Here is a 115,343-nt window from a genome sequence, read left to right as displayed (position 1 = left end):
CCGGAGGTCTGGGTCGTGAACCCGTCGGGTGTGTAGGGCGCCGATGAGGCGTCGGAGGGCGCGGTGCGCAGCTGCACCGAGGTGTGACCCGTGAACGACAGCTCGACCGAGCTGATCTCCTGGGCCTTGCCCAGGTCGAGCACGAGTCCCACACCGGACTTCAGGTTGCCGAGTTCGGCGCTCTCGTATTTCACGGTGTGCCAGGAGGTGCTGGGATCGCCGTCGTAGGCGTTCTCTATGACCTGGCCGTTCTCCGCACCGTTGCCCAGGGGGTCGAAGTCGGTGGCGGACTCGATGGCGATCGGCTTGGGCGGCGGCGGCTTCTCGTCGGCCGTCGGCGTCGTCACCGGCGTCTTGGTGGGGGTCTTGTCAGCGAGGAGGCGGTCCGCGATCTGCCAGCTGCCCAGTCCGAGGGCGGCGATGAGGAGGGCGGAGACGGCCCACTTCAGTGCCGTGCCGGTGCGGCTCTGGAGCGGGGGCGGCGGGACGACCACCGGCTGGGTGGTGACAGGGCGCTGCTGGGGGCGGCCGTACGTGCCCTGCTGGTAGGTCGTGCGCTGGTACTCGGGCGGTGTGGCGTACTCCGGCTCCGGCGGCCTCACGCGGGGCATCGCCGCCACGGCCTTGGCCAGCTCGTCCGGGGTGGTGCAGGGCGGCTCCTGGCGCGAGGCGGTGGCCCCGTCGTTGACCAGGGCGCGCATGGCGATCTCGGAGAGGCCCCGATGGACACCTGCGCGGACCTGGTCGGGGGGAAGCAGCCCGACGCCCTTGGGAAGGCCGGAGAGTCCGTAGGCATCGCTGTCGTACGGCCAGCGCTGGGTGAGCGCGGCGTACAGGAGCGCTCCGATGGCCTCGGTGTCACTGCGCTGCGGGCGGTCGGCGGTGATGCCGCGCAGGGCCGCGTTCACGGCCAGACCACGGATCCGGTACTGACCGGTGGAGCTGCGCAGGACGGCGCTCGGCGTGAGCCGGAGGTGGGCGAGACCTTCGCGGTGGGCGGCGGCCATGGCCTGGGAGACCTGGCTGACGAGCTGGTAGGCGTCGTGGGGTTCCAGCGGGCCGGCCGCGAGCAGCGCGGTCAGCTCGGTGGAGTCGGGCAGCCACTCGTGCACCACGTACACGAGGTCGTTCTCCTCGACGGCGTCGAGGACCTGGACGAAGCGAGGGTCGCCGAGGAGGGCCGAGGAGCGGGCCGCGGCCAGGACCGAGCGGGCCCGGGGGTGGTCGGCGGGCAGCAGGTGCACCCCGACGGCACGCCGCAGCTTCTCGTCGACGGCACGCCAGCTGCTGAAGCCGTCCAGCCGGGTGACGCACTCCTCCAGCCGGTAACGCCTGGCCAGCTTGTGGCCGCTGTGCAGCTCGGGAGCCGTGATGGAGGGCTGCTCGCCGCTCTGTCGTTCGACCGCCTTCTTCTCCGTGGCCTCGGCGCTCTGCTCCGCCGTCTTCTGCTTTTCCGCCACCCCGTCGGTCGCGGCCGTGCCCGCCTTGGCGGTCAGCGGGTCGTCACCGCTGTTGTCGGCCACGTCGACGGCAGCCGTGCTACGTTCCGCCACCGTCGTTCCTGCCTCCCCATCCGTTGCGCCACATCCAACAGCCAAGCCAATTGTGCCCACAGTCGGACGCTATGCACGACACGCGGTTCCCCTCGATGGTTGTGCGGGACTCGCGGGTTCAGCGTCCCAGACGTCCGCGCACCATGCCGACCAGGGTGTTCAGCTCCGCGATCCGCATGCGCTTGGCCGCGACGAAGAAGACGCCGCCGAGCGCCGCTCCGCCGACGAGCAGGGCGACGAGCGAACCCAACGCGCCCTCGCCCAGGAGCTTCAGCAGACCGAAACCGACGGCGCCGGAGACGATCGCGGCGGGCACGGAGGCCATGCAGAGGCGCGCGTAGGTCCGCATCACCTGGGTGCCGTCCAGGTCGCCGCCGAGGCGGTTGCGGAGGCGCCGCCACGCGATGCCGACGCCGACGGCGTAGGCGAGCCCGTACGAGGCGGCCATGCCGACGACGGCCCACTGGGCGGGCAGGACGACGTAACAGATCGCGGAGGCCACCGCGTTGACGGCGGCCACGATGACCGTGTTGTAGAAGGGCGTCCGGGTGTCCTCGTAGGCGTAGAAGCCGCGGAGCACGACGTACTGGACGGAGTAGGGGATCAGGCCGAGGCCGAAGGCCATCAGGATGAAGCCCATGCCCTGGGCGGCCTCGAGGCCGCTGGAGGCGTACAGCAGGGTGCACATCGGGACGCCGAGCGCGAGGAAGGCGAAGGAGACCGGGACGATCGCGACGGCCGAGTTGCGCAGCCCCTGCGAGATGTCGTCCCGAACGGCGCCGGGGTCGTTGTCGTGGGCGGCGCGGGAGATCCGCGGCAGCAGCGCGGCCATGACGGAGACGGTGATGATGGCTTGCGGCATGCCCCAGATCAGCTGGGCGTTCGAGTACGCGAGGAAGCCGGCGCCGTTCTTCCCGGACTCCTCACCGGCGGCCGTGGCGAGCTGGGTGACGACCAGGACGCCCGCCTGGTTGGCGAGGACGAAGAGGACGGTCCACTTGGCGAGCTTGACGGTCTTGCCGAGCCCGTGGCCCTTCCAGTCGAAGCGGGGCCGGAAGCGGAAGCCCGTCTCACGGAGGTACGGGATCATCGCGAGGGCCTGGACGACGAGCCCGAGCAGGGTGCCGATGCCGAGGAGGCGGATGCCGTCGTCCGGGATGGTCTGCACACCCATGTGGGACTCGGCGGAGGTGCCGTAGACCCAGATGAACAGGCCGAAGGTGACGATCATGACGATGTTGTTGAGGACCGGGGTCCACATCATCGCGCCGAACTTGCCTCGTGCGTTGAGGATCTGACCCATCACCACGTGCACGCCCATGAAGAAGATCGTGGGGAGGCAGTAGCGGGCGAAGGTCACGGCCACGCTGTTGGCGGCGGCGTCGTCGGCGATGGTGTTCGACATCAGCCGGATGAGCAGCGGCGCCGCGAAGACGGCGAGAACCACGATCGCGCCGAGCGCCACCATGACCAGGGTGAGCAGCCGGTTGGCGTAGGCCTCGCCGCCGTCCTCGTCGTTCTTCATCGAGCGGACGAGCTGCGGGACGAAGACCGAGTTGAGGCCACCGCCGACGGTGAGGATGTAGATCATCGTCGGCAGGGTGTAGGCGATGGTGAAGGTGTCGCCGAGCAGGGCCGCGCCGAGCGCTCCGGTGATCACCAGGCTGCGGACGAAACCGGTGAGCCGGGAGACCAGGGTGCCGGCCGCCATCACCGCGCTCGACTTCAGCAGCCCGGAGGCACGGCCGGACTTCTTGGGAGCGGGGGCGGGCATGGGGTCCGGTTCCGGAGCGGGTGGCGGTACCTGGCCGGGCATCTGCTGGTCCCGGTAGAGGTGGGCGAAGGCGTCCGGCTCGGGCTGTTCCTCGCCGGCCCGGGTGACCAGGTCGTCGACGCCGGTGAACTGGACCGTGCGCGCGTCGTCGCCGTACGGCAGGTGGCGTGAGGTGCCGTCGGGCTCCGGCGCCGGGGTCTGTGCCCACAGCCGGGGGTCGGGAGCGTACGGGGGCGCGGCAGGCTGCTGGTAGAGCGGCTGCGGCTCCTGGTAGGTGCCGGGCGGGGGCGGCGGATGCGCGGCGCGGTCGTAGAGCGCCTCGTTCACCGGGTCCTGCGCGGAGAGGTCCTGGGCCCGGTAGGGATCGTGGGTGAAGGCGTCCTGGACGTAGGGGTCCTGGACGTACGGGTTCTGCGGGTGGACGGCCTGCGCGTAGGGGTCCTCTCCCTGCCGGTTAGGGGCGCCCTGGTGCGGGGGCGGGACCGGCGGGTAGCCGGAACCGGGAGGCACCGCGGGCGTCCCACCGGACGGCACGGTGCCGCCCGCGTCCTGGCCGCGGTCACCGTCGTACGGCGCGTTCATGGTTACCCCACCTCATCGTCCCCGGCCGACCGGCCACGACATCGCTCAACGGTCCACTTTCTCACCCGTGCCCGACGGGTCGCCGCTTTCGGGCCCGGTGTCCGGTGTCGGGTCACTCGGCTGCTCGGGAACGTCCCGGTCGGTCTCCGACGGCGATGCCTCCGCCTCCGTGTCCGTCTCGGCCTCCGTCCCGGTCCCGTCCGGCGAGGCCTCGGCCTCGGCGTTCCGTGCGGCCACCCGCTTGCGCTGGCTGTACATCCGTACGCCGGCCAGGACGAGGAGGAGGACGCCGCCGGCGATCACGAGCATCACCGTGGCGGTGATCTCGGAGACCTTCACGTTGAAGGTCATCGGCTGTCCGTACGGGGTGCCGTCGTCCGTGTAGAGCTGGGCCGTCATCGGCACCTGGCCGTTGACGTTCGCCGACGCGTTGAACTTCACCGACTGGCTGTGTCCACCGCTGACCTTCACGGGCAGTTCGGCGATCCCGTCGCCGTTCAGCTGCAACCGGTTCTTGTTGCTGGAGGTGAGCCGCAGCACCAGATGGACGTCCTGCAGCAACTGGTTCTGGACGGTCACGGGGATCGTCGCGCTGCGGCCGGACAGCACGAGGTCCGACTTGTCGACCAGCTGGACGCCCTCGGTGAGGGTCTGCAGATACTCCAGGACGTTGCCCCGGTAGATGGCGGCCGTTCTGGCCTGTCCGCGCCAGGAGGTCGACATCTCACGGTTGATCGCGTTGCCGAACGGGGTCACCACCCGGTCCGGCAAGGTCAGGACGACCTTGAAGTCGTCCAGCTCGTCGCGAGTGGTCTTCATGTCCCGGAAGGCCTGGACGGGCAGCTCCCGGTCACGCAGCTTCTTCGGGTACCGGGAGCTGCCGGGCACCGCGGTGGACGCGTCCGGATCCGGCTTGGCCGCGGCGGCCGCCAGCAGGTCGACCGGCTGGCTCCAGCGCCGGCCGGACAGGCCGTGCAGGGCGGTCGCCATGGTCTGCGCCTGGGCGACGGTGGGCACCCGCTGGGGGGCGACCACGATGCTGCGCTGGTCCTCCGGCTGCTCCAGGGTGATCGCGAGGGACTGGGCGAGGAACTCCTGGACCGCGAGCGTGGACTTCTCCGCGCGGACCATGTCCCCCTCGAACGCGGTGGACAGGAGCGCGTCGCTCACCACGGCCGTCGTGCTGCCGTCGCCGAAGGGACGGGCCGCCGTGGGCGTGTACGGGAGGTCGTCGCGGACGCTGTCGCTGCGGGCGATCACCTTGTCGGCGCCGGCCGAGGTCGCCACCGCCAGGATCGAGGGGTCGACGGCTCCGTCGGCGGGCCAGGCGAAGTCGGTGGAGGGCTGGACGTGGAGGATGGTCTCCACCGTGCCCCCGGCGAGGGCGGTCGCCGACTGGAGGTGCCCCAGCGAGCCGGGCACGTCCTTGCCGCGGTGGGCCAGAGAGGCGAGGTCGGGGTCCGCGAAGGGAAGGGCGACGACCTTGGCACCCTGCACCGCCGTCTCCAGCGCGTTCAGCCAGCGCTCGGCGACGGCCTGGTTCTTGCCGGGGACGTGCAGGGTGCCGTCCTTGACGCGGTACCCGTTCGCCATGGCGTCGACGGACGCCAGCAGGTCAGGGTCGAGCACCCAGGTGACCGGGAGGTCCTTCCCGAGCGAGACGAGCTGGTCGAGCCGCCCGCCCGGCTTCAGCTCGGCCGCCAGGGCGTCGTCCTCGAAGACCGGGGTCTGCTGATCGTCCGTGGCCGTCTCCGCCGAGACGTGCGCCGAGGAGATCAGCGGCCACAGATAGGTGAGCTGGGTCTTCTTCTTGGTGGCCTCGGGCTGGTACGGCACGAAGGTCCGCTCGATGCCGAGCACCCGGTCGTAGCGCCGGTCCGAGGTCTGTCCGGTGAGGGAGACGCCCAGCTGGTAGACGCCCGCCTCGTCGAGTCCGAGCTCGGAGACCGGCACGGAGAGGGAGAACTCCGCACTCAGGCCGGCGCCCAGCCGGGGGATGGCGACGGTGGGGGCGTCCTCGAGGGGGGCCGGATCGCTGTCGCTCCGGTAGCCGGTGCGCCCGGTGACCTGCTCGATCTCGCTGCGGCTCGTCATCCGGGGCCCGACGCGCAGGTCCACGGTCGCGTCGGTGACGGTCTTCTTCCCCCGGTTGGTCACCGTCCCGGTGACCGTGACGGTGTCGCCGTCGACGGGCGCACTCGGGGACAGAGTGTCGAGAGACACATCGACGGTCTTCGAGGCGGGAGCCTCCTCGGCCGCGGCGACGGCCGGGGAGGACGCGGCCGGAGCCTGGAGCAGCCCGGCGAGGAGCGGTGCCCCGAAGGCGACGGTGATCGTGCGCCGCAGCCATCGGCGGGCAGGTGAGGGACCGGTTCCCTGGATGTCTGCCGCCTCGGCCACGCGTTCGCCCGTCCTCGTCGTTGTCTGTGGTGCCAGTGGTGTAGGTGGTTCCCGGTTGCTGTGTCCAGGCATGGTAACGAGGCACGCTGGGAGCAAGTGCCGGGGACTGCTCCAGCCGATCTCCTCACCGGCCCTCGCCCGGCGGCTCGTGACGCCCGGCCCCCGGGAAAACGAGGACGTCGCCGCGGGCCGGGGCACGTACCCTTTTCTGTTGTGCCGAACGCCAACGAAGACACCCCGACCGCACTGAGCCAGGTGCAACGCCGCGCGGTCAGTGAACTGCTGCGTGTGTCCCCTGCCGCCGACGACCTCGCCCGCCGTTTTCAGGAGGCCGGGTTCAGCCTGGCACTGGTCGGCGGCTCGGTACGCGACGCGTTGCTGGGCCGGCTCGGCAACGACCTGGACTTCACCACCGACGCCCGCCCCGAGGACGTACTGAAGATCGTCCGTCCGTGGGCCGACGCCGTGTGGGAGGTCGGCATCGCCTTCGGGACGGTCGGCTGCCAGAAGGACGCCAAGGTCGGAGACACCGTTCAGCGTTTTGAGATCGAGATCACCACGTACCGCTCGGAGGCGTACGACCGGAGCTCGCGCAAGCCCGAGGTCTCCTACGGGGACTCCATCGACGAGGATCTCGTCCGGCGTGACTTCACCGTCAACGCCATGGCCGTGGCCCTTCCGGAGAAGGAGTTCATCGACCCGTACGGCGGTCTTGAGGACCTCGCCGCCCGGGTGCTGCGCACGCCGGGTACGCCGGAGGAGTCCTTCTCCGACGACCCCCTGCGCATGATGCGTGCCGCGCGTTTCGCCGCCCAGCTGGACTTCGAGGTCGCCCCCGAGGTCGTCACGGCGATGGAGGAGATGTCCGGCCGGATCGAGATCGTCTCCGCCGAGCGAGTCCGTGAAGAGCTCAACAAGCTGCTGCTCTCGGCCCACCCGAGGAAGGGCCTCGGTCTCCTCGTGGACACCGGGCTCGCCGACCATGTACTCCCCGAGCTGCCCGCGCTGCGCCTGGAGAGCGATGAGCACCATCGCCACAAGGACGTCTACGAGCACTCCCTGACCGTGCTCGACCAGGCGATCGACCTGGAGGAGGACGGCCCCGACCTGGTGCTGCGCCTCGCGGCCCTGCTCCATGACATCGGCAAGCCGCGTACCCGTCGCTTCGAGAAGGACGGCCGGGTCTCCTTCCACCACCACGAAGTGGTCGGCGCGAAGATGACCAAGAAGCGCATGACCGCGCTCAAGTACTCGAACGAGATGATCAAGGACGTCTCGCGGCTGGTGGAGCTGCACCTCCGCTTCCACGGTTACGGGACCGGGGAGTGGACCGACTCGGCCGTGCGTCGCTACGTCCGTGACGCCGGGCCGATGCTCTCGCGTCTGCACAAGCTGACCCGCTCGGACTGCACCACGCGCAACAAGCGCAAGGCGTCCGCGCTCTCCCGCGCCTATGACGGCCTGGAGGACCGCATCGCCCAGCTCCAGGAACAGGAGGAGCTGGACGCGATCCGTCCCGACCTCGACGGCAACCAGATCCAGGAGATCCTGGGCATCGGCCCCGGCCCCGCCATCGGGCAGGCCTACAAGTTCCTGTTGGAGCTCCGGCTGGAGAACGGGCCGATGGAGCACGACAGTGCCGTCGCCGCGCTCAGGGAATGGTGGGACACGCGAAGCTGAGCCGTGTCCGGACGCGGCGGTGTTTCACGTGAAACACCGCGCCTCCGACCTCTGCGAGGGGTGGTGTTTCACGTGAAACATCACCCCTCGACGCGTTCCCGCCGCAAGGCCAGCGCGATCACCGCGTAGATCACGGCCACCAGGACGACCAGCAGGGCGGAACGGCCGTCAGGTGGCAGCATCAGCGCCGCGACCCCCGCCGCTGCCACGAAGGCGACGTTGAACAGCACGTCGTACAGCGCGAAGACCCGGCCACGGAAGGAGTCGTCCACGGATGTCTGCACCACCGTGTCCGTCGCGATCTTCGACCCCTGGGTGATGAGCCCGAGGAGGAAGGCGGCGACGAGGAAGGGGACGGGGGCGAACGTCAGGGCGAGCATCGGTTCCAGCACGGCTGCCGTCGCCGCGCACACCGTCATCCAGCCGAAGGGGTCGAGCCGTCCCACCGCCCAGGGGGAGAGGACGGCGGCCGCGAAGAACCCCGCGCCCGAGGCGGCGACGGCGAGTCCGAGGAGTCCGAGCCCCTCGGACTCCGTGGAGCTCCACGCGTAGCGGCAGAGCATGAGCACGGTGACGAACAGGGCGCCGTAGCAGAAGCGCATGAGGCCCACCGCGAGGAGAGCGCGGGCGGCGGGCCGGCGCTCGGCGAGGTGGCGCAACCCCGCGGCCAGCCCCCGGGCCGTCGAGGCCAGGGCCGAGGTGAGCCGCTGCGGCACGAGACCCGGCTCGGGACCGAGGAGCTCCCGGGACATCCGCAGGGAGGCGAGGCCGGCGCAGAGGTAGAGGGCGGCACCGAAGGCCACCACGGCCGCGTCGGACTTGCCGGCGACCAGTTGGACACCGAACGCGAGGCCGCCGCCCAGGGTCGCGGCGAGGGTGCCGGCGGTGGGGGAGAGCGAGTTCGCCACGACCAGCCGCTCGGCGTCGACGACCCGCGGGAGGGCGGCGGAGAGCCCCGCGAGGACGAAGCGGTTGACGGCGGTGACGGAGAGCGCGGAGGCGTAGAAGAGCCACTCGGGGACGGAGGCGAGGACGAGCACGGCGGTTCCGCCTGCGAGCAGGGCGCGCAGGAGATTGCCGTACAGGAAGACCTGGCGCCGCTGCCAGCGGTCGAGGAGGACGCCGGCGAAGGGCCCGACGAGCGAGTACGGGAGCAGGAGGACCGCCATGGCGGAGGCGATGGCGGTCGGAGAGGTCTGCTTCTCGGGGGAGAAGACGACGTACGTGGCCAGGGCCACCTGGTAGACGCCGTCGGCGCACTGGGAGAGCAGCCGGACGGCGAGCAGGCGGCGGAAGTTCGTCAGGCGCAGGAGTACGCGCAGATCACGTACGACGGACATGGCAGCAAGACTCACATACGAAGAGGGTCCCCGGGGCGGTGCCCCGGGGACCCTCGATCGACAAGCTGCGGAGCTTTAGCGCTCGACCTCGCCCTTGATGAACTTCTCGACGTTGGCGTAGGCCTCGTCGTCGAAGTACTGCACCGGCGGGGACTTCATGAAGTACGAGGACGCGGAGAGGATCGGGCCGCCGATGCCGCGGTCCTTGGCGATCTTCGCGGCGCGCAGGGCGTCGATGATGACACCCGCCGAGTTCGGGGAGTCCCACACCTCGAGCTTGTACTCCAGGTTCAGCGGGACGTCGCCGAAGGCACGGCCTTCGAGGCGCACGTACGCCCACTTGCGGTCGTCCAGCCACGCCACGTAGTCCGACGGACCGATGTGGACGTTCTTCTCGCCCAGCTCGCGGTCGGGGATCTGCGAGGTGACAGCCTGGGTCTTGGAGATCTTCTTGGACTCCAGGCGGTCGCGCTCGAGCATGTTCTTGAAGTCCATGTTGCCACCGACGTTGAGCTGCATCGTGCGCTCAAGACGGACACCGCGGTCCTCGAACAGCTTCGCCATCACGCGGTGCGTGATGGTGGCGCCGACCTGCGACTTGATGTCATCGCCGACGATCGGGACGCCCGCCTCGGTGAACTTGTCCGCCCACTCCTTGGTGCCGGCGATGAAGACCGGAAGAGCGTTGACGAACGCGACCTTGGCGTCGATGGCGGCCTGCGCGTAGAACTTCGCGGCCTCCTCGGAACCCACCGGCAGGTAGCAGACGAGGACGTCGACCTGGCGGTCCTTGAGGATCTGGACGACGTCGACCGGCTCCTCGGCGGACTCCTCGATGGTCAGGCGGTAGTACTTGCCGAGACCGTCGAGCGTGTGACCACGCTGGACCGTGACGCCGCTGTTCGGGACGTCACAGATCTTGATGGTGTTGTTCTCGCTGGCGCCGATGGCGTCGGAGAGGTCGAGGCCGACCTTCTTCGCGTCGACGTCGAAGGCGGCGACGAACTCGACGTCACCGACGTGGTAGTCGCCGAACTGGACGTGCATCAGGCCGGGCACCTTGGCCGCCGGGTCGGCGTCCTTGTAGTACTCGACGCCCTGAACCAGCGAGGCGGCGCAGTTGCCCACGCCGACGATGGCTACGCGAACCGAACCCATTCCGGTTGCTCCCTGTGTGATCGTGGAAGCCCTGCTGTACGCAGGGTTTCACTTGGCGGTGTCATCGGACGGATCCGGCCGGGTACTGCCCCCGTGCCGGGGCAGGCCGCCCGTTTCTCCAGAATCGTTGTCGTGCCGAGCGGGGGCGTCGGGGCCGGATCGCTGATCCCGCCCTGCCCGCTCGCTCTCGATGAGCTCGTTCAGCCAGCGCACTTCGCGCTCCACGGACTCCATACCGTGGCGCTGCAGCTCAAGCGTGTAGTCGTCGAGGCGCTCGCGGGTCCGGGCCAGGGAGGCGCGCATCTTCTCCAGGCGCTCCTCCAGCCGGCTGCGGCGGCCTTCGAGGACGCGCATCCGCACCTCGCGCTCGGTCTGCCCGAAGAAGGCGAAGCGTGCCGCGAAGTGCTCGTCCTCCCAGGCGTCCGGGCCGGTGTGGGAGAGGAGCTCTTCGAAGTGCTCCTTCCCCTCGGGCGTCAACCGGTAGACGATCTTGGCCCGGCGACCCGCGAGTGAAGCGGCGAGGGCCTCTTCGGGAGCGCTGCCCGGTTCCTCGATCAACCAGCCGTTGGTGACCAGCGTCTTGAGGCAGGGGTAAAGCGTTCCGTAGCTGAAGGCCCGGAAGACGCCCAGCGAGGTGTTGAGGCGCTTCCGCAGCTCGTACCCGTGCATCGGAGCCTCGCGCAGCAGGCCGAGGACGGCGAACTCGAGGATGCCGGAGCGTCTGCTCATGCGCCGCCTCCTCCTCCGCCTTCGGAACTCTTATGCCGTGCTGATGTATCGACTCGATACATCAGCACGATAGAACGGCCCGTCTGTCTCGACAAGTGGGACCGCCGTGACCGGCGTCACATCGTCAATTCACAGCGTTCGACTTGCCTGATTTGGGGTGAACTCCGGCCCTAGGTGGGTTTTGGCCGTGCGTAGTCTGTGCGGCATGCAGATCACCGGGAACCGAGCATGGCCGTGGGGCGTCAGTGCTCCGGGTGACCGGCTGCGATACGGAGGGACCTCCGATGAGGTTCAGGCCGTGCGCATTTCGGGGGGACCGGAACTCAACTGCCGCTTCCAGGCGTACGCGCCTGCCCGAGGAGTAGTCGTTCGATGAGCGAGCATCGTCGCAAAATGCCGCCGCAGCAGCCGCCGACGGGCGGTCGCGCGGCGGCACGGCGCGCTGCCCAGCAGCCGGTGGGCCGCAGGTCGGCCCCGGCCCATGACGTCGGTACGGGGGCCCCTTCGGCCTCGTACGGGCCTGCTTCCTCCCATGGATCCCATGGAGAGGAGCAGCGTCCCTACGGGGGTCGCGCGGAGGCCCGCAGGGCCGCCCAGCGCGGCAGCCGCCGGAGGGGGGCCGAGGCCGGCCCCGGGGGTCCTGGCGGCCCCGGCGGCGGACGACGTGGTGGCGGCGGTGGCGGTCGTGGCAGCGGTCCGGGGCGTGGCTCCGGCGGTCCCCCGCCCGGCAAGAAGCGGATCATCGACTACCCCCGCTACGGGAAGTACGGCTGGCGTCGCTGGATGCCGTCGTGGAAGCTCGTGACGGGCACGTTCCTGTTCTTCGTGGCGAGCCTGATGGGCGCGGCGGCGTTCGCGTACTCGACGGTGGGCATCCCGGACACGGCCGACACCGCGGTCTCCCAGAACAACATCTACTACTGGGCCAACGGGGACCGCATGGTCGCTACGGGCAGTGGTACCAACCGCCAGATCGTCAAGTTCGCGCAGATCCCGAAGTCCATGCAGAACGCGGTGATCTCGGCGGAGAACAAGACCTTCTGGGACGACTCCGGAGTCGACCCCATGGGCATCGCCCGCGCCGTGTGGAACATGGCCAAGGGCGGCGAGACCCAGGGTGGTTCGACCATCACCCAGCAGTACGTGAAGAACAACCGTCTTGACGACCAGTCGCAGACCGTCACCCGGAAGGTGAAGGAACTCTTCATCTCCTTGAAGGTCGGTACCGAGGTCGGCAAGGACGAGGTCATGGCCGGCTACCTGAACACCGCGTACTACGGACGCGGTGCGTACGGCATCCAGGCGGCGGCCCGCGCCTACTTCAACAAGGACGCGGAGAAGCTCAACCCCAGCGAGTCGGCGCTGCTCGCCGCGGTGCTGAAGGGCGCGACGTACTACGACCCCGCCGGCTACCCCGAGATCGACTCCGAGGCCACTCCCGAGAAGAACACCGCACGGGCCACCGAGCGGTGGAAGTGGATCCTCGACGAGATGGAGAAGGACGGGCACCTCACGGCCGCGGAGCGGGCGAAGTACACGACTTTCCCCAAGCTCAGGAAGCCCGGCCAGAGCGCCAACCTGAGCGGCCAGATCGGTTACCTGGTCAAGACCGCCAACGCGAACATCAAGACCCAGTTCGGCATCAGCGTCCAGGAGCTGGAGCGCGGCGGCTACGAGATCCACACCACCTTCGAGAAGCCGAAGGTGACCGCGCTGGAGAAGGCGGTCAAGAAGGTCATCACGGAGAACATCGACCCGAAGAAGCGCCCGAAAGACGACACGCACGTCCAGTTCGGTGGCGCTTCCGTGGACACGGCGACCGGGAAGATCGTCGCTCTCTACGGCGGTGTCGACGCCACCAAGCACTTCAGCAACAACGCCGACGCCACCGGCGCCATGGTCGGATCGACGTTCAAGCCCTTCGTGCTCGCCGCCGCGATGAAGCACGGCGTCCGGGACCCGGAGCTGGGGGAGGTCCAGGACGAGTCCACCCGCACGATCGTGGACCCGGACAAGAGCCGCTACTCCGGCAAGAACGGTCTGAAGATCCGGAAGTACAACGGCGACATCTGGGTCGACGAGAAGGGCAAGGAGTGGCTCCAGACCAATGACGGGGACGCCAGCTACGGCGCCATCACCCTGCGCCGGGCCATGGTCAAGTCCGCCAACTCGCCGTACGTGCAGCTCGGCATGGACATCGGCATCGACAAGGTGCGTGAGACCGCCATAGAGGCCGGGCTGCTGGAAAGCTCGCTCGTCCAGGGCGAGGTGCCCTCGTTCTCCCTCGGCATCTCCAGCCCGAGTGCCATCCGCATGGCCGGCGCCTACTCGACCTTCGCCAACAAGGGCGTGCAGAACGACCCCTACTCGGTGGAGAAAGTCAAGAAGGAGGGCGTGGTCATCCATCAGCACAAGGCCAAGCCCACGTCGCCCTTCTCGCCGGCCATCGCCAGCAACGTCACCGACGTCCTCCGGAGCGTCGTGGACGACGACGAGGGCACCGGTAACAACGCCCGCATCCCGGGCCGTGCCGTGGCCGGAAAGACCGGTACGACCGACGACAACATGTCGGCCTGGTTCGTCGGGTACACCGCGCAGCTGGCGACCGCGATCGACATGTACCGCTACGACGACGACGACACCAAGAAGGACCGCGAGTTCCTGGAGATGTACGGCACGGGTGGCAGGGACTCGATCCACGGTTCGTCGTTCCCCTCGGAGATCTGGCAGGACTACATGACGGATGCCGTGAAGGACATGCCGGTCGTGGACTTCCCGAAGCCGGAGAAGCTGGAGGGCGCCGAGCCCGTCTTCGGTGGCGGCGCCAAGAGTCCGACGCCCACGCCGACGCCCACGCCGACGCCCACCGAGACGACGCCGACGCCGACGACGACTCCCCCGACCACGCCGTCGACGACTCCCCCGCCGACCACCAGGACGCCGAAGCCTGGCAAGACGACCTGTGACGTCTTCGACTGGGACTGCCACAACACCGGGGAACCGGGCGATCCCGGCGGCAACACCGGGGAGCCCACCACCACGGCGCCCACCACCACCGACGCACCGGATCCGACCGACTCACCGACGGACGGCGGCAACGGCAACGGGGGCAACAAACCCGAGGACGGGACCTGGATCCCCTGATCCCGTCCGCCAGGGCACTCCCTGAGGGCCGCCGCGGCCGGCTCCGTACCTTCCCGTACGGGCCGGCCGCGGCGGCCCTCGCCGTTTTCCCGGGGACGTACGGCAGGATGTCCCCCATGCCGAGCCTCCAGAAGACGAGCGCGCCGCAGGACCGGTCGCAGGGCCGCTCGCCGACGGTCAGCCCCACCCGCCGGGACAAGGTGGCCGCCGCGGGCAGTGAACTGATCGGCGGCCCCTACGGCCGCCGGGCGTCGGCCTACGGCGGGCAGCTGACGCCGGTGCGGGTGATCGCCCTCGTGGCCATCGGCATGTTCGCGCTCGGCATGGTGCAGAAGCTGCCCTGCTACAACTGGGCCTGGTTCCGGGGCACCACCTCCCAGTACACCCACGCCTGCTACTCGGACATCCCGCACCTCTACTCGGGGCGGGGCTTCGCGGACGGCTTGGTGCCCTACTTCGACCGGCTGGGCGGCGACATACCGTTCCTGGAGTACCCGGTCCTGACGGGTCTTTTCATGGAGGTCGCGGCCTGGCTGACGCCGGGCGGCGGCGACATCATGCAGCAGGAGCGCGCGTACTGGCTGGCCAACGCGGGTCTGCTCATGGTCTGCGCGGCCGTCCTCGCGGTCTGTGTGGCACGGACGCACCGCCTGCGGCCCTGGGACGGGCTGCTCGTCGCCCTGGCGCCCTCGATCGCGCTCACGGCCACGATCAACTGGGACCTGCTGGCCGTCGCGCTGACCGCCGCCGCGGTCCTGATGTGGTCGCGCGGGCGGCCGCTGGCGTTCGGCGTCCTGCTCGGCCTGGCCACCGCGTCCAAGCTCTACCCGGTCCTGCTCCTCTGCCCGCTGCTGCTGCTCTGCTGGCGGGCCGGGAAGTGGCGCGCGTACGGGGCCGCGGTGCTCGGTACGGGCGGCGCGTGGCTGGTGGTGAACCTGCCGGTGATGCTGCTCGCCCCGGAGGGCTGGAAGCAGTTCTACGTCTTCAGCCGGCAGCGGAACGTCGACTTCGGTTCGGTCTGGCTGCTCGTCAGCCAGCGGACGGGCGTCACGATCCCGCCGGACCGGGCCAACCTGTACGCGCTGCTGCTGATGCTGGCGGCGGTGGCCGGGCTCGTCTACCTGGCGTTCACGGCGCCCCGCAGGCCCCGCTTCGCCCAGCTGGCCTTCCTGGTCGTCGCCGCGTTCGTGCTGACCAACAAGGTCTACTCACCGCAGTACGTCCTGTGGCTGGTCCCGCTGGCGGCCCTCGCCCGGCCGCGCTGGCGCGACTTCCTGGTCTGGCAGGCGTGCGAGGTCATGTACTTCGTGGGCGTCTGGATGTACCTGGCGTTCACGACCAGCGGCAACAAGCAGGGACTGCCGGTGGACGGCTACCAGTTCGCGATCGTCCTGCACCTGCTCGGCACGTTCTACCTGTGCGTGATGGTCGTACGCGACATCCTGAGGCCCGAGAAGGACCCGGTCCGGCAGGACGGCGCGGACGACCCCTCGGGGGGCGTCCTGGACGGTGCGGAGGACGTCGTCGTGGCGGGCAGGGCCGCACATCCCGCCCGGCACGCGGCCCCGCCCGTGGAGGACGGGCCGCGGGTGGAATGGGGCACCCCCGGGGAGCAGGGCTCCCGGGGGTGAGGAGGGACCGGCCGGCTCAGCGCTCGACGAGCCGGTCGAACTGCGTCGTGGTGTGGCGCAGATGCGCCACGAGCTCGTCGCCGACCCGGGGCTCCTGGGCGTCGGCGGGCACGAACAGGATCGACACCTGCATGTGCGGCGGCTCGGCGAACCAGCGCTGCTTCCCCGCCCAGACGAAGGGCGACAGGTTCCGGTTGACGGTGGCGAGGCCGGCCCTGGCGACGCCCTTGGCGCGCGGCATGACGCCGTGCATCGCCTTGGGGGCCTCCAGACCCACGCCGTGCGAGGTGCCGCCGGCGACGACGACCAGCCAGCCGTCCGACGCGGCCTTCTGCTGGCGGTAGCCGAACCGGTCGCCCTTGGCGACCCGGGTCACGTCGAGGACCGCGCCCCGGTACTCGGTGGCCTCGTGGTCGCCCAGCCACAGCCGGGTGCCGATCCGGGCACGGAACCGGGTCTGGGGGAACTGCTGCTGGAGCCGGGCCTGTTCCTCGGCGCGCAGGTGGCTGACGAACATGGTGTGCAGCGGCAGCCGGGCGGCCCGCAGCCGGTCCATCCAGCCGATGACCTCCTCGACGGCGTCGGTGCCGTCGGGGCGGTCCAGGGGGAGGTGGAGCGCGAAGCCTTCGAGGCGTACGTCCTCGATGGCGGCGTGGAGCTGCGGGAGCTCCTCCTCGCGGACGCCGTGCCGCTTCATCGAGCTCATGCACTCGATGACGACCCGGGCCCCCACCAGGGCGTGGACGCCGTCCACGGACGATACGGAGCGGATGACCCGGTCGGGCAGCGGAACCGGTTCTTCACCCCGGCGGAAGGGGGTGAGGACCAGCAGGTCGCCGCTGAACCAGTCCTTGATCCTCGCGGCCTCGTACGTGGTCCCCACGGCGAGCATGTCGGCCCCGAACCGTGCCGCCTCGTCGGCGAGGCGCTCGTGGCCGAAGCCGTATCCGTTGCCCTTGCAGACCGGGATGAGACCGGGGAACTGGTCGATGACGGTCTTCTGGTGCGCGCGCCAGCGAGCGGTGTCGACGTAGAGGGAGAGCGCCATGGCCGGCCCGGAACCTTTCTGATGGCAGCGGTGTATCAAAGGTATGTACGAGACTACGGAAACGTCAGCGACACCACACGGGTCAGCGGCGCGACATGTAGATGTCGAGCGCCTTGTGCAGCAGCTTGTTCAGCGGGAAGTCCCACTCGCCGACGTACTCGACGGCCTCGCCGCCCGTGCCCACCTTGAACTGGATGAGCCCGAAGAGGTGGTCGGTCTCGTCGAGCGAGTCGGAGATGCCTCGCAGGTCGTAGACGGTCGCGCCCATCGCGTAGGCGTCGCGCAGCATCCGCCACTGCATCGCGTTCGAGGGCCTGACCTCACGGCCGATGTTGTCGGAGGCACCGTAGGAGTACCAGACGTGTCCGCCGACGACGAGCATGGTCGCCGCGGAGAGGTTCACGCCGTTGTGGCGGGCGAAGTAGAGCCGCATGCGGTTGGGGTCCTCGTTATTGAGGACGGTCCACATGCGCTGGAAGTACGAGAGCGGGCGCGGCCGGAAGTGGTCACGGACAGCCGTAATCTCGTACAGCCGCTGCCACTCGGCCAAGTCCTCGTAGCCGCCCTGGACGACCTCGACACCGGCCTTCTCGGCCTTCTTGATGTTGCGGCGCCACAGCTGGTTGAAGCCCTTGAGGACGTCGTCGAGCGAGCGGTTCGCGAGCGGGACCTGGAAGACGTAGCGGGGCTGTACGTCGCCGAAGCCGGCACCGCCGTCCTCGCCCTGCTGCCAGCCCATCTTCCGCAGCCGGTCCGCGACTTCGAAGGCGCGCGGCTCCACGTGGGTGGCCTGGACGTCCTTGAGGCGCTTGACGTCCGGGTCCTGGATGCCGGACTTGATGGCGGCCGAGTCCCAGCGGCGGATGACGACCGGCGGGCCCATCTTCACCGAGAAGGCGCCCTGCTGCTTGAGGTGCGCCAGCATCGGCTGCAGCCAGTCGTCGAGGTTGGGCGCGTACCAGTTGATGACCGGGCCCTCGGGCAGATAGGCGAGGTAGCGCTTGATCTTCGGCAGCTGGCGGTAGAGCACGAGACCGGCGCCGACCAGTTCGCCGTTCTTGTCGAACCAGCCGAGGTTCTCCGAGCGCCACTCGGTCTTCACGTCAGCCCACGCCGGGACCTGGCAGTGGCTCGCCGAGGGCTGGCTCTGGATGAATCCCAGATGCTGCTCACGGCTGATGGTCCTCAGGGTCAGGCTCATGCGGGGCGCTCCTCGGCAGGTGTGTCCCCATCGGTCAGGGGCTCCGGCTCTCGCGCCGAAGCCTACTGTGACCGGGGAGCGCTCCGAATGGGCATGTGCGCCCTGACGTGGCGCGGGTCAGCCGGCGATGCCGCCGAAGAGGCCGCCCTGGGCCATGCCGAGGTAGAAGCCCAGCGCCGACGCGCCGAGCCCGACGATCAGGGCGAAGCGCTCGCGTGTCGTCACCGAGATGAACTGTCCGTAGGCGCCGGTCAGGATGCCGATCAGACCCGCCCAGGAACTCAGCAGGTGCAGATCGTGGAACTGCGCGGCGACGAAGGCGAGGACGCCCAGCGCCAGTGTCACTCCGACCAGGGTGTCCTGGAGCGGATGGGGCTTGCCGTCGGTGGCGAAGAGGGAATGGCCGGAGTCGGGTCGCATTGCCTGTGCCATGGAGCACCTCCTGGCGTGCCTGCGGGAAGGCGGCGCATCTTAGCGCCGCCCACATCCGTTGTGTACAGATTGCGTCCTCTCACCAGTGAATTTCAACCGGAGGGTGTTGTCCGGGTACGCTGTACGGTCTGCACCGGTGTCTGCCCTGGTCCGTCCTGGATCCCGGCGGTGTCCCTCGTTCGCCGAGGGGGACTGTCAGTGGTGGCCGATACCGTTGCTTACGCATCACGACCCTCCTGCCACGGAACGACCGTGGCCGCTGAGTCCAAAGGAGGTGGGTTCCACATGCGTCACTACGAAGTGATGGTCATCCTCGACCCCGATCTCGAGGAGCGCGCTGTCTCCCCGCTGATCGAGAACTTCCTTTCTGTCGTCCGTGAGGGCAACGGAAAGGTCGAGAAGGTCGACACCTGGGGCCGTCGTCGTCTGGCCTACGAGATCAAGAAGAAGCCCGAGGGCATCTACTCGGTCATCGACCTGCAGGCCGAGCCTGCGGTCGTCAAGGAGCTCGACCGACAGCTCAACCTGAACGAGTCGGTCCTCCGGACCAAGGTCCTCCGCCCCGAGACCCACTGAGCTTCTAGCTCAGTGGTCATCGGGTTCGAGTAGCAGCAAAGCAGCCAGAAGCAATCCCGCCGAGAGGTTCCCCCATGGCAGGCGAGACCGTCATCACGGTCGTCGGCAATCTTGTCGACGACCCCGAGCTGCGCTTCACCCCGTCCGGTGCGGCGGTCGCGAAGTTCCGTATCGCGTCCACCCCCCGCACCTTCGACCGTCAGACCAATGAGTGGAAGGACGGCGAAAGCCTCTTCCTCACCTGCTCGGTCTGGCGTCAGGCGGCGGAGAACGTCGCCGAGTCGCTCCAGCGAGGCATGCGCGTCGTCGTGCAGGGCCGGCTGAAGCAGCGGTCCTATGACGACCGTGAGGGCGTCAAGCGCACGGTCTACGAGCTGGACGTCGAGGAAGTCGGCCCCAGCCTCAAGAACGCCACGGCCAAGGTCACCAAGACCACCGGTCGCGGCGGCCAGGGTGGTTACGGCGGCGGTGGCGGCGGCCAGCAGGCCGGCGGTGGCAGCTGGGGTGGAAACTCCGGCGGTGGCCAGCAGGGTGGTGGCGGTGCTCCCGCCGACGACCCGTGGGCGACCGGCGGTGCCTCCTCTTCCGGCGGCCAGCAGGGCGGCGGAGGCGGCTGGGGTGGAAACTCCGGCGGCTCCGGCGGCGGCTACTCGGACGAGCCCCCCTTCTAGGGCGCAAGCCCTCGAAGCAGCTCGTACCCCCACTTCTTGATCACACAGGAGAAACACCATGGCGAAGCCGCCTGTGCGCAAGCCTAAGAAGAAGGTCTGCGCTTTCTGCAAGGACAAGACCGTCTACGTGGACTACAAGGACACGAACATGCTGCGGAAGTTCATTTCCGACCGCGGCAAGATCCGTGCCCGCCGCGTGACCGGCAACTGCACGCAGCACCAGCGTGACGTCGCCACGGCCGTCAAGAACAGCCGTGAGATGGCGCTGCTGCCCTACACGTCCACCGCGCGATAAGGGAAGGGTGACCGAAAAATGAAGATCATCCTCACCCACGAGGTCTCTGGCCTCGGTGCCGCTGGCGACGTCGTCGACGTCAAGGACGGCTACGCTCGCAACTACCTGGTCCCGCGTGGTTTCGCGATCCGCTGGACCAAGGGTGGCGAGAAGGACGTGGCGCAGATCCGCCGCGCCCGCAAGATCCACGAGATCGCGACCATCGAGCAGGCCAACGAGATCAAGGCCAAGCTCGAGGGCACGAAGGTGCGCCTGGCCGTTCGCTCCGGCGACGCCGGCCGTCTCTTCGGCTCCGTGACCCCGGCCGACATCGCCTCGGCGATCAAGTCCGCGGGTGGCCCCGACGTCGACAAGCGTCGCGTCGAGCTCGGTTCGCCGATCAAGACCCTGGGCTCGCACCAGGTGTCCGTGCGCCTGCACCCCGAGGTTGCCGCGAAGCTCGGCGTCGAGGTCGTCGCCGCGTAACGCTGCCCTCGGCAGTCTGCGCTCAGCAGTGAGGAAGGGCCGCACCCCTCGGGGTGCGGCCCTTCCGCCTTTCCCGTGAAGCACGGTGCGGACGTGCATCAGGGCGTGTACGCGAAGCAAGGCGTGTACGCGAAGCAGGGCGTTTCATGTGAAACATTCACCGGGTGGCGCCGGTGACGATCCAGCGACCGGAGCGGGCGCGCAGCCAGAGCGTGGCCATCCGGACCGACATCATCAGCGTCATCGCCCACCAGATCGCCGTCAGGCCGCCGCCGAGTACCGGGATCACGAGGGCGACCGGAGCGAAGACGGCGAGGGTCAGCAGCATGGCCCAGGCCAGATAGGGCCCGTCCCCCGCGCCCATCAGGACGCCGTCGAGGACGAAGACGACTCCGGAGATCGGCTGTGAGAGAGCGACCACGAGCAAGGCCGGGAGCAGAGTGTCCTGGACCGTGGTGTCGCTGGTGAAGAGCGGGATGAACAAGGGGCGGGCGATGACGATCAAGGCGCCCAGCACCACACCGGAGATCACGCCCCACTGGATCATGCGCCGACAGACCTGGCGTGCGCCCTCGGCGTCGTCCGCGCCGAGGTACCGGCCGATGATGGCCTGGCCCGCGATGGCGATCGCGTCGAGGGCGAAGGCCATCAGGCTCCACAAGGACAGGATGATCTGGTGGGCGGCGACCTCGGCGTCACCGAGCCGGGCGGCGACGGCCGTGGCGATCATCAGGACCGCGCGCAGCGAGAGCGTACGGACCAGGAGCGGGACGCCGGCCTGGGCGGAGGCGCGGATGCCGGCCGTGTCGGGGCGGAGGGAGGCCCCGTGGCGCCGGGCCCCCCGTACGACCACGACGAGGTAGGCGGCCGCCATGCCGCACTGGGCGATGACCGTGCCCCAGGCGGAGCCCGCGATGCCGAGGCCTGCCCCGTAGACCAGTCCGATGTTGAGTGCGGCGTTGGTCGTGAAGCCGGCGATGGCCACGTAGAGCGGTGTACGGGTGTCCTGAAGGCCCCGTAGGACACCGGTGGCGGCCAGGACCACCAGCATCGCGGGGATGCCGAGGCTGGAGATCCGGAGGTAGGTGACGGCGTGGGGAGCCGCGGTGTCGGACGCCCCGAAGAGGTCGACGAGCCAGGGTGCCGTGGGAAGGGTCACCGCGACGACCGCGGCGCCGAGGAGGAGGGCGAGCCAGATCCCGTCCATGCCCTGTCGGATGGCGGCCTGGAGGTCTCCGGCGCCGACGCGTCGGGCGACGGCGGCCGTGGTGGCGTAGGCGAGGAAGACGAAGACGCTGACGGCGGTGGACAGCAGGGCCGCGGCGATGGCGAGCCCGGCGAGTTGGGGGGTGCCGAGATGGCCGACGACGGCGCTGTCGACCATGAGGAAGAGTGGCTCGGCGACCAGCGCACCGAAGGCCGGCAGGGCGAGGGAGACGATCTCGCGGTCGTGCCGGCGGCGGATGGCTCGGGAGGTCGCGGGGGCCTGGGTCATGGGATCAATCTAATCTTCCACAGGTAAGAGATGCAATGGCCTAGTAGCCCTTACTGGGTTCGGGTAAGGGGCTTCGGGTGTGGGTCGTTTGTTCTGATCTTGGCCTGGGGGGAAAAGTTTTTCTCCCCCACAGCCCGTGGATGGAGAAATGCCTGGTCAGGCAGGTGATGCTGAGGCTCCTATGAGTTTGTCCACATGGCTGTCCCCCGCTCCGTGCACAGGTTCCGGCGAGTTCTCCACAGCATCTGGCCCTTCACCCACAGGGCCTGTGGATAACCAGATTGGCTGAGGCCTCTCGCGGGCCTACCGTGGACCGGCGCCCGACGCGCCAGAACCGGTCGCGAAGCCACTCTTTGTCGAAGGCCGTGGCGTAGGAAAGAGTGGCACGGCGAGGTCCGCGGAGCGGACGGGAGGAGGTGGCTTGGTGAGCGTTACCGAGCCCTTGGACGACCCCTGGGCCGACAGCGGACCGAGCGACCGGCTGCCCACCCGTACCCGCGGCGAAGGGCGCGGCCGCGGCAGAGGGCGTGACGACCAGCACGAGCGGGGCGGCGACGGACCCTGGGACGGCGGGCTCTCCGGCTTCGAGCGCGTACCCCCGCAGGACCTCGACGCCGAGCAGTCCGTCCTCGGCGGCATGCTGCTCTCCAAGGACGCCATCGCGGACGTCGTGGAGATCATCAAGGGCAACGACTTCTACAAGCCCGCCCACGAGACCGTCTACGCCGCGATTCTCGACCTCTACGCCAAGGGCGAGCCGGCCGACCCGATCACGGTCGGTGCCGAGCTCGTCAAGCGCGGCGAGATCTCCCGGGTCGGCGGCGCCTCCTACCTCCACACCCTGGTCCAGTCCGTACCGACCGCGGCCAACGCCTCGTACTACGCGGAGATCGTCCACGAGCGGGCCGTGCTGCGCCGCCTCGTGGAGGCCGGCACCAAGATCACGCAGATGGGTTACGCGGCCGACGGAGACGTCGACGAGATCGTGAACTCGGCCCAGGCCGAGATCTACGCGGTCACCGAGCAGCGCACCACCGAGGACTACCTGCCGCTCGGCGACATCATGGAGGGGGCGCTCGACGAGATCGAGGCGATCGGCTCCCGCAGCGGCGAGATGACCGGTGTGCCCACCGGCTTCACCGACCTCGACTCGCTCACCAACGGACTGCACCCCGGGCAGATGATCATCATCGCGGCCCGTCCCGCCATGGGTAAGTCGACCCTCGCCCTGGACTTCGCCCGGGCGGCGTCCATCAAGCACAACCTGCCCAGCGTCATCTTCTCGCTCGAAATGGGCCGCAACGAGATCGCGATGCGTCTGCTCTCGGCCGAGGCACGGGTCGCGCTGCACCACATGCGCTCCGGCACGATGACCGACGAGGACTGGACCCGCCTCGCCCGCCGGATGCCGGACGTCTCACAGGCCCCGCTCTACATCGACGACTCCCCGAACCTCTCGATGATGGAGATCCGGGCGAAGTGCCGCCGGCTGAAGCAGCGCAACGGCCTCAAGCTCGTCATCATCGACTACCTGCAGCTCATGCAGTCGGGCGGCTCGAAGCGGCAGGAGAGCCGCCAGCAGGAGGTCTCCGACATGTCGCGAAACCTGAAGCTCCTCGCCAAGGAGCTGGAGCTGCCCGTGATCGCGCTCTCCCAGCTGAACCGTGGCCCCGAGCAGCGCACCGACAAGAAGCCGATGGTCTCCGACCTGCGTGAATCCGGCTCGATCGAGCAGGACGCCGACATGGTGATCCTGCTCCACCGCGAGGACGCCTACGAGAAGGAGTCCCCCCGAGCGGGCGAGGCGGACATCATCGTGGGCAAGCACCGTAACGGTCCGACGGCCACCATCACGGTGGCCTTCCAGGGTCACTACTCCCGCTTCGTGGACATGGCCCAGACGTGACCCGGGGCGCTGTAGGGTCTCGAATCCAGCTTCATAATCTCAGCGCCGGCTGCGTATGGATGGCATGTACGCAGCCGTCATGAGACTCGCTGGTCGGGGGGTCTCACCCCTTCGCTGTTCGCGTCCGGTGCATGCCACCACAGCTCGACGTTGGTCACCGGATCCAGCGAGCGGTTCACGAGGATGATCGTCTCGGAGAGCTCGCCGGCCGGCTCGGCCCAGTAGCCGACCCGTCCGGCCCGCTGCCGCTCGTCCTGGTCCAACTGCCTGCGCGTCGCGTCCACGCTCGACGACTCCACCGTGGCGCTGAAGAACAGGCCGATCGCGGCCGCGAGGGCCGACAAGGCGGTCGCCCAGGGCACCAGGACCTCGCCGAGGCCACGTGCCCTTCGTGCCGCCCCCGGCGATGCGCTGGCCGGCGGACGTCGCCGGTGCGCGTACAGCCGACGGGCTCTGACGGTAGGGGAGGTAGGTCGATGCGCCACACAACCACCATCGGCCGAAGGACGCAGCCCGACCACCGGATGTCCTCCACCCAGCAGAGCTGGGCACGCCGCGACGAGGCCCGTGGCGGAGAGGATGCCGCTGCTGAGAACCAGCCCAACGGTTGGAGCCGCCGGGCCGCGGCGGGGAAATGACACGAAGCCGAGACCGCCAACGGATGCCACGGTGTGAGACACCGGAAGTACACCCAGGTCGCAGTCTCGTCGCATGGGGCTGAGACCGAGAACCTACAGGCGGCGCGCCCGGTCGTCGGGTCTGCCGCACGTGAACAGGGGAGCTTCACAGGGGGAGATCGCGTTGGATGGCCTTCATGACGACATCTTTCGAAACTCTGTTGCCCGGTACCGAGCGGGCTCTGCTGCATCGCGTCGCGGTCGCCCAGTCGGAGGGGCGGGCGCCTTCCTTCGTGGGGGCCGTGGTGCGCGACGGGGCCTTGGTGTGGAGCGGTTCGCGCAGTTGCGTGGACGGGCACGCGCCGGACGCCGACACGCAGTTCAGGATCGGTTCCCTCACCAAGGTGTTCACCGCCGTGCTGGTGATGCGACTGCGGGACGAGGGGCTCCTCGGTCTCGACGATCCCCTGGAGCGACACCTCAAGAGCACGGTTGCCGGTGAGGTGACGATCGCTCAACTCCTGGGGCACAGCGCCGGTCTCGCGGCGGAGACCCCCGGGCAGTGGTGGGAGCGTTCGTCCGCCGCGCTGCGGCCTGAGCTGTCCGACGTCCTAGGGGAGCAGCCCTTCCTCCGGACGCCGGGGCGCCGCCATCACTACTCCAACCCCGGCTACACGCTGCTCGGTTCGCTGATCGAGGCCGTGCGGGGGGTCTCCTGGGAGGAGGCGTTGCGGCGCGAGATCCTGGAACCGCTGGGGATGGACCGTACGACCGTCGATCCGGTCGCTCCGCACGCGGGTGGCTGGGCGGTGCATCCCTGGGCCGATGTGATGCTGCCGGAGCCTTCCGAGTCCCTGGGGCTGATGGCGCCGGCGGGGCAGCTCTGGTCGACGGCGGCGGATCTCGCCCGGTTCGCCGCGTTCCTCGCGGCGGGGGACGAGCGGGTGCTCGCCACGGCCTCCGTGGAGGAGATGCGGGCTCCGGCCTCCCCGACCGGTGAGGGGGAGTGGGAGGGCGGCTACGGGCTCGGTCTCCAGCTGCTGCGCAAGGACGGCCGGACCCTGATCGGCCACACCGGATCGCTTCCCGGCTTCGTGGCCGCCCTCTGGGTGAGCGTGGAGGACGGGCTGGCGGCGATCGCCCTCGCCAATGCCACCTCGGGGCCGCTGACGGCGGTCGTGGCCGCCGATCTGGTGCGGATCGTGGCGGAGGCGGAGCCGAGGTTCCCGGAGCCGTGGCGCCCGCTTCCCGAGGCGGAGGTCGACGAGGAACTCCTCGCCCTGACCGGGCCCTGGTACTGGGGCACGTACGCCTACGGGCTGCGGCTCGGCCCCGAGCGGGGAGTGGTGCTCGAACCCTTGAGGGGAGCCGGGCGACGGGCCCGTTTCCGGGCCCTGCCCGAGGGTGGCTGGGTCGGCCTGAACGGCTATTACGAGGGGGAGACCCTCCGGGCGGTCCGGCGCGCCGACGGCAGTGTGAGCCATCTCGACCTGGGCTCGTTCGTCTTCACCAGGGAGCCGTACGCTCCTGCGGATGCCGTACCGGGCGGGGTGGACGAGGGCGGGTGGCGCGGCCTCTGAGCCGTTCTGGGTGTTTCACGTGAAACGGCGCGCCGGGGTCCGCGTCCCGACGCGCCGCCGTCACGTCCCCCGGGTCAGAGGTTCTTCTTGAAGCCCACGTGGGAGGCCTCGAAGCCGAGTCGCTCGTAGAAGCGGTGGGCGTCGGTGCGGGTGGCGTCGGAGGTCAGCTGGACGAGCACGCAGTCCTGGCGTCCGGACTCCTCGACGGCCCACTCGATGAGTTGTGTCCCCAGGCCGCTGCCGCGCTCGTCGGCGTGGATGCGGACGCCCTCGATGATCGAGCGGGTGGCGCCCCGGCGGGAGAGCCCCGGGACGACCGTCAGCTGGAGGGTGCCGACGACCTTGTCCGCGCGGACGGCCACGACGAGGTGCTGGTGGGGGTCGTGCGCCAGGCGCTCGAAGGCGATGAGGTACGGGGCGAGGTCGTCCGGGGACTCGCGCTGCGCGCCCAGGGGGTCGTCGGCGAGCATCGCGACGATGGCTTCGAGGTCCTCCGCGGTGGCGGGGCGTATCTCAAGATCGCTCATGCCCGCAGCGTACGCCGGTCCGCCGACGGCACCGCTCGTGCGTGAGCCGTGCCGTCGGCCCGCGCCCGCGTCCGCCGGCTTCCCGTCACACGGGAACGCCCACGCCCTCGACGACCCGGACGAGCGGGGCCAGTTCCGGGTTCTTCGCGGCCTCGTCGAGGGCCTCGCGCAGTGCGCCGTCATTGGTGGGGCGGGCTTCTTCCAGGAGCTTCTGGCCGGCTTCGGTGACATCGGTGTAGATGCCGCGCCGGTCGGTGGCACAGAGGTACCGGGTGAGCAGGCCGCGGTCTTCCAGCCGGGTGACGAGCCGGGTGGTGGCGCTCTGGCTGAGCACGACCGCGTCGGCGACCTGCTTCATCTGGAGGTGTCCGCCCGGGCCGCTGTGCTGGCGGCTGAGGACGTCGAGCAGTGAGTACTCCCGCACGCTCAGACCGTGCCGGGCTTCCAGGGCGCGCTCGAGGTGGGACTCGATCCTGCCGTGCAGCAGGGAGAGGGCGCACCAGCGCTGGGAGAGTGCGGTGAGTGCGGGGTCCGTCGCGGTCATGGTCTCTCCTCGGTCTCGCCTCGGCACAGGAGCGGCTCTCGACCAGGGTAGTCGATGCGGCGCAATAATGCGCGTGTGCAAGTAATTTTCCCGAGCTCCGGAGGGCTATCCGGCCGCGACGGTCAGGGGAGCGAAGCGGCGGCGCCAGTCGCCGGGAAGGTCGGGGAGGGAGCGGACCATCACGGAGGTGGTGGCGATGGTGTCGATGCCGTTCTCCTTCGCCCAGCTCAGCAGGGATGTGTGACGTACGTCGATGTCCGTGCGCAGCGGGCGGTCGGTGGCAGCTGCCAGGGAGGCGATCAGGGCCTGGGCCGTGGCCGGGTCCCGGGCGATCAGCGGTCCGACGACATGGGTGTCCATATTGGGCCAGGCCGCCGCGAAGCCCGTGATCTCTCCGTCCTCCTCCGCGACTCGGAGATGGTCCGCGAACGCGGGGAGCCGGGTGATCATGTGGGTGCGGTCGAGGCCGAAGACCTCGTGGTCCAGGCGCAGGATCGCCTGGAGGTCCTCCGCTGTCGCCGGGCGCACCGGAACCGCCGGGGCGGGTGTGCTGAAGGTGAACCGTCCGAGCACCATCTCCGCCCGGCTCGTCTGCGTGAAGCCCAGCTGCTCGTACAGAGGCTGGCCGTTCGCCGTGGCGTAGAGCGTGAGCGGTGTGTCCCCGGCTTCCGTGACGACGTGCTCCATGAGCCGGCGTCCCACCCCTTGGCGGGCGTACCGCTCGGCGACGAGCACCATGCCGATCGCGGCGAGTCCCGGGCCGTACGAGGTGACCACGGAGCAGGCGGCCAGTCCGGCTCCGGAGGGGGCGTCGATGCCGTAGCCGGTGCCGGCGGTGAGCAGGAACCCCCATTTGTGTTCCTCGCGCTGCCAGCCCCGGTTCTCGGAGAGGTCGGCGCAGGCGAGGAGATCGGCCGAGGTGAGGCGCCGGATGGGCAGCCGTACGAGGGGAGAGGGGGGAATCGGCATGCTCTCAGGCTGTCCGACGGGGTGATCTTCCGTCCAGCGCTTTACAGGATCCGGTCGATGCCTGGGGGGCGTTGATTCCACCCCGTGGCATGAGGACGATGTTTCACGTGAAACCCCGTAGACAGCGACTGCACCTCTTCGACCTCGACGGCACCCTGATCCGGGGGTCGGCCGCTGCGGTGGAGATCTCCCGGCAACTGGGGGTCCTCGACGAGATCGCCGCCTTGGAAGAAGGCTTCCTTCGGGGGCTCACCCCGGACGAGTTCGCCGTCCGGGCCCGCGAACTGTGGGCCGAGCTCACCGTGGACCAGGTCACGGCCGCCTTCGACGGAGCGCCCTGGCTGGCGGGCATCCGTGAGGTCTGGGCCGACATCCGGGACCGGGGCGACCGCTGTGCGGTCATCTCCCTCTCCCCCGACTTCTTCGTCGAGCGGCTTCTCGACTGGGGCGCCGACGCGGCGCACGGCTCGCGGTGGCCGGCCGTCCCCTTCACGGAACCGATCCATCGGCCCAGCATTCTCGACGCCAGGGCGAAGGTGCGGATCGCGGGACGACTCTGTGCGGAGTTCGGGGTGGACCCGGCCGACTGCGTCGCCTACGGAGACTCGATGTCGGACGCGGAACTCTTCGCGATCGTGCCGGACACCGTGGCCGTGAACGCGGACCACCATCTCGCCGGGCTCTCCCGCCACAGCTACACCGGCGGAGATCTGCGTGAGGCCTACGCCCTGGTCCAGAACAACGCAGCTTAGCCAGAAAGCCCGCCCTTTGGCCCGAGAACGCCGCTTTCCGCCCGAGGCTCCGGACGGAAGGGCCATGCTGCGACCACGGAAGCCGGCCAGCGCGAGGGCGAGGCACATGATGGATGCTCCGACCACCACGAAGGCAGCGGAGGACGGGGACGCTCCCGAGCCCAGGGCGACGGGCGCGTGCGAAGCCCGGACGGCGGAGGACGAGGAGACGCCGGCGGCGGAAGGGAACGAGCCCCGGATACCCGGAGAAGCCTCCGCCGACGCGGTTCTGGTACGCCGCACCCTGGCGGAGATCGCCCCGATCGCCGACCGGGTGACCTCGTACTTCTACGCACTGCTCTTCCTCAGGAACCCCCAGCTGCGAGAGATGTTCCCCGTGGCCATGGACACCCAGCGGGACCGGCTTCTGAAGGCGATCCTCACCGCTGCGGAGCACCTGGACGACACCCCGGTGCTCACCGCGTACCTGGAGAACCTCGGCAGGGGCCACCGGAAGTACGGCACCCACTCCGCCCACTACCCCGCCGTCGGCGAGGCGCTCATCGGGGCGCTCGTCCGGTACGCCACGACGAGCTGGGACGAGGAGACCGAGGCGGCCTGGGTCCGTACGTACACGACGATCTCCCAGATCATGATCGACGCGGCGGCGGAGGGCGAGCGGTCGGCGCCCGCCTGGTGGCAGGCCGAGGTGGTCTCCCACGATCTGCGGACGCCGGACATCGCCGTCGTCACGCTCCGGCCCGACCAGCCGTATCCGTTCCTCGCGGGGCAGTACACGACGTTGGAGACCCCGTGGTGGCCGCGGATCTGGCGCCACTACTCCTTCGCGTCGGCGCCACGGTCCGACGGGCTTCTGTCCCTGCACGTCAAGGCGGTCCCGGCCGGCTGGGTGTCCAACGCGCTGGTCCACCGGGCACGTCCCGGGGACGTGCTGCGCCTGGGTCCGCCGGCCGGATCCATGACGGTCGACCACGCCACGGACACCGGTCTGCTCTGTGTGGGCGGCGGTACCGGGATAGCGCCGATCAAGGCCCTGGTCGAGGACGTGGCCGAGCACGGGGACCGGCGGCCGGTCGACGTCTTCTACGGGGCGCGCAGCGGCCACGACCTCTACGACATCGACACGATGCTGCGGCTCCAGAGGACCTTTCCCTGGCTCTCCGTCCATCCGGTCACCGAGGAGCAGGGACGGCTCCCGGAGGCCGTCTGCCGTTACGGTCCCTGGAGCGAACGCGACGCCTATCTCTCGGGTCCGCTCGGCATGGTCCGTCGAGGGGTGGACGCGCTCCGGGGCGCGGGAGTCCCCGTGGAGCGCATCCGTCACGACTTCCTCGCGGAGCTCGCGCCGGTGGTGGCCTCCGATCAGCCGAGGTCGGGGGCGTGCATCGCGCGGACGCCCTCGATGTTGCCGTCGAGGTAGTGGCGCAGGGAGAGCGGGACGAGGTGCACGGCGGCGATGCCGACGCGGCTGAAGGGCACCCGGACGATCTCGTACTCGCCGTCGGGTTCCTCGATCTCGGGGCCGTGGCGCAGCGAGGGGTCCATGGAGTCGAGCCGGCAGACGAAGAAGTGCTGGACCTTCACTCCTGAGACACCGCCGTCGACGATGTGCTCGACGGTGTCGACGAAGCAGGGCACCACGTCGGTGATCTTGGCGCCGAGCTCCTCGTGCACCTCGCGGTGCAGGGCTTCGACGACGGTGGTGTCGGAGGGTTCCACGCCGCCACCCGGCGTGAGCCAGTAGGGATCCATCCCCGGCTTGGTGCGCTTGATGAGGATGAGGTCGTCCCCGTCGAGCAGGATGGCGCGTGCGGTGCGTTTGATCACGGGCCGTTCGTTCATGGGTAGAAAATGGCCCGTCCTGGGTGTCCTGAAACTCACCAGTCCCCAGCGGCCCGCAGCAGTTCCTCGTGAGCCCGCGCGATCGGAGACAGCGCGAGCGTCCCCGTCCGCACGACGAGGAAGTAGGTCCGCAGCGGAGGGACCGGAGGATCGAGCAGCGCCACGAGGAGGCCCTGCTCCAGGGCCTCCTCGCAGAGGTAGCGGGGCAGGACGGCGAGCCCGGCGCCGGAGGCGGCGGAATCCCGTACGGCGCGCAGATCGGGGGCGATCACGGTGGCGGCGACCGCCGGGTCGGTCTCGAAGACGCTCGCCCAGTAGCGGGCGACGAACGGCAGCGACTCGTGCACCTCGACCACGGGAAGCTGTTCGAGGGCCACCGCGCCCTTGTGCGGGAGCACCTCGGGGGAGAGCCGGGCCGCCCAGCGGGGCGCCGCGACCAGGACGTACTCCTCGTCGCAGAGCGGGGTGGAGACCAGCAGACCGCCTCGGGGGCGGGCGGTGGCGATGGCCAGATCGTGATGGCCCGCGGCGAGTCCGTCGAGGACCTCCTCCGTGTTGCCGAGGAACGACGCCCGTACGGCGAGGCCCTGGCCGACGAGGGGGGTGAGGGCGGGCAGGACGCGGAGCGCCGTGAACTCCGGGGGGCCCGCGACATGGAGGGTGCGGATGCCGCTCTCCTCGGCGAGACCGGTCTCGGCGATCTCGACGAGCGCGTCCAGATGCGGAGCGGCCCGGTGCGCGAGCTCGTCGCCGATGGTCGTCGGTGTGACGCCGCGGGCCTTCCGGAGGAAGAGCGGCCGCCCGAGCTGTCGTTCGAGGGTGCGGATCTGGCTGGTGACGGCAGGCTGGGAGAGGCCGAGGAGCGCGGCGGCGCGGGTGAAGGATCCGGCCCGGTGCACCGCCACGAACGTGCGCAGCAGGGCCAGGTCCATGTCCGCCTCCTCCTGGCCGCAAGTCCGTTCGACCCGGGCGGTCGACCGACCGCGCCTCAGGACCGTCCAACTATAAATAAGTCGATAGGTCTCTGTCGCTACCGTGATTGGACACTGACGCTCAGTCAACTAGCCTTGTGCAGGCGGTCTCCGCGCGTGGAACGAGGGGGCTCCGAGCCACGAGGGGGGAGGCTCGGAGCACCTCGTTCCATGTATGAGCGGCCGGTCTCAGCCGGCGGTTCCGGCCGCGTCGAGGGCCCGCAGCACATCGGCGATCAGGTCTTCGGGGTCCTCGGCGCCGACCGAGAAGCGGATGAAGCCCTCGGCGACCGCGTCCCCGCCCCAGCGCCCGCGCCGCTCCGCCGTGGAGCGCACCCCGCCGAAGCTGGTGGCGTCGTCCACGATCCGCAGTTCCTCCAGGAACCGCTCGGCCCGCTTCCGGTCCGCGAGCTCGAAGGAGACCACGGGCCCGAAGCGCCGCATCTGCTCGACGGCCACCGCGTGCGAGGGATCGGTGGGAAGCCCCGGATAACGCAGCCCGGTCACGTCCGCGCGCTCGGCGAGCGTCCGCGCGAGCATGAGGGCGGTGGAGCACTGGCGGTCGATCCGCAGCTGGAGCGTGGCGAGCGAACGGTGGGCGAGCCAGGCCTCCATGGGACCGGGGATGGCCCCGACGACCTTGCGCCAGCGCCGCACCTCCGCCGCCCGCCGAGGATCACGGCAGCTGACGTGGCCGAGCAGGATGTCGCCGTGCCCGGTCATGCCCTTGGTGTCACTGGCGACGGAGAAGTCCGCGCCCAGTTCGAGGGGACGCTGGCCGAGCGGGGTCGCGAGGGTGTTGTCGACGGCGACGAGCGCCCCCACGGCATGCGCCGCGCTCACCAGGCGCCGGATGTCGCAGACGTCGAGCCCGGGATTGGACGGGGTCTCGATCCACAGGAGCCGGGCTCCTTCGAGCACGGCGAGCTGCCCGTCGCCGCCGGTCGGCGCGGTGCGGACCTCGATGCCGTACGCCCTCAGCTGCTCGTGCAGCAGGGGCAGCGCCTGGTAGCCGTCGGTGGGCAGCACCACCGCGTCGCCCGCCCTCAGCTGGGAGAGGAGGACGGCGGAGATCGCGGCCATGCCCGAGGCGAAGACCAGCGTCTCGACGTCCTGCTCCCCCGGCGCCTCCAGCTCGCCGATGGCCCGCTCCAGGTGGGTCCAGGTCGGGTTCTCGTCGCGGCCGTAGGTGTACGGGCCCGTCGGCTCGCCCGGCAGGTGGAAGTGCGCGGCGAAGACCGGCCCCGGCAGGGTCGGCTCGTACTTCACGGGGTCGGGCAGCCCGGCCCGCACGGCGCGCGTGCCGTCGCCGTATTCCTTGTCCGTCACGGTGTCCGTTCCTCGATCTCTCGGCGTACGGCCGCGAGCAGTCCCGCGCTCGCGGCCTCCACCATCTCCAGGCACTCCTCGAAACCCTCGCGTCCCCCGTAGTACGGGTCGGGGACGTCGAGTCCGCCCCGGGCGGACGGGTCGTAGGAGCGCAGCAGTCGTATCCGCGCCGCCTCCTCGGGCGTGCGGGCCAGCCCTCGCAGCTCCCGCAGATGTCCTTCGTCCAGCGCGATCACCAGGTCCAGGGCGGGGAACCAGGAGGCCTGGAACCGGCGGGCGGTGTGCGCGGAGGTGTAGCCGTTCTCGTCGAGAACGGCGACCGTGCGCGGGTCGGCGCCGTCGCCCTCGTGCCAGCCGCCGGTGCCGGCGCTGTCGATCTCCACAGCCGCGCCGAGGCCGGCCTCCTCCACCTGTCTGCGGAAGACGTGCTCGGCCATCGGCGAGCGGCAGATGTTGCCGGTGCAGACGAAGCAGACGCGGTAGGCCATGGTCCCCACTCAGTCGCCGTCGGGAAGCACGACGTTCAGCGCCCACGAGACGACGGAGATGATCAGACCGCCGAGGACGGCGGTCCAGAAGCCCTCCACGTGGAAGCTGAGGTCGAACTGCTCGGCCAGCCAGGAGGTCAGGAGCAGCATCAGGGCGTTGACCACGAGGGTGATCAGGCCGAGCGTCAGTATGAAGAGGGGCAGCGTCAGCAGCTTGACGACCGGCTTGACCAAGAAGTTCACGAGCCCGAAGACCAGGGCGACGAGAATGAGGGTCAGGGCCTTCTTGCCGGTGCTCTCACCGGTCAGGGTGATGTCCTGGAGCAGCCAGATGGCGACTCCCAGGGCGCCCGCGTTGGCGAGCGTCTTGACTACGAAATTCATCATGTGTCTGATCGTGGCAGACATGATCGGGCCGAGGCAGGGGCGGACGGCGATGAAGGCATTCCGACTGGACGAACTGGAGGCGGAGCGTGCCGCGAACAAGGGCGCGTACCTCCAGTTCCTGCGGGAGCGGAACATGTCGGTGGGCCTGTACGCGCTGGACGCGGGGGAGCTCGACCCGCAGCAGCCGCACCGCCAGGACGAGGTGTACTTCGTGGTGAGCGGCCGGGCGGCGATCACGGTCGGGACGGAGACGACCCAGGTGGCGCGCGGCAGCGTGGTCTACGTGCCGGCCGGGGTGGAGCACAAGTTCCACCACATCAGCGAGGACCTGCGGGTGATGGTGGTCTTCTCCCCGCCGGAGAGCTGAGTCCCTGACGGGCAGGGCACCCCTAGGGGTCGGATCAGGGGAGAGCGGGGGCCACGGCGTCCCCGTGGGCCCCTTCCGGCCCCTAGCCTTGAAGGTGTTCGGCGCGGAGTGCGCGGAACGGGACTCGGAGAGCGAGGTAGGACGATGGCCGTACAGGAGATGCTCACGGGGATGCCCTGGTGGGTGAAGTGGGTCGCCATACCGGTGCTCGCCCTGCTCGTCTTCGGCGGGCTGATCACCAGCGTGCTGGCCTTCGTGGTCGGGCTGCTCTTCAAGGTGCTGCTCTTCGTGGCGCTGGTCGCCGGACTGATCTACGTCGTACGGAAGTTCACCTCCTCCGACCGTTCGCGCGAGGACTGGTAGCACGAGCTACTCATCGGCATGAGACCGACGGAGGGCATTAGCCCGGCCGGGGGAACGCGCTGGTCGAATCAGGGCGTGGGCCCAGGGGCTGCCACTAGAGTGGAATCTCTCCGCCGCGTTGGGGACTACAGGCGTAGACCTCCATACTGACCAGCGGTTTCCCAGGCCCGGCGGGCGCGCGGGGGCGGCCCCCGCGGGCGGGTGCAGTGCATCCGTCGTCACGCCTGGGGGTGACCTTTGGCCACGGCTACGCAGACGGCTGCGCCTACCCTGATCGGCTCGGTACAGCGGGCGCTGAGACTTCTGGAGGCCGTGTCCTCCCATGAGGGCGGCGCACCGGCCAAACAGCTCGCGCGTGAGACGGGCCTCCCGCTGCCCACCACGTACCACCTGCTCCGCACCCTGACGCACGAGGGCTATCTGCGCCGCGAGAAGGGCGTGTTCGTGCTGGGTGACGCCGCCGTCCGACTGGCCGGCGGCGGAGCTGTGCAGAATCGTCGCATCAAGATCGAGGACTCCCTTGCCCGCTGGCGGGACGAGATCGGTGTGCCGGTCTACTTCGCCCTCTACCGCGAGGGGGAGATCGAGCTCGTCGCCGTCGCCGACACCCCTTCCGCGCCCGCGGTGGAGGAATGGGCCGACTTCCGCGAGACCGCGCACGCCCATGCGATCGGGCAGTGTCTGCTGAGTCAACTCGATCTGAGATCTCGTCAAGACCACCTTGACCGCCATCCGGTGGAAACCATCACTCCGTACACGGTGCGTAATCGCCACGTGCTTTTGGAGCGTTTGGGCGGTTTGGGGCGAATGGAGCCCCTGGTGGAGCGTCAGGAATATGCGCTCGGCACGATCTGTGCCGCGATCCCCATCACCGCGGGCTCCGCGGCGGCCGCCATGGCCATTTCCCTCCCCCTTCACCAGGAAGAACGGTTGCTCCCAGCAGTCGAGCGGCTACGTACGGAGATCGGAAGGCTCTTCAGTTCGCTCGCTTTCTCTATCAGTATCTGAAAAATCACTCCTTGTGATCTGCTAGCGCGTACAGCACGATTGCGTCAAGAGGGCCACGGGGGATCATTCCTGGCCGTTTCGGTCACAGCTTTCAGCAGCCGTTTTTTACACAACTGCTTCATCTACTGCGGGGTACACGATGCGAGAGTCCGTTCAGGCCGAAGTCCTGATGAGCTTCCTCGTCTCCGAGGAGCTCTCCTTCAGGATCCCGGTCGAACTGCGGTATGAGACCCGGGATCCCTACGCGGTGCGGATGACCTTCCACCTTCCCGGGGACGCTCCGGTGACCTGGGCCTTCGGCAGGGAGCTGCTGCTCGACGGGATCAACCGGCCGAGCGGGGACGGCGACGTGCACATCGCCCCGACGGAACCCGAGGGCCTCTCCGACGTCTCGATCCGGCTCCAGGTCGGCGGCGATCGCGCCCTGTTCCGGGCGAGCGCGCCACCGCTGGTCGCCTTCCTCGACCGTACGGACAAACTGGTCCCGCTCGGTCAGGAACGGACACTCGGCGACTTCGAGGACAACCTGGAAGCCGCTCTCGGCCGAATCCTGGCGGAGGAGAGCGCGGGGCCGGCCGCCTGAGCCGACGCCCGCCCCCTCGTACGCCGCACTACTTCGCGCGACGGCGTCGCCCGCCCCGTGCCGCCGTGGGCTTCCGGCTGCCCGTGCCCGGCCGCCCGTCGCCCTCCGTCCGGTCGGCGGAGACCACCAGCGCCGCGAGCGCCGTGGTCACCGGCACGGAGGCGACAAGTCCGATCGACCCCACCAGGGTCCGCACGATCTCCTCGGCGACCAGCTCGCTGTTGGCCACCGTCCCCATGCTGCTCTGCGCGATCGAGAAGAGCAGCAGCAGCGGCAGGGCGGCACCCGCGTAGGCGAGCACCAGGGTGTTCACGACCGAGGCGATGTGGTCGCGCCCGATGCGGATGGCGGCCCGGTACAGCGCGCGCGGACCCATGCCCGGATCGGCCTGGTGCAGCTCCCAGACCGCCGAGGTCTGGGTGACCGTCACGTCGTCGAGCACGCCGAGCGAACCGATGATGATCCCGGCCAGGAGCAGGCCGGACATGTCGATGCTCGGATACAGGCCGTGGATCAGACCGGTGTTGTCGTCGGTATTGCCGCTGAGTGATGCCCAGTCGATGAAGACGGAACCGAGCAGACCGATCAGCAGCAGCGAGATCAGCGTGCCGAGCACCGCGACCGAGGTGCGGGCCGAGAGGCCGTGGCACATGTAGAGCGCGATCAGCATGATCGCGCTCGATCCGACCACCGCCACCACCAGCGGATTCGACCCCTCCAGGATCGCCGGCAGGATGAAGAACGTGAGCACCAGGAAGCTCGCGGCGAGGGCGATGAGCGCCATCACGCCCCGCATCCTGCCGACGAGCACGACGACGAGGGCGAAGATCCCGGCGAGGACCGCCAGCGGGACCTTGCGGTTCACGTCGGTCACCGAATACTGGAGGTCACGCGGGGCGTCGGGGGCGTACGCCACCACCACGCCCTGTCCCTGGTCGAGTTGGCGCGGCGCGTCCGGCTGCACGATCTCGGTGAACGTACGGCCCTTCTCCGGGCCGCTGGTCACCTCGATGGTCGCCTTCTCGCACTGTCCCTGCTGGGCCTCGACCGCCTCGCGCCCCTCCGGGGTGGAGGTGTCCCCGGTCGGCGGGACCTGCGCGGCGTTCACGTCCTTGCAGTCGATCTGCTCGACGGCCACCACCTTGCCCTGCTCGGTCTGCCGGTCGAAGCCGACGCCGGTGCGCTCGTGGGCCGGGGCACCGCCGGGCCACAGCACCGCGAGTCCGACCAGGACGGCCGTGGCGAAGGGGATCAGGACCGCGGCGATGACCTTGCGCAGATGCCGGGACACCGGGGCGGCGGGGCCGTGGCTGTGGCTGTGGCCGTGCCCCTGGCCCGGCCCGTGGGAGGGGCCGGGACCGTGGTCGTGGCCGTGCGGCTCGGGGGTCTGCTGGGGGGAAGTCACCGACCGATCATCGCAAGAACGGCGGGGGCCCACTGTTCAGCACGCCAGGGATGACGCTAGCGTGGTGGCACCTTTGCACACGCGGGAGCTCGGAGCACCGGGCTGAGAGGGCGCTGATCACCGTACGCACGTACGGGAGGAGGCTGCGCCGACCGCCGAACCTGTTACCGGGTAATGCCGGCGTAGGGAGATCGGTCTCATGACCATTCAGGACGCACGCACGCCTGCCTCCGACCAGGACGGCACCTCCGTCGACGGCGAGCGCACGCCGGGCTGGCACAAGGGGTACGTCCAGGGCTCGCGCCCCGACCTCAAGGTGCCTGTCCGTCAGGTACACCTCACCAACGGCAGGGACGTCACGCTGTACGACACGTCCGGCCCGTACACCGACCCCACCGTCGACACCGACGTGCGACGCGGGCTTCCGCCGCTGCGCGAGAACTGGATCATCACGCGCGGCGACACCGAGGAGTACGCGGGCCGCCCGGCCCGCCCCGAGGACGACGGCATCAAGCACACCTCGCCGCGCGGTGGCGGGCTCAAGAACCTCGACGCCGTCTTCCCCGGCCGCCCGCGCCTGCCGCGCAAGGGCCGCGACGGGCAGGCGGTGACCCAGCTCGCGTACGCCCGCCGGGGCGAGATCACCCCGGAGATGGAGTACGTCGCGATCCGCGAGAACGTCTCCCCCGAGGTCGTACGGGAGGAGATCGCCGCGGGCCGCGCGGTGCTCCCGGCGAACGTCAACCACCCGGAGATCGAGCCGATGATCATCGGCAAGCGGTTCCTGGTGAAGGTCAACGCCAACATCGGCAACTCCGCGGTCACCTCCTCCATCGAGGAGGAGGTGGAGAAGATGACCTGGGCGACCAAGTGGGGCGCCGACACGGTCATGGACCTGTCCACCGGCCGCAACATCCACACCACCCGCGAATGGGTGCTGCGCAACTCCCCCGTGCCCATCGGCACCGTGCCGCTCTACCAGGCCCTGGAGAAGGTCGACGGCAGGGCCGAGGACCTGACCTGGGAGATCTACAAGGACACGGTCATCGAACAGGCCGAGCAGGGCGTGGACTACATGACGGTGCACGCCGGCGTGCTCCTGCCGTACGTCCCGCTCACCGCGCGCCGCAAGACCGGCATCGTCTCGCGCGGCGGCTCGATCATGGCCGCCTGGTGTCTCGCGCACCACAAGGAGAACTTCCTCTACACGAACTTCGAGGAGCTCTGCGAGATCCTGGCGGCGTACGACGTCACGTACTCGCTCGGCGACGGTCTGCGCCCCGGCTCGATCGCGGACGCCAACGACGAGGCGCAGTTCGCGGAGCTGCGCACGCTCGGCGAGCTCAACACGATCGCCAAGCGGCACAACGTCCAGACGATGATCGAGGGCCCCGGGCACGTCCCGATGCACAAGATCAAGGAGAACATCGACCTCCAGCAGGAGATCTGCGAGGAGGCGCCGTTCTACACCCTCGGCCCGCTGACCACGGACGTGGCGCCCGCGTACGACCACATCACCTCCGGCATCGGCGCGGCGATGATCGCCTGGTGGGGCACGGCGATGCTCTGCTACGTCACGCCCAAGGAGCACCTGGGCCTGCCGAACCGGGACGACGTGAAGACGGGCGTCATCACGTACAAGATCGCGGCCCACGCGGCGGACCTCGCCAAGGGCCACCCGGGCGCGCAGGAGTGGGACGACGCGCTGTCGGACGCGCGGTTCGAGTTCCGCTGGGAGGACCAGTTCAACCTGGCGCTCGACCCGGACACCGCGCGCGAGTTCCACGACGAGACGCTGCCGGCGGAGCCCGCGAAGACCGCGCACTTCTGCTCGATGTGCGGTCCGAAGTTCTGCTCGATGAAGATCTCGCAGGACATCCGTCGTGAGCACGGCGGTACGCAGCAGGAGATCGAGGCCGGCATGGCGGAGAAGTCCAAGGAGTTCGCCGCGAGCGGCAACCGCGTCTACCTGCCGCTGGCGGACTGACCCGCCCCGGCGCGTGCGCCGGCCCGCGGCCCCGGGGGGAGTCGCGGGCCGGTGGCGTGTCAGGGGTGGGGCGGTGACGGCGGGGCGGCCGGTGGGGCGGTGGCGGCGAGGACGTCGCGGAGGAAGGGGAGGATGCCCCGTTCGAGGAGGGCGCGGCGCCAGGCCTCCCGGGCGCGGGACAGTTCGTCGTCCGGTGCGGCTTCCGTGCTCACCTCGACCGGGCGGTTGCGCAGGGCGGTCAGGAGGAGCCCGACGGCCGCGCAGAGCAGCCCGGCCGCGGCCAGGGCGCCGAACACCAGACCGGCCGTGAGGAGCGTCGCACCGAACGCCACGGTGGGGGCGAGGGTCCGGAGCACGGCGCCGACCAGCAGGAAGATGAAGGCGGCCGCCCCCGCGAGGACGGGCACCATGACGGTGAAGATCGCGACGACGCCGGGGCCGGGGCCGGGACGGTCGGAGGGGACCGGTGTCCGGGCCCCGAGGGCAGCGCGGGTCTCCTCACGGACCTTCACGAAGTGCTCGTACTCGCTCGCCGCCGCGCTGGTCACCAGTGCCGTCGCGTTCAGCGTCAGGGCGCGCAGCTGCGCGAGCGTGAGCCGGGTCCCGGCTCCGGCGAGGTCCGGACGTGCGTGGGCGGAGCTCAGTGCGTCGTCGAGGACCCGCTCGTACTCGGCGCGGTCCTCGGTCAGCAGGTGCGGAGCCACGTTCATGTGCATCCCCCGATGCTCCGTGGGCCCGGGTCAGCCGTGGGGAACGGTGGGTCGGGCAGAAACGGAGGAGAGCCTGCTACGGATGGACCGATGGTATTGCGGCGGTGCCACGCGCTGACAGGGTGTTTCCCGAATTCGCCTTCTCCGGATGCGCAGGGTGACGCCTCAGCGGTCCAGCGGGAGTTGGACGACCAGTAGCTTTCCGGCCATGGTCACTCCGCCGTCCATGGCGATCGCCAGACCGTCCGCGTACACGTGGGGTCCGTCGACGACCGGGCCCGCGCCGTCCTCGCCGTCCTCCCCGCCGACCTGCCCGAGGAGGTACGGGATCGGGCTGTGGCCGTGCACGATCCGGTGGCCGCCGTAGGCGGAGAGCAGCTCCTGGACGGCCTGCGGGCCGCCTTCGTCGCGGAAGGCGAAGCGCTTGGTGAACTTGCGGAAGACGTCCCAGACCTCGTCCGCGTCGTTCCGGTTGAGGATCTCGTGGACCGTGTCGTTGACGTCCTCGATGGTCTCGCCGTATTCGAGGTACGCGGTGGTGTCGGAGTGCAGCAGGAGGTGGTCGTCCTCGCGCACCACGGCGTCGAGCCGGGACATCCACTGGAGGTGGACGTCCTGGAGCCGGTCCATGTCGTGCTTCTGGCCGCCGTTGAGCAGCCAGGCGGCCTGGAAGGTGGCGGTGCCCGCGCCGGAGTTCACCGGCGTGTCGCCGAAGCGCTTGGCGCCGATGAGCAGCAGCTCGTGGTTGCCCATCAGCGCCTTGCAGTAGCCGCCGGCGGCGGCGGCCTCGGCGGAGAGACGCATGACGAGGTCGATGACGCCGATGCCGTCGGGGCCGCGGTCGGTGAAGTCGCCGAGGAACCAGAGGCGGGCGTTGCCCGCGGCCCAGCCGCCGTTCTCGTCGATGAGGCCCTGGGCGCGCAGGGCGGCGACGAGCTCGTCGAGGTAGCCGTGGACGTCGCCGACGACGTAGAGCGGGCCGGGGCCCTCGCCGCTCGCCGGGGCGGGTTCGGCGGCGGTGGCGGGCTCGGAGGCGACCGGGACCTGGACGGTGTCGCCGCGGTTGATGACCGGGAGGTCGCGCTCGGTCGGGGTGTACCCGTCGGGCATCGCGTCCTCGGGGAAGGCGTTGCCGGGGTGGCCGGTGGCGACGGAGACGATGGAGGAACCGGCCGCGGCGGGGTACGCGGGCGCGGGACGGTGCCCCAGGTGGAGGGTCGGCTCGGCGGGCATGGGCGCGGTGGGCGCGGGCGCGGTCTGCCGCGGTGCGGGCGGCGGTGCCGGCGCGTCCTGCGGTGGCGCGGGCGGCGGTGTCGGCGCGGCCTGCGGTGGCGCGGGCGCGGGAGGTTGCTCGGCCGGCGGGGGCACGGGCAGAGGCTCCGCGGTCGTCGGTTCGGTGGCATGGCCCTGTACGGGCACCCGGGCGTACGGCGGTACGCGGAAGTCACGCAATGTCGCCGTGCGCACCACGGGCTCCTGCCCGGCCCCCTGAGTCATGGACCCCTCCACCACCGTCGCGATGCCCTGCACATCGCGGACCGGCCTGGTCGGGGAGGTCCGCGGTGTCGTGCGCCCATCATAGGAATGAGCGTCCTCCTGTGTGACGCACCAGGGGTGGTGAATCCGGGTCCACTCCGGGTTCACCGGTTGTTTCGCCCGAATTGAGAAGGTCCAGTCCAGGGTTGTGGCCGGTTCGGTGGCCGGTTTCGCCGTCCCCGCCCACGGGCAGGGGCGGGAACGGCGAAACCGGCGGGGCGGGGATCAGTCCTTCGCGGGTGAGCGCGGCGGGCTGACCGTCGTACGGGGCGAACGGCGCTGCGAGGAGGTGCGGACGATGAGTTCGGTCGGTATCACCTGCTCGACCGGGCCGTCGGTGTCGTTCCCCTCGATGGCGTCGATGAGGAGCTGGACGACGGCCGTGCCGATCCGGCGTGGTTTGAGCGAGAGCGTCGTGATGGGCGGTTCGGTGGTGGCGTAGACGGTCGACTCGCTGCAACAGACGAGCAGCAGGTCGTCGGGGACACGCAGTCCGTAGCGGCGGGCGGCCGCGAGGAGGTCGGTTCCGTTGGGGTCGAAGAGGCCGTAGACGGCGTCGGGCCGGTCGGGGCGGGCGAGCAGCCGGTCGGCCGCGACGGCGCCCGCGCACGGATCGTGCGCCGGATAGGCCTCGTAGACGGGGTCCTGGCCCACCCGCTCGCACCAGTTGAGGTACGCGGTGGTGGACAGGCGGGTGTAGGTGTCGGTGGTGGTTCCGGTGAGGAGACCGATCCGGCGGGCGCCGGCGGCGGCGAGGTGGTCGAGCAGGTCGAGGACGGCGGCTTCGTGGTCGTTGTCGACCCAGGCGGTGACCGGAAGGGTGCCGGCGGGGCGTCCGTCGGAGACGACGGGCAGGCCCTGGCGGACCAGTTCGGTGACGACCGGGTCGTGGTCGGAGGGGTCGATGACGACGGTGCCGTCGAGGGCGACGTTCGACCAGACGTCATGGCGGGAGGTGGCGGGGAGGATGACCAGGGCGTAGCCCCGGGCGAGCGCTGCCGATGTGGCTGCTCTGGCCATCTCCGCGAAGTAGGCGAATTCGGTGAAGGTGAAAGGTTCATCCCCGTACGTGGTCACGGTCAGGCCGATGAGTCCCGACTTCCCGGTGCGGAGCGTGCGGGCCGCCGCGGACGGGCGGTAGCCCAGCCGGTCGGCGACCTCGCGCACGTGCCGGCGGGTGGCGTCGGGGAGTCGGCCCTTGCCGTTGAGCGCGTCGGAGACAGTCGTGATGGAGACCCCGGCGGCGGCGGCCACGTCCCGGATGCCCGCCCGGCCCTGCCGGCTTCCCCGGGTCTGTGCCCGGCTCACCTGGTGCTTCCCTGCTGCTGTCATGGCGAGCCGATAGTAGGGCGATGGGAGGCCGTTGAGGCGGTCGCATATGCAGGCGTTGACAGGCACGTTTCTGCATGGTCGCAAGAGCTCAATAGGCAATGAATCGAAGGCAGTTGAGGGCTTTTACATGGAACCTGTGGCCATCGAGCCGTGTCGGCCTGGCGTGGGGGCGACGTCTCGAAGAGGTCTCAACTCACCTCTACGGGGGATGCGCGCCACGGCGCTCGCCACCAGCGCACGCCACCCCAGCGCGCGCCCCCTTTCTCGGGCCGCTCCGGGAGGCCGTGTCCACAGCGTGTCCCTCCTGTTGTGCACAGCCCATTCGCGCCGGAGGCGAATCCTCTTAAGGTGAGGAGTATTGGCGGCATGGACGGTCGAGGAGGCCACACAGTGAGCGAGACCAGCGGGACGAGTACGGGCAGCCCGAAGCTGCGCGCCGAGCTGGACGGCGTCCCCACCTACAAGCCGGGCAGGCCGGCGGCCACGGGTGGTCCCGCGGCCTTCAAGCTGTCCTCCAACGAGAATCCGTACCCGCCGCTGCCGGGGGTCATGGAGAGCACGCTGGCCGCCGCCTCGAACTTCAACCGCTACCCGGACCTGGCCTGCACGGGACTGATGGAGGAGCTGGCCGACCGCTTCGGCGTGCCCGTCTCGCACCTCGCCGCGGGGACCGGCTCGGTCGGCGTCGCCCAGTCGCTGCTCCAGTCGACCTCGGGCCCCGGCGACGAGGTCATCTTCGCCTGGCGGTCCTTCGAGGCGTACCCGATCATCACGCAGATCAGCGGTGCCACCTCGGTGCCGGTGCCGCTGACCGAGGGTGATGTGCACGATCTCGACGCGATGGCCGAGGCGATCACCGACCGGACCCGGCTGATCTTCGTCTGCAACCCCAACAACCCCACGGGCACCGCGGTGCGCCGGGCGGAGCTGGAGCGCTTCCTCGACCGGGTGCCCTCCGACGTCCTCGTGGTGATCGACGAGGCGTACCGCGAGTTCGTGCGGGACGCCGACATCCCCGACGGCATCGAGCTGTACCGCGACCGGCCGAACGTCGCCGTGCTGCGCACCTTCTCCAAGGCGTACGGCCTGGCGGGGCTGCGGGTCGGCTTCGCGGTCGCCCACGAGCCGGTGGCGGCGGCGCTGCGCAAGACGGCGGTGCCGTTCGGGGTGAGCCAGCTGGCGCAGGACGCGGCGGTGGCCTCGCTGCGGGCGGAGGACGAGCTGCTCGGCCGGGTCGGCTCGCTGGTGGCCGAGCGCGAGCGGGTCCACGCGGGGCTCGTGGCCCAGGGCTGGACCGTTCCGGACACCCAGGCGAACTTCGTCTGGCTGCGGCTGGGCGAGCGGACGACGGAGTTCGCGGCGGAGTGCGAGCGGCACGGTGTGACGGTCCGGCCGTTCGCGGGCGAGGGCGTGCGCGTGACGATCGGCGAGTGCGAGGCGAACGACCTGTTCCTGAAGGCGGCGGAGGGCTTCCGCAAGGGAAGCTGACCGGCTGCCTCGTCTTCCGACGGGCCGCCTCACCTTCCGGCCCCGGCCCCCGCGAGCATTTCGCTCGCGGGGGCCTTTGCCTTGCTATGCCCCGGGATGTGACTTTGTCCGCTTCCAAGGGACCCCGGTTGACGATACGGATTTCGTATGAGCCATAATAGCTTGTGAATGTGAACGCGTTCACAAGCGCCTCCGGTTCCTCCCCTTATGGGTGGGTTCAATGGGGGCGAACTGCCGATGTGATCGCGGCGATGTAAGGAGAGAACCACGTGGACCTCGCTCTGGCGCCAGAGACGTTGGCGCGCTGGCAGTTCGGCATCACCACCGTCTACCACTTCCTCTTCGTCCCCCTGACGATCTCCCTCGCCGCGCTCACCGCCGGGCTTCAGACCGCCTGGGTGCGGACGGAGAACGAGAAGTACCTCAGGGCGACGAAGTTCTGGGGCAAGCTCTTCCTGATCAACATCGCCATGGGTGTCGTCACCGGCATCGTGCAGGAGTTCCAGTTCGGCATGAACTGGTCCGACTACTCCCGTTTCGTCGGTGACATCTTCGGCGCGCCGCTCGCCTTCGAGGCGCTCATCGCCTTCTTCTTCGAGTCGACCTTCATCGGTCTGTGGATCTTCGGCTGGGACAAGCTCCCGCAGAAGATCCACCTCGCCTGCATATGGATGGTGTCGATCGGCACCATCCTCTCCGCGTACTTCATCCTCGCGGCCAACTCCTGGATGCAGCACCCGGTGGGCTACCGCATCAACGAGGAGCGCGGCCGGGCGGAGCTCACCGACTTCTGGCAGGTGCTCACCCAGAACACCGCCCTCACCCAGTTCTTCCACACCATGACGGCGGCCTTCCTGGTCGGCGGCGCGTTCATGGTCGGCATCTCGGCCTTCCACCTGGCACGCAAGAAGCACGTCCCGGTGATGCGGACCTCGCTGCGGCTCGGCCTGATCACCCTGATCATCGCCGGCCTCGGCACCGCCATCAGCGGTGACATGCTCGGCAAGGTCATGTTCAAGCAGCAGCCCATGAAGATGGCCGCGGCCGAGGCGCTCTGGGACGGCGAGGCACCCGCGCCCTTCTCGATCTTCGCCTACGGCGACGTCGACAAGGGCCACAACAAGGTCGCCATCGAGGTCCCCGGCGTGCTGTCCTTCCTCGCGAACGGCGACTTCACCTCGCACGTCCCGGGCATCAACGACATCAACAAGGCCGAGCAGGAGAAGTTCGGCCCCGGCGACTACCGGCCCAACATCCCCGTCGCCTACTGGGGATTCCGCTGGATGATCGGCTTCGGCATGGCCTCGCTGACGATCGGCATGATCGGTCTCTGGCTGACGCGCAGGAAGTTCATGCTGGCGCCCGGGATGCGGACCGGTGAGGACGAGGTGCCGAACCTGGTCCTGTTCAAGCGGAAGGCGCTCAGCCCCCGCCTGGGCAAGTGGTACTGGATCATCGCCCTCTGGACGATGGCGTTCCCGCTGATCGCCAACTCCTGGGGCTGGATCTTCACCGAGATGGGCCGTCAGCCCTGGGTCGTCTACGGCGTGCTGCGCACCCGGGACGCGGTCTCGCCCGGCACCACGACGGCCGAGGTGCTCACCTCGATGATCGTCTTCACGGCGCTCTACGCCGTCCTCGCCGTGATCGAGGTCAAGCTCCTCGTGAAGTACGTCAAGGCGGGACCGCCGGAGCTCACCGAGGACGACCTCAACCCGCCCACCAAGATCGGCGGGGACTCTCGGGACCCCGACCGCCCCATGGCCTTCTCGTACTGAGGCTGAGGAGATCGAGGCATGGAACTTCACGACGTCTGGTTCGTACTCATCGCCGTCCTCTGGATCGGCTACTTCTTCCTCGAAGGCTTCGATTTCGGGATCGGAGTCCTGACCAAGCTGCTCGCCCGTGACCGGGCCGAGAAGCGGGTCCTCATCAACACCATCGGACCCGTCTGGGACGGCAACGAGGTGTGGCTGCTCACCGCCGGCGGCGCGACCTTCGCCGCGTTCCCCGAGTGGTACGCGACGCTCTTCTCCGGCTTCTACCTGCCGCTGCTGATCATCCTGGTCTGCCTGATCATCCGGGGTGTCGCCTTCGAGTACCGGGTGAAGCGGCCCGAGGAGAACTGGCAGCGCAACTGGGAGCAGGCCATCTTCTGGACCTCGCTGGTCCCCGCGTTCCTCTGGGGCGTGGCCTTCGGCAACATCGTCCGGGGCGTGAAGATCGACGCGGACATGGAGTACGTCGGCGGCTTCTTCGAGCTGCTCAACCCGTACGCCCTCCTCGGCGGCCTGGTCACGCTGACCCTCTTCACCTTCCACGGTGCGGTCTTCGCCTCGCTCAAGACGATCGGTGACATCCGGACCCGGGCGCGGGCCCTCGCGCTCAAGCTGGGCCTGGTCACGGCGGTGCTCGCACTCGCCTTCCTGGGCTGGACCCAGCTCGACACGGGGAACGGGTGGAGCCTCGCGGTGATGCTGGTCGCCGTGGTCGCCCTCATCAGCGCGATCGTCGCGATCAGGGCCGGGCGCGAGGGCTGGTCCTTCGGGCTCTCGGGCGTCACCATCGCCGCCGCCGTGGCGATGCTCTTCCTCGCGCTCTTCCCGAACGTCATGCCGTCTTCGCTCAACCCGGAGTGGAGCCTTACCGTGACGAACGCGTCATCGAGCCCGTACACGCTCAAGATCATGACCTGGTGCGCGGCGATCGCGACCCCGCTGGTGCTGCTCTACCAGAGCTGGACCTACTGGGTCTTCCGCAAGCGGATCGGTACGCAGCACATCGCCGACGCCCACTAGTCCCGCCCGCTGGTCCCGACCACCGGCCCCGCCACTGGTCGGCCCTTCCCAGGGAGCATGTTTCACGTGAAACCGATCGATCCGCGCCTGCTCCGGTACGCCAGGGCCACCCGTGTCTTCCTGCTCGCGGTGGTGTTCCTCGGCCTCGTCGGGGCGGCGCTGGTCATCGCCCAGGCGATGCTCATCGCCGAGATCGTGGTGGGGTCCTTCCAGCAGGGCCGGCCGGTCTCCGAGCTGACCGACGCCCTGCTGCTGCTCGCGGGCGTCGCGGTGGCGCGGGCGCTCGTCTCCTGGCTGACCGAGCTCGCCGCCCACCGGGCGAGCGCGGCGGTCAAGTCCGAACTCCGCGGCCGACTGCTCGACCGCGCGGCCGCGCTCGGACCGGGCTGGCTGAGCGGTCAGAAGGCCGGTTCGCTGATCGCCCTCGCGACACGGGGGGTGGACGCCCTCGATGACTACTTCGCCCGCTATCTGCCCCAGCTCGGCCTCGCGGTGGTCGTACCGGTGGCGGTCCTTGCCCGGATCGTCACCGAGGACTGGGTCTCGGCGGCGATCATCGTCGTCACCCTGCCGCTCATCCCGGTCTTCATGATCCTCATCGGCTGGTACACCCAGGCCCGGATGGACCGGCAGTGGAGGCTGCTCTCCCGGCTCTCCGGCCACTTCCTGGACGTGGTGGCCGGGCTTCCCACCCTCAAGATCTTCGGCCGGGCGAAGGCCCAGGCCGAGTCGATCCGCGCGATCACCTCGGAGTACCGCCGGGCGACGATGCGCACGCTGCGGATCGCCTTCCTCTCCTCCTTCGCCCTGGAACTCCTCGCGACGCTCTCGGTCGCGCTCGTCGCGGTGACCATCGGCATGCGGCTCGTCCACGGCGAGCTGGACCTGTACATCGGGCTCGTCATCCTGATCCTCGCCCCGGAGGCGTATCTGCCGCTGCGGCAGGTGGGAGCGCAGTTCCACGCGGCGGCGGAGGGGCTCGCGGCGGCGGAGGAGATCTTCGACGTCCTGGAGCAGCCGGTACGGGAGGGTGGCACGGGTGCCGCCGCCCCGGACTCCGTCCGACTGGAACTGGAAGGGGTGACCGTACGCCACGCCGGGCGCGCCGAACCCTCGCTCGACGCGGCGACGCTGACGGTCGAGTCGGGCGAGACGGTGGCCCTGGTCGGGCCGAGCGGCGTCGGGAAGTCCACGCTGCTCGACGTCGTGCTCGGGTTCGCCGTGCCGGAGGAGGGCGGGTCCGTGCGGGTCGGCGGGTCCGCGCGGGACGGCGGTGAGGACCTCGCGGCGCTCGACCTGGAGGAGTGGCGGGCCCGGATCGCCTGGGTGCCGCAGCGGCCGTACCTCTTCGCGGGGACGGTCGCCGAGAACGTCCGCCTCGCCCGCCCGGACGCCTCCGACGAGGCGGTACGGGAGGCGCTGCGGGACGCAGGGGCCGACGGGTTCGTCGCGGGGCTCCCGCAGGGGCTCGACACGCTGCTCGGCGAGGACGGTGCCGGGCTCTCGGCCGGGCAGCGGCAACGCCTCGCGCTGGCCCGGGCCTTCCTGGCCGACCGGCCGCTGCTGCTGCTCGACGAGCCGACGGCGGCGCTGGACGGCGAGACGGAGGCGGGCGTGGTGGACGCGGTCCGTCGCCTCGCGGCGGGGCGGACCGTACTCCTGGTCGTACACCGGCCGGCGCTGCTCGCGGTCGCGGACCGGGTGGTGACGGTCGGCGGCGCCGCGCCGGTCGCGGATTCCACGGGTGCGGGCCCGTCTTTGACGGGCGCCACGGCGGTGGGGGTGCCACGGGGCGAGGGCGCTGTCGTGGCGGACGAGGCCGGGGTGGACCGGGGCGCGGAGGGCGACGGGCCCGGTGCGGGCCGGGGCGCGGAGGGTGACGGGCCCGACGTGGGTGCGGGGACGTCCGTCCTGGGACGGGTGCGGGGCATGGCCGGGGAGCTCAAGGGGCGGATGGCGCTCGCGCTGCTGCTCGGGAGCCTTGCCCTCGGTTCCGCCGTCGGGCTCATGGCCGTGTCCGGCTGGCTCATCTCCCGTGCCTCCGAACAGCCTCCCGTGCTGCACCTGATGGTGGCCGTCACCGCCACGCGGGCCTTCGGCATCGGGCGGGCCGTGTTCCGGTACGCCGAGCGGCTCGTCTCGCACGACGCCGTGCTCCGGATGCTCGCCGAGCTCCGGGTCTCCGTCTACCGGCGCCTGGAGCGGATCGCCCCGGCCGGGCTGCGCCGCACGCGCCGAGGCGACCTGCTCGCCCGGCTCGTGCAGGACGTCGACGCGCTCCAGGACTACTGGCTCCGCTGGCTGCTCCCGGCGGGTGCCGCGCTCGTCGTGGGGGTCGCGTCCGCCGGGTTCACCGCCTGGCTGCTGCCCGAGGCCGGTGCCGTCCTCGCCGTGGGCCTGCTCGTCGCGGGAGTCGCCGTACCGGCGGCCGGCGGGGCGCTCGCCCGCCGGGCCGAACGGCGGCTCGCCCCCGCGCGCGGCGCCCTGGCGACCGCCGTGGCCGACCTGCTCAGGGGCTGCGCCGAACTGACCGTGGCCGGTGCGCTGCGGGAGAGGCTCGACCGGGCGCGGACCGCCGACCGGGCGCTCACCGGCATCGCCTCCCGGCAGGCCGCCGCCACCGCGCTCGGAGCCGGACTCTCCGCCCTGGTCTGCGGACTGACGGTGGTCGCCGCCGCGGTCGTCGGCGTCCAGGCCGTACGGGACGGGCGGCTCGACGGGGTGGCCCTGGCCGTCATCGTCCTCACGCCGCTCGCCGCCTTCGAGGCCGTCACGGGACTGCCGCTCGCCGTGCAGTACCGGCAGCGCGTGAAGCACAGCGCCGAGCGGGTCTTCGAGGTGCTCGACGCCCCCGTGCCCGTACACGAGCCGGCCGCGCCGGAGACTCCCCCGGCGAGCCCTTTCCCGCTGGAGCTGGCCGGGCTCTCCGCCCGCCACGCCGGACAGGAACGGAGGGCGCTCGCCGACTTCCGGCTCACCCTGGAGGCCGGGCGCCGGGTCGCCGTCGTCGGCGCGTCCGGTTCCGGCAAGACCACGCTCGCCCAGGTACTGCTGCGGTTCCTGGACGTGGAACAGGGCACGTACCGGCTCGGCGGGGTGCCCGCCCGGGAGCTGGACGGCGACGCCGTACGGCGGCTCGTCGGCCTCTGTGCCCAGGACGCCCACCTCTTCGACAGCTCCGTCCGCGAGAACCTGCGGCTCGCCCGTACCGGTGCGAGCGACGAGGAACTGCGCGAGGCGCTGCGCAGGGCCCGGCTGCTCGACTGGGTGGACGGGCTTCCGGACGGGCTCGACACCCTCGTGGGCGAGCACGGCTCCCGGCTCTCCGGCGGCCAGCGGCAGCGCCTGGCGCTCGCCCGCGCGCTCCTCGCCGACTTCCCCGTCCTCGTCCTCGACGAGCCGGCCGAACACCTGGACCTGGCCACCGCCGACGCGCTCACCGACGACCTCCTCCGGGCCACCGAGGGCCGTACGACCGTCCTCATCACCCACCGGCTGCACGGCCTCGACGCGGTCGACGAGGTCCTTGTCCTGGCCGAGGGCCGGACCGTGCAGCGCGGCCCGTACGCGGAGCTGGCCGCGGTGGACGGCCCGCTGCGCCGGATGCTGGAGCAGGAGCGGGCGACCGACCTGCTCGCCACCTCCGCGGTGGTCGGCACGGCGGTCGGCACAGGACGGCCGACTTTTCTCGGCAAATAGGACTTACTAGGCTCAACTCCATGACCGTCGCCGCAGCGTCCGACGCCTCGGACCCCCTGGAAGCCGCCACCCGGGCCGCCCACAGCCTCCAGGGGCTGTCGACCGAGCTCACCGCCCGCGTGCCGCAGCTCCTGGAGGCCATGCGCTCGGTCGGCACCGGGCTCGAACTCCATTCCACCCTCGACCGCATCTGCGAGACCGCCGCCGAGCTCGCCGACGCCCGCTACGCCGCGATCGGCGTCGTCGACGAGGAGGGCAAGGGCCTGTCCGACTTCGTCACCTTCGGCGTCGACGAGGACGCGGCCCGCCGGATCGGGCGCCGTCCCGACGGCCACGCCGGGCTGCTCGGCGCGCTGATCCAGGACTCCCGGACGATCCGGCTCGCCGACCTGTCCACCGATCCGCGCTCGGCCGGCTTCCCTGCGGGACACCCTCCGATGCGGAGCTTCCTCGGCGTCCCCATCCGGGTCCAGGGCGAGATCTTCGGCAATCTGTACCTCGCGGAGAAGCGCGGCGGGCGCGAGTTCGACGACTACGACGTGCACATGGTCCGGGTCCTTGCCACCGAGGCCGGCATCGCCATCGGCAACGCCCGGCTGTACGAGGCCGCCCGGCAGCGCGAACGGTGGATCGACGGCTCCGTCGCCGTCACCACCGCGCTGCTCTCCGGCGGCGACGCGGACGACGCCCTCACGGTCGTCGCCGAGCAGGCCCGCCGGCTCGCCGACGCGGACGCGGGGATCGTGCTGCTGCCCGCCGAGGACGGCGGGCTCGAGATCGTCGCCGTCTCCTCGCCCCGGCCCACGAAGTCGCTCGGCGTGGTGATCCCGCCCGAGAGCGCCGTGGTGCGGCGGCTCCTGGAGGGCGAGGCGGTCTTCGTGACGGACGCGTCGAAGGACCCGCACATGATCAGCCGGCTGACCTCCCCGTACGGGCCGAGCATGATGCTGCCGCTGCAGAGTGGCGGCCGGGTGCTCGGCGCGCTCGCCACGCCCCGGGCGCGGGGCGCCCGCCAGTTCACGGAGACGGAGCGGACGCTGGCCACCCAGTTCGCCTCGCAGGCGGCGCTCGCCCTGATGATGGCCGACGCGCAGCGGGACAGGGAGCGCCTCGCCGTGTACGAGGACCGCGACCGGATCGCCCGTGACCTGCACGATCTGGTGATCCAGCGGCTCTTCGCCACCGGCATGATGCTGGAGAGCGCCCAGCGCAGGTCGATCGTGCCGGCCGTGCGGGACGGCGTCGGCAAGGCGGTGGACGAGCTCGACGTGACCATCCAGGAGATCCGTACGGCGATCTTCGCGCTCCAGCAGGGGCCCGCCGAGGCGCCCTCGGGGCTGCGCACCCGGGTGCTGCGGGAGATCAACATGGCCGCCGTGCCGCTCGGCTTCAAGCCCGCGCACCGCTTTGTCGGCGCGATCGACTCGACGGTCGGCGAGCTCACCGGCAAGAACCTCGTCGCCGCGCTGCGCGAGGCGCTCTCCAACGCGTTCCGGCACGCGGAGGCGAGCCGGATCGAGGTGGTCGTCGACGCCGGGGTCACCCTGCCCGACGGCTCCGCGGGGGTCCGGCTCTCGGTCGCGGACGACGGCATCGGCCTCCCGGCGGGCGGACGCCGCAGCGGCCTGCGCAACCTGGCGCGACGGGCCGAGTCGCTGGGCGGCGCGAGCTGGTGCGGACCGGGCATCGGCGAGGGCGGCGGCGGCACGGCGGTGGTGTGGGAGGCCCCGCTCTAGGGGGCCTCGGGCCGGTTCTCCGCGGCGTGGTGGACCTCGGCGACCAGCTGCTCGATGACGACGGCCACGCCGTCCTCGTTGTTGCCGACCGTACGGCCGGAGGCGGCGGCGATCACGTCGGGGTGGGCGTTGCCCATCGCGTACGAGCGGCCCGCCCAGGTCAGCATCTCGATGTCGTTGGGCATGTCGCCGAAGGCGACCACCTCCTCGGCCGTGATGCCGCGCTCGACGCAGCACAGGGCGAGCGTGGAGGCCTTGGAGACACCGAACGCGCTGATCTCGATGAGGGCGGTGGGGCTGGACCGGGTGAACGCGGCCCGCTCTCCCGCGGCCTCCCTGGCCACCGCGAGGAACACGTCCGGGTCGAGCTCCGGGTGCTGGGCGAGCAGCTTGAGCACCGGGGCCGCGGCGCCGGGCGTCTCCTCGAAGAGGAGCTTCTCGGCGGTGGCGACGGTCGCGCCGGGGTCGAGGTAGAACGGCGGGTACTGCGGCTCGTAGTGGATGCCGGTGGTGAGCTCGACCGCGAAGGAGGTCCCGGGCGCGGCGGCGCGCAGGGCCCGGACGACGTCGAGGGCGATCGGCCGCTCCAGCGGATGGACCTCCAGGAAGGTCCCGCCCGCGTGGAGGTCGACGACGGCGGCGCCGTTGGCGCAGATCGCGAGACCGTGGCCGTGGACGTGGTCGCTGACGACGTCCATCCAGCGGGCCGGTCGGCCGGTGACGAAGAAGACCTCGATCCCGGCCCGCTCGGCCGCGGCGAGTGCGGCGACCGTGCGCTCGGAGACGGACTTGTCGTCACGCAGCAGCGTGCCGTCGAGGTCGGTGGCGATCAGCCGGGGCACCGGGGCGGAAGTGCGCGGGGCACGGGGAGAGGTCACCGTGTCATTCTTCCGCACCGAACGCACGGGCGTGCGGGGAGCCGCACATATGAGTGGTCCGGGCGGTGCCGGCCCGGTCCGCCAAGGACCGGGCCGACACGGCCGACGGGTACGCCCCGACGTGGCCGTAAACGTCCGTTCGTTTTCGGGTCCGTCGGGGAATGTCCCTGGAGAGCTGACGGGTCTCAAGGGGGCGGGGCATGGGCCAGGGCCGGCGAAGTGACGTGTGCGACTCCTGCGGCGCGCCGTACGCGACGTGGGTCGCGAGCCTCGGCACGGCCCTCTGCCCGGGGTGCGAGGGGACCGGCGCGGGCCGTTCCACGCGGGACCCGGTGCTGGTGGGCGATGTCCTGGCCGGTCTGGCCGGCCTGGTCGCCCGGGACGGTCGGGTCGACACCGTGGCCCTCGCGGACCGGACCGGGCGTCTCGTACCGGATCGGCGTCTCGGACACGGCGTACCGGATCAGGGTTCCGGACACGGCGTACCGGATCAGCGTTCCGGACACGGCGTACCGGATCAGCGTTCCGGGCATCTCGTACCGGAGGACGTGGCTCCCGGTGGTGCGGTCTGCGGGCGGTGCGGGGCCTCTGCCCGCTGGCACCGCACGGTGCGTGGCCGGTGGGTCCTGATCGAGCCCGGCGAGCTGACGACCAGGGCCGTCCCCGCGGGCAGCCGTTGGCGCGTCGCCGGCGACGGGACCGCGGTCGGCCTGGGGTCCGCCGTGCCGTCCGGCACGTGCCGGGTCAGCCACTTCGACGTCTGCGCGGCGAATCCGGAACCGGTCGGCTCCCCCGTCCTGCTGGCGCTCTGGCGCGGTCACGCCCGGCGGTTCGCCGTGCACGGTGACCCCCGCGCGTGAGGGCCGGGACGGGGGCGAAGGCCGGGACCGGCACTGGGGGCGGTGTCAGCCCCAGATCATGTCGTCCGGCGCGGGGCCGCTGACGACGACGGAATCCGTGGTGTCGCCGGAAGCGGCGAACGCCGGGGTCATGAGGGCGAGGGCAGTCAGGAGAACGGCAGCCCAGCGGGCGGAGCGAAAGCGCAGCACCGGATGATTCCCTTCCGAAGTCGGTGAGTTGTTCCTTCTCTGACGCAAAGCTTCGTCAAGCGGAAACGCCTTCGGAAGAGAGATCCGGTGGACGGAAGGGGCCCTGGACCGAAGCGGTCAGCGGGCCACTTCTCAGAGCTCGGTCCAGAAACCCTCAAGGCCGTACGGGGCCAGCAGCGGCGCCTCGGAACGCCCGACCCGCCACCCCGGCAGCGGACCGGCCTCGGCCACCGCGCGCCCGCACAGCCTCGCGGCCGTCTCCTCGGCTTCGAAGAGGCGGTCGGCCAGCAGGTAGACGCCCACGGTCATCCCACGTCCCGGGTGGCGGTGGACGACCACGTGTTCCACGCCGTCGTCGGGGCGTGCCAGGGAGCGAAGGAGATCCCCGAGGTTCTGAGGGATGCACAAGTCCGCCTTCCCGCTAAGGAGTTCGGTGTGAACGAGATACACGCCTCGCAGTTTCCCAAAAGGGCGAACAAGGGAGAAGAGCACCAGAAGTCCCATTCCGGCAATGGCCGGTACAGGCCATGTCACCTTCTGTAGAAAACGCGCCACACGTGTGATGATGTGGATGCCTTTACTGCGACAGCTCCGGGGGGAGACGCACCGTGCTTACGTCGCTTGGTCTCGATTCCATTGCCGAGGCCGTCTACCGGGGACTCCTCGCACAGCCGCGTGACGGCGTGGCGGAACTCGCCGAGCGACTGGGACTCACACCCGAGCAGGTACGCGGCGGACTGGACACCCTGAGCGAACTGGCCCTGCTCAGACCCTCCTACGACCGGGAGGGCGAGCTGTGGCCCGTGTCGCCCGAGGTCGGCCTCCAGATGCTGATGGCCCGGCAACAGGCCGAGCTCGCGGCGCACCAGAAGAAGCTGGAGGACTCGCGGGCGGCCGCGGCCCGGCTGATCGCCGAGTACGCGGAGGCACAGCCGGCCGACACCCGCTCGAACAGCGAGCGCCTGACCGGGATCGACCAGATCCGTGACCGGCTCGCGGCACTCACCCGGGACACGCGGGAGGAGGTCATGACCTTCGCCCCGGACGGGCCCCAGCGGCCGGAGCACATCGAGGCCGCGAAGCCGCTCAACCGGGAGCTGCTCGAACGCGGTGTCCGGATGCGGACGGTCTACCTCAACAGCGCCAGCAACAGCCCGCACACCCTCCAGTACGTGAGCTGGCTGTCCAAGCTGGGCGGCGAGGTGCGGACCGTACCGACGCTGCCGACCCGGATGATCGTCGTCGACCGCAAGGCCGCCGTCATCCCGGTGAACAGCGACAACAGCGCCGAGGGAGCCGTGGTGCTGACCGGCCACGGCACGCTGACCGCGCTGTGCGCGCTGTTCGACAGCGTCTGGAGCAGCGCGCGGCCGCTCAACGAGGAGAGCAGGGCCGACGACCAGGGGCTCACCGACCAGCAGTCGATGGTCGTGGTCCTGCTGGCCGAGGGCCACACGGACGAGACCATCGCCAAGAGGCTGGGGGTGTCGCCGCGCACCGCTCGGCGCCTTGCCTCCGAGCTGATGACCCGGCTCGGGGCGCGCAGCCGGTTCGAGGCGGGCGTGCGCGCGGTGCAGAACGGCTGGCTCTCGGACAACCGCTGAGCATCGCCGTACGGGCTGCCGCACGGGCCTGACGTACGGGCCTGACGTGCGGGACCGTCGTACGGGCCGTCGCACGGATCCGTCGTACGGGCCGTCGCACGTGCTGCCGTACGAGCCGTCGTCACCGGCCGCCCCGTCGCGGGCCGGTCGTTCCGGCGTACCCCCGTGTCCTCCGGAGTCGTGCCGGCGCGGCCGGATGTCCCCTTGTGTCCAGGGCCCCAACGGGCCAGCGGAGTTGTCTTCCGGTGGCGGGGTCCGGTCGTGGAGATTGGCGCCGTACAGCCGGAGCGGACCGGAGCCGGCGCAGACGGGGAGTCGACATGACGCGTGCCGGGATCTTCGTCCGGAACCAGCTCGCCCTGTTGGGCATCCGCCATCTGCTCGACGCGGAGGACGACATCCAGGTCGCCTTCGCCACGAGCACCCCCTTCGCGGTGGCGGCCGGCACCGTCGACTGCCTGGTCCTCGACCGGGGCCTGCTCGACGAGCTGCCCGCGCCTCCGCGCGGGACGGCCGGGGTGCCGGCGGCCCGGACGGTCCTGCTGACCGGCGGCGGCACCGGAGACGGGACCGCCGACGGCCGGGCCGCGGGTCGGGAACGGATGGGCGAGACGCATCCGTTCGACGACGCGCCGCTGCTCCTCGTGGACGCCATCCGGCGGGTGGCCGGCCCGGGGCCGGTTCCGGCCGGTGCCGGGACCGTCGTACGGCAGGGCGTCGCCACGCTCTCCCCGCGGGAGCGCGAGGTGCTCCGGCACCTCGTCGAGGGCTGCACCCATGACCAGGCGGCCCGGCGGATCGGCATCAGCCAGCACACGGTCGACACGTACGTGAAACGCATCCGTTCCAAGCTCGGCGCGCACAACAAGGCACAGCTCGTCCGTGCCGCCCTGACCGCCCCGCGCACCCCGTTCCCGCCCATCGAATCCCGACAACGACAGCAGGTGGAGACATGACGTCCGAAGGCATCGGCACCCAGCTCGTGGTCCGCAATCACGAACTGCAGTACTCGCTCTGGCCCGCCGACCGTGAGCTGCCGGCCGGCTGGGAGCCGGACGGCTTCCGCGGCGACCGGCAGCAGTGCCTCGACCACATCGAGCGGGTGTGGACGGACATGAGGCCGCTCAGCGCCCGGTCACCGGAGCCCGCGGCGGCCCCGCGCTGAAGGCGGCGTCCGAGGGACGGCTCCGGGAGTAGGCCGTGAAGGCCGGCCGCCCGCCGCCGATCACCGCGACCGCGGCCGCGCAGCCGCCGCCCGCCTCCAGGTCGGCCAGGACGAAGTCCTCGGCCGGCCTGGCCGCCGGGCCCCCCAGGAACAGCACCCTCGGGTCCTCTTCCGGGGCCGACACCCCGATCTCGGACAGCGGCACCCGCAGCCCCAGACCCGTCGCCTTGAGCACCGCCTCCTTCCGGGTCCACATCCGGTGGAAGCCGCTCGCGGTGGCGTGGGCGGGGGTACGGGGCTCCAGCGGCCCGAGGACATGGGGGAGCAGCTCCGCGGGGGAGACCGAGGCGCTGATCTCCTCCACGTCGATCCCGACGGCGCCGGCCCGGGTGACGGCGACGCCCACCCGGGAGCCGGAGTGGGACACCGACACCTGCAGCCCGGTGCCGGGCAGTTCGGGCTTCCCGTGGTTCCTGGAGCAGTCGGGACAGCGGGCGACGACCTCGACGTGCCGTGGCGCGACACCGAGGTAGCCGGCCGCGGCGGTACGGAGCAGGGCCCGGCCGGCGATGAACCGTCCGCGGTCCTCCGCCCTGCGCAGCTGCGGGATCCGTTCCTGTTCGACCTCGTCGAGCAGGGTCAGGCAGTCGTCGGTGACCGTGGCCGGATCGGTCCACCAGATGTGGCAGTCGGCCGGGCCGAGCACCGGGACGGCCGGGGGCGCGTCACGCAGCACGGGCGCTCCCCGCGGTCGCGGCACGGGGACTCCCCGTGGCCGGGAGCAGCGCCTTCCCGACGCGCTCCACCATGGAGCCGAACGAGGCGTCGACGGCCAGCTCGCTGCTTCTCACCTCGACGCCGAAGGCATCGGCCGCCCGTGCGGTGACCTGGACCGCGAGCAGGGAGCGGCCGCCGGCGGCGAAGAAGTCCGTGCCGTCCTCGACGTGGTCCACGGCGAGCGCCGCGCACCAGATCTCCGCCAGCCGGCCACGTACGGCGTCGAGCCCGAGGTCATCCTTCACCGCATCGCCTTCCACTGCCGGACGGGGGGCTACCGCAGGGACCGGTAGTCCTCCCATGGTCACGGCAAGGCGGCGCGAACACACGCCCCCGAAAGCCGTGACACCTGTTTAGGGGACAACGCGCTGTCCACCCCTTGGACGGAATTGCGCGCCCCCGTCAATGACCGGATCAGTCCAGGGTCCTGATATTGCCCGCCGGCTCGACGCCCGTCTAACGTCGCCGTCGTGATCGAAAGTCAGGGCCTCTCCTCACAAGGAATTCTCATGGCGATAACCCCCTTCAAAACGTCTCCCCTTTCCGATCACCACGGTCTGGTGATCGAAAGCGCCGATCTTCCCCTCGCCGAGCTTCCGCACACCGAGATCGCCGAACTCTTCAAGCAGCACGGCACGTTGATGTTCCGCGGTTTCGGGGCCACCGCCGACGATTTCCGCGCGCTCGTCCAGAAGTTCTCCTCGAAGCTTTTCTTCCACCAGAACCCCAACCGCGAGACGATTTCCGACGACGGCGCCGTGCTGCTCGTCGACGCGCACCGGAACCCCATTCCGGCGCACTCCGAGATGAGCTACTGCCCGCTGCACCCGGGCCTCCAGTGGTTCTACTGCGTGCGGCCGGCCGACGAGGACGGTGAGACGACGGTCTACGACGGCGTCGAGGCGTACAAGCGGCTCGCCCCGGAGACCCGCGACCTGTTCGACAAGCTCAGGCTGACCTGGCGCCTGCCGTTCCCGACCGCCCCCGAGCACCAGGAGCGCGTGTTCGGCACGGCCGACCGCGCCGAGCTCGAGGCGCTGTTCGCCACGTTCGACGACTTCGCGTACGACTTCGACGAGGCCGGGAACCTCAACTGGCGGTGGACCGTCTCCGCGGTCCCGCAGGCGCCCTACGTGGACGCGCCCACGCTGTGCAACAGCTACCTGGGCTCCGGCGCGATCGTGTCCTTCGAGGACGGGTCGACCATTCCGCAGCACGTCCGCTGGGACGCGCTCGACGCCACCGAGCAGGTGCGGGTCGACCTCCGGTGGGAGTCCGGCGACATCGTCATGATCGACAACAAGCGCGTGATGCACGGCCGGCGCGGCTTCGAGGACCCGGACCGCAAGGTCGCGGCGATGCTCTCGACGCCGAACTTCTGACCGCCTCTTCACGGGCCCCGCGCCCCTCGTCCGTCGCCCGGTGACCGTCTCCCCGCGCCCCGCGCCCCGCGCCCCTCGTCCGTCGCCCGGTGACCGTCTCCCCGCGCCCTTCATCCGTCGCCCGGTGACCGTCTCCCGTCGCCCGCCGACCCCGCGCCGACCTCCCGTCGCCCGTCGACCGCCCCCGCGCCGGCCTCTCGCCTCCCGTCGACCGCCGCCCCCGCGCCCCCACCCGTCGCCCGTCGACCGCCGCCCTCACAGTTTGGATGCGACTCCATGACCCACGCCGTCGGCCTGCCCATGCTCACCGCTCCGACCGCACCGCTCTCGTCGTTCTACGAAAACGCCCTGCACGCCATGGAGCTCGGGGACCCCGCCCTGTACGGGCTGATGGACGACGAGCTCCGCCGGCAGAGCGAGACCCTCGCCCTGGTCGCCTCGTGCAGCCCGGTGACGCCCGCGGCGCTGCTCGCCGAGGGCAGCTTCTTCGCGAACGTCACGGCCGAGGGCTACCCGGGCCGCAGGTTCCACGCCGGCTGCGTCAACGTCGACAAGGTCGAGGAGCTCGCGGTCGAGCGCGCCAAGCAGGCCTTCGGCGCCCGCTACGCCAACGTGCAGCCCCACTCGGCGAGCACCGCCAACCAGGTCGTCATGAACTCCCTGCTGAAGCCCGGCGACCCGATCCTGGGCCTCGACCTGGACGCGGGCGGCCACCTCAGCCACGGCGCCTCGGTCAACATCTCGGGCCGGATCTTCGACGCGCACAGCTACGGCCTCGGGCCCGACGGACTGATCGACTACGCGGAGGTGCGGGCCCAGGCCCTGCGGCACCGGCCGCGGCTGATCGTCGCGGGCACCACCGCCTACCCGCGCACCCTCGACTGGGCCGCGTTCCGCGCCATCGCCGACGAGGTGGGGGCGTACCTGCTCGCCGACATCACCCACATCGCCGGTCTCGTCGTGGCCGGCCTCCACCCGTCCCCGCTGGCGCACGCCCATGTGGTGACCACCTGCACCCACAAGCAGCTCTACGGCCCGCGCGGCGGTCTGATCCTGCTCGGCGACTCGGCCGACATGGTGCTCCCCACCGGCCGCACGCTCCGGCGGACCCTGCAGAGCGGCCTGTTCCCGCTGATCCAGGGCGCGCCCGTGGTGAACAGCATCGCCGCCAAGGCCTACGCCCTGGGGGCCGCGACCACCCCGGAGTTCACCGCCAGGATCCACCGGGTGCGCGACCTCGCGGCCGCGCTCGCCGAGCACCTCACGAGCCGCGGCGTGCGGGTCATCTCCGGCGGCACCGACAACCACATCGTCGTGGCCGACGTCCTCACGACGTACGACGTCACCGGTGTCAACGCCGAGAAGGCGCTCGAACAGTGCGGCATCCTCGTCAACAAGAACCGGATCGTCGGCGACACGCACTCCGCGATGGTGACGTCGGGCGTGCGCTTCGGCAGCAACAGCATGGCGGCCCGCGGCTTCGGCCCCGGTGACGTCGCGGAGGTGGCGGACCTCGTCCACGAGGTGCTGACCGCCACCGAGAACACGTCCCCCACCACGTACGCGCTCGACCCCGCGCTGCGGGCCCGTGTCCAGGACCGGATCCGCGCCATCTGCCACCGCCGGCCCGTCGCCGGCTACTGACCGCGATTCCCCCGCGGGCCGGCCTTCCCCTGCCGCCGGCCCGCCCCGCGGTGCGCACACAGGCACCCACCCGTCCGGGCCCCAGAACTCCACGCCGATGCGAGAACGGTCTATGTACGCAAACAATTCTGTCGTCGATGTCATCCGCCGCAATGTCTCCGAGCGCGGCACCGATCTCAGCTACGCATTTCTCGCCGACGCCGGCGGTGTCGACACCGAACTCGGCATGGTCGAGATCGACAGGCGTGCGCGGGCGATCGCCGTCTCACTCCTCGAGCGGGCGAGGCCGGGTGCACGGGTCATGCTGCTGTATCCACCGGGCGAGCACTTCGTCGTGGGATTCGTGGCCACGCTCTACGCCGGTATGGTCGCCGTCCCCGTCTACCCGCCGGACCCGATGCGGATCGCCCGTACGCTGCCCCGGCTGCGCGCGGTGGTGCAGAGCTCCCGGGCCGAGATCGTCCTCTCGGACAGCCTGGTGCGGGCCTTCACCCACGAACTGTTCGAGCAGCAGGCGCCCGAGGTGGCCGGACTGCCCTGGGTGGTGACCGAGGACGCGATGCTGGAGGGCGCCGACGACTGGCGCCGCCCCGACCTGACGCCCGGCTCCGTCGCCCTGCTCCAGTACACCTCCGGCTCCACCGGCACCCCCCGCGGTGTCGTGGTGACGCACGGGAACCTGCTGTCCAACGGCGCGGCGATCGCGAGCGGTTTCGGGCTGGGCGAGGGCGACGTCGTCGCCTCGTGGCTGCCCTTCTACCACGACATGGGTCTGCTGGGCGGTGTGCTGCAGCCGATGCTCTCCGGCCTGTCCAACGTCCTGATGTCCCCGCTGGAGTTCATGCGCCGGCCCATGCGCTGGCTCGAGGCCATCTCCTCCCGCGGCGCGACCGTCAGCGGCGGCCCGAACTTCGCCTTCGACCTCTGCGTCAACAAGAGCACCCCCGCCGAGCGGGAGAGCCTCGACCTGTCGTCCTGGCGGGTCGCCTTCTGCGGCGCCGAGCCGGTGCGCCACCGCACCCTGGAGCGCTTCGCCGAGGCGTTCGCCCCCAGCGGTTTCGACAGGTCCGCGCTGCTGCCCTGCTACGGCCTCGCCGAGGCCACCCTGTTCGTGGCCGGAAGCGGTCGCGGCAACGGTGCCCGCACCACCCGTGTCGACCGCGCGGCCCTGGAGCGGGGCCGCGCCGAGACGCGTGCGGACGGCGACCTCCTGGTCTCCTCCGGACAGGTGGCCGAGGGGCACGAGATCGCCGTCGTCGACCCGGAGTCCGGCGAGCGCGCCGCCCCCGGCACGGTGGGCGAACTGTGGGTGCGCGGCACCTCCGTCGCCTCCGGCTACTGGGAGGACGAGACCGCGACAGAGGCGTCCTTCGGCGCCCGGCTCGCGGACGACCCGAAGCCCTATCTCCGCACCGGCGACCTCGGTTTCGTCCTGGACGGCCAGATCCACGTCACCGGCCGCCTCAAGGAGATGATGGTCGTACGCGGCCGCAACCTCTACGCGCACGACCTGGAGGAGACCGTCGTGGCGGCCTCGCCGTGGGCCCGTCCGGGCTGCGGCGCCGCGTTCTCGGTGGAGACCGGGAACGGCGAGGAGTGCGTGGTCCTGCACGAGGTCGCGGTCGGCACCCCCGAGGAGGAACTGCCCGGGATCGCCGACGCGATGGCCGCCGCCGTCCAGCAGGAGCACGGCATCGCCCTGGCCGACGTCGTCCTGCTCGGCGCCCGCAGCCTGGCGAAGACCTCCAGCGGCAAGATCCAGCGGCTGGCCGGCCGGACGGCGTACACCGCGGGTCAGGTCGAGGGCGAGCTGTACCGCCGCTCCGCGACCGCGCAGGCCCGCGGCGAGCGGCGGCAGCTCACGCTCCCGTCGCGCCCCGAACTGCTCGCGCTCTCCCCCGAGGAGCGCGTCGACGTGATCGAGCGCGCCCTGAGCCTGGTCGGCCGGGGCGAGGGCGACGCGCCCGCCACCATGGTCGCCGAGCTCGACCTCGACTCCCTCGCCGCCGTCGACCTCGCCTTCCGGATCGAGGAGCAGCTCGGCGCGGTCGTCGACCCGGGGCTGCTGCTCCGGCCGACGAGCCTGCGCGAGGTGGCCGCGGCGGTCGAGGAGCAGGCGCGCACCGCCCCCGAGGCACCCGTACGCCAGGAGGCCGGGCGGCGCGGCGGCGCCGTACCGCTGTCCGCCGGTCAGCGGTCGCTGCTGTTCATGCGGGACCTCGAAGGTCCGGACTGCCTGCAGAACGTCTCCGTCGCGGTCCGGCTGCGCGAGCCGGTCGACGCCGGGGTGCTGTCCGCCGCCGTCCGTCACATCGGCGCCCGCCACCCCGTCCTGACCTCGCGCTTCGACGTCGACGGCAGCCGGACCGCGCAGCTGATCGACCCCGGTGTCCCGTTCGAGCTCGACGTCGTCGACCTGACGGGCGAGGCGGAGCCGGTGCTCAGGGCCCGGGTCGACGCGTGCGCCCTCGCGCCCTTCGCCATCGAGCACGGCGACGTCGCCCGCGCGAAGCTGTTCACCGGCTGCGGCGCCCCGGTCCTGGTGCTCGCGCAGCACCACGCCATCACGGACTTCTGGTCGGTGGTGACCCTCCTCGACGAGCTGACCACCGTCTACGGCGACCTGCTGCGCGAGCGGACCCCCGAGCTTCCGGAGGCCGTCGGCTACGAGGAGTTCGTCCGCTGGCAGCAGGACTACGAGCGCTCCCCGCGGTGGGAGGCCGATGAGCGGTACTGGCTCGACCTGCTGGCCGGCGACGTCCAGGCGCCGACGCTTCCGGTACGGGAGCGTCCGCGGCCGGAGAAGGGCATCGCGAGCCACCGGGTGACGGTGGACGCCGAGCTGCTCGCCGGGCTCGAACGGGCCGCGGGCGACGGCGGTACGACGGTGTTCTCGGTCCTGATGGCGGCGTTCGAGGTGCTCGTCGCGGCGCACAGCGGCGCGCGTGACTTCGTGATCGGCGCCACCACGGCCGGCCGTCCGCAGGCGCGTTTCCGCAACACCCTCGGCTACTTCGCCAACACCCTTCCGGTCCGCGCCGAGCCCACCGCCCACCGAAGCGTCACGGAGCTGATCCGCAGCACCGGGCAGCAGCTGCGGCAGTCGCTCGGCCACCAGCACTTCCCGGTCAGCCGGCTCGTCGAACTGCTCCGCGCCCAGGGCAACACCTCGGCCGCGATCAACACGGCGGTCGTCTTCGAGCGGCCGCACAACGCGATCGCCGAGGACGTCACCTCGGTGCTCTTCGGCGCGGGCCGCGACAGCGCGGTCCTCGGCGACCTCACCATCGAGCCGTTCCCGGCCGGCGAGCTCGCCACCCAGTTCGACATCACCCTGCACGCCGTTCCCGCCGACGGCGGCCTGCTCGCCCACATGCTGGTCCGCTCGGACCGCTTCGAGGAGTCCCTCGCCGGGCAGCTGGGCGAGCAGTTCCTCGAACTCCTCCGGCAGATCGTCGTGCACGGCGACTCCCCCGTCTCCGCGCTGCGCCTCGCCGGCGCGACCGAGTCCCTCACCCGGGCCGACGTCCCCGCCCGCACCCTGCCGGACGTCACCTCCGTGCACGAGCTGTTCGAGGCGACGGCCGACCGCACCCCCGACAGGACCGCCCTCACGGCCGGCGCCGTCGAGCTGACGTACGCCCAGGTGGAACGCGCGGCGAACCGCCTCGCGCACCGCCTCCGGCAGGACGGCCTGGGGGCCGAGGACACCGTCGGCCTGTGCCTGGAGCGCTCCCCCGAGCTGATCGTCGCGATGCTCGCGGTCATGAAGTCCGGGGCCGCCTTCGTCCCGCTGGACCCGACGCTGCCGCAGCCCCGCCTCGCCGACATGGTCGGCGACGCGCGGTGCGCGCGGATCCTCTGCCACGCCGCGACCGAGGAGCTCGCGGGCTCCCTCGGCACCGCGACCCGCGTCGACGACGATTCCGCCGCGGACCTGCCCGATGACCGGCCCGCGCTCGCCGTCACCGGCGACAACCTGGCGTACGTCATCTTCACCTCCGGTTCGACCGGACGCCCCAAGGGCGTGCAGATCGAGCACCGGTCGCTGCTGAGCTACCTGCTGTCCTTCCTCGACGCCTTCGACGTCGAGGAGGGCGACCGGGTGCTGCAGTTCGCCCCGCTCACCTTCGACCCCTGCCTGGAGGAGATCTTCTCCGCCTGGACCCGGGGCGCGGCGCTCGTGCTGCGCGACGAGTCCGTGCTGGGCTCGCCGGAGCGGTTCTGGGCCTGGTGCGAGGAGCAGCGGCTCACCCTGGTCGACATTCCCACGGCCTTCTTCCACGTCCTCGTCACCGCCCTGGAGGCCGGTGCGAAGGTGCCGCCGACGCTGCGCTCGATCCTCATCGGCGGCGAGGCCACCCACCCCGACAAGCTCGCCCAGTGGTTCGCGGCCGACCGCGGCCACGTCGAGCTGTACAACCGCTGGGGCACCACCGAGACCACGGTGTGCTCGACCGTCGCCCACCTCGGCCCCGAGTCGGGTCAGGTCTCCCGCGCCCGGGACGTGTCGGTCGGCGCCGACATGACGGACGCGGTGATCCACGTCCTCGACGCCGAACTGCGGCCCGTCGCCGACGGTGTCGTGGGCGAGGCGTACATCGGCGGCGCCGGTGTCGGACGCGGCTACGCGTCGGCGCCCCGCAAGACCGCCGAGCGGTTCGTCCCCGACCCGTTCGCGACCGGCCCCGGCCGGCGTCTCTACGCCACCGGCGACCTGGTGCGCCGGTCCGCCGACGGCGAACTGCGCTACGTCGGCCGCGCCGACCAGCAGGTGAAGGTACGCGGCTACCGCATCGAGCTCGGCGAGGTCGACGTGGCGCTGCGGCGCCACCCAGAGGTCGCGGAGGCGGCCGTGGTCGCCTCCCGGGGCACGGGCGAGACGGAGCTGATCGCCGCCGTCACCGGCGAGGGCGTCGGCGTCGAAGGGCTGCGCGACTGGCTCAACCGCGAGCTGCCCGGCTACATGGTTCCCAGCCGGCTGCTCGTCCTCGACCGGATCCCGCTCACCTCGAACGGCAAGGTGGACGCGCACGCGCTGCGCGAGCTCGCCCTCGACGTGTCCCGCTCGGCCGGATCGGCGGACATGTCGCCCCTGGAGAGCAGGCTCGCGGCGATCTGGCGCGAGGTGCTCGAAGTCGCCGGGGTCGGCCTCGACGAGGACTTCTTCGCGCTCGGCGGGCACTCGCTGCGCGCGGCGGAGCTCAACACCCGGGTGCGCCGGGAGTTCGGCGTGCAGCCGCCGCTGCGGATGTTCTTCGAGTCCGTGACCGTACGCGCCCAGGCGGCGCGGATCGCCGAACTCGTCGCCACGGCACCGGCCGAGGCCGTCGCCCCGACGGAGGCCGCGCCCGCCGCCGACGTGCCCGCTACCGACGTGCCCGCCGCCGACGCGCCCGTCCTGTCGCTGGGCCAGCGCCGGCTGTGGTTCCTGGAGAAGTTCGCCCCGGGCTCCCGCGCCTACGTCGTGCCGGGTGTCCTGCGGCTGTACGGGGAGCTCGACCGGGCCGTCCTGCGCGGCGCGCTCGACGCGATCGTCGAGCGGCACCCCGCGCTGCGCACCGGCTTCAAGGACGAGGGCGGCCGGCCCGTGCCCTTCACGCACGCCGGCTCGACCTGCCCCTTCGAGGTCATCGACCGGACGGCGGTCGCCCCCGCCCGGCGCGAGACCGAACTGGCCGGACTCGTCGGCGACCACGCCCGCCGGCTCTTCGCGCTCGACGAACCGCCGCTGATGCGCGCCGCCCTGGTGGAGTTCGGGCCCGACGAGCACGCCCTGCTCCTCGCCTTCCACCACATCGTCTCCGACGGCCGCTCCATGGAGGTCATCGCAGGTGAACTGGCCGCGCTGTACGCGCACGGCGTGGGCGCCGGCGACGGCGAACCGCCCGCGCCCGTCCACGAGTACGCCCGCTGGGCGGCCGACGAGAGCGCCCGCCTCGACTCGGCCGAGGGCCGGCGCGGCCTGGAGTTCTGGACCGGTCACCTCGGTGGGGCGCCGCTCGCCCTCGACCTGCCCGTCGACCGGCCCCGGCCGGCCGTACAGACCTTCGACGGCATGCGGGTGCCGCTGACGCTGAGCCAGGACGACTCCGACCTGCTGCGCTCGCTCGCCCGCGACCAGGGGGCGACGGTCTTCATGGCGCTGGCCGCGTGCATGACCTCGACCCTCTCCCGGCTGACCGGGCAGGACCGCGTGGTCATCGGCGTACCCGACGCCAACCGCACCGGCGACGGCGCGTACGACGACGTCGTCGGCTTCTTCGTGAACACCGTCCCGCTCTGCTTCGAGGCGCCGGCCGGTGCCACAGGGCGTGACCTCGTCGGCCGCGCCCGGGCCACCACGCTGGAGGCGATGCCGCACAAGTGGGTCCCGTTCTCCGCGATCGTGGAGGCGAGCGGTCAGGACCGCGACCCGAGCCGCAGCCCGCTCTTCCAGGCGATCCTGGACGTCCGCAGCGGCGCGCTGCCCTCGCCGGCCCTGCCCGGCCTGCGGGTCGAGACGGCGCCGCTGTACACCGGCACCGCCAAGACCGACCTGACCTTCGAGATCACCGACGACGGCGGGCCGCTGACGGGCTGGCTGGAATTCAACTCGGACCTGTTCCGGCCGGAGACCGCGCGGCTCGTCGCCCGGCTGTTCGGCGAGACGGCCCGCGCCATGGCGCGACGGCCCGACGAGCGCGTCGAGACCCCCTCGGCTGCGGCGGCCCTCGACCGCTGGCCGTCCGCACCGGACACCGAGCAGCGGCCCGACACCTTCTGGGCGCGGTTCGAGCAGATCGCCGACAGCCGCCCCGACGACGTCGCCCTGGAGGGCGCCGACAGCGCGCTGACCTACGGCGAACTGCGCACCCGGGTGGACCGGGTCGCCCGGGTGATCGCCCGGGAGTTCGCCGTGCGCCCCGGGGACGTCGTCGCCGTGGCGGTCGAACCGTCCGTCGAGGCGGTCGTCGCCGTCCTCGCGGCGCAGCGCTGCGGAGCGGCGTACCTGCCGATCGACCCCGCCTACCCGGCCGAGCGCAAGGACTTCATGCTGGCCGACTCGGGAGCGCGCGGTCTGGTGACCCGCGACCTCGTGGAGGCGGCGCTGCGCGAGGCGCCCGCCGGGACGGCCGCGCTGCCGCAGGCGGTTCCGGACGCCCCCGCGTACCTCCTGTACACCTCGGGATCCACCGGCCGCCCCAAGGGCGTCCTCGTCTCCCACCGCTCGCTCGCCAACCTCACGGCGTACCAGGCGCCCGTCTTCGGGATCGACGCCGGCACGCGCATGCTCCAGTTCGCCAGCCTCAGCTTCGACGCCTCCGTCTGGGAGATCTTCTCCACGCTCGCCGCGGGCGGCACCCTGGTCGTCGTCGGCCGTGAGCACGCCCTCGTCGGCGAGGCGCTCGCCGACGTCCTCGCCGAGCGCGCCGTCACCGTGTGCCTGCTGCCGCCGTCGGTGATCGCCACCCTGCCCGCCCGCGAACTGCCGGCGCTCACCACCCTGGTGTCCGGCGGCGAGGCCTGCCGTGCCGAGCTCGTCGAGCGGTGGCAGCCGGGCCGGCGCTTCGTCAACGCGTACGGCCCCACCGAGTGCACCGTCGTCATCACGGCCGCCGCGTGCGAGCCGGGGCGTCCCGCCTCGCTGGGCGCGGTGCTTCCCGGCGGGACGGCGTACGTCCTGGACGCGGAGCTGCGGCCGGTGGTCGCCGGCGCGGTCGGCGAGCTGTACGTCGGCGGCGCGGGCCTGGCCCTCGGCTACCACGGCCGGCCCGGACTGACCGCCGGACACTTCCTGCCCGACCCGTTCTCCGCCGTCCCCGGCGCCCGGATGTACCGCACGGGCGACCTGGTCCGGCTGCGCGCCGACGGGACCCTGGACTACCGCGGGCGTGGCGACAGCCAGATCAAGCTGCGCGGCTACCGGATCGAGCCGGCCGAGATCGAGTCGGTGCTGCTGGCCCTGGACGGTGTGACGCAGGCCGTGGTGAGGGGCGTCGACGGGGTCCTGGTGGCCCACGTCGAGTCCGCAGACCCGGAGCTGAACCCGCGGGCGCTGGCGAAGCTGTGCGCGGCCGCACTGCCGCCGCACATGGTCCCGGCCGCGTTCGTGGTCCGCGGCGAGCTGCCGCGGCTGCCCGGCGGCAAGATCGACCCGGGCCGTCTCGGACGCCCGCGCCGCGCCGACTTCGCGCACACCGACTTCGCCGAACCGGAGACGGAGACCGAGCGGACCGTCGCCCGCGTCTGGGCCGAGGTCCTCGACGTCGACGCGGTCGGCGCCGACGACGACTTCTTCACCGTCGGCGGCCACTCCCTGCTCGCGACCGTGATCACCTCGCAGGTGGCCGAGGAGCTCGGCCGGGAGGTCCCGCTGCGGGCCCTGTTCGAGGCGCCCGTGCTCCGCGACTACGCCGCCCTGTGCGACGCCGCCGCCGTCCGGGACACCTCCGGCGGGATCGCGTCCCACGCCGCCGGCGGAGGCGACGCGCCGCTGTCGGTGATGCAGGAGCGGCTGTGGCTCCTCGAGGAGATCGAGAACGGCTCCGGCCACAACGCCTTCACCGGCCGCTACCACCTGGCCGGCGCGATCCGCCTCACCGGCGCACTCGACGAGGCCGCCCTCCAGCGGGCCGTCACCCGCCTGGTGGACCGGCACACCACGCTGCGCACGACGGTCGCCCACCACGAGGGCGTGCTGACGCAGACCGTCCTCGACCGCGCCGACATCACGCTGACGCGCACCGCCCTGACCGGCGCGACCGCCGAGGAGCGGGCCTCCGAGGCCCTCGCCCTGGTGGCGCGCGAGGCGGCCGAGCCGATGGACCTGGCGACCGGCCCGCTGCTGCGGGTCCGGCTGCTCCGGCTCGGCGACGACGACGCGGTGCTCGTCCTGACGCTGCACCACATCGTCGGCGACGGCTGGTCGATGGAGATCCTCAAGCGGGACCTCACGCACTTCTACGCGGAGGAGACCGGCCACCGGCCGGACACCCCGCTGCCGCCGCTGAAGGTCACGTACGAGCAGTTCTCCCGCCGGCAGCGCCACCAGCTCGACTCCGGCGGCCTCGACGCCTCCGTCGCGTACTGGTGCGAGCAGCTCGACGCGCTGCCCTCGCTCACCCTGCCGGTCTCGCGCGGCACGTCCGAGCCCGCGTCCGACCGGGGCCACCGGGCCACGGCGACCGTCACGCCGGAGCTGCGCGAGGCGATGGAGCGGCTCGCCGCCGAGTCCGGGGCGACCCTGTTCATGGTGCTCGCGGCGACCCTCCAGCTCACCCTCGGACGGCTCGCCGGGCAGCGGGACTTCGCGATCGGCGTGCCCATCGCGGGCCGCCGGCACCGCGAGGTGGAGGACCTCATCGGTTTCTTCGTCAACTCGCTGGTGCTGCGCGCCGACCTGTCGGGCGACCCGACCTTCGCCGAGCTCCTCGACCGGGTCAGGAGCACCACCCTCGACGCGTACGAGCACCAGGACGTCCCGTTCGAGACGCTGGTCGCCAGGCTCGCCCCCGAGCGCGACCTGAGCACCACACCGCTGTTCCAGGTCTACCTGAACCTGCTCAACATCCCGCCGCACCGGGCCGAGCTGCCCGGCCTCACGGTCGACACCTTCGCCGTCCCCGACCTGGGCGCCAAGTTCGACCTGACCTTCTACGTCGACCCCGCGCGGGAGGGCCTCTCGCTCGACCTGATGTACGCCGCCGACCGCTTCGACGAGGCGACGGTGGACGAACTGCTCGCCCAGTGGATCAGGGTCATCGAGCAGGCGGTCGCCGACAGCGGCAGCCCGATCGACTCCCTGCGGCTCGACACGCCGCTGGCGCGCCGCGAGCTGCCCGACCCGGCCGCCCCGCTCGACACCACCTGGTACGGGTCGGTGGTCGAGCAGTTCGAGCGGCGGGCCGCCCGTGAACCGGGGCGGATCGCGATCAGCGAGCCCGGCCAGGAACTCACCTACGGCGACCTGGCCCGGGCGACCGCCGCGATGTCCGGGCTGCTGAACCGGCAGGGCGTCGCCAAGGGCGACGTGGTCGCCATCTACGGCGAGCGCGGCGCTTCGCTGGTCTGGGCGATCCTGTCCGTCATGCGCGCCGGCGCCTCGTTCGCCGTCCTCGACCCGAGCTACCCGGCCGACCGCATCGCCGACTGCCTCGCGGTGGCCCGCCCGAGCGCCTTCCTCCAGCTGGAGGGGGCGGGGGCCGTACCGCTCGCCGTGGACACCGCGCTCCAGGAAGCCGCGCTGCGCTGCCGCTTCGAGCTGCCGACCCGTCTCGCGGACGCCCGGCACCTGGTGCCGCAGGACGCGGAGCAGGCCGCGGCGGTCCCGGTGGGGCCGGGGGACTGCGCGTACATCGCGTTCACCTCGGGTTCCACCGGCAAGCCGAAGGGCATCAGGGGCAGGCACGGCTCCCTCACCCACTTCGTGCCGTGGATGGTGGAGACGTTCGGACTGCGCGAGACCGACCGCTACAGCCTGCTCTCCGGCATCAGCCACGACCCGCTGCACCGCGAGGTGTTCACACCGCTCGTCACGGGCGCCACGATCTGCGTGCCCGACCGGCTCGACGTGGAGACCCCGGGCCGGCTCGCGCAGTGGTTCCGTACCGCGCAGGTCTCGGTCAGCCACATGACGCCTCCGATGGCCCGGCTCTTCGACCAGCTGTCGGTCGCCCCGGGCACCCTGCCGCTCCTGGAGCGGGTGTTCTTCCTCGGCGACACGCTGACCAGCCGTGACGTACGGGCCATCACCCGCATGGCGGGCTCGGCGACCTGCGTCAACCTGTACGGCTCCACCGAGACGCAGCGCGCCGTCGGCTACCACGTGGTGCCCGCGGCCCACGGGACCGCCGACACCGACCCGGGGGTCACGTACCCGCTGGGCCGCGGCATGAAGGACGTCCAGCTCCTCGTCCTGAACGGGGCGGGGCAGCAGGCCGGCGTCGGCGAGCCGGGCGAGATCGCCATCCGCTCCCCGCACCTCTCGCTGGGCTACGCCCACGACGAGAAGCTCACCGCCGCCAAGTTCGTGCGCAACCCGTTCGGGGACGACGACGGCGACCGCGTGTACCGCACCGGCGACCTCGGCCGGTACCTGCCCGACGGCTCCGTCGTCCCGCTCGGCCGCGCCGACAACCAGGTCAAGATCCGTGGCTACCGCGTCGAGACGGACGAGGTGCAGCACGTGATCTGCGCCGCGCCGGACGTCCAGGACGCCCTGGTCATGGCCCGGGAGGACGCGAGCGGCGAGAACGCGCTGGTCGCGTACGTGGTGTCGAGGCCGGGCACCAGGGCGGTCGGCAACGAGGTGAAGGCCTTCGTCCGCAAGCGGCTCCCCGACTACATGGTCCCGGCCTTCGTCGTCCCGCTCGACGCCTTCCCGCTGACCCCGAACCGCAAGATCGACCGGGCGGCGCTGCCCGAGCCCTCCTCGGCGACCGGCGCCCACGAGGACGGGCCGCGCGCGCCGCTGACCCCCACCGAGGAACTGGTCGCCGGACTGTGGCAGGACGTGCTCGGCGCGCCCAAGGTGGCCCCCGAGGACAACTTCTTCAACCTCGGCGGGCACTCCCTCATGGCCACCCAGGTCGTGTCGCGGATCCGCCGGGTGTTCGGCTGCGAGATCGCGCTGCGCACGCTGTTCGAGAAGCAGACCGTCCGGGACCTCGCCGCGCACATCGACGGCGTCGCCGGTGGCGCCACCGCCACCGAACCCGTCGTCGCGCTGCCCCGTACCGGCCCGCTGCCCGCCTCCTACGGTCAGGAACGCCTCTGGTTCCTCGACCAGCTGGAGGGCGACACCGGTGCCTACAACAGCCCCACGGTCGTCCGCATGCGCGGGCCCCTCGACACCGACGCCCTGGCCGCGACGCTCGACGAGCTGGTCGCCCGGCACGAGGTGCTGCGCACCCGCCTGGTCATGGACGACGGCCGGGTCGGCCAGATCGTCGAGCCGGCCGACGCGGTCACCATGCCGCTCACCGTCGTCGACCTGAGCGACGAGCCGGCGGAGACCGCGGAGGAGCGCTGGCCGCGGCTCGTCGACGAGGCCGCCCGCCACCGCTTCGACCTGGCCGAGGCCCCGCTGGAGCAGGCGACCCTGATCCGACTCTCCGCCGAGGACCACGTCTTCGTCCTCACCGTGCACCACGTCGTCGCCGACGGCTGGGGCCTGCAGATCCTGGTCCGCGACTTCGCGGCCCTGTACCAGGCACGCCGCCAGGGCACGGCCTCCCCGCTGCCCGAGCTCGACGTGCAGTACGCCGACTGGTCGAGCTGGCAGCGCGACCGCGTCGAGGGCGGCGACCACCGGGCGCAGCTCGACTTCTGGTGCGAGACGCTGGCGAAGCCGGCGCCGCTCCTGGAGTTCCCGGCGCAGCGGCCGAGGCCCGCGGCGATGACCAACCGGGGCCTGACCGTCCGCCGGGTGATCGACGCCGAACTGGTCGGCGAGGTCCGGCACGTGGGCCGCGAGCACAACGCGACCCTGTTCATGACCCTGCTCGCCGCGTTCAACTGCCAGCTGCACCGCTACAGCGGCGCCGCCGACATCGCGGTCGCCACCCCGGTGGGGACCCGCTCGGTCGAGATCGAGGACGTGGTCGGGTTCTTCGTGAACACGATCGTCTTCCGCAACACGCTCTCCGCGGAGGAGTCCTTCACCGACCTGCTCGAACGCGTCCGGTCCACGACGCTGGCCGCCTACGCCAACCAGGACGTCCCCTTCGACCGGGTGGTGGACGCGCTCCAGCCGAGCCGGGACCTGAGCATGAGCCCGCTGTTCCAGGTCATGTTCACCCTGCACAACGCGCCCTACTCGGAGATCGACCTCGGCGACCTCAGGCTGGAGCGGCTGCACGCGCCCTCCCTCAACGCCAAGTTCGACCTCAGTCTCGACCTGGCCGAGGAGAAGGACGGCCTGCACGCGACGCTCGAACTCAACGCCGACCTCTTCGACGAGGAGACCGGCGAGACCCTCCTCGACCACTTCGAGGCCCTGCTCGGCAGCATCGCCGCCGCCCCGGCACGGCCCGTGGCCGACCTGGAACTGCGCCCGGACGCCGAGGCCGCGGCCCAGGACGCCCTGAGCGCGGGACCGCCGGCCTTCACGCCGATGACCACGGCCGAGTCCCTGGAGCACTGGGCGCGGCACGCCCCGGACGCCCCCGCCGTCATCGACGGCGACACCGTCTGGACGTACCGCGAACTGCGCGACCGGGTCGCGGCACTCGCCGAACGGCTGTCCACGGCGGCCACGGGCCCCGAGCCCGCCGTGGTGGTGTGCGCCGGGCGCTCGGCCCGGCACATCGCCGCCGCCCTCGCCTGCGGCGCGGCCGGCGCCACCTACGTGCCGGTCGGCCCTGCCGTACCGGACCGGCGGATCGCCGCCGTGCTCGACCGGCTCGGCGAGGTCGTCGCGGTCACCGACGACGAGCAGGCGGACCGTATCGCCGGCCTGCTCGGCGAGGGGCGCGGCACCTGCCTCGTCCTCGACGACTCCGTCTCGGACCGTCCGCTCGACACGCGGGACACCCACCCGGCCCGCCGCGCCTACGTCATCTTCACCTCCGGTACGACCGGTGAGCCCAAGGGCGTGGAGATCGAGCGGGCCGGACTGCTCAACCACCTGGAGCTGATGGCCCACGACCTGGCACTGACCTCGGACGACGTCATCGCCCAGACCGCCTCGCAGTCGTTCGACATCTCCGTCTGGCAGATGCTCGTCGCGGTGACGCGGGGCGCGGCCACCGTCGTCGGCGACGACGCCACCAGCAGGGACGCCGAGGCGCTGCTCGCCCTCGTCCGGGAGCGCCGTGTCAGCGTGCTCCAGCTGGTGCCCGGCATGATCAGGGCGCTCCTCGACCACGCCGAGGAGGGCGACCTGGCGAGCCTGCGGTATCTCATCGCCACCGGCGAGGCCCTGCCGCCGGACCTCGCGGCGGACTGGCTGCGCCGCTTCCCCGGGATCCCGATGGTCAACGCCTACGGACCGGCGGAGTGCTCGGACGACACCCACCTCGCGGTGCTCACGACACCGCCGCCGACCGACCGGGCGGTCACGCTCGGCGGTCCCGTCGCCGGTGTGACCTCCTACGTCCTCGACGCGCAGGGACGGCGCCTGCCGTTCGGCGTGCCGGGCGAGCTGGCCATCGGCGGACCGGTGGTCGGCCGCGGCTACCTCGGTGACCCGAAGGCCACCGCCGAACGGTTCGTCCCCGACCCGTACGCGGCGGAGCCCGGAGCCCGGCTGTACCGCACCGGCGACCGGGTGAGGCTGGGAGCCGACGGCCGTCTGGAGTTCCTCGGACGGCTCGACGACCAGCTGAAGATCCGCGGCTTCCGCATCGAGGCCGGTGAGGTCGAGACGGCCCTGTGCGAGCTGCCGGCCGTACGGGAGGCGGCGGTCGTCCTGCGCGACTGCGACGGCGAACCGACCCTGGTGGCCTGCGTGGTCGGCACCGAACGCGACCCGGCCGTCCTGGCCGCCGCCGTCGGGACCCGCCTGCCGCGCTACATGGTCCCCACCGGCTACGTCTTCGCCGACCGGCTGCCGCGCACCCCGAACGGCAAGGTCGACCGGGCCGCGCTCCAGCGGGACGACGTCACCGTCGAGCGGGTCCGCCGGCGCTTCGAGGAGCTGTCGGGTCCGACCGAGCGGCTCGTGGCCTCGGTCTTCGAGGAACTGCTCGGCACCCCGGCGGTCGGCGCGTCCGACGACTTCTTCACCCTGGGCGGCCACTCGCTGCTCGCCACCCGTCTGGTGGCCGAACTGGCCGCGCAGACGGACATCGAACTGCCGTTGCGCGCGGTCTTCGAGCAGCCCACCGTGCGCGGCGTCGCACAGGCCCTGGAGGAACTCCAGCTGGCCGGGCTGAGCGAGGCCGAGCTCCTCGAACTCGAGGTGCTGCTCGACGGAGTGACCGACGACCAGGCCCGCGAGCTGCTCGCGGCCGGCGAGGAGAGGGACGCATGATCCGGGAAGCCGCCATCGAGCGGGAGAGCGTCGAGAGCCTGTCCGCTGCCAAGCGGGAGCTGATGGCCTCGCTGCTGCTGGCCCGCGGAAGGCAGCGGGCCGCGGCACGCGTCATCCGCCGCCGCGACCCCGCGAAGCCCGGCCCGCTGTCCAGGGGCCAGGAGCAGCTGTGGGTCGCCGAGTCCCTCGCGGACGGCCGGCCGCTGTACAACGTGCCCTACGGGGTACGGCTGCGCGGTGCCCTCGACGTCACCGCGCTGCGGACCGCGCTCGACGGGCTCGTCGCCCGCCACGCCGTCCTGCGCACCGTCTACCGCCAGCTGCCGGACGGTGGCCTCGAGCAGGTCGTCCTGCCGGCCGGTCCGGTGGAGCTGCCGGTCGAGGAGGCCGGTGACGAGGAGGCCGCCGTGGCCGCCGCGCAGCGCGAGGCGGCCCTGCCGATCGACCTGACGGACGGCCCCGTGATGCACGGACGGCTGTTCCGGATCGCCGCCGACGACCACCTCCTCGCCCTGGTCGTGCACCACATCGCGACCGACGCCTGGTCGGTGGGCGTCCTCCTGGAGGACCTCGCGGAGCTGTACGACGCGGCCCGCGAGGGCCGGTCGCCCCGGCTGCCCGCCCTCGGCATCGACTACGCCGACGCGGCCGCCCACGAGCGGGCCCAGGAGCCCGAGGACTACAACTGGCTGGTCGCGCAGTGGCGCGAGCAGCTGGCCTGGGCCCAGCCGCTGGGCCTCTCGCCGAACGGGGACCGGGGCACGGCCCGTACCGGCCGGCGCATCCGCCGCCAGTGGGACGGGCAGTTCGGCCGCGATCTCCAGCGGACCGCGGAGGCCCACCGTACGACCGTCTTCAACGTGATGCTCACCGCGTTCGCGGTGCTGCTCAACCGGTACACGGGTACCTCCCGGTTCGCCGTCGGCACCGTCATGGCCAACCGGAACCGGCAGACCGAGCGGCTCGTCGGCTACTTCGCGAACACCGTCCCCGTGGTGGCCGACCTGTCCGCCGGCGGCGGCAGCCTCGGCGACGTCCTCGCCGGGATCACCCGTGAGTCGCTGTGGGCGCAGGAGCACCAGATCCCCTTCGACGTGCTCGTCGACAAGGTCGCGCCGCAGCGCACGCTGGCCGAGAGCCCGCTGTTCGAGGCCATGTTCGTCTTCAACAACGGCCCCGGCCACGAGATGCGGCTGCGCGACCTGTCCCTGACCCCCACCCATCTGCACTCGGGTACGGCCAAGTTCCCCCTGGACCTGTCCTGCGCGGTGACCGACGACGAGGTCATGGTGTCGCTGGAGTTCGACGAGTCGGTGCTCGACACCGCCGCCGCCGAACGCCTCCTCGGCCACTACCGGCGGCTCCTCACCGGGCTGTGCGAGACCCCGGACGTCCACGTCGACAACGCGGACCTGCTCACCCCGGCCGAACGGGAACTGGTCGTCGGCGAGTGGAACCGTACGGGCGAGGAGTACCCGGAACACGCCACCGCGCACGGCCTGTTCGAGCAGTGGGCGGACCTGGAGCCCGACGCCACCGCCGTGACCTGCGGCGACGAGGCCGTGAGCTACGCCGAACTCGACGCGCGCGCCAACCGGCTCGCCCATCTGCTCCTCGCGGAGGGCTGCGGCCGCCACCAGCGCGTCGGCGTCTGCCTGGAACGCGGCATCGACCTGGTCGTCGCCCAGCTCGCCGTCGCCAAGACGGGCGCGGGCTACGTCCCGCTCGACCCCGGCTACCCGGCCGAGCGCCTCCAGTGGATGCTGGCGGACTCCGGTGCCCGCCTGGTCGTCACCCGTGACGACCGGCTCGCCGGCGACGGCGTCACGTCCGTCGACCCCGCCTCCGCCGCGTCCCGCCCCGCGACCCGGCCCGAGCGCGAGGTCCGCCCGGACGACCTGCTGTACCTGATCTACACCTCGGGCTCGACCGGCCTGCCCAAGGGCGTACTCCTCGACCACCGGGGCCGCGTCAACAACTTCACCGACTTCAACCGGCGCTTCCTCGTCGGCCCCGGCGACAAGGTCCTCGGCGTCTCGGCGCTGGCCTTCGACATGAGCGCGTACGACGTGTTCGGCACGCTCATGGCCGGTGCGACCGTGGTGTTCCCGACCCCGGAGGACGAGCGCTCCCCGCACCGCTGGATCGAGACGATCGAGCGCGAGTCCGTCACCGTGTGGCACTCGGTCCCGGCGCTGTTCGGGCTCCTCGTCGAGGAGTGCGAGACACGCGGCGGGGAACGGCTGCCGATCCGGCTGGTGCTGCTCGGCGGCGACTGGATCCCGCTGGCGCTCCCGCAGCGGGGAGCCGCGCAGCTCATCCCCACGGCGCAGCTGGTCAGCATGGGCGGCGCCACCGAGGTCTCCATGGACTCGACGATCCACCTGATCGGCGAGGTCCTGCCGGAGCAGCGCAGCATCCCGTACGGCGCCCCGATGGCCAACCAGACCGCGTACGTCCTCGACGCGGCCCTGTCGCCGCTGCCCGTGGGCGTGGCCGGCGAGCTGTACCTCGGCGGCGCCGGGGTCGGCTGGGGCTACCACAACCGGGCCCGGCTGACCGGCGAGCGCTTCCTGCCCGACCCGTTCAGCGCGCTGCCCGGGGCCCGGATGTACCGCACCGGCGACCGCGCCCGCTGGATGCCGGACGGCGACCTCGAACTGCTCGGGCGCATCGACTTCCAGATCAAGATCAACGGCTACCGGGTGGAGACCGGCGAGATCGAGTCCGCCCTGCGGGAGGTGATCGGCGGCGGCTCCTGCCTGGTCGCCGCGCACGGCCCGCGCGACGGCGCGAAGACCCTGGTGGCCTACCTGGTGGCGCCCCCGGGCGGCGGGATCCCCGAGGACGCCGAGCTCAAGCGGCGGCTGTCGGCGCGACTGCCCCAGCACATGGTGCCCGCCTCCTTCGTCCGCATGGAGGCCTTCCCGCTGACCCACAACGGCAAGATCAACCGGCGCGAGCTGCCGGCGCCCACGGCCGCCGTCCTCACCGGGCGCGCCGCGGGCACCGCGACCGAGCGGGCCCTCGTGACGCTGTGGCGCGAGGCGCTGGGCCGCGACGACGTCCCCGTCGACATCGGCTTCTTCACCCTCGGCGGCAACTCCATCGCGGTCATCCGGATGGTGAGCGCCGCCCGCCGCGCCGGGATCGAGATGACCCCGCGCATGGTGTTCGCCCACCAGACGATCGAGGCCCTCGCGAAGGCGGTCGACGAGGGCGAGGCCTCTCCGTCCTCCTCTTCGGCCACCGCCGCCGCGGCGGGCCGGACGAGGACCGGCGAGCCCGCGGTGACGCCCGGCCAGCAGCACATGCTGGACGTCCTGGAGAACGCCTGGGTGCCGGGCCTCTACCAGATGCAGTCCACGACGGAACTGCCCTTCGAGATCGACCCCGACCGCTTCCGGGACGCCTGGCAGCAGCTCACCGACCGCCACCCCGCCCTGCGCACCGGCTTCCGGCGCGACGGCGACGGCGCCTGGACCCCGGTCGTCGCCGACCGGCTCGCCCCGGTCATCGAGGTGCTCGACCGGAGCGGTCACGAGCCGGACGCGGTCGCCGACGAGCTGATCGCCCTCCTGGAGGCCGAACGCGCCGCGCCCTTCGACGTGTCCGAGCCGCCCCTGTGGCGGGTGTGGCTGGTGCGCGGCCCGTCCAGCTGGTGGCTGGGCCAGATCCAGAGCTACCTCCTCGCCGACGGCTGGTCGAACCTGGTGCTGCTCGACGAACTCCTCGCGCTCTACCTCGCCGCCCTCGAAGGCCGCGAGGCCGACCTCCCGCCGGTCCCCGCGCTCGACGCCGCCGAGGACACCGACCCCGCGGCGGACCGCGCCTTCTGGCAGGCCAGGCTGGCCGGGGCGCTCCCGACACGCCTCGCCGCGGAGCCCGGCCGGCTCGGCCCGTCCCGCTTCAGCCGGGTGGCGGACCGGGTGGACCCGGCCGTCGCCGAGGCGCTGCGCGGACGGGCCGCCGAGCACGGGCACACCTTCTCGACGCTGGCCTGCGCGGCCTGGGCCCTGCTCGCCGCCTCGCGCCTGGAGCGGGCCGACGTCACGGTCGGCGTGGTCTCGGCGGGCCGCGACCGGGCGGTCGACGGCCTGGAACGCGCCGTCGGGCTGTTCATCGCCGCCCTGCCGGTCCGGATCGGGGTGGACAAGGACGAGACCCTGACCGCCCTGTTCGACCGCTTCCAGCTGGCCCGCGTCGAGGGAGCCGAGCACACCTCGGTGCCCACCGGCGCCCTCCAGCGGATGGGGGCCGGCGAGGGACCGCTGTTCGACTCGGTCGTCGTCGTCGCCAACTACCCGGTGTCGTCGGCGCTGCGCGCCCAGCAGTCCGCGAGCGTGCGGCGGGGCGCCGAGAGCGACGGCACCCGCAACCAGACCGAGTACGCGCTCCGCCTGGACGTGACCGACGACGCCGAACCCCGTATCGCCCTGTCGTACTACGGCGACCGCGTCGCCGACGACGACGCCCGGCTGCTGCTCGACGACTACCTCGCGCTGCTCGCCGCCGTGGCGCGCACACCTGCCGCCACCGTCGGCCAGGTACTCCCGCTCTCCCCCCTCCCGATTGGAGACCCCCGATGACGGTCCTGGCAGATCTCACCGCGACCACCGAGGCGTTCGAGACGACGTCCACCGAGGTCTTCGAGTCCGCGTCGGCCGCGGCCTTCGAGACCGCGTCCCCCCGGGCGTTCGAGACCACGTCCGCCCAGGTGCCCGAAGCCGCCTCCACCCAGGTCTTCGAGACCCGGGAGTCCGCCGTCCGGTCGTACTGCCGGGCGTTCCCCGTCCTCCTCGCCTCGGCCCGCGGCACCACGCTGATCGCCGAGGACGGCACGGAGTACGTCGACTTCTTCTCCGGCGCCGGCGCCCTCAACTACGGCCACAACCACGAGCACATCAAGCGCCAGGTCGTCGCGCACCTGGAGGGCGACGGACTGCTGCACGCGCTGGACTTCCACACCGCGGCCAAGCGCGAGTTCCTCGACCGCTTCGCCCGGGAGATCCTGGAGCCGCGCGGACTGCACCACCGGGTCCAGTTCTGCGGCAGCACCGGCACCGACGCCGTCGAGGCCGCCCTCAAGCTGGCCCGCAAGCACACCGGCAGGACGCAGGTCATCGCCTTCTCCGGCGCCTACCACGGCGTCAGCCGCGGCAGCCTCGCCGCGACCGCCGACCTGTCGCTGCGCAAGGTGGCGGGAACGCACCTCGGCGAGGTCACCCACCTGCCGTTCCCGGTCGGCCCGCGCGGCGCGTTCCCGACCATGGACCTCCTGGAGCAGTACCTCGGCGACGACCTGTCCGGGGTCGAGGTGCCCGCCGCGGTGATCCTGGAGGTCGTCCAGATGGAGGGCGGCGTCTACCGCATCCCCGACGCGGACCTGCGGCGGCTGCGCGACATCTGCGACCGGTACGGCATCGTGCTGATCGTCGACGAGATCCAGGCCGGCTGCGGCAGGACCGGCGGCTTCTTCTCCTTCGAGCAGGCCGGGATCGTGCCCGACCTCATCACCGTCTCGAAGTCCATCGGCGGCCTGGGCCTGCCGATGTCGATCCTGCTCATCCGCGAGGGGCTCGACTCGTGGCAGGCCGGTGACCACCCGGGCACCTTCCGCGGCAACCAACTGGCGTTCGTCGCCGCCTGCGGCGCCCTCGACCTGTGGCGGAACCAGGCCTTCCTCGACCAGGCCCGCGACGGCGCCGAACTGCTGCGCTCCTTCTGGGAGAGCCACCCGCTGCCCGGCGTCGAGGTGCGCTGCGAGGGCCACGCGATCGGCATCGACCTGACCCACGCGGGCGGCCGCCGGGCCGCGGACGCCGTGGTCGCCCGGTGCTTCGAGCGCGGCCTGATCGTCGAGTCGACGGGCCGCGACAAGGCGGTCCTCAAGCTGCTGCCCGCTCTGACCATGGAGCCCGACGTGCTCCGCCACGGCTGCGAGCTGATCCACGAGGCCCTGCGCACGGAGCTGTCCCGCTGACGCGGACCGGCCCTCCCGACATCCCCACCCCACAGGACACAGGAAAAGGAACAGGACCCGAGATGACCATCGAATCGACCGAGAAGGCCGGGACCGTCCCCGGCACGATCTTCCCCGGGGCCACGGTGAAGACCGACGCGATCGACCGGATCCACGCGCCCTCCCGCGAGGAGTTCACGCGCGAGTACGTCTACAAGCGCAAGCCCGCCGTCATCACCGGCCTGATGGACTCCTGGCCGGCCATGGAGCGCTGGAACCTGGACTACTTCCGCGAGCACTTCGGCGACCTGGACATCCACGCCAACCTCCAGCGGCTCGACAACGAGCTGATCCTCGGCAACGTCGGCGGCTTCCGCGGGATGAAGCTGGCCGCCCTGCTCGACGAGATCGAGAAGAACACCGACGACAACCGCGCCTACTACTTGCGCGCCTACCCCGTCCACCGGATGGTCGAGCACTTCCCGGGCCTCGAGGAGGACTACGACCTCCCCGACCTGGCGCCGAACTGGGCCGACATCCGCTTCAAGGCGGACTGGCGGACCGGCACGGCCAACCCGGCCAGGCTCCTCGGCCTCTACCTCGCCAAGACCTTCCTCAACCGGGGCGGCGGCAAGGGCGCCCCGCGCGCGACCGTGTCCTCCCGCGTCGCGGCCGTGATGTTCGTCGGCAGCAAGGGCACCGTCACCCCGTTCCACAGCGACGGCATGCAGACCGCGGCGTACCTGAGCCAGGTCGTCGGCCGGAAGCGCTGCTACTTCGTCTCCCCCGACCAGCACGCGAAGCTGTACCCGCGGCCGTTCCGCCGCCAGTTCGGCATGGCGCAGGTCGACTACCGCAAGCCCGACCTGACGCGCCACCCGCGCTTCGAGGACGTGGTCGTGGAGGAGACCGTCCTGAACCCGGGCGAGACGCTGTACGTCCCCAGCGGCTACTGGCACGCCATCGAGGCCATGGACACCTCGATCTCGTACAGCCACCAGATCGTGGGCGAGGACAACGCCCTCGGCTGGCTGACCTGCATCCCCGAGCGCTACCTGGCGCAGCTGTACTTCAAGTCCCAGGGCGGTCTGCGCAACGTGACCGGCGCCAAGGACTGGGACGACTGGGCCTGACGGTGAGCACACCAGCGAGCACATCCGCGAGCACGGCCGCACCCGCGAACGCGGCCACCCCCGCGGGCACGGCCACGCCTGCGAGCACGGCCACCCCCGCGGGTACGGCCGCGCCCGCCGGCCGGAACCTGCTGCGGGACCGCGACTTCCTGCTGTTCGCGGGCGGCCAGGGCGCCTCGGCACTCGGCGACGCGCTGAGCAAGACCGCCCTGCCGCTGCTGGTCCTGGCCCTCACCGGCTCCGGACTGCACATGGGCCTCATCGCCATGCTGACGGCGTTGCCCATGATGCTGCTCGGCGTCGCCGCGGGTGCCTGGGCCGACCGTTTCGACCGGCGTCGGATGATGCTCTGGTCGGACGTCGGGCGGGCCGTGCTGGTCGGCGCGGTCCCGGTGGCCGCGGTGCTCGACCTGCCGATGCTGCCGGTGCTGTACGCGATCGCCGTGCCGGTCGGTGTGCTGTACGCCGTCTTCGAGGCGGCCTGCCTGTCCTGTGTGCCGTCGCTCGTCGGCCGCGACCGGATCGGCGAGGCCAACTCGCTGCTCTCGATCGGCAACGCGCTCGGCTACATCGCGGGACCCGCGCTCGCCGGTGTCCTGGTGACGGGCATCGGCGGGGCGGGCACCCTGGGCGTCGACGCGCTGACCTTCGCGGTGTCGGCGGTCTCCCTGATGCTGATCCGCCGCCCGCTCCAGACCGCCCGGGACCGTCCGCCGGCTCCGATGCGCCGGCAGGTCCTGGAGGGCTTCCGGTTCATCGCCGGGCACCGGCTGCTGCGGGCGGCGCTGCTCTACTGGGCGGCGATCACCTTCTTCACCGCGCCGATCATCATCTGTGCCACGTACTTCATCCGTGAGGACCTCGGCTGGTCGCCCGGCGTCCTGGGGTCGATCATCGCGGTCTACGCCGTCGGGGCGATCGCCGGCGCGGTGCTCGCCTCGCGGATCAAGGAGGCGTCCGTCGCGGTCATGTGCGCGGGCACGGTCCTCGGCAGCGTCGGACTGCTCGTCCTGAGCGGCACCGCGTCGCTTCCGCTGGCGCTCGGCGTCGTCCTGCTCGCGGGCGGCGGGGAGTCGCTCTCCGCGATCCTCTACAGCACCCTGCGCGCCCGGCTCACCCCGGACGAACTCCTCGGCCGGGTCACGACGACCGCGCAGGTCGCCGCGTTCAGCCTGAAACCCCTCTCCGTCCTGGTGGCCGGCATCGCCCTCGAGGCGACCTCCGGCTCCCTCACCCTGACCGTGATCGCGGTCTCCTGCATCACGATCGGCGTCGCCTTCGGCGTCTACAGCCGCCGACTCCCGACGGCGGCCCCCGAGATCACCCTTTCCCCGGCCCTTACCCCCCAAGAGGTAGTGCGATGACTGTGACCACCGTGGAACCCGAGTACGTCGTCGTCGTCAACGACGAGGAGCAGTACTCCGTCTGGCGGAGCGACCGCGAGCTGCCGGCCGGCTGGGCGGCCGACGGGCCGACCGGTACCAAGGACGAGTGCCTCGACCACATCGAGACGGTGTGGACCGACATGCGTCCGCGCTGCGTGCGGGGCTGATCGGCCGTCATGACGTTGCTCAGAAGGCTCAGCGCCGGTGACGGGACCAGCCGGATCGTCTGCCTCCCCTACGCGGGCGGCAACGGGACGGTCTACGAGAGCTGGACCGCGTGGCTCCCCTCCGACGTGGAGCTGTGGGCCCCCGACCTGCCCGCACGCGAACAGCGGATGCTCGAAGCGCCCGTGGAGGACATGGACCTGCTCGTCGCCACCCTGGCCGGCGAACTCGCCGCGGACGGCCGGCCGACCAGCCTGTTCGGCCACAGCTTCGGCTCCCTCGTCGCGTTCGAGGTGGCCCGCCGGCTCCAGCGGCAGGCACTGCCGGTGAACTGCCTGGTCGTCTCCGGCATGGCGGCGCCCCAGGTGCTGCCCGACCGGCTCGCGCCCACGGACGCCGAGATCCTCGCCAACCTCCGCTCGCACGGTGTGGCACCGCCGGAGTTCTTCCAGCAGCCGGATCTGCTGGAGCTCGTCATGCCGGGCCTGCGCGCCGACTACCGGATGGCGATGGGCTACCGGTACCAGGACGGCGAGAAGCTCTCGGCGCGCGTGAACGCCCTGGGCGGCACCGACGACCCCGGTGTGCCCGCCGAGGGGCTCGAGGCCTGGGCGGAGCAGTCCGGGAGCGGCTGTGCGACGCGGATGTGGGAGGGCGGCCACATGTATCTGCTGAGTCATGCCGAGGAAGTCGCCGCATTCGTGATCGGCTGCCACATGCGGTCGATCGGCCGCCCTCTGCAGTCATTGGAAGGATGAACATGGAAACGCGTGACATCACGGTCCCCGGCGGCTCGCTCCGGACCGTCAGCAGCGGCGCACCGGCCGCCTCGGCCTCCACCACCGCCACCGTCATGATCCACTCCGGCATCGCCCACGGGGAGATGTGGTCCCCGCTGCTGCGGGCCCTCGACGGCGAGGCGTTCGGCGTCGCCTACGACTGCCGCTGCTTCGGCCGGTCCACGACGACGCTCGACGGCGAGTTCTCCGACATCGACGACCTCGGGCTCGTCCTCGACGCCTACGGACTGGAGTCCGCCGTCCTGGTGGGGGAGTCGCGGGGCGCGCGGCTCGCGATCGACTTCGCGCTGGCCCACCCGAAGCGGGTCCGCGGCCTCTTCCTGCTCGCCCCCGACGTCTCGGGCTTCGACGGACCGGTCGCGGACGGCGAACGCCCCCTCCTCGACGCGGTCGAGGCGGCCGAGGAGGCCTGGGACGCCGCCGAAGCGGCCGACGCCGACCAGGCGGTCGAGGAGCTGATCGCGCACGAGGTGCGGCTGTTCGTCGACGGTCCCGGCCGCGAACCGGCGCCCGCGCGGGCCGCCGTGCGCGAGACGGTCGCCGACATGCTGCGGCTCAACTACACGCAGCAGAAGGACACTCCGGACTTCGTGAAGCCGGAGCCCGCCGCGGGCCGACTGGCGGAGCTCGGCTTCCCGGTCCGGGTCCTCGTCGGGGACGCGGACACCGCCGGCATGCGGGCCACCGCGGAGGAGATCGCGAGCGCCGCTCCGCAGGCCACGCTCGTACGGGTCCCGGACGCCGCGCACGCCCTCACCCTCGAGCACCCGGAGACGGTCGAGCGCGAACTGCGCGCCTGGCTGCGGGAGATCAAGGTAGCCGGGTCATGACCGAGGGGGCAGGCACGGCGGTGAGCACGCCGAAGTCCGGGGTGGACGAAGGCGTACGGGACGAGGCCGGCACGCGGTCCGTACGGGACGGTGCCGAGGGCGTGCGGTCCGGCCTCGGCGATGTTTCACGTGAAACACCGCGCTTCGTGGGTGTCGCGGGCCGAGCCGGTCCGGGCCGGTTCGCCGTCACCTGGGCGGTCGTCGGCCTGCTCCTGGTCATCGCGTTCGGACTGGCGCACTGGGCGACCCGCCCGGCGCCCGACGGGGAGGCGGGCCGGGCCGCGCTCGCCACCACCCAGCGTCTCGAGGACCTGGGCCCGCACGTCGCGGGGAGCCCCCAGGTCGCCGAGGCGCTGGACATCGTCGCCGGCGAACTGGAGACGGTCCCGGGCCTCGAAGTGGAACGGCAGCGCGCCTCCGGCTCGTACCGCTTCCACGACCGCGCCATCGACTACGACGTCGAGAACGTGATCGCCCGCCAGCCCGGCGACACCGCCGACACCCTCCTCGTGAACGTCCACGTCGACTCCGCGATGGAGGGGCCCGGTGCCGCCGACGACGGCGTCAACGTCGGTGCGCTGATACAGGCCGCGCGGCAGCTGGCCGGTCAGGACCACCACCGTACGGTCGTCTACCTGTTCAACGGGGGCGAAGAGGTCGGCCTCACCGGGGCGGACGCGTTCACCCGGCACCCGTGGGCGGCGGACGTCCGCTGGTTCCTGAATCTGGAGGCCGTCGGCTCCGGCGGACTGCCCATCCTGTTCCAGGCGGGCGAGGACGACGGCCGACTGATCGAGCTGGCCGGCACCACCGAACGGCCCTACGGCTCCGTCCTCGGCCAGTGGCTGTTCCAGGCGGGCCTCATCAACTCCGACACCGACGCCCGGGTGTGGCGCGCCCAGGGCTGGTCCGGTCTCGACTACGCCCTCTTCGAGGACGGCTACCGCTACCACACGCCGAACGACCGGGTCGTCGGGATCGGCTCCGGATCGGCACAGGCGGTCACCGACATGACCGTCCGGTTCGCCACCGGCGTGGCCGGGTCCGCCGATCTGAGCGACCGGAAACCCGCCCCCTACTACTTCGACGTGCTGTCGCGCGGGTGGGTGACGCTCGACCCGTTGCAGATGAGGATCGGCACGCTCGCGCTGCTCCTCGTCCTCGCCGCACTGACCTGGCGTGCCTGCCGGGTCTGGGACGTCCGGCCCGGCCGGGTCGCCGCCACCGCGGGCGCCGCGCTCCTCGGCCTCCTGGCGGCCGTACTCACCGGCGTCGTCCTCGGCGCTGCCCAGTCCCTCGTCGGCCCGCACTCCTGGTTCGCGCACCCGTGGCTGGTCCACGCGGTGACGCTGCCCCTCGTCGTGCTCGGCGCGCTCGCCCCCCAGCTGCTCCTGGAGCGCCGGCGCCGGCGCCGCGCCCCGGACGCCACCCGGCGGGCGGCGGTCCGCACCGCCCTCCTCGCCAACACCTGGGCGGCCGCCCTGCTCGGGGCGGTCACCGCCTGGCTCGGCGTCGGACCCGGCTATCTGCTGTGGATCACCTCCGCCCTCCTCGTCGTGTCGATCGGCGGCTTCCTGCTGCTGCCGGGCCGCTGGCGCGCGGTGCCGCTGCTCGTGGGCGCGTTCGTGTCGTTCGTGCTGATCGCGCAGTTCACCCGGAACCTGTTCGAGCTCGCGGTCCCGATGATGGGCCGGCTGCCGACCGCCATTCCCATGGACGCGGCCCTCGCCGTGGCGTCCGTCCTGGTCGCCGTGCCGCTGGCGCTGGTCCTCGCGCCGTTCGGCGCCTACGCGGGCCGGCCGCCGCGCCGGTCCGGGCTCGCCCTGGCGGTGTACACCGCCTGCGGCCTCCTCGTCGTCGGCCTCGTCGGGCCGTACGACAGCGCGCATCCCAAGCTGGTGGAGCTCTTCCAGGAGCAGACCGACGGCGGGGACGCGCGGATCGTGCTGGAGGGCCGTGACTACCTCACGCCCCAGAAGCTGGGCGTCGTCGACCAGGTCGCACGCGACACCGGTCTGCGGGCCCGCGACGGCGCGCTCGTCGCGCGGGAGGTGTCCGTACCGGAGGGGACCGTCTCCTTCGACACCGCCGGTACGACCGCGCCCGTCCGGATCACCCTCGGCGCGCACCGCGCGGAGCTGATCAGGATCACGGTGAAGGGTCCCGGGCTCTCCGTCGGCGGCCGGTCCTTCGAGGGCGGCGAGGCGGTGGTCGACGTCGTCGGCCGCTTCGACGGCCACACGGTCACGGTCGCACGCTCCGGTCCGGTCGAGATCCAGGTCGACCAGGTGTTCCTGCGGACCGGGGAGGACGCGAAGCGGGCCCTGGCGGCCCTGCCGGACTGGACGGTGGGCCACGCGCAGACGGTCGTCCAGCGCACCTGGTCGGACGGCCGCCGCTGAGAAGAACGTGACCGCCGAGGCGCCGACGGAGGTGGCACGACCACCGCCTTCGGCGCCTCGGCGCCTTCGGTCCTATCGGGCCTCGCCGGTCCATTCCGTCGGAAGCCGGTAGCTCAGGTCGGCCTCGACGGTCGCCACGTCCATCTGGGCCTTCTGCAGCGAGCCGGAGAAGTCCCAGTTCATCGACTGCCAGCGGGTGAACTGGTCGAGCACCCACACGCCGGACTGGCGGCTGCCGTTGCCGGACTTGCCGTTGCCGCCGAACGGGAGGTGGGCCTCCGCGCCCGAGGTGGAGTTGTTGACGCTGACCATGCCGGCGCCGACGCCCTGCCGGAAGCGGAACGCGGTGGCCGGGTCGCTGGTCCAGACGGCGGCGGACAGCCCGTACCCGGGGGTGTTGGCCAGTTCGATCGCCTCGTCGAGCGTCCGGTACGTGGTCACCCCGACGATCGGTCCGAAGGTCTCCTCCAGGAAGATCCGGTCCGTGGGCCGGACCCCGTCGACGAGGACCGGGTGGTAGTACAGGCCGTCCGAGGGGTCACCGACGAAGCCCTCCCGGGGCGACTCGGCCGTGATCCTGCCGACGGCGCTCGAACCGAGCACCGTGTGGTGGTCGTCGATCCAGCTCAGCGCGGTCTCGTAGGAGCGCGCGAACTTCTCGTCGAGCAGCGGGCCGTAGACGACGCCCTCGGACGGGTCGCCCACCGGCGCGGTCCGCACGGCCTCGGTGAAGCGGCGCACGAACTCGGCGCGCACGTCCTCGTGCGCGATGACGGTACCCAGCGAGGTGCAGCGCTGCCCCGCCGTGCCGTAGCCGGAGAACAGGGCGGCCTGCACGGCCAGGTCGAGGTCCGCGTCGGGCGCGATGACCATGGGGTTCTTGCCGCCGAGCTCCAGGCAGGGCGTCTGCAGGTGCCGGCCGCACAGCTCACCGATCCGCCGGCCGACCACGGTGGAGCCGGTGAATCCGACCTTGTCCACGAGACCGCGGGACAGGGCGGCGTCCAGCCCCTCGAAGGTGGTCTCGCCGTCGGCGTAGACCAGGTTGAGGACACCGGCCGGCACGCCCGCCCGCCAGGCGAGTTCGGCCAGCGCGCGCGCGGTCGCGGCCGCGTACTCGGCGGGCTTCCACACCACCGCGTTGCCGCACAGCAGGGCCGGGGCCAGGTACCAGGACGGCACCGCGACCGGGAAGTTGCCCGCCGTCACGATGACCGCCACCCCGACGGGCATCCGGAAGGTGAACAGCTGCTTGTCGGGCATCTCCGACGGCACGGTGTGCCCGTACAGGCGCCTGCCCTCGCCGAGGAAGAACTCGCAGGTGTCGATGATCTCCTGGACCTCGCCGAGCGCCTCGGCGTACGTCTTGCCCACCTCGCGGGTGACCAGCCGGGCGAGGCCCTCCTTGTTCTCCTGCACCAGGCGCCCGAAGGCCCCCACGACCTGCCCGCGCACCGGGGCGGGCACCCGCGCCCACGCGCGCTGTGCGTCGCGGGCCGCCGCGCAGGCGTCCTGGAAGGTCTCGGCGTCGGCCAGCCGGACCTCGGCGACGACATCGCTCAGGAGTGCCGGGTTGCGCGAGGTGTGGGTGACGCCGTTCCCGGCGGTCTCCTTGCCGTCGATCACCGAGTTCAGCGCAGTCGGAGCCGCCACTGGGACTTCCTCTCACCATGTCGAATGCGGCCGCGAGTATAGCCGTCGGTCACCCGCCCTCACCGGTCTCCGTCCTCGGGGGAGGGTTCCGGGAGGCCGAGCAGGTGCCGCATCGACTCCGCGGCGCGGACGGCGGCGTCGCCGCAGCAGTTGTTGAACAGGACGTGGACCTCCCGCGCCCGCTCGGCCATCTCCCGGACGCGCGGTACCCACTCCGAGAGTTCCGCGGGCGTGTAGGCGTGCCGGAACCGCTCCTCCTTGGTTCCGGTGCCCCAGGCGCTGTTGCGGCCGTGGAAGCGCACCAGGGCGAGGCCGGGGGAGGTGACCCGTACGACCGGCGGTACCGAGGTGGGCAGCGTCTGCACCATGTCCACGGCCACGGCCGCCGTGTCCAGCTCCGTCAGCAGGGCGGTCGTCGCGTCGACGTGCTCCTCGCGCCACCAGTCGGGGTGCCGGAACTCCACGGCCATCGGCCACCCCGCGGCGCGCTCGCGGCACCGGCGCAGGAACTCCACCGCCGGTCCTCCCGGTGCGAGCCGGTGCGGGAACTGGAACACCAGCGTCCCCAGCCGGTCGGCCTCACGCAGCGGTTCGAGGGCGGTGCTGTACCGGTCCCACACCTCGTCGAGCAGTCCGGGGTCGGTGCCCGCCCGCTCCCGCCGCTGCCGCGCGAAGGCCGGCCTGAGATCGGCGGGCAGCGCTTCCGGTCGGGTCGGATGCCCGGTGAGCAGCGAGAACGCCTTCACGTCGAACCGGAACCCCTCGGGGGTCCGTTCGGCCCACAGGTGGCTGTTGCGGGTGCTGGGCAGCCCGTAGTACGTGGAGTCCACCTCCGCCACCGGGAACCGCGTGGCGTAGTGCCGCAGTCTGCCCGCCGCGTCGCGGTGGCCCGTCGGGTACCAGCCGCTGGACACCAGCGCCTTGTCCGTCCACGAGCAGGTTCCGACCCGGATCTCTCCCATCCGGCCAGTCTTCCCCGGGCCCGGTGACGGATTCGTCCGGCACACGGGTGCTTTCACACGCGGGTGCTTTCACCGCCGAGGGCAGGCGTCGTAGCTCTTCGGCGTCAGGACGGGAAGCGGAGGAACGCCGGGGGGACGGTGTCGGCCAGCCAGACCCCGTTGGCGCTGACGCGGAAGACGTGACCGGCCCGGTGCATGGCACCGGCGTCGACGGCGAGCACGACCGGCCGTCCGCGGCGCGCGCCGACCCGGGTCGCGGTCTCCCGGTCGGGGGAGAGGTGCACGTGGTGGCGGGCCATGGGGCGCAGCCCCTCCGCCCGGATCGCGGGGAGCCGGTCCGCGACCGTACCGTGGTAGAGGTACGCGGGCGGTTCGGCGGCCGGCAGGTCCAGGTCCACCTCGACGGTGTGGCCCTGGCTGGCGCGGATGCGGCCGCCCTCGATCGCGAAGCGCTTCTTGTCGTTGGTCGCGACGACGTGGTCGAGTTCCTCGCGGGTGATCGGGAAGCCGTGCCGCGCGGTGGCGTCGAGCAGCGTGTCGATGTCGGTCCAGCCGTGGGGGTCGAGCGTGAGGCCGATGCGCTCGGGCTGGTGGCGCAGGTGCTTGGAGAGGTACTTCGAGACTTTCACCGTGCGGCGCTCGTCCGGCGGTTGTCGGCGGTTCATTCCGTCAGGATGCCGGAGACCGGATCGCCCGGCCATCGATTTCGGGCGGGCAGGTTTGGTCCACAGCCAAACCGACTTATCCACAGGATGGTTGGCGATTCTGTGGACAACCAGGCTGCACTTTCAGGCGAATTGGGCAAATTAATCCGCTATGGGGCGACTTGCGGTGAGAGCGTCCAATGTCCTTTTGTGGACCTCCCGTTCGGTGGCGGCGGCGACGAAGGCCGCGACGCCCTCCTGACCCACCAGCCCCTGAACCGCCCTGAGCGTCGCGGCCGGAAGGGTCACGGGGCGCGGTCCTTCGTCCTCCCTCCGTGGCGCGTCGGGCGGCAGATGGGGCTGGAGCTGCAGCTGGAGGTGACGGGTGGCCAACAGCTGCATCGCGCGGGCGAGTTCGGCGTCCACGGTCTGCTGGGCGAGCGGGCGCAGCCGTCGCACCATCGCCGCCGCCTCCGCCGCGTCCGCGTCCGTCGGCGGCCGGTGTTCCAGGTAGCGGGCGAAGACGTACTCGGTCGTGAACTCCAGGAAACGGGAGGCGATGTGCTCCACCTGGCCGCGAAGTTCCCTCAGATGTCCGGTGATCGCCGCGAGCGGAACACCCGCCGCGTACAACTCGGCGGCCACGGCCAGCTCCTGGGGGCTGGGGACGAGGTACTCCTCCGTCTCCCGGTCCGGGATCCGCTCCAGTACGCCGAGCTCGACGGCCTCCCGGACGGCCGCCTCGTCCGGCGTGCCGCCGAAGCGGGCGTCCAGCTCCGCGCGCGAGATGCGGGCCGCCTCCTCGTCCGTCCACGGCCCGTGGACCTCCGCGACCAGACCGAGCACCCCGCCGAGCCCCCGGCCGGTGTCCCAGGCCTCCAGGAGCTCCTTGATCGAGGCCAGGGTGTAGCCCCGGTCGAGGAGGTCGGCGATCTGCCGGAGCCGCGCGAGGTGCGCGTCCCCGTACACGTTCGACCTGCCCCGCCGCTCCGGCCGGGGCAGCAGACCGCGGTCCTGGTAGGCACGGATCGTCCGGACCGTGGCCCCGCTGTGATGGGCGAGGTCCTCGATCCGGTACTCCGGCTGTGCTGACTGCTCGGACAAACCCGCTCCCACCGACCGCTCGCTCCACCCCGCCTGGACGGAACCCCTCCTGCCAGGGATCGTACGACCGCCACCCCGCCCCCACCGCGACACGGGCGTCAGGATCCCGTCCGGACCCGTCACACCCCGGCGGCCGGGACCTTCCGGCCCCGTCCGCCGCCCGCGCCCACCGGGCCCCGCCTACGACGGCGGCTGCCAGCGCGCGAAGGCCCGCAGGGCTCCCGGGCTCAGCCGGGACAGGATGTGGACGCCCCGGGCCTCGGGCGTCACCGGCACGACCGCGCGGTCGTGGAGCACCGCGTCCAGGATCGCGTCCGCGACCTTCTCCGGCGGATAGTTCCGCAGGCCGTACAGCCGCGAGGCCTTCTTCTGGCGCCGCTTCTCCTCCGCCGCGTCCGTGACCCCCGCGAACCGCGCCGTCGCCGTGATGTTGGTGTTGACGATGCCGGGGCATATCGCGGAGACCCCGATGTCCTGCCCGGCCAGCTCGGCGCGCAGGCACTCGCTGAGCATCAGCACCGCCGCCTTCGACGTGCTGTACGCGGGCAGTGCCCGGGAGGGCTGGAAGGCCGCGGCGGACGCGGTGTTCACGATGTGGCCGCCCTGACCGCGCGCGGTCATCTGCGCGCCGAAGACCCGGCACCCGTGGATCACCCCCCACAGGTTGACGTCGAGGACCCGCTTCCACTCCTCGCTCGTCGTGTCGAAGAAGGAGCCGGTGAGCCCGATGCCCGCGTTGTTGACGAGGACGTCGACGGTCCCGTACTCGCTCGCCACCTTCGCGGCCAGCTTCTCCATCGCCTGCTCGTCGGCGACGTCGACGGTCTCGGCCCAGGCCTCGGGGGCGCCGATCAGCCGGGCCATCCCGGCCGTGCGGACCGCGCCCTCGGCGTCCCTGTCCACGGCCACCACCCGGGCGCCGGCCTCCGCGAAGGCGAAGGCGGTGGCCCGCCCGATGCCGCTGGCCGCCCCGGTCACCAGGACCAGCTGGCCGCCGAACCGCTCCGCGTGCTCCGGCCTCACCCCGCTCCTCGCCGCCGACGCGGGGGCGGGCCGAAGAGCACCCGGCGCCTTGGCCGCCGGTTCCTCGTTGGCCCGGACGAACTCACCGATCCAGGCGGACAGCTGGTCCGGCCGGGTGCGCGGCACCCAGTGCTTCGCGGGCAGCGTGCGCCGGGTCAGGTCCGGCACCCAGGTACCCAGGTCGTCGTAGAGCCGCTCGGAGAGGAAGGCGTCACCGGTCGGCGTGATCAGCTGCACGGGCGCGTGCGCGTACGCGTCGGGGCGCGGCCGCCCGAGCCGGGCGCGGACGTTGTCCCGGTAGAGCCAGGCGCCGTGCGCCGCGTCGCTCGGCAGCGACGGCGTCGGGTAGCCACCGGCCGGCACCTTCTCGATCCGCTCCAGGATCCTCGGCCAGCGCTTGCCGAGGGGCCCGCGCCAGGCGAGCTCCGGAAGGACGGGCGTGTGCAGCATGTACACGTACCAGGACTTGGCGCCCTGGCCGAGGAGCTGGCCGATCCGGCGCGGGGTGGGCCGGCTCGTCCGCCGCTTGATCCAGTGCCCGAAGTGGTCGAGGGAGGGCCCCGACATCGAGGTGAAGGAGGCGATCCGGCCCTCGGTGCGCCGGACGGTCACGAACTCCCAGGACTGCACGGAGCCCCAGTCGTGGCCGACGAGGTGGACCGGCCGGTCCGGGCTGACGGCGTCGGCGACCGCGAGGAAGTCGTCCGTCAGCTTCTCCAGGGTGAAGCCGCCGCGCAGCGGGGCCGGCGCCGTCGAGCGGCCGTGGCCCCGGACGTCGTACAGCACCACGTGGAACTCCTCGGCGAGCCGGGTCGCGACCTCCGACCACACCTCCTTGGAGTCCGGGTAGCCGTGCACGAGGAGGACCGTCGGCCGGTCCGTCCCGCCGAGCTCGGCCACGCACAGCTCGATCCCGCCCGTCCTGATCCGGCGCTCCCGCGCGCCCTCGATTCCCGTCGGTCCGCCGGTTCCCGTCATCGGGCCGCCCCCTCGTTCCAGCGCCGCACGTGCGGCAGATCGTCGTCCAGCCAGAACGCGCTCTGCTCGGGGTCCCGGGAGTCGGTGACGACCAGGATCTCCTCGAACTTCGCGCCCGTCCCCCGGAATCCGAGGTGCGGCTCGACCGCCCACAGGCCGGGCTTCGGCGGGTGGTCGGAGAACGTGTACGGCGACCAGAGCGGCGACCAGCCGTCCCGGTGGCCGCGCAGGGCGTCGCTCGCGAGGCCCTTGAGCGCCTGGGTGCCGAAGCCGAAGAGCGTCGGGGACCAGCGGCGCTCCCTCACCCGGTCGATCTTGTGGGCGATGACGCCGAAGGGATAGGCCCGGTGCCGGTTCGCGTATCCCTGGCGGACCATGAGCCGGTCCACGTCCTGGTAGATCTCCCGGAGCGTACGGCGCTCGCGGACCTCGCGCAGGATCAGCTCGCGGTGGTCCTCGAGGTCGGCGAGCAGCTTGTCGTGCAGGGGGTCGAGTCCCAGGCAGCCGCTGTAGCCGATGTCGGCCGTGTACCCCTGGTAGACCGGGGCCATGTCGAGGATGAACGGCATCCCCGCCTCGAGGCGCCGGTTCGTCGGGAAGAACTGCAGCGGGACCTTGAAGTCCACGAAGGCCGTGCGGTCGCCGAACCAGGCGAACGGCCGGTGGAACCAGTCCCGCACCCCCCGCTCGTACAGCCACTCCCGCTGCATCCGCGCGGCCTCGCGCTCGGTCACGCCCGGCCTGAGCTGCGCCGCGACGGCCTCCGCGCACTCGTAGGAGAGCCGCTGTACTTCCTTGAACCCCCGCAGCTCCGCGGAGAGTTCCCCTGTCACTGCCGAGGCCATGCCACCCGCCGTCCCGTGTGAGCGTCCGGTCGCGCTACGCGTCCGTAACCTGCCATCGATGAATGTGACAATGCCCGGCGGCTACGTCAAGGGGCCGGACGCCGGCCTGTGGAAAACTCCGGCGGCCGCCCCGCGGGAAGACCTGCGGGAAGACCTGTGGAAAAAGACTTTGGTCGCGACGCCCCTACTGGCTTGTACTCCTGTAGTCGGAGAAGGACCGAGCCGTTGGGCTGACGACCGCTGTGGCCCGCGCCACTACCGTCGAAGCGTGACTGTGATCGCGACCGAAAGCCTCAGCAAGCGGTTCCCCCGGGTGACCGCTCTTGACCGGCTCTCCCTGGACATCGGACCCGGTGTGACCGGACTCGTGGGTGCCAACGGAGCCGGCAAGTCCACCATGATCAAGATCCTGCTCGGACTCTCCCCCGCCACGGAGGGCCGCGCCGAGGTCCTGGGCCTGGACGTCAGCACGTCCGGCGCCGAGATCCGTGAGCGCGTGGGATACATGCCCGAGCACGACTGCCTCCCGCCCGACGTCTCGGCCACCGAGTTCGTCGTCCACATGGCGCGCATGTCGGGGCTGCCCCCGACCGCCGCCCGCGAGCGGACCGCCGACACCCTGCGCCACGTGGGTCTCTACGAGGAGCGGTACCGCCCCATGGGCGGCTACTCGACCGGCATGAAGCAGCGGGTGAAGCTCGCCCAGGCGCTGGTCCACGACCCGAGGCTGGTGCTCCTCGACGAGCCGACCAACGGCCTGGACCCGGTCGGCCGGGACGAGATGCTGGGACTGATCCGCCGGGTCTGGACCGACTTCGGCATCTCCGTCCTGGTCACCTCGCACCTGCTCGGCGAGCTGGAGCGCACCTGTGACCACGTCGTCGTCATCGACGGCGGGAAGCTGCTCCGCTCCAGCTCCACCAGCGACTTCACCAGGACCACCACGACGCTCGCGGTCGAGGTCACCGACTCCGACACGCACCCCGACGGCACCACGGCGCTCCGCGCGGCCCTCGTCGCGGCGGGTGTCACGATCCACGCGGGCGTGGAGGAGGGCCTGCCCGGCGCCGGCCACATCCTGCTCCTGGAGGCGCCGGGCGAGGAGACGTACGACCTCGTGCGGGACACCGTCGCCGGCCTCGGCCTCGGTCTCGTCCGCATGGAGCAGCGCCGCCACCACATCGCCGAGGTCTTCCGGTCCGAGGCGTCCCCGCAGCACGAGGAGGTGCCGGCCCGATGAGCACCCAGACCCCCCAGCCCTCCCAGGCCGCTCCGGACACGACGCAGATCCACAACATCGGCTACCGGTCCTACGACGGCCCGCGCCTCGGCCGGGCGTACGCGCGCAGGTCGCTGTTCTCGCAGTCGCTGCGCGGCGCGTACGGCCTGGGCCGCAGCGCCAAGTCCAAGGTGCTGCCGATGCTGCTCTTCGGCGTGATGTGCGTCCCGGCGCTGATCTTCGTCGCGATCGCGGTCTTCACCCAGCAGTCCAAGCTGACGATCGAGTACACGCAGTTCGCGATCTACCTCCAGGTCGTCATCGGCATCTACCTGGCCTCGCAGGCGCCGCAGTCGGTCTCCCGCGACCTCAGGTTCAGGACCGTGCCGCTGTACTTCTCCCGGCCGATCGAGCGCGCGGACTACGTGCTGGCCAAGTTCGGCGCGATGGCGTCGGCACTCTTCATCCTCACGGCCGTCCCGCTGCTGATCATGTGGATCGGCTCGCTGCTCGCCAAGATGGACTTCGCCGAGCAGACCAAGATGTTCGGCCAGGGCCTCGTGTCCGTGGCGCTGCTCTCGCTGCTCTTCGGCGGCATCGGTCTCGTCATGGCGGCCCTCACCCCGCGCCGCGGCTTCGGCGTCGCCGCCGTGATCGGCGTCCTGACCATCTCGTACGGCGCGGTCTCGACGCTCATGGGCATCGCCTACGCCACGGAGAACACGGGCGCCATCGAGTGGCTCGGCCTGTTCTCGCCGATCACCCTCATCGACGGCGTGCAGACCGCCTTCCTGGGCGCACCGCCCATGTTCCCCGAGCTCGGGGGGCCGGGCGCCGGCGTCGGCGTGGTCTATCTGCTGGTCGTCCTCGCGCTGATCGCCGCCTCGTACGGCATCCTGATGCGCCGCTACCGAAAGGTCGGGCTGTGACAACGCTCCACATCGACCACGCCTCCCGCTGGTTCGGAAACGTCGTGGCCGTGAACGACGTCACGATGACGGTGGGCCCGGGTGTCACCGGCCTCCTCGGACCGAACGGCGCCGGGAAGTCCACCCTGATCAACATGATGGGCGGCTTCCTCGACCCCTCCACCGGTTCGGTCACCCTCGACGGGCAGACGATCTGGGGGAGCGAGTCGGTCTACCGCGAGATCGGGGTCGTGCCCGAGCGGGAGGCGATGTACGACTTCCTCACGGGCCGCGAATTCGTCCTGGCGAACGCGGAGTTGCAGGGCCTCGGCGCCAAGGAGGCCCAGCGGGCCCTGGGCACGGTCGAGATGGAGTACGCCCAGGACCGCAAGATCTCCACGTACAGCAAGGGCATGCGGCAGCGCGTGAAGATGGCCTCGGCCCTCGTCCACGAGCCGTCCGTGCTCCTGCTCGACGAGCCGTTCAACGGCATGGACCCGCGCCAGCGCATGCAGCTGATGGACCTGCTGCGGCGGATGGGCGCGGACGGCCGCACGGTCCTGTTCTCCTCGCACATCCTGGAGGAGGTCGAGCAGCTCGCCTCCCACATCGAGGTGATCGTGGCCGGACGGCACGCCGCCTCCGGTGACTTCCGCAAGATCCGCCGGCTGATGACGGACCGGCCGCACCGCTACCTCGTGCGCTCCAGCGACGACCGGGCGCTCGCCGCGGCGCTGATCGCCGACCCGTCCACGGCCGGGATCGAGGTCGACCACGGCGAGGGCGGTCTGCGCGTGCAGGCGGTGGACTTCGGGCGGTTCACGGAGCTGCTGCCCAGGGTCGCGCGGGAGCGGGGGATCCGTCTCCTGACGGTCTCGCCCTCGGACGAGTCCCTCGAATCGGTCTTCTCGTACCTCGTCGCGGCCTGAAAGGAGCCTGACCCGATGTACAACCCCACAGTCGCCCGGCTCACCTACCGGGCCCTCCTCGGCCGCCGCAGGGCCCTGATCCTCTTCCTGCTGCCCGGCATGCTGCTGCTGATCTCGGCGGCGGTGCGCGCCTTCAGCGGCGTGGACGACCAGGTCGCGGCCGATGTCCTCGGCGGCTTCGCGCTCGCCACGATGGTCCCGCTGATCGGCGTGATCGCCGGCACGGGAGCGATCGGCCCGGAGATCGACGACGGCTCGATCGTCTACCTGCTGTCCAAGCCGGTGAAGCGCTCCTCGATCATCTTCACCAAGCTGATCGTGGCGATCGCGGTCACCATGGTCTTCTCCGCGGTGCCGACGCTCATCGCCGGATTCATCCTCAACGGCAACGGCCAGCAGGTGGCCGTGGCCTACACGGTGGCGGCGCTCGTGGCCTCCATCGCGTACAGCGCGCTGTTCCTGCTGCTCGGCACGATCAGTCGGCACGCGGTGGTCATCGGTCTGGTCTACGCCCTGGTGTGGGAGACCCTCTTCGGCTCCCTGATCGCGGGCGCCCGGACCCTGAGCGTGCAGCAGTGGGCGCTGGCCCTCGCGCAGAAGGTCACCGGCGACGGCCTGATCACCTCCGACGTCGGGCTCCCGACGGCGGTGGCGCTCCTCGCGGGCGTCACGGTCGCGGCGACCTGGTTCGCCGGTCACAAGCTCAACAGACTGACCCTGGCGGGCGAGGAGTAGCAGCGGGGGAAACACCGATGCGGTACGGCTCCGCGGGTCGTCGCCCCCTCTCCGGGAGGCCCTCCCGGAGCCGTACCGCCACCCCCGACCCTCAGACCGTGCGCTCCCGGGCCGCCAGCAGGCCCGAGGCGAGGGCCACCGCGCAGACGCCCAGGACCAGGGCGATCGGCAGGGTCCAGGAGCCGGTGGCCTGGTGCAGGGCGCCGGCGGCCAGGGGGCCCACCGCGCCGAGCAGATAGCCGACCGCCTGGGCCATCCCGGACAGCGCGGACGCGGTCACCGCGTCCCCCGAGCGCAGCACGATCAGGGTCAGGGCGAGGCCCAGCGCACCGCCCTGGCCGACGCCGAGGACACCCGACCAGAGCCAGGCGCCCCCGACCGGCGCGACGAGCAGGCCGACGTATCCGGCCGCGACCAGCGCCGTGACCAGCACGATCAGCGGACGCTGACTCCGCATCCGGCCGGCGAACAGCGGCACCGCGAAGGCGCCCACGATCTGCGTGAGGGTGTTGAAGGCGAAGAGCAGCCCGGCCGTGGAGCGGCTCATCCCGTGGTCGGTGAAGATCGTCGGCATCCAGGCGATCAGCACGTACGTCCAGGTCGACTGCATGCCCATGAAAAGGGTCACCTGCCAGGCCAGCGGCGAGCGCCAGACGCTCACCGGGCGGGCGCCGGCGGCAGGGACGGCCCGTACCTCGCGGCCCGTGCGCCCCCGGGCGATCACCACCTGCGGCAGCCAGGCCACCGCCGCCGCCACGGCGAGCAGCGACCAGACGCCGAGCGAGGCCTCCCAGCCGCCGCCGAGGGCCTCCTCCAGCGGCACCGCGGCCGCCGCCGCCACCGTCGCCCCGGCGATCATCGCGCCCGTGTAGACGGAGGTCATCGCCGCGGCGCGGTCCGGGAAGTCACGCTTGATCAGGCCGGGCATGAGCACGTTGAGCAGGGCGATCGACGTGCCGACGAGGACGCCGCCGCCGTACAGCGCGTACGCGGACGGCAGTACGCGCGCGAGGATGCCGACGCCGAGCAGGAGCAGTGCCGCGAACAGCACGCGCTCGACGCCGAACCGGCGCCCCAGCCACGGCGCGAACAGCGCGCCCACGCCGAGGAACAGCACGGGCACCGAGGTCACGAGCGAGGAGGCCGTCGCGGAGAGCCCGAAGGCCTCGGACATCTCGCCGACCAGGGGAGCCACGCTCGCCAGGGCGACCCGCATGTTCAGGGAGGCGAGCACGATCCCGGTGAGGAGCAGCGCCGGACGGGCGAACAGGGCCCGGCGGCCCACCGCCCCCGGGGCCGGGACCAGACTCCCGGCCCCGGCGAGCACCGCCGCCGACGCACCGGAATCAGCCACCGAGCCCGCCGCAGGCGTCTCCGCAGTCATCAGGAGCGCCCCGTCAGCGCCGCGACCGTCTCCATCGGCACCCGCAGCAGCTCGCGGGCCTGCCGCTCCGCCGCGTCCGGGTCGGCCGCCTCGATCGCGGCCACCAGCGCCTGGTGGGCGTCGATGTCGACCGGCGGCATCTCCCGGTCGCCGAGGGCCTCCACGAGGACCTCGTGGACCTGGGCGGAGAAGAACCGGTACACCTCGACGAAGGCCGCGTTGTGCGTGGCGCCGACGACGGCCAGGTGGAAGGCGAGGTCCGCGTCCGCGTCCCGGTCGCCCTCCTCCCGCAGACCGGTCAGGGCCGCCCGCAGCCGAAGCAGGTCGTGGGTGTCCCGTCGTGCCGCCGCGAGCCTGGCGGCCTCGGCCTCCAGGGCGACGCGGAGTTCGAGGACGTCGGCCGCGCCGGCGTGCCGGACCCCGCGCAGGACGGCCGCCGGATCGGCGGTCGACCTGACGAAGGTGCCGTTGCCCTGCCGGGACTCCAGGAGGCCCGCGTGGACGAGGACCCGGACCGCCTCGCGGACGGTGTTGCGGCCCACTCCGAGCTGCTGCGCGAGCTCGTGCTCGGTCGGGATGCGGTCGCCGACCGCCCACTCGCCGTCCGCGAGCTGCGTCCGCAGCTGCTCCACCACGGTGTCCACCAGCGAGGTCCGCCCCGCCGCCCTGAGTGCCATGCCGCCCCGCCCCTTCAGTCGCCCGGTTGCCCGGTCATCCTACAACTGACCGCGCTGTGAACACCGGACTACTGTGGGCCCGTACGCGGACCGAACACCCTCACCACCCTCGGGAGTCAGTCATGTCAGACCGCTTCGACGTCGTCGTACTCGGAGCTGGCCCCGGCGGCTACGTCGCCGCCATCCGCGCCGCCCAGCTGGGCAAGCGGGTCGCGGTCGTCGAGGAGAAGTACTGGGGCGGTGTCTGCCTGAACGTCGGCTGCATCCCCACCAAGGCGCTGCTGCGCAACGCCGAACTCGCCCACATCTTCAACCACGAGGCGAAGACCTTCGGCATCAAGGTCGACGGCACCGTCACCTTCGACTACGGCGACGCCTACCGCCGCAGCCGCACGGTCGCGGACGGCCGCGTCAAGGGCGTCCACTTCCTGATGAAGAAGAACAAGATCACCGAGTTCACCGGCCGGGGCACCTTCCTCGACGCGAACACCCTCCAGGTGGCCAAGGCCGACGGCACCTCGGAGACGATCACCTTCGACAACTGCGTCATCGCCACCGGCGCCACCCCGCGGCTGCTTCCGGGCACCGCCCGCAGCGAGCGCGTCGTGTCGTACGAGGAGCAGATCCTCGCCGAGGACGCCCCGAAGTCGATCGTCATCGCGGGCGCCGGCGCCATCGGCATCGAGTTCGCGTACGTTCTCAACAACTACGGCACCAAGGTCACGATCGTCGAGTTCCTCGACCGGATCGCCCCGCTGGAGGACGAGGAGGTCTCCAAGGAGCTGGCGAAGCAGTACCGCAAGCTCGGCATCGACGTCCTCACCTCCACCCGCGTCGAGACCATCGACGAGTCCGGCCCGCAGGTCCGCGTCACCGTCACCGGCAAGGACGGTGCGAGCAAGGTCCTGGAGGCCGACAAGGTCCTCCAGGCCATCGGCTTCGCCCCGAACGTCACCGGCTACGGCCTGGAGAACACCGGCGTCGCCCTGACCGAGCGCGGCGCGATCGACGTCGACGGCCGCTGCCGCACCTCCGTGCCGCACATCTACGCCATCGGTGACGTCACCGCGAAGCTGATGCTCGCGCACACCGCGGAGGCCATGGGCGTCATCGCCGCCGAGACCATCGGGGACGCCGAGACCATGGAGCTCGACTACCCCATGATCCCGCGCGCGACCTACTGCCAGCCGCAGATCGCGAGCTTCGGCTGGACCGAGGCGCAGGCCCGCGAGAAGGGCTTCGACGTCAAGGTCGCCAAGTTCCCCTTCGTGGCGAACGGCAAGGCGCACGGTCTCGGCGACGCCACCGGCTTCGTCAAGATCATCGCGGACGGGACGCACGGCGAGATCATCGGCGCCCACCTGATCGGCCCCGACGTCACCGAGCTGCTGCCCGAGCTGACCCTGGCCCAGCAGTGGGACCTCACCGTCCACGAGGTCGCCCGGAACGTCCACGCGCACCCGACCCTCGGTGAGGCCGTGAAGGAAGCGATCCACGGCATCGCCGGACACATGATCAATTTCTGAGGTCCCTCCCGGCTCCGGGTGATAGGCACTGAGAGGTGCCGAGCGAAAACCTCCCGGGTGGCGAACCGTCCCGACCGATCAGGTCGTGGGTGCGTTCGTCACCCGGTACGCATCTGTGGCTGGCGGTCATCGCGATCACCGGCCTCGTCATCGCGCTGTCCCCCGAGGGCCTCGACGCCTCTCTCCTGCACCGCAGCAGCAGCAATCTCCACGAGCTGTCGCACCACCCGCTGCGCGCCCTGCTCGGCAGCGCGTTCTGGATCGAGAACCCCGCCGACCTCCTGCTGTACGCGGCGCTCTTCGAGCTGATCCACGCGCCCGTCGAGCGCTGGCTCGGTACCCCGGGATGGCTGCTCACCGTCGCCACGGCCCATGTCGTGGCGACCCTCGTCAGCCAGCAGGTCGTCCTGGTCGCCATCCGCCACCACGACGTGCCGCGCAGCATGGCGCACGTCGTCGACATCGGCGTCAGCTACGGCCTCGCCGCTTCCGTCGGCATCCTCACCTACCGGCTGGCCCGGCCCTGGCGTTGGTTCTACCTCGCGGGAGCGGTCGCCTTCTTCCTCGCACCGCTCGCCGCCGACCGCACGTACACCGCCCTCGGGCACGCGATCTCGCTGGCGACCGGACTCGCCTGTCACCCGCTGACCCGCGGAAAACCGGTCGCCCCCGAACAGGGGCCCGGAGCACACTAGTCGTGCGGGGGAAACGGGGGATCTCCCGGGACGGCCGCTTCGAGCGCGCGGGCCCAGGTCCGCGCGAGGCCGTGCACGCGAAGGCCCGCTCCCTCAAGGGGAGCGGGCCTTCGTACGCTTCCTTCGTACGCTTGTCAGGAGGCCGGCTCAGGCGGACAGCAGGCGCTCCAGGACGAGCGCGATGCCGTCCTCCTCGTTCGAGGCCGTCACCTCGTCCGCCACCGCCCGCAGCTCCATGTGCGCGTTGCCCATGGCCACGCCGTGGGCCGCCCAGCCGAACATCGGGATGTCGTTCGGCATGTCGCCGAAGGCGATCGTCTCCGCGGCCTTCACGCCGAGCCGGCGCGCCGCGAGCGAGAGCCCGGTCGCCTTGCTGAGGCCGAGCGGGAGGATCTCCACGATGCCGGGCCCGGCCATGACGACGTCCACGAGCCCGCCGACCGTCTCGCGGGCGGCCCGGGTCAGCTCGTCGTCCGACAGCTCCGGGTGCTGGATGTACAGCTTGGTCAGCGGCGCCGCCCACAGCTCCGCCGGATCCTCGTACGGGACGTACGGCAGCGGCCCCTCGTGGGCCCGGTAGCCGGGACCCATCAGGACCGCGCCCTCCAGACCGTCGCGGCTCGCGGCCAGCGCCAGCGGGCCCACCTCCGCCTCGATCTTGGAGAGCGCGAGCCCCGCGAGCTGCCGGTCCAGGGTCAGCGAGGTGAGCAGCCGGTGCTCACCCGCGTGGTAGACCTGCGCGCCCTGCCCGCACACCGCGATCCCGTCGTAGCCGAGGTCGTCCAGGATGTGCCGGGTCCAGGGCACCGCCCGGCCGGTGACGACGATGTGCGCGGCGCCCGCCGCCGTGACGGCGGCGAGCGCGTCCCGCGTACGGTCCGAGATGGACTCGTCGGCCCGCAGCAGCGTGCCGTCGAGGTCCGTCGCGACCAGGCGGTAGGGGAAGGAGCTCACTTGGCGATCGGCTCCAGGACCTCACGGCCGCCGAGGTAGGGCCGCAGGATCTCCGGCACCCGCACCGAGCCGTCGGCCAGCTGGTGGTTCTCCAGGATCGCCACGATCGTGCGCGGTACGGCGCACAGCGTGCCGTTCAGGGTGGCCAGCGGCTGCACGGTCTTCTTGCCGCCCTGCTCGTCGCGCATCCGGACGGAGAGGCGGCGGGCCTGGAAGCTGTCGCAGTTCGAGGCCGAGGTCAGCTCGCGGTACTTGCCCTGGGTCGGGATCCACGCCTCGCAGTCGAACTTGCGGGAGGCGGAGGAACCGAGGTCACCGGTGGCGACGTCGATGACCTGGAACGGGAGCTCCAGGGCGGTCAGCCACTGCTTCTCCCAGTCCAGGAGCCGCTTGTGCTCGTTCTCCGCGTCCTCGGGCGCGACGTACGAGAACATCTCGACCTTGTCGAACTGGTGGACGCGGAAGATGCCCCGGGTGTCCTTGCCGTACGTGCCGGCCTCGCGGCGGAAGCAGGGCGAGAAGCCCGCGTACCGCAGCGGCAGCTTGTCGGCGTCGATGATCTCGTCCATGTGGTACGCCGCGAGGGGCACCTCGGACGTGCCGACGAGGTAGTAGTCGTCCTTCTCCAGGTGGTACACGTTCTCCGCGGCCTGGCCGAGGAATCCGGTGCCCTCCATGGCGCGCGGACGGACGAGCGCCGGGGTCAGCATGGGGATGAAGCCGGCCTCGGTGGCCTGCGCGATCGCCGCGTTGACCAGGGCGAGCTCCAGGAGGGCGCCGACGCCGGTCAGGTAGTAGAAGCGCGAGCCGGAGACCTTGGCGCCCCGCTCCACGTCGATGGCGCCGAGCGCCTCGCCGAGCTCCAGGTGGTCCTTGGGCTCGAAGCCCTCGGCCGCGAAGTCCCGGATGGTGCCGTGCGTCTCCAGGACGACGAAGTCCTCCTCGCCGCCCACGGGCACGTCCGTGTGGACGATGTTCCCGAGCTGGAGCAGGAGCCGCTTGGCCGTCTCGTCGGCCTCGTTCTGCTCGGCCTCGGCGGCCTTGACGTCGGTCTTGAGCTGCTCGGCCTTCTGGAGGAGCTCGGCGCGCTCCTCGGGCGTGGCCCTGGGGATCAGCTTGCCGAGCGCCTTCTGCTCGGATCGGAGCTCGTCGAAGCGGACGCCGGACGACCTGCGCCGCTCATCGGCGGAGAGCAGGGCGTCGACGAGCGCGACGTCCTCTCCACGGGCGCGCTGGGAGGCGCGAACACGGTCGGGGTCCTCACGGAGCAGGCGAAGGTCAATCACCCCACCAGGCTACCGGTGCCCGTTCGCCCGGCCCCACCGGATAACCTCACGCGTGTTGTTTTGCCCGAATTGAGGCCGGGGGAATGTGCGAGGCCGGGTCCGCGCATTCAGTTATCCACAGGCTGTGCGAAAGATCTGTGGACTACGGGGGAGAGCGTGGGGATTTCCCGCTCGGCGCCTGCGAATTCCGTGATCAAACGCCATTCAGCCACTCATTTGGGTGGGAAATGCTCGCTCCAACGAGTGGTGGAGTGGGGGGTGCTGACGCCGACGCCGTTCCGGATGTGTGGACAGGTGGAGTGCGAACGGGAATGACTAGGCCGATTTGTCGACCTTGTCGGCGCGGGCTGTCGACTTGTCCCCAGGTTATGAAGAGTCCCTGTGGATAACTGCTGTGGGTAACTGAAAAGTGCGCAGGTAGGACTAGTGGCTCGTACCTGTGGACGACCGATCCCGGCGTCGGAAGCGGTCCGGCGCCATCGGGTCAGGCCCGACCGTCCTGGGCCCTCGCCAGCCAGTCGGAGGCCGCCATGAACTCCCCGTCCGATGTACCGCGCCGCAGCGCCCGCACGTCCTCGGCCGCCACACCCGCCCTCGGGTACGAGCCGAGGAAGCGCACCTGGGGGCAGATCCGCTTGAGCCCCATCAGCGCCTCGCCCACCCGCCGGTCCGAGATATGGCCCTCGGCGTCCACGGCGAAGCAGTAGTTCCCGATCCCCGCCCCCGTCGGCCGGGACTGGATCAGCATCAGGTTCACCCCGCGCACCGCGAACTCCTGGAGCAGTTCGAGGAGGGCACCCGGATGATCGTCACCCAGCCACAGCACCACCGAGGTCTTGTCCGCGCCCGTCGGGGCCGCGGGCCGGGCCGGCCGGCCCACCAGCACGAACCGGGTCTCGGCGTTCTCCGCGTCGTGGATCTCGGTGACCAGCGCCTCGAGGCCGTACGTCGCCGCCGCGAACTCCCCGGCGAAGGCGGCGTCGAAGCGGCCCTCCTGCACCAGCCGGGCCCCGTCCGCGTTGGAGGCGGCCGACTCCCACAGCGCCTCGGGCAGGTTGGCCCGCATCCAGTTCCGGACCTGCGGCTGCGCCACCGGGTGGCCCGTCACCGTCTTGATGTCCGACAGCTTGGTCCCCGGCCGCACGAGCAGCGCGAAGGCGATCGGAAGGAGCACCTCGCGGTAGATCATCAGCGGCTCGCCCGAGGCCAGCTCGTCCAGGGTCGCCGTCACCCCGCCCTCGACCGAGTTCTCGATCGGCACGAGCGCGGCGGCGGCCTCCCCGTTCCGAACGGCGTCGAGTGCGGCCGGGACCGAGACCATGGGGACGAGTTCCCTCGTCGCGGCCTCGGGCAGCGTACGCAGCGCGGCCTCCGTGAAGGTGCCCTCGGGGCCGAGATACGTGTACCGGGTGGCGGACATACCGTCACCCTAATGGGCTCCGGCGGCGCCGGTCGCCCGCCCGGGGCGTCACGATTCCAGGAGCCGCTGCCCCACGTACTCGCCCTCGGCGGGACCACCAGGGACGGCGAAGAGACCGCTCGCCTCGTGGCGGATGAACGCCGACAGGGCGTCGCCCCGATCGAGCTTGCGCTGCACCGGGACGAAGCCCCGCAGCGGATCGGCCTGCCAGCAGACGAAGAGGAGACCGGCGTCCGGTGTCCCGTCGGGGCCGATGCCGTCGTGGAAGGAGAACGGCCTGCGCAGCATGGCCGCACCGCCGTTCTGTTCGGGGGCGGAGATCCGGGAGTGCGCGTTGTCAGGGATGACCGTCTTCCCGTCCGGACCGAGCTTGTCCAGATCGAGCTCGGTGGTCTCCGTGCCACCGGTGAGCGGGGCGCCGTCGGACTTCCGGCGCCCGATCACCTTCTCCTGCCGGTCGAGCGGCAGCTTCTCCCAGTCGTCGAGCAGCATCCGGATCCGGCGCACCACCGCGTACGATCCGCCGGCCATCCACTCCTGCGCGCCGCCGGCCCCGGCCGGGACGAAGATCCGCCGGTCGAAGTCGGGGTCGGTCACCTTCGGGTTGCCCGTGCCGTCGACCTGGCCCATCAGATTGCGCGCGGTCATCGGCTTCGCGGTGGCACCGGCCGAGCGGTTGAAGCCGTTCATCTGCCAGCGCACCCGGGCCGCGTCGCCCGCGTCCTTCTGGAGCGCGCGCAGCGCGTGGAAGGCGACGAGGGCGTCGTCGGCACCGATCTGCACCCACAGATCACCCTCCGAGCGCCGGGGATCCAGAGCGTCGGAGGAGAAGGCGGGCAGCGGGTCGAGCTGGCCGGGGCGGCGCGCGGTGAGACCGGTGCGGTCGAAGAACGTGCGGCCGAAACCGAAGGTGACCGTGAGGGAGGAGGGGCCCGCGTCGAGCGCGATACCGGTGTCCACGGCCGGGGCCTCGCCCGACATCAGTACCTTCGCCGTCGCCGACCAGCGGCGCAGCAGAGCGACGGCCTCCTTGCGCCCGGCGCCCGGCGCGAGGTCGAAGGCGATCAGATGCCCCCGGGACTGGAGGGGGGTGGTGATGCCGGCCTGATGTTTCCCGTGAAACATCACCTCGGTCGAACCGACCGTGGTCAGCGCGGCGGCGGTACCACCGGCTCCGCCGACGGTGGCGGTGTCCTCGCCCGACACGGCCGCGGTGACTCCGACGCCACCGGCCGCGCCGATGACGAGACCGGCCGCGCCCGCCGCGCCGACGGTTCCGAGCAGTCGTCGCCGGGAGATCTCAAGGTTGTCGTTCTCGGTCACGGATCAGCCGATCTTCACGTTCTTGTCGATGGTGGTCTGGTCGATCTCGGAGGTACGGACGGTCACCTGGATCCGCCACTCCCCGGGCATCGGGATCTGGACGCCGCTCGCGGTCCAGTGTCCGGTCTGGATCCGGTCGGGGGCGACGGGCAGCGGGCCGACGTCCTTCGCCTCCAGGGTGAAGGCGACCTTGATCTCCGGGACGTCCAGCGGTTTGCCGTTGGGGCGCTCGACGAAGAGGTGGAGCGCGTTGGCACCGGTGCGGCCGGGGTCGAGGCTCAGCCGGACGACACCCTTGCCGTCGACACCGCCGGTGTCGAAGGGCAGCCGGATGTCGACGGGCCGGTCGGGTACGGCGGCCGGGCCGGAGGCGGCGGTGACCCGCGCGGCCTCCTCCTCGGTCCGGCCGGGCTCGGTCGAGGTGAGGACGGTGGTCACGGTGAGGAGCACGACGGCGACCGCGGCCTCGGTCAGCACCGAGCGGCGCAGACCGGCCCGCTCGGGATCGGCGTCCCGCTCCCGCTTGCGCCGCGCGGTGGCGACGGCGGCCCGCTGCCGGGCGAGCTGAGCGGCCCGCTCGGGATCGGCGACTTCGGCCTCCTCGGCGACTTCGGCCTCCTCGGCGACTTCGGCCTCCTCTGCCTCCTCGGCCTCCTCAGGCTGGTCGGTCGCTTCGGTCGGTTCAGCTGCTTCGGCCTCGTCGGTCGCTTCGGCCGGCGTCGGGTCGGCGAGGCGCTGGATCCAGCGGCGGGAGATCCAGGCGATGCCGAGGAGAACGCACATCAGGCCGATCTTCACGAGGAGCAGCTGCCCGTAACGGGTCCCCGTCAGCGCGGACCAGGAGCCGACCTGGCGCCAGGACTGGTAGAGCCCGGTGGCCGCGAGGACGGCCACGGAGCCGAAGGCCACCCTGGAGAAGCGCTCGACCGCCGCGCGTTCGACGGACGGCGCCCGGTAGAGGGCGACGAGCAGCACCGTGAGACCGCCGAGCCAGGCGGCGACGGCGAGCAGGTGCAGGATGTCGACGGGCATGGCGATGCCCGGCTGAAGACCGGTCGAGGCGTGCTCGGCCAGGGCCCAGGTACCGGCGATCCCGGCGGCGACGACGCTGCCGCCGATGGCGAGCCCGAAGGTGAGGTCCTTCTTCTCCTTCGGGTCGGTGCGCCGGGCGTAGGCACCGAAGAGGACGGCCACGAAGAGCGCGGCCGCGCCGAGCAGCAGCAGCCGGGAGGTCAGCGCGGCCCCGGTCTTCGTCTCCAGGACCGCCTTCAGGCCCGCCAGGTCGAAGGCGTCGGAGAGTTCGCCGGAGCCGGTGTACGGGTTGCGCAGGAGCAGCATGACGAGGGTGGCGCCGGTGAGGGTCAGCCAGCCCCGGACGACCGTCTGCTGCACGGGCCGGACGCTCGCGCCGCGCGGCCAGCAGGCCAGGACGAAGGCGCCGCCGCCGACGAGGACGGCGAAACCGGCGTACGAGAGGTAGCGCGCGATGCCGTAGAGGGCGCCGACGAGCCCGCCGCCCGCCGCCTGGTCGGGCAGGGCGACGGAGGTCGTGGAGGGGGCGCCGATGGAGAAGGTGAAGGCCCCGGAGATCGGGTGGCTGTCGGCCGAGACGGTCTGCCAGGCGACGGTGTACGTGCCGTCGGGCAGCCCGGCGCGGAGCCCCACCCCGTACCGGACGATGGAACCGCTGCACAGGTCGCGTATCTCGCCGGTGTCGGCCCGCCGGCCCGCCGGGTCGAGGACCCGGATGGAGTCGGCGCTCATGGCGACCTGTTCGGAGAAGGTGAGGTTGACCTCCTTGGGAGCGGTGGCGACCACCGCCCCGTCCTTCGGATCGCTTCCGGTCAGCGCCGCGTGCGCGGACGCGGGGGCGGCACCGGCGAGCAGCGTGCCGAGCAGCGCGGCCGCGAGGATCAGCAGCCGGGCCAGGGCGGAACCGAGGCGCGGGGCGGTGGTTGTCATCTCTGGGTCACTCCGTCAGTTCTGTCCGTACGCCATCAACACGGTCGACGCGCTCAGTGCTGCGGGTTGTGGTTGACGGCCTCGACGGGGAGGTCGACCTTGATGGGGTCGGACTTCTCGAAGTGGAGCTCGACGCTGACCTTCTCGCCCTGCTTGGGCTTCTCCTTCAGCTCCATGAACATGATGTGGTTGCCACCGCGTTCCAGGGAGAGCGTGCCGTTGGCCGGGATCTCGAAGGACTTCACCTCCCGCATCTTCTGGTCCTTCGTCTCGTGGATGGTGACGTCGTCCGAGATCGGGCTGGTGACGGAGGTGAGCCTGTCCGCCGTGTCGCCGTCGTTGGTGATGGTGAGGAAGCCGCCGGCCATGTCCAGCACGGGCTGCGGCATGAACGCGCCGCTGACCTTCAGCTCGGGCGCCCCGCCGTCGGACGAGGACGAGCACCCGGTCAGCGCGAGAGCGGCGGCGAGCGCCACGGCGGCGGACAGGGCGGTGGTGCGGCGGTTCACGGGTTCTCCCCCTTGATGAGCTTCGGCAGGTCCTTGGCGTAGTCGTCGATGGTCGTGTCCTCGCCGTACAGGACGTAGCCCTGGTCGGTCGTGGGCGAGAAGGCGATCACCTGTGCTCCGTGCATGGAGACGACCTGGCCGTTCTCCTTCTTCGGCGGGTCGATGCCGATGCCGATCTGCCGGGCCCCCGCCTGGATGGCGGAGAACTCGCCGGTGAGACCGGTGAAGGAGGGGTCGCCGGCGGCGGGCAGCCACTTGGCGAGCTCGGCGGAGGTGTCCCGCTCGGGGTCGGTGGTGACGAAGACGACCTGGAGCTTGTCCTGGTCGGCCTTGGGGAGCTGCTTCTTGGCGATGGCGATGTTGCTCATCGTCATGGGGCAGACGTCGGGGCAGTGGGTGTAGCCGAAGTAGATGAGCGTCGGCTTGCCCTTGGTCCGTTCCCGCAGGTCGTACTTCTCGCCCTTGGTGTCGGTGAGGACGAGCGCGGGCTTGGTGAACGGCCGGTCGAGGACGGTGGCGGCCTTGGTGGAGTCGCTGCCGCCGGAGACCTCCGCGACCGCGCCGGCGCTCGTGCCGGAGGGCTTGTCGTCGTTGCCGCCGAGGCCGATGGTCGCGGTGATGCCGAGCGCGGCGACGATCGCGACCGCGGCGATGATCAGCGGGGTGCGCCGGCCGGGGCGGGCCGTGTCCGCCCCGGTCGTCTTCTCTGCAGACATGGTGCTTCTTTCAGGAATCTCGGGTGGGGTGCGGCCGTCAGAGCGAGCGGCGGCGGCCGGCGAGGACGCCGAAGGCGACCCCCGCGACACCGACGAGGATGCCGATGACGCCGAGGATCCGGGCCGTGGTGTCGGAGGAGCCGGCGGCGGCCGTCTCCTTGTGCGAGGCCGTCTTGTCCTCGTGCCCGGCCTTCTCGTCCCCGGCGGAGGCGGAAGCGGAGGCGGAGGCGGACGGGGCGGCGGCACCGCCGTGGTGGTCGGCGGAGGCGGCGGAGAGCTTCAGGACGGGGGCGGGGTTCTGCGGCTCCTCCGCGCCCTCCTTCTGCTCCTCGATCCAGCGCACGACCTCCTTGTTGTCGTACGTCTGGATCGCCTTGAGGACCAGCTGGTCGGTGTCCTCGGGCAGCTGGCCGAGGGAGAGCGGGAACTGCTGGAACTGGCCGGGGCCGATCTTCGAACCGTCGGCGGTCCAGGTCACCTTGGAGACGGCCTCGTTGATCGTCCTGCCGTGCAGCTCCAGCGGCTTGCCGAGCTTGCTCCTGGTCACCTCGGCCTTCCAGCCGGGGACGGGCTGCGGCATGACGGAGGCGAGCGGGTGATCGAGCGGGAAGTTGACCTCGACCTTCACGGTGGAGGCGTTGTCGCGCTCGTTCGGGACCTTGATGTTGACGGTCGCGTAGCCGCCCTTGGCGGCCTCGCCCTGCGGCTGCACGCTCACGTGCGCGAAGGCCGTGCCGGACAGCAGCACGACGGAGGAGAGGGCGATGCCCCCGGCGAGGACGGCACGGGAGGCGGAGACACGGGAAACGGTCATGGCAGAAGACACTCCAGCTCGGAGAAGGACGGTGGGTTCCGGCGCGCCGGAGGAAGGAGAACCTCCACGGGCGCACGGACGATCGCGGTCCCCGCTCCCGTGGAGCGGACCGCGGCGGACTGCGTCGGCCTCTGCCGGCCCGCGTGGGCGCGTGCAGGCGTGCACAGGCCTGCGACGTCGGCCCGGTGGGCCCGGCGGGCGGCCTGTGTCAGGCCGCGAGGACGCAGTCGGCGGCCGGCGGGCCGCGCCTGATCACCGTGTTCCTGAGAGCCTCCGCCACCGGCGGTGGCGAGGAGCCGAAGGCCGTACGGACCACCCGCGGCGGCCCGGTGCGCGGAGCCGTCGAGAGCCCGGTGAGCAGCGCCCGTACGAGACGGAGCGCGGCCCGCAGCGAGCGGACGAGGGCGCACTCGGCGAGCTCCGTCGCGCCCTGCTCGGAGAGTTCGACGAGGCGGCTGAGGGCGCGGTCCCCGCGGCGCAGCAGCCAGCCCGTGGCGAGGGCGGCGAGCAGGTGGCCGAGGAGCATGGGAAGGCCGGGCAGCAGCTCACCGGCGGGCGCGGCCGCGGTGGCGGCCGTGTGTCCCGCGTGGCCGTGGCCGGCCGTCCCCGCGCCGGCCGGGTCGAGTCCGGCGTCGCGGACGATCCTCGCGGCGTCGGCGGAACTGAGGGACGTGGTCCCCGCTCCGCAGACCAGCCGTGCCGCCATCCGGATGAGGGCGTCGTCCGCCTCGGGGCCCAGGCCGAGCCGGCGCCGGCCGAGGCCGAAGAGGACGTGCAGGCCGAGCTGGCCGCCGGCGAGGGCGCCGACGACGAAGCCGAGGGAGCGCTCGCGTCCTGTGAGGAGGACGGTGACGCCGAAGACGCCGAGGAATCCGGCGAGCAGGGTCCACAGGGCGATGCCCGCGCAGGCGGCGACGGCGTGCCCGAGCGCGGACAGCACGACGCAGACCGCGGTGAACACCGCGGCCCTCAGCAGCCGTGGAGCGAGCGCGGGGGCATTCATGGCGGGCCCATCATCGCACCAGCGGCCCCACCGGCACGCGGCAGGTCCATAAGGTCGTGCTTGGGGGTCTTAGGGATGACATACACCGGCGTGGGGGGCCGGTGTATCCGCCGAACGAGCGGCTTTGTCGGCCTCGGGGGCTTACGAAGGGTTCCGTCCGGCAATAGGTATCGGTATGTCGAGCCGCGGCCGGGAGGCTGGAGCATGAGCATCTTGTGGTCACTCCATCTGCGGCGCGAGGCGGCGAGCGTGCCGCTCGCCCGGCGGCTCCTGATGGGCACGATGGAGACGGCGGGCGTCGATCCGGACGTGTCCTACGAGCTGTCGGTGGCACTGACCGAGGCGTGTGCGAACGCGGTGGAGCACGGCGGCGGCGCCGTGCTCGGGCGGCCGTACGGGGCGCCGACGGGGGTGTACCGGGTGACGGCGTACCTGGACGGCGAGACCTGCCGGATCGAGGTGGCCGATTCGGGTCCCGGCTTTCCCGGCGCCGAGGAGCCGGCGGCCTCGCCGGACGCCGAGAACGGCCGGGGACTGCGGCTGATCGAGGAGCTCGCGGACCATGTGCACTTCGGCAACCGGTCGGGCCGGGGCGGCGCGGTGGTCAGCTTCGACAAGATCCTGAAGTGGAAGGACAGCCCGTCCCTCCTGATGGCGTGACGGTTCCGGGCGTGACGGTCCAGGGGCGTCGGTTCCAGGGGTGACGGTTCCGGGAACGGGAAAGGGCCCCCGCCGGTCGGTCGGCGAGGGCCCTTCCGTTCCAACGTACGCCGTGATCAGCCCTTCAGCGCGGCCATCCACGCCTCGACCTCGTCGGAGCGGCGCGGCAGCCCCTCCGAGAGGT

General features: G+C 71.5%; 89 protein-coding genes and 1 riboswitch (2 of these 90 cut by a window edge). Of the genes, 43 read left to right on the top strand and 46 right to left on the bottom strand.

The features are described 5' to 3' along the window. The 3 genes from ACFWUY_RS04415 to ACFWUY_RS04405 all read right to left on the bottom strand — a co-directional run. Positions 1–1,553 carry the 5' portion of a protein kinase family protein gene (locus ACFWUY_RS04415; RefSeq protein WP_384101868.1) on the bottom strand. Its footprint begins 133 nt before the window's first position, so the window shows 1,553 of its 1,686 coding nt (coding positions 1–1,553); it begins with the start codon at positions 1,551–1,553; the stop codon falls past the left edge of the window. 118 nt (positions 1,554–1,671) lie between these two features. After that, on the bottom strand, positions 1,672–3,909 hold the full coding sequence (gene murJ, locus ACFWUY_RS04410; RefSeq protein ID WP_384101866.1) for a murein biosynthesis integral membrane protein MurJ: 2,238 nt from the start codon (positions 3,907–3,909) through the stop codon (positions 1,672–1,674). Positions 3,910–3,954: 45 nt separating this feature from the next. Next, positions 3,955–6,309 (bottom strand): DUF6049 family protein, encoded by a 2,355-nt coding sequence (locus ACFWUY_RS04405; protein ID WP_384101864.1) that lies wholly within the window; start codon positions 6,307–6,309, stop codon positions 3,955–3,957. A gap of 213 nt (positions 6,310–6,522) precedes the next feature. Between ACFWUY_RS04405 and ACFWUY_RS04400 the strand changes: the two genes are divergently transcribed. Next, complete coding sequence (locus ACFWUY_RS04400) at positions 6,523–7,989, top strand: CCA tRNA nucleotidyltransferase (protein WP_384101862.1); 1,467 nt, start codon at positions 6,523–6,525, stop codon at positions 7,987–7,989. A gap of 80 nt (positions 7,990–8,069) precedes the next feature. Here ACFWUY_RS04400 and ACFWUY_RS04395 read toward each other — a convergent pair whose 3' ends face one another. The 3 genes from ACFWUY_RS04395 to ACFWUY_RS04385 form a co-directional block, all read right to left on the bottom strand. After that, positions 8,070–9,329, bottom strand: a complete 1,260-nt coding sequence (locus tag ACFWUY_RS04395) for an MFS transporter (protein WP_384101860.1) — start codon at positions 9,327–9,329, stop codon at positions 8,070–8,072. Positions 9,330–9,404: 75 nt separating this feature from the next. Further along, positions 9,405–10,487, bottom strand: coding sequence for an inositol-3-phosphate synthase (locus tag ACFWUY_RS04390; protein WP_384101858.1), 1,083 nt, complete (start codon positions 10,485–10,487; stop codon positions 9,405–9,407). A 48-nt stretch (positions 10,488–10,535) separates the two neighbouring features. Further along, positions 10,536–11,216 (bottom strand): helix-turn-helix transcriptional regulator, encoded by a 681-nt coding sequence (locus tag ACFWUY_RS04385; protein WP_384101856.1) that lies wholly within the window; start codon positions 11,214–11,216, stop codon positions 10,536–10,538. Between the two features lie 372 nt (positions 11,217–11,588). On the opposite strand from ACFWUY_RS04385, the gene ACFWUY_RS04380 reads away from it, so the two are divergent. Together ACFWUY_RS04380 and ACFWUY_RS04375 are read left to right on the top strand one after the other, a co-directional pair. Beyond that, a complete protein-coding gene (locus ACFWUY_RS04380) occupies positions 11,589–14,360 on the top strand; it encodes a transglycosylase domain-containing protein (protein ID WP_384101854.1) in 2,772 nt (923 codons plus the stop codon). A gap of 116 nt (positions 14,361–14,476) precedes the next feature. Continuing rightward, the gene (locus ACFWUY_RS04375) at positions 14,477–15,991 is read left to right on the top strand and encodes a glycosyltransferase family 87 protein (protein ID WP_384101852.1); all 1,515 of its coding nucleotides are present in this window, start codon (positions 14,477–14,479) and stop codon (positions 15,989–15,991) included. 16 nt (positions 15,992–16,007) lie between these two features. On the opposite strand, the gene ACFWUY_RS04370 is transcribed toward ACFWUY_RS04375, so the two are convergent. From ACFWUY_RS04370 to ACFWUY_RS04360, 3 genes are all read right to left on the bottom strand, one after another. After that, on the bottom strand, positions 16,008–17,039 hold the full coding sequence (locus ACFWUY_RS04370) for an alanine racemase (RefSeq protein ID WP_384101850.1): 1,032 nt from the start codon (positions 17,037–17,039) through the stop codon (positions 16,008–16,010). A gap of 82 nt (positions 17,040–17,121) precedes the next feature. Then, the gene (locus tag ACFWUY_RS04365) at positions 17,122–18,240 is read right to left on the bottom strand and encodes a lipid II:glycine glycyltransferase FemX (protein WP_384101849.1); all 1,119 of its coding nucleotides are present in this window, start codon (positions 18,238–18,240) and stop codon (positions 17,122–17,124) included. Between the two features lie 117 nt (positions 18,241–18,357). After that, positions 18,358–18,672, bottom strand: coding sequence for a hypothetical protein (locus ACFWUY_RS04360; protein WP_384101847.1), 315 nt, complete (start codon positions 18,670–18,672; stop codon positions 18,358–18,360). Positions 18,673–18,957: 285 nt separating this feature from the next. On the opposite strand from ACFWUY_RS04360, the gene rpsF reads away from it, so the two are divergent. From rpsF to rplI, 4 genes are all read left to right on the top strand, one after another. Further along, the gene (gene rpsF, locus ACFWUY_RS04355; protein ID WP_015034882.1) at positions 18,958–19,248 is read left to right on the top strand and encodes a 30S ribosomal protein S6; all 291 of its coding nucleotides are present in this window, start codon (positions 18,958–18,960) and stop codon (positions 19,246–19,248) included. Between the two features lie 74 nt (positions 19,249–19,322). After that, positions 19,323–19,919, top strand: a complete 597-nt coding sequence (locus ACFWUY_RS04350) for a single-stranded DNA-binding protein (RefSeq protein WP_384101845.1) — start codon at positions 19,323–19,325, stop codon at positions 19,917–19,919. Between the two features lie 58 nt (positions 19,920–19,977). Continuing rightward, positions 19,978–20,214 carry a 30S ribosomal protein S18 gene (gene rpsR, locus ACFWUY_RS04345; RefSeq protein WP_003956534.1) on the top strand — a complete coding sequence of 79 codons (237 nt, stop codon included), beginning with the start codon at positions 19,978–19,980 and terminating at the stop codon, positions 20,212–20,214. 18 nt (positions 20,215–20,232) lie between these two features. Beyond that, positions 20,233–20,679: a 50S ribosomal protein L9 gene (gene rplI / locus ACFWUY_RS04340; RefSeq protein WP_073811712.1), complete on the top strand. Its 447-nt coding sequence runs from the start codon at positions 20,233–20,235 to the stop codon at positions 20,677–20,679. A gap of 157 nt (positions 20,680–20,836) precedes the next feature. On the opposite strand, the gene ACFWUY_RS04335 is transcribed toward rplI, so the two are convergent. Beyond that, on the bottom strand, positions 20,837–22,174 hold the full coding sequence (locus ACFWUY_RS04335) for an MATE family efflux transporter (RefSeq protein WP_384101843.1): 1,338 nt from the start codon (positions 22,172–22,174) through the stop codon (positions 20,837–20,839). Positions 22,175–22,598: 424 nt separating this feature from the next. On the opposite strand from ACFWUY_RS04335, the gene dnaB reads away from it, so the two are divergent. Beyond that, positions 22,599–24,080, top strand: coding sequence for a replicative DNA helicase (dnaB, locus tag ACFWUY_RS04330; protein WP_384101841.1), 1,482 nt, complete (start codon positions 22,599–22,601; stop codon positions 24,078–24,080). A 77-nt stretch (positions 24,081–24,157) separates the two neighbouring features. On the opposite strand, the gene ACFWUY_RS04325 is transcribed toward dnaB, so the two are convergent. Beyond that, entirely contained in the window at positions 24,158–24,442 is a 285-nt protein-coding gene (locus ACFWUY_RS04325) for a hypothetical protein (protein ID WP_384101839.1), read from the bottom strand. Positions 24,443–24,894: 452 nt separating this feature from the next. Here ACFWUY_RS04325 and ACFWUY_RS04320 point away from each other — a divergent pair, with 452 nt between their 5' ends. Continuing rightward, on the top strand, positions 24,895–26,277 hold the full coding sequence (locus ACFWUY_RS04320; RefSeq protein WP_384101837.1) for a serine hydrolase domain-containing protein: 1,383 nt from the start codon (positions 24,895–24,897) through the stop codon (positions 26,275–26,277). A gap of 74 nt (positions 26,278–26,351) precedes the next feature. On the opposite strand, the gene ACFWUY_RS04315 is transcribed toward ACFWUY_RS04320, so the two are convergent. The 3 genes from ACFWUY_RS04315 to ACFWUY_RS04305 form a co-directional block, all read right to left on the bottom strand. Further along, on the bottom strand, positions 26,352–26,804 hold the full coding sequence (locus tag ACFWUY_RS04315; protein ID WP_384101835.1) for a GNAT family N-acetyltransferase: 453 nt from the start codon (positions 26,802–26,804) through the stop codon (positions 26,352–26,354). Between the two features lie 85 nt (positions 26,805–26,889). Then, the gene (locus ACFWUY_RS04310; protein ID WP_384101833.1) at positions 26,890–27,348 is read right to left on the bottom strand and encodes a MarR family winged helix-turn-helix transcriptional regulator; all 459 of its coding nucleotides are present in this window, start codon (positions 27,346–27,348) and stop codon (positions 26,890–26,892) included. A 105-nt stretch (positions 27,349–27,453) separates the two neighbouring features. Continuing rightward, entirely contained in the window at positions 27,454–28,317 is an 864-nt protein-coding gene (locus tag ACFWUY_RS04305; RefSeq protein ID WP_384101831.1) for a GNAT family N-acetyltransferase, read from the bottom strand. A 98-nt stretch (positions 28,318–28,415) separates the two neighbouring features. Here ACFWUY_RS04305 and ACFWUY_RS04300 point away from each other — a divergent pair, with 98 nt between their 5' ends. Continuing rightward, positions 28,416–29,069 carry an HAD family hydrolase gene (locus ACFWUY_RS04300; protein WP_384101829.1) on the top strand — a complete coding sequence of 218 codons (654 nt, stop codon included), beginning with the start codon at positions 28,416–28,418 and terminating at the stop codon, positions 29,067–29,069. 64 nt (positions 29,070–29,133) lie between these two features. Then, a complete protein-coding gene (locus tag ACFWUY_RS04295) occupies positions 29,134–30,489 on the top strand; it encodes a globin domain-containing protein (RefSeq protein ID WP_384101826.1) in 1,356 nt (451 codons plus the stop codon). Here the strand turns inward: ACFWUY_RS04295 and ACFWUY_RS04290 are convergent. The 5 genes from ACFWUY_RS04290 to ACFWUY_RS04270 form a co-directional block, all read right to left on the bottom strand. Further along, a complete protein-coding gene (locus ACFWUY_RS04290; RefSeq protein ID WP_384101823.1) occupies positions 30,432–30,911 on the bottom strand; it encodes an NUDIX domain-containing protein in 480 nt (159 codons plus the stop codon). The two genes, ACFWUY_RS04295 and ACFWUY_RS04290, sit on opposite strands and share 58 nt — an antisense overlap. 35 nt (positions 30,912–30,946) lie before the next feature. Next, entirely contained in the window at positions 30,947–31,843 is an 897-nt protein-coding gene (locus tag ACFWUY_RS04285; protein WP_384101821.1) for a LysR family transcriptional regulator, read from the bottom strand. Between the two features lie 228 nt (positions 31,844–32,071). After that, positions 32,072–33,211 (bottom strand): cystathionine gamma-lyase, encoded by a 1,140-nt coding sequence (locus tag ACFWUY_RS04280; protein WP_384101819.1) that lies wholly within the window; start codon positions 33,209–33,211, stop codon positions 32,072–32,074. Beyond that, positions 33,208–33,699 carry a low molecular weight protein-tyrosine-phosphatase gene (locus tag ACFWUY_RS04275; RefSeq protein WP_384101817.1) on the bottom strand — a complete coding sequence of 164 codons (492 nt, stop codon included), beginning with the start codon at positions 33,697–33,699 and terminating at the stop codon, positions 33,208–33,210. The genes ACFWUY_RS04280 and ACFWUY_RS04275 overlap by 4 nt, the downstream gene beginning before the upstream one ends. Before the next feature lie 9 nt (positions 33,700–33,708). Then, positions 33,709–34,086: a phage holin family protein gene (locus ACFWUY_RS04270; RefSeq protein WP_351211025.1), complete on the bottom strand. Its 378-nt coding sequence runs from the start codon at positions 34,084–34,086 to the stop codon at positions 33,709–33,711. Between the two features lie 49 nt (positions 34,087–34,135). On the opposite strand from ACFWUY_RS04270, the gene ACFWUY_RS04265 reads away from it, so the two are divergent. From ACFWUY_RS04265 to ACFWUY_RS04250, 4 genes are all read left to right on the top strand, one after another. Continuing rightward, positions 34,136–34,453, top strand: a complete 318-nt coding sequence (locus ACFWUY_RS04265; RefSeq protein WP_030204915.1) for a cupin domain-containing protein — start codon at positions 34,136–34,138, stop codon at positions 34,451–34,453. Between the two features lie 144 nt (positions 34,454–34,597). Continuing rightward, positions 34,598–34,816 (top strand): DUF5326 family protein, encoded by a 219-nt coding sequence (locus tag ACFWUY_RS04260; protein ID WP_384101810.1) that lies wholly within the window; start codon positions 34,598–34,600, stop codon positions 34,814–34,816. A gap of 237 nt (positions 34,817–35,053) precedes the next feature. Beyond that, positions 35,054–35,824 carry an IclR family transcriptional regulator gene (locus ACFWUY_RS04255; RefSeq protein WP_384101807.1) on the top strand — a complete coding sequence of 257 codons (771 nt, stop codon included), beginning with the start codon at positions 35,054–35,056 and terminating at the stop codon, positions 35,822–35,824. 139 nt (positions 35,825–35,963) lie between these two features. Beyond that, the gene (locus tag ACFWUY_RS04250; RefSeq protein WP_073811732.1) at positions 35,964–36,407 is read left to right on the top strand and encodes an SsgA family sporulation/cell division regulator; all 444 of its coding nucleotides are present in this window, start codon (positions 35,964–35,966) and stop codon (positions 36,405–36,407) included. A gap of 28 nt (positions 36,408–36,435) precedes the next feature. On the opposite strand, the gene ACFWUY_RS04245 is transcribed toward ACFWUY_RS04250, so the two are convergent. Beyond that, positions 36,436–37,812, bottom strand: a complete 1,377-nt coding sequence (locus ACFWUY_RS04245) for a YibE/F family protein (protein ID WP_384101805.1) — start codon at positions 37,810–37,812, stop codon at positions 36,436–36,438. 71 nt (positions 37,813–37,883) lie between these two features. After that, positions 37,884–38,018: riboswitch (TPP riboswitch) on the top strand. Between ACFWUY_RS04245 and thiC the strand changes: the two genes are divergently transcribed. Beyond that, positions 38,012–39,799: a phosphomethylpyrimidine synthase ThiC gene (thiC, locus tag ACFWUY_RS04240; RefSeq protein WP_384101802.1), complete on the top strand. Its 1,788-nt coding sequence runs from the start codon at positions 38,012–38,014 to the stop codon at positions 39,797–39,799. (Overlaps the previous riboswitch by 7 nt.) 59 nt (positions 39,800–39,858) lie before the next feature. Here the strand turns inward: thiC and ACFWUY_RS04235 are convergent, their stop codons facing one another. From ACFWUY_RS04235 to ACFWUY_RS04225, 3 genes are all read right to left on the bottom strand, one after another. Beyond that, on the bottom strand, positions 39,859–40,515 hold the full coding sequence (locus ACFWUY_RS04235) for a hypothetical protein (protein WP_384101800.1): 657 nt from the start codon (positions 40,513–40,515) through the stop codon (positions 39,859–39,861). A 159-nt stretch (positions 40,516–40,674) separates the two neighbouring features. Beyond that, positions 40,675–42,006, bottom strand: a complete 1,332-nt coding sequence (locus tag ACFWUY_RS04230) for a metallophosphoesterase (protein ID WP_384101799.1) — start codon at positions 42,004–42,006, stop codon at positions 40,675–40,677. A 264-nt stretch (positions 42,007–42,270) separates the two neighbouring features. Then, complete coding sequence (locus ACFWUY_RS04225; protein WP_384101797.1) at positions 42,271–43,377, bottom strand: LacI family DNA-binding transcriptional regulator; 1,107 nt, start codon at positions 43,375–43,377, stop codon at positions 42,271–42,273. Between the two features lie 390 nt (positions 43,378–43,767). Here ACFWUY_RS04225 and hisC point away from each other — a divergent pair, with 390 nt between their 5' ends. From hisC to ACFWUY_RS04200, 5 genes are all read left to right on the top strand, one after another. After that, positions 43,768–44,865, top strand: coding sequence for a histidinol-phosphate transaminase (gene hisC, locus ACFWUY_RS04220; RefSeq protein ID WP_384101794.1), 1,098 nt, complete (start codon positions 43,768–43,770; stop codon positions 44,863–44,865). A gap of 269 nt (positions 44,866–45,134) precedes the next feature. Then, positions 45,135–46,643 carry a cytochrome ubiquinol oxidase subunit I gene (locus tag ACFWUY_RS04215; RefSeq protein WP_384101792.1) on the top strand — a complete coding sequence of 503 codons (1,509 nt, stop codon included), beginning with the start codon at positions 45,135–45,137 and terminating at the stop codon, positions 46,641–46,643. A gap of 18 nt (positions 46,644–46,661) precedes the next feature. Then, positions 46,662–47,663 (top strand): cytochrome d ubiquinol oxidase subunit II, encoded by a 1,002-nt coding sequence (cydB, locus tag ACFWUY_RS04210; RefSeq protein WP_384101790.1) that lies wholly within the window; start codon positions 46,662–46,664, stop codon positions 47,661–47,663. Positions 47,664–47,729: 66 nt separating this feature from the next. Then, positions 47,730–51,362, top strand: coding sequence for a thiol reductant ABC exporter subunit CydD (gene cydD / locus ACFWUY_RS04205; protein ID WP_384101788.1), 3,633 nt, complete (start codon positions 47,730–47,732; stop codon positions 51,360–51,362). Positions 51,363–51,382: 20 nt separating this feature from the next. Next, a complete protein-coding gene (locus ACFWUY_RS04200; protein ID WP_384101786.1) occupies positions 51,383–53,098 on the top strand; it encodes a GAF domain-containing protein in 1,716 nt (571 codons plus the stop codon). Here ACFWUY_RS04200 and ACFWUY_RS04195 read toward each other — a convergent pair. Next, the gene (locus ACFWUY_RS04195) at positions 53,095–53,976 is read right to left on the bottom strand and encodes a Cof-type HAD-IIB family hydrolase (protein WP_384101784.1); all 882 of its coding nucleotides are present in this window, start codon (positions 53,974–53,976) and stop codon (positions 53,095–53,097) included. The genes ACFWUY_RS04200 and ACFWUY_RS04195 overlap by 4 nt on opposite strands. A gap of 200 nt (positions 53,977–54,176) precedes the next feature. Here ACFWUY_RS04195 and ACFWUY_RS04190 point away from each other — a divergent pair, with 200 nt between their 5' ends. Further along, on the top strand, positions 54,177–54,836 hold the full coding sequence (locus tag ACFWUY_RS04190) for a DUF6083 domain-containing protein (RefSeq protein WP_384101782.1): 660 nt from the start codon (positions 54,177–54,179) through the stop codon (positions 54,834–54,836). Positions 54,837–54,881: 45 nt separating this feature from the next. Here the strand turns inward: ACFWUY_RS04190 and ACFWUY_RS04185 are convergent, their stop codons facing one another. Continuing rightward, positions 54,882–55,025 (bottom strand): hypothetical protein, encoded by a 144-nt coding sequence (locus tag ACFWUY_RS04185; RefSeq protein ID WP_384101780.1) that lies wholly within the window; start codon positions 55,023–55,025, stop codon positions 54,882–54,884. Positions 55,026–55,157: 132 nt separating this feature from the next. Further along, positions 55,158–55,433 carry a hypothetical protein gene (locus tag ACFWUY_RS04180; protein WP_384101777.1) on the bottom strand — a complete coding sequence of 92 codons (276 nt, stop codon included), beginning with the start codon at positions 55,431–55,433 and terminating at the stop codon, positions 55,158–55,160. A gap of 200 nt (positions 55,434–55,633) precedes the next feature. Here ACFWUY_RS04180 and ACFWUY_RS04175 point away from each other — a divergent pair, with 200 nt between their 5' ends. The 3 genes from ACFWUY_RS04175 to ACFWUY_RS04165 all read left to right on the top strand — a co-directional run bounded on the left by ACFWUY_RS04175 (position 55,634) and on the right by ACFWUY_RS04165 (position 57,794). Beyond that, positions 55,634–56,629, top strand: coding sequence for a helix-turn-helix domain-containing protein (locus ACFWUY_RS04175; protein WP_384101775.1), 996 nt, complete (start codon positions 55,634–55,636; stop codon positions 56,627–56,629). A 320-nt stretch (positions 56,630–56,949) separates the two neighbouring features. Beyond that, a complete protein-coding gene (locus ACFWUY_RS04170; protein WP_384101773.1) occupies positions 56,950–57,585 on the top strand; it encodes a response regulator transcription factor in 636 nt (211 codons plus the stop codon). Continuing rightward, a complete protein-coding gene (locus ACFWUY_RS04165; protein ID WP_384101771.1) occupies positions 57,582–57,794 on the top strand; it encodes an MbtH family protein in 213 nt (70 codons plus the stop codon). Before ACFWUY_RS04170 ends, ACFWUY_RS04165 begins: the two co-directional genes overlap by 4 nt. On the opposite strand, the gene ACFWUY_RS04160 is transcribed toward ACFWUY_RS04165, so the two are convergent. Then, entirely contained in the window at positions 57,754–58,530 is a 777-nt protein-coding gene (locus ACFWUY_RS04160; protein WP_384101769.1) for a 4'-phosphopantetheinyl transferase family protein, read from the bottom strand. The genes ACFWUY_RS04165 and ACFWUY_RS04160 overlap by 41 nt on opposite strands. After that, on the bottom strand, positions 58,520–58,816 hold the full coding sequence (locus ACFWUY_RS04155; RefSeq protein ID WP_384101767.1) for a phosphopantetheine-binding protein: 297 nt from the start codon (positions 58,814–58,816) through the stop codon (positions 58,520–58,522). The genes ACFWUY_RS04160 and ACFWUY_RS04155 overlap by 11 nt, the downstream gene beginning before the upstream one ends. Positions 58,817–59,131: 315 nt before the next feature. Here ACFWUY_RS04155 and ACFWUY_RS04150 point away from each other — a divergent pair, with 315 nt between their 5' ends. The 11 genes from ACFWUY_RS04150 to ACFWUY_RS04100 all read left to right on the top strand — a co-directional run bounded on the left by ACFWUY_RS04150 (position 59,132) and on the right by ACFWUY_RS04100 (position 89,230). Further along, positions 59,132–59,953 (top strand): TauD/TfdA family dioxygenase, encoded by an 822-nt coding sequence (locus ACFWUY_RS04150; protein WP_384101764.1) that lies wholly within the window; start codon positions 59,132–59,134, stop codon positions 59,951–59,953. A gap of 276 nt (positions 59,954–60,229) precedes the next feature. Continuing rightward, complete coding sequence (gene glyA, locus ACFWUY_RS04145) at positions 60,230–61,597, top strand: serine hydroxymethyltransferase (RefSeq protein ID WP_384101762.1); 1,368 nt, start codon at positions 60,230–60,232, stop codon at positions 61,595–61,597. A 112-nt stretch (positions 61,598–61,709) separates the two neighbouring features. Next, entirely contained in the window at positions 61,710–76,553 is a 14,844-nt protein-coding gene (locus ACFWUY_RS04140; RefSeq protein WP_384101760.1) for an amino acid adenylation domain-containing protein, read from the top strand. Next, positions 76,550–81,142 carry an amino acid adenylation domain-containing protein gene (locus ACFWUY_RS04135; protein ID WP_384101759.1) on the top strand — a complete coding sequence of 1,531 codons (4,593 nt, stop codon included), beginning with the start codon at positions 76,550–76,552 and terminating at the stop codon, positions 81,140–81,142. The genes ACFWUY_RS04140 and ACFWUY_RS04135 overlap by 4 nt, the downstream gene beginning before the upstream one ends. After that, positions 81,139–82,536 (top strand): diaminobutyrate--2-oxoglutarate transaminase, encoded by a 1,398-nt coding sequence (locus ACFWUY_RS04130; RefSeq protein WP_384101757.1) that lies wholly within the window; start codon positions 81,139–81,141, stop codon positions 82,534–82,536. Before ACFWUY_RS04135 ends, ACFWUY_RS04130 begins: the two co-directional genes overlap by 4 nt. Positions 82,537–82,598: 62 nt before the next feature. Continuing rightward, positions 82,599–83,648 (top strand): cupin-like domain-containing protein, encoded by a 1,050-nt coding sequence (locus tag ACFWUY_RS04125; protein ID WP_384101755.1) that lies wholly within the window; start codon positions 82,599–82,601, stop codon positions 83,646–83,648. A gap of 2 nt (positions 83,649–83,650) precedes the next feature. After that, positions 83,651–85,012, top strand: coding sequence for an MFS transporter (locus ACFWUY_RS04120; protein ID WP_384101754.1), 1,362 nt, complete (start codon positions 83,651–83,653; stop codon positions 85,010–85,012). Beyond that, positions 85,009–85,200, top strand: a complete 192-nt coding sequence (locus ACFWUY_RS04115) for an MbtH family protein (RefSeq protein ID WP_384101752.1) — start codon at positions 85,009–85,011, stop codon at positions 85,198–85,200. Before ACFWUY_RS04120 ends, ACFWUY_RS04115 begins: the two co-directional genes overlap by 4 nt. Before the next feature lie 9 nt (positions 85,201–85,209). Continuing rightward, on the top strand, positions 85,210–85,956 hold the full coding sequence (locus ACFWUY_RS04110; RefSeq protein WP_384101749.1) for a thioesterase II family protein: 747 nt from the start codon (positions 85,210–85,212) through the stop codon (positions 85,954–85,956). A gap of 2 nt (positions 85,957–85,958) precedes the next feature. Continuing rightward, the gene (locus ACFWUY_RS04105) at positions 85,959–86,828 is read left to right on the top strand and encodes an alpha/beta fold hydrolase (protein WP_384101747.1); all 870 of its coding nucleotides are present in this window, start codon (positions 85,959–85,961) and stop codon (positions 86,826–86,828) included. Beyond that, the gene (locus tag ACFWUY_RS04100) at positions 86,825–89,230 is read left to right on the top strand and encodes a M20/M25/M40 family metallo-hydrolase (RefSeq protein WP_384101745.1); all 2,406 of its coding nucleotides are present in this window, start codon (positions 86,825–86,827) and stop codon (positions 89,228–89,230) included. The genes ACFWUY_RS04105 and ACFWUY_RS04100 overlap by 4 nt, the downstream gene beginning before the upstream one ends. Positions 89,231–89,302: 72 nt before the next feature. Here the strand turns inward: ACFWUY_RS04100 and ACFWUY_RS04095 are convergent, their stop codons facing one another. The 6 genes from ACFWUY_RS04095 to ACFWUY_RS04070 form a co-directional block, all read right to left on the bottom strand. Continuing rightward, positions 89,303–90,883 carry an aldehyde dehydrogenase family protein gene (locus ACFWUY_RS04095; RefSeq protein ID WP_384101743.1) on the bottom strand — a complete coding sequence of 527 codons (1,581 nt, stop codon included), beginning with the start codon at positions 90,881–90,883 and terminating at the stop codon, positions 89,303–89,305. Between the two features lie 59 nt (positions 90,884–90,942). Then, on the bottom strand, positions 90,943–91,845 hold the full coding sequence (locus tag ACFWUY_RS04090; protein WP_384101741.1) for a DUF72 domain-containing protein: 903 nt from the start codon (positions 91,843–91,845) through the stop codon (positions 90,943–90,945). Between the two features lie 104 nt (positions 91,846–91,949). After that, positions 91,950–92,510 carry an RNA 2'-phosphotransferase gene (locus tag ACFWUY_RS04085; protein WP_384101739.1) on the bottom strand — a complete coding sequence of 187 codons (561 nt, stop codon included), beginning with the start codon at positions 92,508–92,510 and terminating at the stop codon, positions 91,950–91,952. A gap of 141 nt (positions 92,511–92,651) precedes the next feature. Next, entirely contained in the window at positions 92,652–93,593 is a 942-nt protein-coding gene (locus ACFWUY_RS04080) for a MerR family transcriptional regulator (RefSeq protein ID WP_384101737.1), read from the bottom strand. Positions 93,594–93,773: 180 nt separating this feature from the next. Continuing rightward, positions 93,774–95,594, bottom strand: a complete 1,821-nt coding sequence (locus tag ACFWUY_RS04075; RefSeq protein WP_384101735.1) for an SDR family oxidoreductase — start codon at positions 95,592–95,594, stop codon at positions 93,774–93,776. After that, positions 95,591–96,439 (bottom strand): M24 family metallopeptidase, encoded by an 849-nt coding sequence (locus tag ACFWUY_RS04070; RefSeq protein WP_384101733.1) that lies wholly within the window; start codon positions 96,437–96,439, stop codon positions 95,591–95,593. The genes ACFWUY_RS04075 and ACFWUY_RS04070 overlap by 4 nt, the downstream gene beginning before the upstream one ends. Before the next feature lie 274 nt (positions 96,440–96,713). Between ACFWUY_RS04070 and ACFWUY_RS04065 the strand changes: the two genes are divergently transcribed. Genes ACFWUY_RS04065 through ACFWUY_RS04050 form a run of 4 tightly spaced genes read left to right on the top strand, consistent with a single transcriptional unit; the run spans position 96,714 to position 100,230 of the window. Beyond that, positions 96,714–97,679, top strand: coding sequence for an ABC transporter ATP-binding protein (locus ACFWUY_RS04065; RefSeq protein ID WP_384101937.1), 966 nt, complete (start codon positions 96,714–96,716; stop codon positions 97,677–97,679). Then, entirely contained in the window at positions 97,676–98,587 is a 912-nt protein-coding gene (locus ACFWUY_RS04060) for an ABC transporter permease (RefSeq protein WP_384101731.1), read from the top strand. Before ACFWUY_RS04065 ends, ACFWUY_RS04060 begins: the two co-directional genes overlap by 4 nt. Then, the gene (locus ACFWUY_RS04055; RefSeq protein WP_384101729.1) at positions 98,584–99,495 is read left to right on the top strand and encodes an ABC transporter ATP-binding protein; all 912 of its coding nucleotides are present in this window, start codon (positions 98,584–98,586) and stop codon (positions 99,493–99,495) included. Before ACFWUY_RS04060 ends, ACFWUY_RS04055 begins: the two co-directional genes overlap by 4 nt. Positions 99,496–99,510: 15 nt before the next feature. Then, entirely contained in the window at positions 99,511–100,230 is a 720-nt protein-coding gene (locus tag ACFWUY_RS04050; protein ID WP_384101727.1) for an ABC transporter permease, read from the top strand. A 91-nt stretch (positions 100,231–100,321) separates the two neighbouring features. On the opposite strand, the gene ACFWUY_RS04045 is transcribed toward ACFWUY_RS04050, so the two are convergent. Continuing rightward, positions 100,322–101,614, bottom strand: coding sequence for a CynX/NimT family MFS transporter (locus ACFWUY_RS04045; protein WP_384101726.1), 1,293 nt, complete (start codon positions 101,612–101,614; stop codon positions 100,322–100,324). Continuing rightward, positions 101,614–102,291 carry a FadR/GntR family transcriptional regulator gene (locus tag ACFWUY_RS04040; protein WP_384101724.1) on the bottom strand — a complete coding sequence of 226 codons (678 nt, stop codon included), beginning with the start codon at positions 102,289–102,291 and terminating at the stop codon, positions 101,614–101,616. The genes ACFWUY_RS04045 and ACFWUY_RS04040 overlap by 1 nt, the downstream gene beginning before the upstream one ends. Before the next feature lie 122 nt (positions 102,292–102,413). On the opposite strand from ACFWUY_RS04040, the gene lpdA reads away from it, so the two are divergent. Beyond that, positions 102,414–103,817, top strand: coding sequence for a dihydrolipoyl dehydrogenase (gene lpdA / locus ACFWUY_RS04035; RefSeq protein WP_384101722.1), 1,404 nt, complete (start codon positions 102,414–102,416; stop codon positions 103,815–103,817). Positions 103,818–103,906: 89 nt separating this feature from the next. After that, positions 103,907–104,512, top strand: coding sequence for a rhomboid-like protein (locus ACFWUY_RS04030; protein ID WP_384101720.1), 606 nt, complete (start codon positions 103,907–103,909; stop codon positions 104,510–104,512). Positions 104,513–104,659: 147 nt separating this feature from the next. On the opposite strand, the gene ACFWUY_RS04025 is transcribed toward ACFWUY_RS04030, so the two are convergent. From ACFWUY_RS04025 to ACFWUY_RS03985, 9 genes are all read right to left on the bottom strand, one after another. Beyond that, positions 104,660–105,466 (bottom strand): HAD family hydrolase, encoded by an 807-nt coding sequence (locus ACFWUY_RS04025; RefSeq protein WP_384101718.1) that lies wholly within the window; start codon positions 105,464–105,466, stop codon positions 104,660–104,662. Next, the gene (gene serS, locus ACFWUY_RS04020) at positions 105,463–106,752 is read right to left on the bottom strand and encodes a serine--tRNA ligase (RefSeq protein WP_384101716.1); all 1,290 of its coding nucleotides are present in this window, start codon (positions 106,750–106,752) and stop codon (positions 105,463–105,465) included. The genes ACFWUY_RS04025 and serS overlap by 4 nt, the downstream gene beginning before the upstream one ends. Before the next feature lie 484 nt (positions 106,753–107,236). Beyond that, a complete protein-coding gene (gene pheA, locus ACFWUY_RS04015) occupies positions 107,237–108,172 on the bottom strand; it encodes a prephenate dehydratase (protein ID WP_384101714.1) in 936 nt (311 codons plus the stop codon). Positions 108,173–108,220: 48 nt separating this feature from the next. Then, positions 108,221–109,495, bottom strand: a complete 1,275-nt coding sequence (gene efeB / locus ACFWUY_RS04010) for an iron uptake transporter deferrochelatase/peroxidase subunit (protein ID WP_384101712.1) — start codon at positions 109,493–109,495, stop codon at positions 108,221–108,223. Positions 109,496–109,498: 3 nt separating this feature from the next. Next, positions 109,499–111,457, bottom strand: coding sequence for a copper resistance protein CopC (locus ACFWUY_RS04005; protein ID WP_384101710.1), 1,959 nt, complete (start codon positions 111,455–111,457; stop codon positions 109,499–109,501). Between the two features lie 53 nt (positions 111,458–111,510). Beyond that, positions 111,511–111,966: a copper chaperone PCu(A)C gene (locus ACFWUY_RS04000; RefSeq protein WP_384101708.1), complete on the bottom strand. Its 456-nt coding sequence runs from the start codon at positions 111,964–111,966 to the stop codon at positions 111,511–111,513. Next, positions 111,963–112,682, bottom strand: a complete 720-nt coding sequence (locus ACFWUY_RS03995) for an SCO family protein (protein WP_384101707.1) — start codon at positions 112,680–112,682, stop codon at positions 111,963–111,965. Before ACFWUY_RS03995 ends, ACFWUY_RS04000 begins: the two co-directional genes overlap by 4 nt. Before the next feature lie 37 nt (positions 112,683–112,719). Then, complete coding sequence (locus ACFWUY_RS03990; protein WP_384101705.1) at positions 112,720–113,496, bottom strand: YcnI family protein; 777 nt, start codon at positions 113,494–113,496, stop codon at positions 112,720–112,722. A gap of 208 nt (positions 113,497–113,704) precedes the next feature. After that, positions 113,705–114,499 carry a hypothetical protein gene (locus ACFWUY_RS03985; protein WP_384101704.1) on the bottom strand — a complete coding sequence of 265 codons (795 nt, stop codon included), beginning with the start codon at positions 114,497–114,499 and terminating at the stop codon, positions 113,705–113,707. A gap of 204 nt (positions 114,500–114,703) precedes the next feature. Between ACFWUY_RS03985 and ACFWUY_RS03980 the strand changes: the two genes are divergently transcribed. Further along, entirely contained in the window at positions 114,704–115,159 is a 456-nt protein-coding gene (locus tag ACFWUY_RS03980; RefSeq protein ID WP_384101702.1) for an ATP-binding protein, read from the top strand. Between the two features lie 116 nt (positions 115,160–115,275). On the opposite strand, the gene ACFWUY_RS03975 is transcribed toward ACFWUY_RS03980, so the two are convergent. Next, positions 115,276–115,343, bottom strand: partial view of an aminopeptidase P family protein gene (locus tag ACFWUY_RS03975; protein ID WP_384101700.1) — the end only. The gene runs 1,393 nt beyond the window's last position; only the last 68 of its 1,461 coding nucleotides appear in the window; its start codon lies beyond the right edge, outside the window; the stop codon is at positions 115,276–115,278.

Origin of the sequence: Streptomyces sp. NPDC058664 (genome assembly GCF_042716635.1) — a bacterium.
Classification (GTDB): Bacteria; Actinomycetota; Actinomycetes; order Streptomycetales; family Streptomycetaceae; genus Streptomyces.
The sequence above is the reverse complement of the archived record's forward strand: the minus strand, read 5'-3'. Positions and strand labels throughout refer to the sequence as shown.

Excerpts from the sequence above, each read along its gene's own strand:
- ACFWUY_RS04130 (WP_384101757.1), top strand. The coding sequence starts at position 81,139 with ATGACGGTCCTGGCAGATCTCACCGCGACCACCGAGGCGTTCGAGACG.
- ACFWUY_RS04085 (WP_384101739.1), bottom strand. The coding sequence starts at position 92,510 with ATGAACCGCCGACAACCGCCGGACGAGCGCCGCACGGTGAAAGTCTCG.
- ACFWUY_RS04265 (WP_030204915.1), top strand. The coding sequence starts at position 34,136 with ATGAAGGCATTCCGACTGGACGAACTGGAGGCGGAGCGTGCCGCGAAC.
- ACFWUY_RS04170 (WP_384101773.1), top strand. The coding sequence starts at position 56,950 with ATGACGCGTGCCGGGATCTTCGTCCGGAACCAGCTCGCCCTGTTGGGC.
- ACFWUY_RS04165 (WP_384101771.1), top strand. The coding sequence starts at position 57,582 with ATGACGTCCGAAGGCATCGGCACCCAGCTCGTGGTCCGCAATCACGAA.
- ACFWUY_RS04275 (WP_384101817.1), bottom strand. The coding sequence starts at position 33,699 with ATGGCCTACCGCGTCTGCTTCGTCTGCACCGGCAACATCTGCCGCTCG.
- lpdA (WP_384101722.1), top strand. The coding sequence starts at position 102,414 with ATGTCAGACCGCTTCGACGTCGTCGTACTCGGAGCTGGCCCCGGCGGC.
- cydB (WP_384101790.1), top strand. The coding sequence starts at position 46,662 with ATGGAACTTCACGACGTCTGGTTCGTACTCATCGCCGTCCTCTGGATC.
- ACFWUY_RS04250 (WP_073811732.1), top strand. The coding sequence starts at position 35,964 with ATGCGAGAGTCCGTTCAGGCCGAAGTCCTGATGAGCTTCCTCGTCTCC.
- ACFWUY_RS04270 (WP_351211025.1), bottom strand. The coding sequence starts at position 34,086 with ATGATGAATTTCGTAGTCAAGACGCTCGCCAACGCGGGCGCCCTGGGA.
- ACFWUY_RS04315 (WP_384101835.1), bottom strand. The coding sequence starts at position 26,804 with ATGAGCGATCTTGAGATACGCCCCGCCACCGCGGAGGACCTCGAAGCC.
- ACFWUY_RS04050 (WP_384101727.1), top strand. The coding sequence starts at position 99,511 with ATGTACAACCCCACAGTCGCCCGGCTCACCTACCGGGCCCTCCTCGGC.
- pheA (WP_384101714.1), bottom strand. The coding sequence starts at position 108,172 with ATGTCCGCCACCCGGTACACGTATCTCGGCCCCGAGGGCACCTTCACG.
- ACFWUY_RS04285 (WP_384101821.1), bottom strand. The coding sequence starts at position 31,843 with ATGGACCTGGCCCTGCTGCGCACGTTCGTGGCGGTGCACCGGGCCGGA.
- rpsF (WP_015034882.1), top strand. The coding sequence starts at position 18,958 with ATGCGTCACTACGAAGTGATGGTCATCCTCGACCCCGATCTCGAGGAG.
- ACFWUY_RS04140 (WP_384101760.1), top strand. The coding sequence starts at position 61,710 with ATGTACGCAAACAATTCTGTCGTCGATGTCATCCGCCGCAATGTCTCC.
- ACFWUY_RS04375 (WP_384101852.1), top strand. The coding sequence starts at position 14,477 with ATGCCGAGCCTCCAGAAGACGAGCGCGCCGCAGGACCGGTCGCAGGGC.
- ACFWUY_RS04040 (WP_384101724.1), bottom strand. The coding sequence starts at position 102,291 with ATGGCACTCAGGGCGGCGGGGCGGACCTCGCTGGTGGACACCGTGGTG.
- ACFWUY_RS04075 (WP_384101735.1), bottom strand. The coding sequence starts at position 95,594 with ATGACGGGAACCGGCGGACCGACGGGAATCGAGGGCGCGCGGGAGCGC.
- ACFWUY_RS04295 (WP_384101826.1), top strand. The coding sequence starts at position 29,134 with ATGCTGCGACCACGGAAGCCGGCCAGCGCGAGGGCGAGGCACATGATG.
- ACFWUY_RS04320 (WP_384101837.1), top strand. The coding sequence starts at position 24,895 with ATGACGACATCTTTCGAAACTCTGTTGCCCGGTACCGAGCGGGCTCTG.
- ACFWUY_RS04335 (WP_384101843.1), bottom strand. The coding sequence starts at position 22,174 with ATGACCCAGGCCCCCGCGACCTCCCGAGCCATCCGCCGCCGGCACGAC.
- ACFWUY_RS04370 (WP_384101850.1), bottom strand. The coding sequence starts at position 17,039 with ATGGCGCTCTCCCTCTACGTCGACACCGCTCGCTGGCGCGCGCACCAG.
- ACFWUY_RS04200 (WP_384101786.1), top strand. The coding sequence starts at position 51,383 with ATGACCGTCGCCGCAGCGTCCGACGCCTCGGACCCCCTGGAAGCCGCC.
- thiC (WP_384101802.1), top strand. The coding sequence starts at position 38,012 with ATGACCATTCAGGACGCACGCACGCCTGCCTCCGACCAGGACGGCACC.
- ACFWUY_RS04260 (WP_384101810.1), top strand. The coding sequence starts at position 34,598 with ATGGCCGTACAGGAGATGCTCACGGGGATGCCCTGGTGGGTGAAGTGG.
- ACFWUY_RS04230 (WP_384101799.1), bottom strand. The coding sequence starts at position 42,006 with ATGACTCAGGGGGCCGGGCAGGAGCCCGTGGTGCGCACGGCGACATTG.
- ACFWUY_RS04135 (WP_384101759.1), top strand. The coding sequence starts at position 76,550 with ATGATCCGGGAAGCCGCCATCGAGCGGGAGAGCGTCGAGAGCCTGTCC.
- ACFWUY_RS04005 (WP_384101710.1), bottom strand. The coding sequence starts at position 111,457 with ATGACAACCACCGCCCCGCGCCTCGGTTCCGCCCTGGCCCGGCTGCTG.
- ACFWUY_RS04365 (WP_384101849.1), bottom strand. The coding sequence starts at position 18,240 with ATGAGCCTGACCCTGAGGACCATCAGCCGTGAGCAGCATCTGGGATTC.
- ACFWUY_RS04390 (WP_384101858.1), bottom strand. The coding sequence starts at position 10,487 with ATGGGTTCGGTTCGCGTAGCCATCGTCGGCGTGGGCAACTGCGCCGCC.
- ACFWUY_RS04290 (WP_384101823.1), bottom strand. The coding sequence starts at position 30,911 with ATGAACGAACGGCCCGTGATCAAACGCACCGCACGCGCCATCCTGCTC.
- ACFWUY_RS04395 (WP_384101860.1), bottom strand. The coding sequence starts at position 9,329 with ATGTCCGTCGTACGTGATCTGCGCGTACTCCTGCGCCTGACGAACTTC.
- ACFWUY_RS03980 (WP_384101702.1), top strand. The coding sequence starts at position 114,704 with ATGAGCATCTTGTGGTCACTCCATCTGCGGCGCGAGGCGGCGAGCGTG.
- ACFWUY_RS03985 (WP_384101704.1), bottom strand. The coding sequence starts at position 114,499 with ATGAATGCCCCCGCGCTCGCTCCACGGCTGCTGAGGGCCGCGGTGTTC.
- rplI (WP_073811712.1), top strand. The coding sequence starts at position 20,233 with ATGAAGATCATCCTCACCCACGAGGTCTCTGGCCTCGGTGCCGCTGGC.
- ACFWUY_RS04225 (WP_384101797.1), bottom strand. The coding sequence starts at position 43,377 with ATGACAGCAGCAGGGAAGCACCAGGTGAGCCGGGCACAGACCCGGGGA.
- rpsR (WP_003956534.1), top strand. The coding sequence starts at position 19,978 with ATGGCGAAGCCGCCTGTGCGCAAGCCTAAGAAGAAGGTCTGCGCTTTC.
- ACFWUY_RS04310 (WP_384101833.1), bottom strand. The coding sequence starts at position 27,348 with ATGACCGCGACGGACCCCGCACTCACCGCACTCTCCCAGCGCTGGTGC.
- ACFWUY_RS04350 (WP_384101845.1), top strand. The coding sequence starts at position 19,323 with ATGGCAGGCGAGACCGTCATCACGGTCGTCGGCAATCTTGTCGACGAC.
- ACFWUY_RS04060 (WP_384101731.1), top strand. The coding sequence starts at position 97,676 with ATGAGCACCCAGACCCCCCAGCCCTCCCAGGCCGCTCCGGACACGACG.
- ACFWUY_RS04385 (WP_384101856.1), bottom strand. The coding sequence starts at position 11,216 with ATGAGCAGACGCTCCGGCATCCTCGAGTTCGCCGTCCTCGGCCTGCTG.
- ACFWUY_RS04115 (WP_384101752.1), top strand. The coding sequence starts at position 85,009 with ATGACTGTGACCACCGTGGAACCCGAGTACGTCGTCGTCGTCAACGAC.
- ACFWUY_RS04235 (WP_384101800.1), bottom strand. The coding sequence starts at position 40,515 with ATGCACATGAACGTGGCTCCGCACCTGCTGACCGAGGACCGCGCCGAG.
- ACFWUY_RS04045 (WP_384101726.1), bottom strand. The coding sequence starts at position 101,614 with ATGACTGCGGAGACGCCTGCGGCGGGCTCGGTGGCTGATTCCGGTGCG.
- ACFWUY_RS04125 (WP_384101755.1), top strand. The coding sequence starts at position 82,599 with ATGACCATCGAATCGACCGAGAAGGCCGGGACCGTCCCCGGCACGATC.
- ACFWUY_RS04305 (WP_384101831.1), bottom strand. The coding sequence starts at position 28,317 with ATGCCGATTCCCCCCTCTCCCCTCGTACGGCTGCCCATCCGGCGCCTC.
- ACFWUY_RS03990 (WP_384101705.1), bottom strand. The coding sequence starts at position 113,496 with ATGACCGTTTCCCGTGTCTCCGCCTCCCGTGCCGTCCTCGCCGGGGGC.
- ACFWUY_RS04070 (WP_384101733.1), bottom strand. The coding sequence starts at position 96,439 with ATGGCCTCGGCAGTGACAGGGGAACTCTCCGCGGAGCTGCGGGGGTTC.
- ACFWUY_RS04090 (WP_384101741.1), bottom strand. The coding sequence starts at position 91,845 with ATGGGAGAGATCCGGGTCGGAACCTGCTCGTGGACGGACAAGGCGCTG.
- ACFWUY_RS04110 (WP_384101749.1), top strand. The coding sequence starts at position 85,210 with ATGACGTTGCTCAGAAGGCTCAGCGCCGGTGACGGGACCAGCCGGATC.
- ACFWUY_RS04100 (WP_384101745.1), top strand. The coding sequence starts at position 86,825 with ATGACCGAGGGGGCAGGCACGGCGGTGAGCACGCCGAAGTCCGGGGTG.
- murJ (WP_384101866.1), bottom strand. The coding sequence starts at position 3,909 with ATGAACGCGCCGTACGACGGTGACCGCGGCCAGGACGCGGGCGGCACC.
- glyA (WP_384101762.1), top strand. The coding sequence starts at position 60,230 with ATGACCCACGCCGTCGGCCTGCCCATGCTCACCGCTCCGACCGCACCG.
- ACFWUY_RS04360 (WP_384101847.1), bottom strand. The coding sequence starts at position 18,672 with ATGGCACAGGCAATGCGACCCGACTCCGGCCATTCCCTCTTCGCCACC.
- ACFWUY_RS03995 (WP_384101707.1), bottom strand. The coding sequence starts at position 112,682 with ATGTCTGCAGAGAAGACGACCGGGGCGGACACGGCCCGCCCCGGCCGG.
- ACFWUY_RS04380 (WP_384101854.1), top strand. The coding sequence starts at position 11,589 with ATGAGCGAGCATCGTCGCAAAATGCCGCCGCAGCAGCCGCCGACGGGC.
- ACFWUY_RS04105 (WP_384101747.1), top strand. The coding sequence starts at position 85,959 with ATGGAAACGCGTGACATCACGGTCCCCGGCGGCTCGCTCCGGACCGTC.
- ACFWUY_RS04300 (WP_384101829.1), top strand. The coding sequence starts at position 28,416 with ATGTTTCACGTGAAACCCCGTAGACAGCGACTGCACCTCTTCGACCTC.
- ACFWUY_RS04190 (WP_384101782.1), top strand. The coding sequence starts at position 54,177 with ATGGGCCAGGGCCGGCGAAGTGACGTGTGCGACTCCTGCGGCGCGCCG.